This is a genomic window from Donghicola tyrosinivorans (assembly GCF_003003355.1).
GTDB classification, from domain to species: Bacteria; Pseudomonadota; Alphaproteobacteria; order Rhodobacterales; family Rhodobacteraceae; genus Donghicola; species Donghicola tyrosinivorans.
The window spans coordinates 115,343-215,916 of sequence record NZ_PVTQ01000008.1 but is presented as its reverse complement, the minus strand read 5'-3'; the positions used below and the strand labels follow the sequence as shown (position 1 = coordinate 215,916).

Below are 100,574 nucleotides of genomic sequence, written 5' to 3'. Positions count from 1 at the left end.
GTGCGGCCACGCTCGCCCTGCAGGCGGGCTTCGGGAAGGCCGGTTTCCTGCGTGCCGATCTGGGTGATGGCCTCGGCGCGGGCCTCGATCTGGTCGGCGATGGCGTTCAGGAAGTCGGCGCGTTGCTGGCGGGTGGTATAGCCGTAGGTCCAGAAGGCCTGTTCAGCAGCCTCACAGGCTTGGTTCACCAGATCGGGGGTGCCGACGGAAAAGCTGTGGACGGGGCCATGGGCGGGTTCCGATTGGAAGGTGACGTCCGAGGCGATCCAGTCACCTGCGATCAGGTGCTTGCCGTGGGGGGTGAAGCTCATGGGATGTCCTTTTGTCATGGGGTTTTGGCATCAGGGGCGCCAGTGCCTTGATAGCGAAGGGGGGGCAAAGCGCTGTCATATGTTCGGGCCGCAAGGCATAGGATTTATCACCGACGGATCAGGGCTTTGACTGCGTAAAATCCATGAAAGACACGCAAAAGGCCGCCCCATGATCACTCGCCGTACATTTGTTTCCTGCCTTACCGCCCTTGGCAGCCTGACCCTGACGACCCCCGTTTTCGCCGCAGGGAACGGGCCGCAAAAGGCCATAGCGATCACCAAGGTCTACGGCGACGGGCAACGGTTCATCGCCATTGCACTGACTTACGCGGCACCCGTCGCGGCCAGCGATCTGGAGGCCAGCGCCTTTACCGTTGAGGGGCGTACTGTGACGGACGTCTATCCCGCCAGCTCCGTTGATCCGTCGGATCGGGCGGATGCGGGGCCGGTGGTGATCATCGCCCTGTCGCCCGAGGATGCGGGCGCGATGCTGAAAATCGCGCAAGAGCGGCCCGCGGGCGGGCGGCCCGAATGGTCGGTCGGCGATCCGATGGAGTCGGCGCCTCAGTGGGCCTCGCCTGAGGGCAATGTCGCGGCCCAAGGCATCCAGATTGCCACCAGCGACGTGGTCAATCTGATCGTGGACCAGTTCCAGCAGCGCGTCTGGGAAGACCCGAAAACCGGCGATACCCTGCCCTATAACCTGTTCATTCCCGCAGGTTATGACCCTGCCAAGTCCTATCCGCTGGTCAACTTTATGCATGATGCGGGCAACAGCAGCAGCAATCCCTTGGCCACGTTGAAACAGGGTTTGGGTGCGGTCTCTTGGGCCTCGTCCGAGGATCAGGCGCACCGCCCCGCCTTTGTTCTGGCCCCCCAGTTCGCCGAGATCGTGACCAGCGACAGCAGCCAGACCTCATCCATGCTGGATACCACGCTGAACCTGATCACCGCTTTAACGCAAGAGTTCAGCATTGACCCCGCGCGCCTTTATACCACCGGCCAATCGGGGGGCGGGATGCTCTCGATTGCGATGAACATCAAATATCCCGACTTTTTCGCAGCCAGTTTTCTGGTCGCTTGCCAGTGGGATCCGGCATTGGTCGCGCCCATGGCGGGCAATCGGCTGTTTATTCTGGTGTCCGAGGATGACGCCAAGGCCTTCCCCGGTCAGAACGCCATCACAGCGGCGCTGGAAAGCCACGGGGCGAAAGTGGCCCGCGCGGTCTGGGACGGGCGTTGGTCGGCGGACCAATTCCAGTTCGCTTTTGACGATCTGATCGCGGAAGAGGCGAACGTGAACTACGTCGCCTTGGTCAAAGGCAGCGTGATCCCCGAAGGAGCTGACACCGGCGGGGCAGCGGGACACATCAACACATGGCCCATCGCCTATAACATCGCCCCCATCCGCAAGTGGCTATTGGAAGGCGCGTGAGCCTTCGAAAACCAAGAACGTTGCATTTGAAATTAAATTCTTTTCATTTGAAACGATCGGCGCTACCCTGAGCCTGCATAAAGCCCGCGGGCCGGGTAATCATATAGGCGTGGAGGGCACGTGAGCCACGCATGATTAGGGAGGAGACCATGGGTCCTTTTCCACACGATGCGCCAAAAGCGAAAATCGATGAATTGAACGTGGCCGGAACCGACGGGTTCGAATTCGTGGAATTCGCGCACCCCGAAGCTGGCAAGCTGGAAGCCCTGTTCGAACAGATGGGCTTTCAGGAAGTGGCGCGTCACAAGACCAAAGACATCTCTTTGTACCGTCAGGGCGATGTGAACTATATCGTCAACCGCGAACCCGACACCCATGCGGCGCGTTTTGTGGCCGATCACGGCCCTTGCGCCCCCGCGATGGCGTGGCGCGTGGTGAATGCACAGCACGCGCTGAAATGCGCGCTGGACTATGGCGCCAAGGAATACACCGGCGATGACAAGACGCTGGATGCGCCTGCGGTGATCGGGATTGGCGGCTCGCTGCTGTATTTCATCGACACCTACGGCGCCGGTCAGTCGTGCTATTCGCGCGATTTCCAGTGGCTGGGAGAGGTGAACCCCAAACCCAAGGGCGCGGGCTTTTACTATCTGGACCACCTGACCCACAACGTTCAGCGCGGGAACATGTCCACGTGGTATGACTTCTACGCCAAGGCCTTCAACTTCCGTGAAATCCGGTATTTCGACATCAAGGGCAAGCAGACGGGCCTGTTTTCGCGGGCGCTGACCTCGCCCGATGGCAAGATCCGCATTCCGATCAACGAAAGCGCCGATGAGAACAGCCAGATCGAAGAATATCTGCGCGAATACAAAGGCGAAGGCATCCAGCATATCGCGGTCGCAACCGAGAGCATCTATGACTCGGTCGACGAGATTTCCGCCAACGGGATCGAGTTTATGCCTGCACCGCCTGCCACCTACTACCAGATGTCCCACCGCCGCGTGCAGGGCCATCAGGAACCGCTGGACCGGATGATGAAACACGGCATCCTGATCGACGGCGAAGGTGTGGTGGATGGCGGCACAACCCGCGTTCTGCTGCAAATCTTCTCGAAAACCGTGATCGGGCCGATCTTCTTCGAATTCATCCAGCGCAAAGGCGATGACGGCTTTGGCGAGGGGAACTTCAAGGCGCTGTTCGAGTCCATTGAGGCCGACCAGATCGAGCGCGGCGTTTTGAAGGTCGAGGCCTGATCCATGACCACAGACCAGAGCGGACCTGACCGGTCCGGCAACTGGCAAACATACCCCTCGGCGCCAGTCGGGGGGTCTTTCGTTTGCCGCGCCAGCGATGTGCCCGACGGGGGCAGTTTCTCGGTGGATCTGGCGGGGTTCCCGATCCTGCTGGCCCGCCAGACCGGCCTGTTGGTGGCCTATGTGAACGCCTGCCCGCATCAGTTCCTGCCACTGGATTACCGCAGCAATCAGGTGATCTCGGCCGATGGGGCGCTGCTGCGCTGCTCGGTCCATGAGGCGGGGTTCGATCTGCGCACGGGGCTTGGGGTTGAAGGGCCGGGGTCAGACTGTGCGCTGGACCCTGTGCCGGTGCAGCAGACACCGGACGGGGACATCGTAATCGCACCCCTCTAAATGAAAACGCCTACCCCTTTTGACGGGGGCAGGCGTTCTGGTTTTTGAGGGGTCTATTGGCGCTATTTGTTGTAGCCAGCGCTATCGGGCAGCCATGTGGCCAGTTCAGGGAAGATCATCAGGATCACCAGACCCAGCAGCATCAGCACCACATAAGGCGCCGCGCCTTTGACGACCTCGGCCAAGGGGGAATCCGTGATCCCTTTGATCACAAACAGGTTCATCCCGACGGGCGGCGTGATCATTGCAAGCTCAAGGTTGATCATCAGCATCACCCCGTACCAAACCAGATTGATGTCCAACGAAATGATCGTGGGCAGCAGGATCGGCGTGGTGATCAGGATGATCGCGATGGCGTCAAAGAACATACCCATCACGAACAGCATCAGCATAACGATGATCATGAACCCCACATGCCCCAGACCTGCGGCGGCGACGGCCTCGGTGATGCCGACGGGCAGACGGATGATGGTAATCGCATAGCCAAAGACATGGGCCGCCGCGATAATCGCAAACACCATCATCGAGGTCCGCGTGGTGTCCCGCAGCGCAAGCCACAGATCAGAAAGGCCAAAGTTCCGGTAGACCACGACTGCCACCACGATGGCATAAAGACAGCCGACTGCCGCCGCCTCGCTGGCGGTAAAGACGCCGGTGTAGATGCCACCAAGCACCACGGGCGGGGCCAGCAAAGCCCAGATGGATTTGCGCAGGGCGCGGGTGATGTTAGCCATTCCGGCAAAGGCGGGTCTATCCGCCCCAAGAGCCGTGGCCGAGACCATCGCATAGACCGAAAAGATCGCCGCCAGCATCAGGCCGGGAATGATCCCCGCCAGAAACAGCGCCCCGATCGAGGCCTCGGAGACCACCGCGTAAAGGATCATCGGGCCAGAGGGCGGGATCAGGATGCCCAAGGTGCCACCTGCCGCCACGATCCCCAAGGCGGCGCGACGCGGATAGCCGAAACGCTCCATCTGCGGGATGGCGCTAGAGCCCACGGACAGGGCCGTCGCCACGGATGAGCCGGAGATCGCGGCAAAGATCGTGCAGGCCACCACGGTGGCCACGGACAGACCGCCACGAATATGGCCAAGCATCGTGTGGGCCATGTCGTAAAGATCATCAATGATCTTGGCCCGCAGCATCACCTGCGCCATCAGCACGAACAGCGGGATCGCCACAAGGATGGATTTGTTCAGACTGGCAAAGATAGGGTCCGACACCGACCCGATCCCGCCTTCAAAGACGATCAGGATCGCAGTTCCCGCCAGCCCAAGGGCCGCAAAGATCGGGATACCCGTCAACAGCAGCAGGATAAGGCCGCCAAAAATCAGTAAAGCCGTCATCTCAGTCCCTCTGGAATAGACGGCTAATCAGCCGCGTCAGGGCAAACAGCCCCATCAAGCCCGCACCCACCAGTACAGGCACCTGCGGCACCCACGTCTGGATCTGGATCGCGCCCGACGAATAAGACCCGAAAAGCCGCGCAAAGCTGATGGACTCATAGGTGCTGATCCCCACCACCAGCGCAAAAAGCAGCACGCAGAAATCACTCCAGATCCAGCGCAGGCGGTTCCAACCACCCTTCAGCTTGTCCGCCACCATATCGATCGCGATATGGGTGCCGTTGCGATAGGCCTCGGTCAGACCCAGCATCACGAAAGCCACCAGCAGATACCCCAGCAGCTGATCGGCCCAGACCAGAGGCTGGTTCACGAAATAACGCATAACAATCGCGCAGGCCGTCAACACCAGAAGGACCAGAACCAACAGCGCACTGATGGCCCCGCACAGGCGCACCAAGGGCGTCAGTACCCGTTCTAAAAGAGGGACGGCCTGCGCCGTCCCATGTTCTGTTTGTTTTTCCATCATGCCGATCCGCAGCGCTTATTGCGCACGCAGCTTGTCGATCAGACCATGCAGTTCTTCAACATCTTCCTTAGGTGCGGTGAAGGCATTCAGGAAGGCGGGATACATGATCTCTTGCAGGGCCGCATTCTCGGCATCGGTCAGGCGGTAGACCGAGACACCCTTTTCCTCAAGTTGCTTGGGATAGGTGGCCTCGCCCTCTTCGGCGACCTTGACCGCTGTTGCAGCAGCCTCGGCACCGGCCTGACGCAGCGCCTCTTTGGCGGTGTCCGAAAGGCCCGCGTAGAATTTGGCGTTGGTGTAGCCGTGGAAGTAGACCGAGATCGCCGGAATGATGCTGAAGTGGTCCTGCACCTCATAGTATTTCCGCGAAACGGTCGAATCCACGCCCGCCATCGCCCCATCAATCACGCCGGTGGCAAGGGATTCATAGACCTCGCTGCCGGGGGTGGACACGGGCGCGGCCCCCAGCGCCTCAAGCGAGGCGTTGAACGCAGGCATCAGACCGCGGATCTTCATGCCTTTGAAATCTTCGGGCGCGGCCAGAAACTTGCCGTTCGAGCTAAAGGCCGAGTCCCGCGTCTGGAAAATCCACGCCACGTTCTCTAGCCCTTTTTCGCGCAGCTTGCCTTCAAGGAATTGCGCGGCCTCTGACCCGTACCAGTTCCGCCAGATGTTGATGTCCGAGAAGGCGAACGGCTCTAGCGAGACGCCCATGATCGGCATGGTCTTGCCCCAGACAAAGGGGACCGAGAAGGCGCATTCGATGTCACCCTTGGCCACAGACAGGATCGCGTCATTCGCGCCAACCAGACTGTCAGCGGGGAACAGCTGCACGTCAATCTCGCCGCCCGACAGGGTTTCGACCTGCGTGGCCCAAGTGTCGATGATCTGGGCAACAGGGTGTTGCGGCGGCAACTGGTGGGCGCAGCGCATGGCGGTTTCGGCACTGGCAGCGGTGCCCATGCCTAGCGTCATCAATGCGCCCATCGCGGTCATCAGCAGTCTGGATTTCATGGTGTTCTCCTCCCTAGAGACAATCGTTATTTTATGTGTGCGATGCAATGCGGCCCCCTCTTCCCTATCGGGCCGCAAAACTGCGGACGGGCGTCACGCCCGCCATTCAAACTGGGGCGGTCCTGATCGTGCCAAAGCGCCGCTTAGCGCCTCATCAGGCAGGGCCTCGGCCAGCAGTCCGCGAATGTCGATCAGTTTTTCCAGATCGATGCCTGTGCCGAAGCCCTTGGTTTCACACAGATAAACCAGATCTTCCAACACCACATTGCCACTGGCACCGGGCGCAAAGGGGCAGCCCCCCAATCCGGCAAGCGAGGCATCCAGAACGCGGCATCCCGCATCCAGCGCCGCTGCCGCATTGGCGATGCCCATGCCCCGCGTATCGTGCAGATGCACCACGTAAGGCAGATCACCGATCCGCTGCTGCATCCGCTTGCAAAGGGACGCGATCTGGCGCGGTCCCGCATAGCCCACGGTGTCGGCCAGCCCGACCATATGCACGCCCGCCTCAAAACAGCGATCTACCATCGCCATCACCGCATCTTCCGGCACATGACCAGAGATCGAGCAGCCAAAGGCCGTGGCGATCCCCACATTGATGATCGTGTCGCGGCCTGCCTCATTGCGCAGGCGGACCACATTGGCGATCTCGGTCAGGCTTTGCTCCTGCGTCCGGCGGACGTTTGCCTCATTGTGGGCAGCACTGGCCGAGACGACGACGGTGATCTCGGGCACCGAGGTTGCCAAAGCGTCCGTCGCCCCGCGCTGGTTCAAGGCCAGCGCCACGCCGTGGGCACCGTGCCGGTCAACGGCGGCGATCACATCGCGCACATCGGCAAAGCGCGGCACCTTATCGGCGGGAAGGAACGAGCCCACCTCAAAATACCGCAAACCTGCTGCAAAGGCACGATCCACCCAGTCGATCTTTTGCGCGGTCGTGGGCCATGTCTTGGTCAGTTGCAGACCATCGCGCAGACCCACTTCCCGCAGGGCAACGCGGCCTTTGGGGTAGGCTGTGTAGACGTCCACCATCACTTGGCCGCCCCCAACGCACCCAGAATTTCACCGTTGTGCTGACCGACCGAAGGAATATCCACACTGGCCGAGACCACCGGCGCGCCGTCCATCTCCAGCGGCAAGGCTGGGGCGCGGAAGTCCTTTTTGTCCGCGTAATGCGAGGTGAACAGCCCGCCGGGCCGGTTCACATGGGGATCGTCATACATCTCGACCGGACGGGCGACGGGGGCGAACAGCAGGTCGTTCTGCTCCATCACGCGAACCATATCTTCATAGCTGTGCTGCGCAATCACCGCCGCGATCTGCGGCAAGGTCACATCGCGGGCCGCAATCTGGGCACTGCGGGTTTGCAGTTCGGGATCGGCCAGCAGATGCTCTAGCCCCAGCGCCTTGCACAGCTTGTCCCACTGGCCATCCGTTGCCGCGCCCACGAAAATCTGGCGGCCATCGCGGGTGGGGAACAGATCATACACCGGCCACGAAAAGACGCGTTCGGGTAGCGGCGGGCTTTCGGTCCCTTCGATATCGAACTGCACCATGTGTTGGGCGACCAGCAGCAGACAGTTTTCGAAAAGACCCGAGCGGATCGCACTGCCTTGCCCGGTTTTGCCCCGCTGGATCAGCGCGGCCAGCACACCGAACGCAGTAAACAAACCGCCCATAATATCATTGGCCGAGGACCCGATCCGCAAGGGGCGCCCCGTGGGACCGGTCATATAGGCCATGCCGGTCATCATCTGGACGACCTCATCCATGGCGGCGCGATGCTCATAAGGGCCTTTCAGAAACCCTTTGCATGAGGCGACGATCAGCGACGGATTGCTCTGGCGCAGCTGCGCGGGGGCCAGCCCCATCTTGGCCAGTGTCTCATCGCGAAAATTCTCGACAAAGACATCGGCGGTCTTCAGCAGGGCATGGACCTTGGCCAGATCGCCGCTGTCCTTGGTGTTCAGGGTGACGGACTTTTTGCCTCTGTTGAAGGTCGGGAAAAACCCCGCGCCCATACCGGTCAGATTGCGGGTCTTGTCGCCTTCGGGCGGCTCGATCTTGATGACTTCCGCGCCGAGGAACCCCAGAAACATGCCGGTCGATGGTCCCATGACCATGTGGCTCATTTCGACAACGCGAATGCCCTCAAGTGGTCGTGCCTGTGTCATCCCGTCCTCCCAATCGGATTGCTTTGAATGGTTATGGCGGGTAATGATCTGTCTTAAAATTATATCCTTTAGAAGGAAGCATTCTGGATGTTAGAACGCTGACATGGATACACGGCAACTTCGATATTTCGTGGCGGTTTGCCAGTTCCGGAACCTGTCCCACGCGGCAGACCACTGCAACACCGCCGCCTCGGCCCTGAGCCATCACATCGCCAGCCTTGAGGCTGAGCTTGAGACCAAGCTGTTCCAGCGCAAACCTCGTGGGATGGAGCCGACCGCCGCTGGCCTGAAACTGCTGGCCCATGCGCAGTCGATCCTGACCGCCTTCGAGACCGCCACATCCGAGCTAAAGCACGGTCAGGCCGAGATTTCCGGCAACATCGCAATCGGGATGCCCTATTCGGTGATCAAGGTGATCGGCGGCAAGCTGATGCGCCGCGTGATCGAGGATTACCCCCGCGTGCGCCTCTTGATCCAAGAGGGGTTCTCTGGCGTCAGCTATGAGACCTTGCGCAATTCCGGCGTTGAGGCGGCGCTGATTTTCAACCCGCCCTCGGATTCGCTGACCCAGCGCACAGCCATTCTGGAAGAGGAACTCTATTGCATCGGCAGCCCCGCCATTCTGGGTCATGAAGGCGGGCCGATCCGGTTCTACGACATGACCGAATTGCCGATGGCGCTGCTGAAAAGCGGCACGCTTTCGCGGGCGCTGATCGACCGGCCCGCCGAACTGGCCAAGCTAGAGGCAAGCGCGCGCATCCAGTTGGCCTCGATCGCCGGATCTATAAGTGCCATGAAAGAGGGGCTGGCCTGCACCCTTGCCCCCAAGGTTCTGGTGGGCAGCGAACTGGCCTCGGGCGCGTTGGTGGCCCGCAAGGTCATCGACCCCAGCCCCATGCGCACCATGTATATGGTCACCGCTCTAGAGACGCGGCCCACATTCCTGTTGGAGACCATGATCGCCCTGATCACCGAACTGGTTGTCGCGGCAGTGCAAGAGGGCCACTGGGAAGGGGCGCGTCTGATTGAGGGGCGCTAGGACTGGTCCATCGGGATCAGTTTCGCCGGATTCATCAGGTTTTCAGGGTCCAGCGCCCGTTTCACCGCCCGCATGGCCTCAAGCTGTGCGGGGGTTTTCAGCTGGCGCATCAGGTCCAGCTTGGACTGGCCGATCCCGTGTTCAGCCGAGAATGATCCCCCCGCCGCTTGCAGCCGGTCAAAGATCAGCGCCTTGGCCTTGGCCAGCGGCAGGCTTTCCCAATCCTGCCCTTCCGCAGCCGACAGGGTGTAATGCAGGTTTCCGTCGCCCAGATGGCCCACAGTCAGGGTGGCAAAGCCCATCTCGGCCACGGCCTGATCCATCTCGGCCACAAAGGGCGCGATCTTGTTCAGGGGCAGCGAGATATCGGTGAAATAGGCCGGTCCATTGTGCATGACCCCTTCCAGCGCGGATTCCCGCAGGTGCCAGAGGTCCAGCCGCTGCTGTTCGGTCTGCGCGATCATGGCATCCGGCAAAGCGCCCTCTTCCATCAGGGCTTCCAGCAGACCCAGCACATCCTCTTCCAAGCGCGACCCGCCGCCTTCGGCCTCGGCGGCGTCGGCATCGCGGGACGAGGCGACTTCGAAGAAGATGCCGGTCTCGGGCAGGGTGTCCAAAGGCGCGCGGACATCGGGGAAAGCCCGCTGGATGGCGGCGATCATAGGCTTGGGCATGTATTCGAACGCCTCAACCGCACCGCCGGTCCGGTCTTGCATGCGGTTCAGAAGGGACGGCGCATGGGCCAGATCCTCAAGCGCCAAGAACCCCGCCACGCGCACCTTAGGCGCGGGGGCCAGTTTAAAGACCGCCGCCGTGATGATCCCCAGCGTGCCTTCCGCCCCGATCAACAGATGCCGCAGATCATAGCCCGTGTTGTCCTTGCGCAGCCCGTGCAGCGCACTGATGACCGAGCCGTCAGGCATCACGGCCTCGATCCCCACGCACAGCTCCCGCGTGGTGCCGTAGCGCACCACGTTCGAGCCGCCCGCGTTCGTCGCCAGCGCCCCACCGATGGTGCAACTGCCCTTGGCCCCGAAGGTCAGGGGAAACACCAGACCTTGCTCTAGGGCCGCATTCTGCGCGGTCTCAAGGATCACGCCAGCCTCAAGCGTCATGGTGCGGGCGTCGGTGTCCACCGTGCGGATGGCGTTCATCCGCTCCAACGACAGGACAACGCTGCGCCCGTCCAGCGGCACGCCGCCGCCTGCCAAGCCCGTGCGCCCCCCTTGCGGGACCACGGCGATGCCAGCCTCCACGCACAGCCGCACCAGTTGCGCGACTTCATCAGTGCTGCGCGGACGCAGCACGGCGATGGCGCTGCCCTGATACTGCCCTGTCCAATCACGCAGGTAAGAGGCCATGTCGGCCTCGGCACTCAGCACACCAGCGGGGCCGGTGATCTGTTGGCACTGGGTCAGGAAGGCATCAAGGTTTGGGCGCGTCATAGGGTGTCTTTCATGGGGCGGATGGTCAGTATGCTGGTATAACCGCACCCCCCGCGATGTCACAGGGGGCGCGGCAAGGATCACACTTGCGGGTGGATGAACGGCCAAGGCGAGGCATCGCCGCCGCGGGGGACTTTCACCTCGATCACCGCGGGTTTGTTCGCGGCCAAGGCATCGCTCAGGACGCTGCGCAGTTCCTCGGGCGTGTCGGCGGTGTAGCCATCAACGCCAAAGCTGCGGGCCAAAGCGGCGAAGTCGGGGTTCTCCAGATCAGCGCCGATCAGGCGGTTGTCATAGACGTTCTGCTGGTCGCGGCGCACGTTGCCGTAGGCGCTGTTGTTGAAGACAATCGCCACCACGGCGATGCCGAACTGACGGGCCGTGGCCAGTTCTTGCACCCCGAACATAAAGCCCCCATCGCCCGAGACTGACACGACCGCCTTGTCAGGGTTCGCCACCTTGACGCCAAGCGCAGTGTTAAAGCCAAAGCCCAAGTTGTCCTGATAGCCGCAGGTCACATAGTGGCGGGGCGCATAGACTGGAAAACACATCCGCGCCGAGAACCCGACCTGACTGACCTCTTCCACGAAGAACCCGTCGCGGGGCAGCACATCGCGGATGACACCCAGATAGGATTCCTGCGGCTGCACGGCTTTGAACGCCTCTGTCGCGGCATCACGCAGATCAGCGCATTCGCCGCTGCGATCGGGGGCCGTATGGCCTGCGGCCTTTAAGGCGGCGATCAGATCAGCCGCACCAAGGGCCGCATCGGTGGCGATCCCCAGATCAGGCTTCAGACGCACCATCTCGGTCGGGTCAATGTCGATGCGCAGGACCTTCAGCCCCTCAGGCATCCAGCGCCAGCGGAAATATTGCAGCTCAAGCCGCGAGCCGATACCGATCAGCAAATCGCAATTCTGCCAGTATTTCCACGCCGCAGGCGGCAGCAGCGACAGGGGATCATCCTCGGACAGAACGCCCTTGCCCTGACGGTGCGCGGTGACGGGCGCTTGCAGCAGGCGGGCCAGTTCAGTGACCTCGGGGCTGGCATCGCGGGCACCGCCGCCGACCATGATCATCGGGTTCTTGGCTGCCATGATCATCTGCGCAGCCTTGGCGATGGCCTCCGCATCAGGGCGCGGGGCAGGCGCGGGCTGGGTGGCCACCGGATCGGGCATATCGGCTGCCATGCCGAAGACGTCCCAAGGGGCCTCGATCCCGACGGGGCGCTGACGGCCTGACAGCATCTGGGCAAAGGCCTGATCCATCTTGGCGGCGGCCTCGGTCGGGTGGTTGATCCGGTCGGCCCATTTGGTCAGCCCTTGCAGGGTGCCCAGATGGTCGGGCAGCTCATGCAGCTGCCCGCGCCCCTGCCCGATCAGATGAGACATGATGTTGCCGGTCACGCACATCACCGGCGCATTCGCCCCGTAGGCCGTACACAGCGCCGCGCCCGAGTTCAGCAGACCCGGCCCCGGCACCACCGTATAGGCTCCGACCTTGCCCGAGGACGCCGCATAGCCATAGGCCATATAGCCCGCGCCCTGTTCGTGGCGCGTATGGATAAAGCGGATGCTGTCTTCGCGGGCCAGCGCATCGTTAAAGTCATACATATGCGCGCCCGGAATGCCGAAAACGGTATCAACCCCATTCGCGACAAGGCTGCGGGCGATGATTTCGCCTGTGGTACGTTTGGTCATGGAAACTCCGGTTTACTTTGCAATGCTCAAGACTTGAGTCGTTGTATATTCGCGCAAGCCCTCAGGGCCAAACTCGATCCCGATGCCGGACTGTTTGACGCCGCCCATGGGAACGGTGGGGTTCAGAACCCCGTGACGGTTGACCCAGCGGGTGCCGGCCACCAGACGTTTGGCGATCTGCGCCGCAGCTTCCGGATCATCCCCCCAGACCGAGGCCCCAAGCCCCAGGTCCAGCCCGTTCGCCGCCGCAATCGCTTGCTCCAGATCGTCGTAGACGATCACCGGCAGGACGGGGCCGAACTGTTCCTCGTCCACAACGCGCATCCCAAGGGTGGCATTGGCGATCAGGGTCAGCGGATACAGATACCCCTGCCCTAAAGGCTGACCGCCGGTGACGATCCGCGCGCCTTTGGCGCGGGCGTCATCGACAATCGCGCAGACTTTTTCAAACTGCATGGCGTTCGACAGCGGCCCGATCAGCGTGTCGGGCTGATCGCCCGCGCCCACCTTGATCCCCGCCAGATAGGCCGCGAACTGATCGACCAGCCCGTCATAGTCATCGCGGTGCACATAAAGGCGTTTCAGGCACGAACAGGTCTGGCCCGCATTGATGAACGCGCCCCAAAACAGCGCTTCAAGGCGCGGAGCCATATCGGTACCGGGCAGGATGATGCCCGCATCATTGCCGCCAAGCTCTAGCGTCAGACGTTTCAGCGATGCCCCCGCCCGCTGCATGATCCGGCGGCCTGTGGCGGTCGAGCCGGTGAAGACGATCTTGTCGATCCCTTCGTGACCAGAGATCGCGTCGCCAACCTCGGCATCACCCGTGACCATGTTCAGCACCCCTTCGGGCAGGATACCAGCCTCGGCGATCAGTGCGCCAAGCCGCAAGGTCGCCAGCGGCGTATACGGCGAGGGTTTGCACACCACCGTACAACCGGCCCGCAGGGCAGGCATGATGTGCCAGATCGCAATCATCAGCGGCCAGTTCCATGGCGTGATCGAGGCGACGACCCCCACAGGTTCGCGGTGCACTTCGACCCGCTCTTCGGGGGTGTCGATCAAGGTCTCGACCCCCATGGGCAGACCGGCGGTCACTTGGGTCCACGCCACCGCGCCGCCCACCTCAAAGGGGGCACCGGGTCCGGCGGTGGGCTTGCCTTGCTCGGACGTGATCAGGGCGGCCAGTTCATCGGCGTTTGCCTCAATGAGGGCGGCGATCTTTTGCAGGGCCGCGACGCGTTCGGCATCGGGTGTGGATGACCAGACGGGCAAGGCCGCGCGGGCTGCCGCAACGGCTGCATCCAGATCCTGAACAGATCCTTGCGGACAGCGGGCAATCACCTGACCGGTCGCGGGGTTGATCACGTCAAACGTCGCTTCCGGCGAAACGCGCTGTCCGCCGATAATCAAGCTGTGTTCCATCCTGTTCCTCCCTGAAACCGCTTTTTCTTAAAACTTTGCGCGAAGGGCCCGCAGGCCCGCCGACAGAACGCCCACATCCGATCCCACGGCCAGAAACCCAAGGTTCATCTGCTGGTAGGTCTGCAGCAAGACAGGGTCCGATGACAGGATACCCGCCGCCTTGCCAGACGCCTTGATCCGGCGCAGAGCGTCCAAGACCACCTCTTGCACCTCAGGCGCGGCGGGTTTGCCCACATGGCCCATATCGGCGGCCAGATCGGCGGGACCAACGAAGACCCCGTCCACATGATCCAGCGCCAGAATATCGTCCAGCGCCGCAAGGCCCGCGCGGCTTTCCACCTGTAGCAGCAGGCAAATCTGATCATTCGCGGTGGCTAGATAATCAGGCTGCGCGTTATAGCCAGAGGCCCGCGCCAGCGCCGCGCCAACCCCGCGCACCCCAAAGGGCGGATACAGCACGGACCGGACAACCTCAGCGGCCTGCGCGCCGCTTTCGATCATCGGCACCAGCAGGGTCTGCGCACCAATGTCCAGCATCTGCTTGATCTCGGCGCGGTTGTCATCGCGGGGGCGCACGACCACATGGGTCGCGCTACCCACAGCCCGCAATTGTGCCAGCACATCGCGCAGGCCGTTGGGACCGTGTTCAGCATCCACCACCAGCCAGTCAAAGCCCGTCCCCGCCGCCAGTTCGGCAACGGACGGATCGCCAAGACCCAGCCACAGACCGATCTGGGTGTGACCCGTTTTCAGGCGCTGTTTAAAGGTATTTACCGGTGCGGGCATGGGATGGCTCCTGTCTGAGACCTGATCATTCGAAATCCACCGAGACCGCCCCGAACGGGCCATAGTCCGCATGGATCGCGGTGCCACAGGGGCATTCGATCGGCGCGATAAAGCTGCCCGAGAGGATGATCTGCCCCGCCTCGATCCGCTGGCCGTACTGGCGCATCCGGCGGGCCAGCCAGACGATGCCCATCACCGGATCATCCAGCACCGCAGCGCCAAGGCCGGTGGCGACCACCTGTTCATCCTTGCGCACAATCGCGCCGGTCCAGCGCAGGTCAAAATCCTCGGGCCCGTGACGCTGGGGGCCAAGCACAATGCCCGCATTGGCCGCATTGTCGGCCACAGTGTCAAAGATCACACGGGTTTGGCCGGTCTCGGGGTCTTTGCGGTGAATGCGGGTATCCAGAATTTCCAGCGCGGGGCAGACGTAGGCGGTGGCCTCTAGCACCTCTTCACGCGTGACATCGCCATCCAGAGGCGCACCCATGACAAAGGCGATCTCGGCCTCAATCCGCGGCTGGATGAAGCGCCCCGCAGGCACCTTTGCCCCATCGGTGAACAGCATATCATCATAAAGCACGCCTGAATCCGGCGTATCGATCCCCAGCGCGTCCTGCATGACCTTTGAGGTCAGGCCGATCTTCCAGCCGATAATCTTGCGCCCCGACAACAGCTTTTGCAGGATCTGCGCCGATTGCACCGCATAGGCGTGATCCAAAGTCATCTCGGGATGACGGCGGGACAAAAGGCCGATCTGCTGGCCGGTCTTTTCCGCGTTCAGCAGGTCGGTGGCGGCGGTTTTGATCTGATCGGGGGTCATGCTTCGTCCTCGATCCCGTTGCGCAGGATACCGATGCCTTCGGCCTCGACCTCGACCACGTCACCGGGCTTCAGCCAGATGGGCGGGTCGAACCGCGCACCTGCGCCGGTAGGCGTGCCGCAAACGATCACATCACCCGGCACCAGCGTGCAGAAGGTCGAGACATAGTTCACGATGTAGCGGAAATCATACATCATCCGGCCCGTGCGGTCGGACTGGCGGACCTCTCCGTTCACGCGGGTCTCTAAGCGGATATCGTCCAGTTGCTCAGGCTTCGTGAAGGGCACCAACCAAGGACCAATCGCGCCCGAGCGGTCCCAGTTCTTGCCTTGGGTCACGTTGAATTTCGCGTGGCGCACCCAATCGCGGATGGTGCCTTCGTTGCACAGGGTAATCGCGGCGATGTGGTCATAGGCTTCCTCACGCGGGATACGGCGACCGCCCTTGCCGATCACGATGGTGACCTCGCCTTCATAGTCCAGCTGAGGGCTTTCGGGCGGGCGTACCAGATTTTCCCCGTGCCCGACAAAGCTGCGGGGAAAGCGGATGAACATGGACGGGCGGCCGGGGGCCTCTTGGCCGTCTTTGTACTCCGCGTTGCGGTCGGGAAAATTGACCCCGATGCAGATCAGCTTTTCCGGATTGGCGATCGGGATCAGCCAGCGCACCTGATCTTGAGCGCAATCGGGCTGGCGACCTTCCGCGGCAGCCAGCAGTTCAGGGATAGCAGCGCCTTCGATCACCTCTTTCAGACCGGCAAAGCGGGTGCCGAAATCGGCAGTCAGATCAACAATGCCAGCATCTGTGACAACGCCGATCCGGTCGGCACCATCAGCGTGAAAGGCGGCAAGGCGGAGGGGAAGCTGTGTCATGCAGGCGATCCTCAGGAAATCCCGCCGAAGCAGAGATATTTGATTTCAACGAATTCCTCGATCCCGTAGCGCGACCCTTCGCGCCCGAGGCCAGAGGACTTGATGCCGCCAAAGGGGGCCTCGGCGGTGGAAATGAGGCCGGTGTTGATCCCGACCATCCCGTATTCCAGTTGCTCGCCCACGCGCCATGCGCGGGCCAGATCACGGGTGTAGAAATAGCTGGCCAGCCCGAATTCGGTGTCATTGGCCTGCGCCACCACATCCGCATCGTCACGAAAGCGGAACAGGGGCGCGACAGGGCCGAAGGTTTCCTCGCGGGCGATGGCCATCTGGGACGTGACGCCGGTCAGAACGGTGGGCTGGTAGAAGGTGCCGCCCAAGTCGTGACGCGCCCCGCCCATAAGGACCTGCGCGCCTTGGCTGACCGCATCCGCAATATGTTCTTCAACTTTGGCGACGGCGTTCTGGTCGATCAGCGGCCCAAAGACCGTGCCATCTGTCAGGCCGTCCCCCACAGGCAGCGCCGCCAGCCGCGCGGCCAGCTTTTCGGCAAAGGCATCATAGACGCCGTCCTGCACATAAAGGCGGTTGGCGCAGACGCAGGTCTGCCCGTTATTCCGGAACTTCGAGATGATCGCCCCTTCAACCGCCGCGTCCAGATCGGCGTCATCAAAGACGATGAAGGGCGCATTCCCCCCAAGCTCCAAAGCCAGCTTTTTCACGGTGGGGGCGGACTGGCGCATCAACTCGATCCCCACTTCGGTCGAGCCGGTGAAGGTCAGTTTGCGCACCACCGGATTGGCGGTCATCTCGGCCCCGATGGCCCGCGCCGCGCCGGTGACCACAGAGAATAGACCATCGGGCAGACCTGCCCGCTGCGCCAGCACCGCCAGCGCCATCGCCGAGAACGGCGTTTGCGCCGCAGGTTTCAGCACCATCGCGCAGCCCGCCGCCAGTGCGGGACCGGCCTTGCGGGTGATCATGGCGTTAGGGAAGTTCCAAGGCGTCACCGCCGCGACCACGCCGATGGGTTGTTTGATGACCACGATCCGCTTGTCCGGCGCGTGACCGGGGATCACATCGCCATAGATGCGCCGCGCCTCTTCAGCGAACCATTCGATGAAGGAGGCGCCATATAGTATCTCGCCCTTGGCTTCGGCCAGCGGCTTTCCCTGCTCCATCGTCAGGATGCGGGCCAGATCATCGGCGTTCTCAAGGATCAAATCGTACCAGCGGCGCAGGATGGTGGCACGATCGCGGGCGGTGCGGGCGGCCCATGCCTTTTGCGCCACCTCGGCGGCAGCAATGGCGGCGCGGGTTTCGCTTGCGCCAAGGTTCGGCACATGGCCGATCACCGCCCCCGTCGCAGGGTTGGTCACGGCAATGGCGTCCGCGCCAGCGGCGATCCAGTCGCCGCCGACAAGGGCTGCCTGCCGCAAGAGAGTTGCGTCGTTCAGCATGGGTCTGCCTGTGCTTTGGTTGTGATCAGACGGGGAAGATGACGTTGGTCTGACCCGTCCCAGAACTGGGGAAGTAGTCGGTCACGACCTCGCATTTGCCCTCATAGCTGTCCCAACCAAGGGCACCGTAGAGCATGGCGGTGTCATGCATGGAGCCTTCGCCACAGCAGAACTGCGCGTATTCAGGCAGCATCTTCAGGAAGGTCGCGTGATCGCCGTTCTTCCACATCTCAAGCACATGCAGGTCCATCTGCCGGTTGAATTCCGAACTGATGGTGAAAGTGCCGTTGTTCGCCGCATAATCCTTGTTCGCCCAGATTTTGTGGCTGAGTGAGCCCGAGGCAACCAGCAGCACCTTACTGTCCGATGCCTCGACCGCTTTGCGGATGGCTTGCCCGATCACGCGGCTTTCCTGATGGTCATGGACCGTGCACCACGCCGCGACCGAGACGACCTTCATGTCATGCTCGCGGCTCATAAAGCGCATGGGCACAAGGCTGCCGTATTCCAGTTCCAGCGAATCCAGATGGTGCGACAGGGTATAGACCCCCAGATCGGACGCCTCTTTCGCGATGGCATCGCCCAGTTCCGGATTGCCCTGATAGTCATACTCAAGGTCCTGAATGAACTGCGGGAATTCGTTCGAGGTGAACAGCCCGTGAAAGCGGTGATTGGCGTTGATGTGAAAGCCTGCGTTGATCACCCAATGGGTGTCGCAGATCACCACCGTATCGGCCCCCAGCGCCTTGGCGCGGCGGGCAATTTCATAGTGCCCGTCAATGGCGGCTTGCCGCTTGCCAAAGATCGGGCCTTCCTGTTCGGACATCAGCATGGTCGGCACGTGTGTGCACTTGGCTGCCAGTACGATTTCACCCATTTTGTCTTCCTCCCTGAATGGCGTCAGCCGCCAAGTTTCGGAATGCTGTGCAACGCGCGGGGAAAGCAAACGTTCACAGTTTCCATATAGAAATCAAAGGACCAGTCCCCGCCATCACGGCCGATCCCACTGGCCTTGACCCCGCCAAAGGGCGTGGGCAGGTGCCGGATGTTTTCCGAGTTGACCCACATCATCCCTGCCTCCAACTGGTCGGTCATCCGCATGGCGCGGTTCAGATCGTTGGTCCACAGATAGGCGGCCAGACCGTATTCCACGTCATTGGCGATGCGCAGGGCGTCCTCTTCATCGTCAAAGGGGATCGCAGTTAGGACGGGGCCAAAGATTTCTTCCTGTGCGATGGCCATGTCATTGGTGGCACCGGTGAAAAGGGTCGGCGCCACGTAGCAGCCGCTCTCGCCGCGCTTTTCACCGCCAGCGGCGATGGTTGCGCCCTCATTGCGGGCCTTTTCGAAATAGGACAGCACCTTGGCTTCGTGTTCGGGGTGGATCAGCGGGCCGACCACGGTTTCGGGGTCCAGCGGGTGTCCGACCTTAATGTTGCGGGCCACCTCGGCCACGCGGGCGCAGACCTGATCATAGACGCTGGACTGCACCAACAAACGGGACGAGGACGTGCAACGTTCGCCATTCAGCGAATAGATCATGAAGGTCGCTGCATCGACGGCGCGATCCAGATCCGCATCATCAAAAACGATCACGGGGTTCTTGCCGCCCAGTTCGAAATGGACGCGCTTCAGCGTCTTGGCCCCTTGGGCCATGATCATCGATCCGGTACGGCTTTCACCCACAAAGGCGATGGCCTTGATGTCGGGATGTTCGGTCAGGCGCTTGCCCGCATCCTCGCCAAAGCCGTTGACCACGTTCAGCACGCCTTTGGGCAGACCGGCCTCTTCGGCGATCTCGACCAGCAGCTTGGCGGTCATGGGGCTGAACTCGGCGGGTTTGTGAACCACGGTACAGCCAGCAGCCAGCGCAGGCGCGATTTTCCAAGTGGACAGCATGAAAGGCGTGTTCCACGGGGTGATCACCCCCACCGGCCCGATGGGGCGGCGCGATGTGGTGTTCATCTGCGTGGGTGTGCGGGTCACCGCACCATCTTCGGCGGTGGGTGCCTGATCGGCAAAGAACCGGAAATTCGCCGCCCCGCGGATCGCCGCCTTGGACATGAAGCGCAGGGCCTGGCCGGTATCCATACATTCGGTGAAGGCAATCTCCTCGGCGCGGGCCTCGATCGCTTCGGCGACCTTGATCAGGATGCGGCGACGTTCTGCGCCAGGTGTCCGCGACCAACCGGCAAAGGCGGCCTTGGCGGCGGCGACCGCAGCATCAATGTCCTGCTCACTCCCCCGCGCGACCGGGGCCAGCACCGACAGATCCACCGGCGAGACGGTGTCAAACGTCCGGCCACTGATGGCGGGCACCGAGGCGCCTCCGATATGGTGCATCACCCCATGCTGGCGAAAACGGGCCATGTAGCCTTGGGCTTTGGCGATATTATCAGTCAGAACCGTCATGTGGTGTTCCTATTTCTGGGCCTTGAGGCGGGCGTGAATGGGGGTCTCTTTCCAGCTAAGCTCGGGCTCGATTTCCCGTATCTCCAGCGAAAGAGCGAAATGGGGGCTGGCCAGCAGATCGGCAAAAGCCGCGCGGGCGGCGTCAAAAACGATCTGCCCTGCGTCCTGCAACTGCGCCGTGCTGCGCCCTGCACCAACGCTAAGCGTCATGGCGCAAAAGTCGTTCTCGGGCAGGCCATCGGCCACAATCACATGATCGGCGCGAAAGGCGCGAACGCGGATACCGGCCAAGGGAAAGATGCCGGTCTCCACCATCGCTACGTGCAACTGGCGCAGCACGGCAGGCAGATCGGCACGGCTTTCCAAACCGGCAGAATACTCGATTGAAAGATGTGGCATGGCTCGTCCTCCCGTTGATTAACATGTTAACTGAATCGGGCCTTGTCAATACTTAACTTGTGAAACAAAATGTAGGCTGCGATGATTTGGGGGCCAAATGGCTGAAAAACTGGAAAAAGACGGGTTTCATCTGTCCCGCACGGGACGCACCCTGCCGATCCTGCTGCTGCGGGCCCGCGAACAGGTGATGGAGCGATTCCGCCCAATGCTGGCCGCCCATGACGTGACCGAACAGCAATGGCGCGTGATGCGCGTGCTGATGGAGACCGAGGCGATGGATGCCAGCGAACTGGCGGCACGGGCCTCGGTTCTGGCGCCGTCTTTGTCGCGCATCCTGAAAACGCTGGACCAACGCGGGCTGATCACCACCCGCAAGGACGAAAAGGACGGCCGGCGCACGTTGGTCGCCCTGACGCCCGCCGGCACTGGTTTCATCAAAAGCGTCGCCCCCAAAAGCGCCGCCATCTACGCCGAGATTGAAGAACTGCTGGGACAAGACCGTATCGAAACCCTGCTGGATGAACTTGAGGCCCTGATCGAGACCCTTTCCAAAGGCCGCTAATGGGGCGTTCGGTCAGGATGGGCAGCGGCGAAGGCGGGATGGTCGGCCAAAGCGCCCTCGATCCGGCGGAGTTTTGACAGCGGTGACAGGTCCACGCCCCACCGGCGCGCGTTATATAGCTGGGGCATCAGGCAGATATCGGCCAGACTGACTGCCGCGTCGTAGCAATAATCACCGCCCTCAAGTTCCGCCTCAAACGCTTGCAGAGCAGGGGTGATAAAGTGCTGCATCCACCCCTCCATCGTCACCGCGCCGCCCGATTGGTCCACCGCATGACGGGCCACGCGCAGATTGCAGACGGGGTGCAGGTCCATGGCAATGGCATGGCTTAGGGCGCGCACACGGGCGCGGCCCACGGGATCAGCGGGCAGCAGCCCCAAGCCCCGCGTTTCATCCAGATATTCGACAATCGCCACCGATTGGGTCAGGCGCAGGCCGTCAATCTCTAGCACCGGCACAAGCCCTTGGGGGTTGCGCTCCAGATGATCCGCACTGCGCTGCGCCCCCGCGACCAGATCAATCGGCACCGTGTCCCATGACAGCCCCGCCAACCCCAAAGCGATGCGCACGCGATAGCTGGCGGACGAGCGCCAGTAGTCATAAAGCCGGATCACAGATCGTCCTCCATCAAGACCTGAAGGGCGCTGTCGAAGGCCTCTAACTGGCTATCCAGCAACTGCTTCAACTGGGTCTGGAACGCCTGCGCGATGGGCAATAGCTGCGCCATCAGGTCTTGTCCCTTGTCGGTCAGGCGCAAGGCCAACAGGCGGCGGTCCTGACCGTTCACCTCTTTGATCAGATAGCCCGCCTCTTCCAGACGGCTGGCGGCGCGGCTGACCTTGGATTTCTCAAGATGCACCCGCTGGTGGATGTCGCGGATCGACACCGCGCCCGCGTCCGACACATGGACCAAAACCCGCCATTCCGCGACCGAGATGCCGAATTCCTCCCGATAGCGCCGCGCCAGCGCGGCACTGGTCCGTTCAGCGGCGACCGCCAATCGGTAAGGAATATAGGACGACAGATCAAAGGGTTCGGGCGTCTGGGGCATGACTATTGGGCCGCCTGTTCTAATACGTTGCATTTGCAATGTTCCGCAAAATGGTTTCGATTGCAACGAATAGATTGACACCGTTGCAAGTGCAACGAATACTGGCCCCAGCGAATCCGATGTATTCGGACGGTTCGAGGAGGAGGATTTTATGACACGTCATGATTTGCCCGCAGGCATGATCCGCGCGGCCAGCGCGACCGGTCTGCACGAAGGTTATATGCCCGGTTGGGCCAATGATTTTGAAACCGAAGCCCTGCCCGGTGCCTTGCCGCAGGGCATGAACTCGCCCCAGCGGTGCGAATATGGCCTTTATGGCGAACAGCTGTCCGGCACCGCCTTCACCGCCAACCCACCCGAGCGCACATGGACCTACCGCATCCGCCCCAGCGTCAAACACTCGGCCCGTTATACCCGCATCGATCTGCCCTACTGGAAATCGGCCCCCAATGTGGTCCCCGATGCCACCAGCCTTGGCCAATACCGCTGGGACCCGCTGCCTCACACCGACACGCCGCTGACGTGGCTGACCGGTATGCGCACCATGACCACGGCGGGGGATGTGAACACTCAGGTCGGGATGGCGTCCCATGTGTATCTGGTGAACACCTCGATGCAGGACGCGTATTTCTTCAGCGCCGACAGTGAATTGCTGGTGGTCCCGCAAGAAGGCCGTCTGCGCTTTTGCACCGAACTGGGCATCATTGATCTGGAACCCAAAGAGATCGCCATCATCCCCCGTGGTCTGGTGTACCGCGTTGAGGTGCTAGAAGGCCCATGCCGCGGCTTTGTCTGCGAAAACTACGGGCAAAAGTTCGAACTGCCGGGCCGAGGCCCGATTGGCGCGAACTGCATGGCGAACCCCCGCGATTTCAAAGCCCCCGTCGCCGCCTTTGAGGACCGCGAGGTTCCCTCGACCGTGACGGTCAAATGGTGCGGCCAGTTCCATGAGACCAAGATCGGGCAAAGCCCGCTGGACGTGGTGGCATGGCACGGCAACTATGCGCCCTATAAATACGATCTGCGCACCTATTGCCCCGTGGGCGCGATCCTGTTCGACCACCCCGATCCGTCGATCTTTACCGTGCTGACCGCGCCTTCGGGCGTGCCGGGCACCGCGAACATTGATTTCGTGCTGTTCCGCGAACGCTGGATGGTGGCCGAGAACACCTTCCGCCCGCCGTGGTACCACAAGAACATCATGTCCGAGCTGATGGGCAACATCTACGGCCAGTATGACGCCAAACCGCAGGGCTTTATCCCCGGCGGGGTCAGCCTGCACAACATGATGCTGCCCCACGGGCCGGACCGAAACGCGTTTGAGGGGGCCTCGAACGCGGAACTGAAGGCCGAGAAGCTGGATAACACCATGTCCTTCATGTTCGAGACCCGCTTCCCCCAGCATCTGACGGACTTTGCCGGCAAAGAGGCACCCCTTCAGGACGATTACATCGACTGCTGGGAAAGCCTTGAGAAAAAGTTCGACGGCACGCCGGGCGTGAAGTGATCCGGTGGCGCCGCCCTGATCGGGCGGCGCGGCAGCTCTGACAGACATGGACCAAGCCGCGCCAGCCCGATGGGCCTAGGGCGCGCAGAAGGAAACGCGATGCCTTTATTGAAAAGCTGGGTCGAGAGCGCGAATGCGCCCGACTGTGAATTTCCCCTGAACAACCTGCCCTACGGGGTCTTTGACGATGGCAAAGGCGCCCGCATGGGGGTGGCGATTGGCGATCAGGTGCTGGACGTGGCCCAAGTGGATCACGGGCAGGACGCCGCCCTGTTCACTGCGCCCGAATGGAACGGGGTGATGGCCGCTGGCCCGCAGGTGTGGGACGCATTGCGCGCCCGTCTGACCGAACTGCTGTCCGAAGACGCCTACCGCACGGCGGTCGCGCCCCATCTGGTGCCTATGGCAGATGTGCAGATGCGGATGCCCTTCCGCGTCAGCGAATACACCGATTTCTACGCCAGCCGTGATCACGCCTTCAACGTGGGCAGCATGTTCCGCGATCCTGAAAACGCCTTGCCGCCGAACTGGCTGTCGATCCCGATCGGCTATAACGGACGGGCATCCTCGGTCGTGGTCAGTGGCACGGATGTGTGCCGCCCTTGGGGTCAGCTGAAAGCCCCCGATGAGGCACTGCCGCGCTTTGGCATCTCGGCCCGCTTTGATCTGGAGCTGGAGTTCGGCGCGATTGTGGGCCAGCCCTCGGACGGCATGGTCTCGGTCGCTGAGGCCGACGAGATGATCTTTGGCTATGTGCTGCTGAACGACTGGTCGGCACGGGATATTCAGGCGTGGGAATACCAGCCCCTTGGCCCGTTCCAATCAAAGGCGACCGCCACCACCATCAGCCCATGGATCGTGACCCGCGCCGCGCTGCAGCCCTTCCGCACCAGCACCCCCGAGCGGGACCGCCCCCTGCTGCCCTATCTGACCGAACCCGGCCCGATGCTGTATGACATCGACCTTGAGATCGGACTGGCCCCCGCGGGCAAGGATGAGACCATCATCGCCCGCACCAACTATGCCCGCATGTATTATTCCGCCGCGCAGCAACTGTGCCATCACACCTTGTCGGGCTGCCCGATGCGGGTGGGCGATCTGCTGGGGTCGGGCACGATCTCTGGCCCTTCGGCAGACAGCCGCGGATCACTGCTGGAACTTAGCTGGGGCGGGAAAGAGCCCCTGACCCTGCCCACCGGCGAGCAGCGCAGTTTCCTTCAGGATGGCGACAGGCTGACCCTGCGCGGACGGGCGCAAGGGGACGGATACACCATCGGATTTGGCGAGTGCACCGGCACCATCGTGCCCGCAGCGCCCCGCCCTGCATGGGCCACGGAATAAGAGGAGAGACGCAAATGACCAAAGCTTTCGCATCCGCAGGCGATATGGCCGACAAGAAGATCAGCTTTACCCAAGTGGGCGAGGGGCTTTACGCCTTCACAGCCGAGGGCGACCCCAACACCGGCGTGATCATCGGCGATGACAGCGTCATGATCGTCGAGGCACAGGCCACTCCGCGTCTTGCCCGCAAGGTGATCGAATGCGTGCGCAGCGTCACCGACAAGCCGATCAGCCATGTGGTTCTAACCCACTATCACGCCGTGCGCGTGCTGGGGGCCAGCGCCTATGGCGCACGGGAAATCATCATGTCCGACGTGGCCGCTGCCATGGTCGAAGAGCGCGGACAGGAAGACTGGGACAGCGAATTCGACCGTTTTCCGCGTCTTTTCCAAGGTCATGAGGAAATCCCCGGCCTGACCCGTCCCACCACCACCTTTAGCGACCGGATGACCGTCTATCTGGGCAAGCGCCGCGTGGACATCATGACCCTTGGCCGCGCCCATACCGCAGGGGACGCAGTGATCTGGGTGCCCGATCAAGAGGTGATGTTTACCGGCGACATCGTGGAATACCACTCGGCCTGCTACTGCGGTGACGGGCATTTCAATGACTGGGAAGACACGCTGGCCAACATCGCCGCGTTTGAACCCAAAGCCATCGCCCCCGGTCGCGGCGACGCGCTGGTTGGCGAAGAGATGGTCGCCAAGGCGATTGCAGCAACGGCGGACTTTGTACGCTCGACCTACAAGCCGGTGGCGCGGGTCGTGGCCCGTGGCGGCAGCCTGAAAGAGGCATGGGACGCCGTGCGCGCCGAATGCGACCCCAAGTTCAAAGACTACGCGATCTACGAACATTGCCTGCCCTTCAACGTGGCCCGCGCCTTTGACGAGGCCCGCGGCATCGACACACCCCGCGTCTGGACCGCCGCGCGGGACAAAGAAATGTGGAACGCCCTTCAGGGCTAAGGCGCATTAAGGGAGGAGGAAACCAATGTTTCAGGACAGATACTCGCTGGCATTCCGGCTGTATCCCTATGAACGCAGCTCTGATCAGGACAGCGCCTCACCTGTGCGCCATCCGGTGGTGATCATGGGCGGTGGCCCCATCGGCGTGGCCACCGCGCTGGATCTGGGGTTGCAGGGCATTCCGGTTGTTGTGCTGGATGACCACGAAGGCATCGGCATGGGCAGCCGCGCCATCTGCTTTGCCAAGCGGACGCTAGAAATCGCGGACCGCTACGGCTGCGGCCAGCCGATGCTGGACAAGGGCGTTGTGTGGAACCTTGGCAAGGTGTTCCACGATGATCGCAAGATTTTCGAATTCAACCTGCTGCCGGAAGAGGGGCACAAGTATCCCGCCTTCATCAACCTGCAGCAGCCCTACTTTGAAAAGTTCATCGTGGATCGCGTGCGCGAGGCGCAGGCCGCTGGAGCGCCGATTGAGTTGCGCGGCAAAAACCGCGTGGATGCGGTTCAGGTCCATGACGATCACGTCACCCTAGAGATCACCACCCCCGAAGGCCCCTATACCCTAGAGGCCGACTGGCTGATCGGGGCCGACGGTGCCTCTAGCCCCCTGCGGGGCATGATGGGACTGAACTTTGAGGGGCGCGTTTTCAAGGACAGCTTCCTGATCGCTGATATCCGGATGCTGAACACCCAGTTCCCGACCGAGCGCTGGTTCTGGTTTGAACCGCACTTCAAATCCGGTGCCTCGACCCTGCTGCACAAACAGCCCGATGATACGTGGCGGATCGATTTCCAGATCGGCTGGGACGTAGACCGCAAGGAAGAACTGAAAGAGGAAAACATCCGCCGCCGTCTGGACGCCATGCTGGGGCCGGATGTGGAATATGAGATGGTGTGGTCCTCGATCTACACCTTCCAGTGCAAACGGATGGACCAGTTCCGCCATGGCCGCGTGATCTTTGCGGGCGACGCCGCCCATCAGGTCAGTCCCTTCGGGGCGCGGGGTGCGAACTCGGGTCTGCAAGACGTGGACAATCTGGGCTGGAAACTGGGCATGGTGATCAAGGGCCAAGCCCCCGACCGCCTGCTGGACACCTACCACGAAGAGCGGGCCTATGGCGCGGATGAGAATATCCTGAATTCGACCCGCGCGACGGATTTCATCACGCCCAAGACCGCGATCAGCCATGTCTTCCGCAATGCGGTGCTGGATCTGGCCGAACGGCACGCCTTTGCCCGACCGCTGGTGAACTCGGGGCGGCTGTCGGTGCCTTGCACCTATGACGGTCTGTCCCTGAACAGCGAAGATGCCCTGACGGGCGGCCCCGCACGCACACGGCCTGGCAGCCCCTGCCCCGATGCGCCGGTGGCGGATGGCTATCTTCTGTCGCAGCTTGGCGGGGATTTCATCCTGCTGACCTTTGACGCGGACGCCCCCGAAACCTTGACCGAAGACGGGATCACCGCCCGCCGTCTTGGGCTATCGGCCACGGACGACGCAACAGGTGTGCTGGCCGAGCGCTATCTGGGGCAGGCCACATCCGCCGTCTATCTGATCCGTCCCGACCAGCACGTCGCAGCCCGCTGGGACCGCTATGACGAAAGCGCAATCCGTGCCGCCCTGCGCAAAGCCTGCGCGAAGGAGTAAGCCCGTGGCAGACCTGATCACCCGTCCCAACATGCCGGACCCCGACCGTTTTTATGCTGATTTGATCAAGGCCTATGAGGCGCTGGACGAAGACGCCACCAGCAGCTTTAGCGCCCGTTTGATCCTGCTTTTGACCAACCACATCGGCGATCCCGATGTGATTTCTCAGGCCGTCGAGGAGGCGGCCCGGACCCATCTCGTGGAGGAGTAAAGAGATGTTCCAAGGTATTCAAAAACTGGCGGCCACCACCGCCGTCCTGACCGGTCTTTTCGCCGGCACCGCCTTTGCCGAGACCGAGCTGGTCATGTCCAGCTGGCTGCCGCCCCGCCACCCCATTGTGGTCGGCGCAATGAAACCTTGGGCCAAGCAGATCGAAGAGGTCACCGAAGGCCGCGTCACCGTCCGCATTCTGGCCCGCCCCCTTGGCGCGCCGCCCGCCCACTATGACATGGCCGCCGAAGGCGTGGCCGATATCACCTACGGCCTGCATTCCTTCACAACTGATGAACGGTTCCAGCGGTCGCGGATCGGACAGTTCTCGTTCCTCGGGGATGACGCGGTGTCTGGCTCGGTCGCGTTCTGGAACGTCTATTCGGGGATGCTGGATGCGCAGGCCGAACACAAAGGCACCAAGGTTCTGGGCCTATTCGTTCACGGGCCGGGCATGCTGCACAACAACACCCGCAAGATCGAAACCAAAGAGGATATCGCGGGCCTGAAAATCCGCACCCCCGGCGGCTACATCGCCGATCTGATGGGCGAGTTGGGGGCCAGCACCCTGTTCATGTCCTCGGGCGAGGTCTACGAAAAGCTGAGCCGTGGCGTGATCGACGGGGTGACCTTCCCCTATGACGCCATCGCGGCCTTTAATCTGGGCGGCGATCTGACCAACACCACCAAGGTTCCGGGTGGTCTGTATAACACCACTTGGTTCCTTGTGATGAATGAGGGCAAGTGGAACGAAATCTCGGCTGAGGATCAGGCCGCGATCGAAAGCATCTCGGGCAAGGCCTTTGCCGAACTGGTGGGCACTGCGTGGAACGGGGCCGACGAAAAGGGTCTGGCCGCTGCGAATGAAGCAGGCATCCAGATCGACGAGGCCCCCGAGGCACTGGTTGCCACCATCGCCGAACTGGCTGCTGGCTATGAAAAGGCGTGGTCCGATGCCATCGCGGCAGACGGGTTTGACGGTGCCGCCGCGCTAACCGCCCTGCGCGCAGAAACCGGTGTCGAGTACTGATCCGTGGAGCAACATCGCCGCCGCACAACCGGCCAGCCCCCGCGCGGGGGGCTGGCGCTGCGTCCTGTGCTGGAAAACACCTTGGGGATGGGGGCCGCTGCCATTCTGGCGGCTCTGATCCTGATCACCTGTGTCGATGTGGTGGGGCGCTATTTCTTTGACGCCCCCCTGACCGGTGCCTTTGAACTGACCGAGGTTCTGGTGGCCGCGCTGGTCTTTACCGCCCTTCCCCTGACCACCGAACGGCGCGAACACGTCGAGGTCGATCTTTTGAACGCCGCCTTCCCCCCTGCCCTGAACCGTTATGTCAGTGCCTTCGCGGGGCTGTTCTCGGCGGCGCTTCTGGCCACCTTCGCGTGGCGGCTGGCCACCCACGCGATCAAGACGATGGGTGACGGTGCCACCACCAACGCCCTTGGCATCCCGCTGGCACCGTTCGGCTTTCTGGCCGCTTTTGCCTGTCTGGTCAGCGCCTTTCTGGCCTTTTTGCGCGGCATCCAGCCCGATGACCCGACCGACCCGAAACCGGAGGACCGCCCGTGACCGAGTCCCTTCTTGGCTTTGCCATTCTGCTGGTTCTGATCCTGTTCCGCGTGCCGATTGCTTTTGCCATGGCCGCCGTTGGCGGCATCGGCTTTGCCCTGCTGCGCGGGTGGGAGCCCGCATGGGTTCTGACCGGACAAGTCGCCTTTGACACCGGCCTCTCCTACAGCCTGTCGGTGATCCCGCTGTTCATCTTTATGGGCAATGTTCTGGCCGCATCGGGCGTGGCGCACGGGCTGTTTGCAGGGGCCGACCGCCTGTTCGGACGCTTTCGCGGCGGGCTGGCGCTGGCCTCGGTGTTTTCCTGCGGGGCGTTCTCTGCTGTGTGCGGATCGTCTCTGGCCACGGCGGCCACTATGTCCAAGGTCGCCATGCCCTCCATGCGCAAGTTCGGCTATGATGACCGACTGGCCACAGGCTCGATCGCGGCGGGCGGCACACTAGGAATTCTGATCCCGCCAAGCGTCATCCTGATCATCTACGGCCTGATCACCGAGACCGACATCGCCAAGCTTTTCGTGGCCGGTGTCCTGCCCGGCGCTTTGGGGATCGTCCTTTATCTGGTGGCCGTGCGCGTTGCGGTCATGATCAACCCCGCATTAGCGCCCGAGGTCGAAGGCAAAGAACCCATGAGCCGCACCGACACCATCGGCGTCTTTTGCGTACTGGGTCTGTTTGTCTTTATCATGGCGGGCATCTACGGGGATTTCTTCACCCCGACCGAGGCCGCAGGCATGGGCGCGGGCGCTGCCGTTCTGATCGCCATCGGTCTGCGCTCCATGACATGGGCCGACTTTCGCGCCGCCCTGTTCGATTCCATCCGCGCAACGGCGATGATCTTTGCCATCATCATCGGGGCCGAGCTGTTCACGAACTTTATCAACTTTGCCGGACTGCCCGACGCGCTGGCCGACTTTGTGCTGGATCGGGAAATGCCGGTCTGGATGGTCATGGCCTTTATCATGCTGGTCTATCTGGTGCTGGGGTGTGTTCTGGAGAGCCTCTCGATGGTGCTACTGACCGTGCCGGTGTTCTATCCGCTGATGTACCAGCTGCCCTTCGAAAGCAGCCTGCTGCTGGACCCCGAAAACGCGCTGATCTGGTTCGCCATCATCGTCGTTGTCGCGACCGAGATCAGCCTGATCACTCCGCCCGTGGGCATGAACGTCTTTATCCTCAAGGCGGTGCTTCAGGATGTGTCCCTGTCCACGGTGTTCCGCGGGGTCTTTCCGTTCTGGATTGTGGACATCCTGCGGCTGGGTCTGCTGATCGCGATACCGGGCCTTAGCCTGTGGCTGGTGGGCCTGATGTAGCCCGCCCTTACCGGAAGGTCTTGTAAAGGGGCCTTCCGGTTGCAATTGATATGACGATCCAGCGGCAGTAAGAAAGCAGCGATGACCGATCTTGATACCTTCTTCCCCTACCGTCTGGCCGCAACTGCCGAAGCGTTCTCGCGCAATCTGGTGGATGTCTATGGCCGCCAGTACGGGCTAAGCCGCGAAGAATGGCGGCTGCTGTTTCTGCTGTCGGCTGGGGATAGCGTGACCTCGCTGGATCTCAGCCGCCGGACCACGCTGGATAAGGTGCAGGTCAGCCGCGCCTCGCAGCGGCTTGAGGATAAGGGCCTGATCACCCGCCAGATCGCCCCCAATGACCGCCGCTTGCGGCTCTATACCAGCACCGACGCGGGCAAGGCCCTGTTCAACACGATCCTGCCGCAGGTTCAGGCACGGACGCAGGATATCCTCTCGGCCATGCCCGAGGGCGATCTTGAGGCACTGCACCGTGGCCTTTCCGCCCTTGCCACCGCCATCGGCGATATCGCCCCCGAAGGCAGCTAAGGGAAAACCCCGCGATCAGAGATCGTGAGTTTTCAACACATCATCCATCCGCGCCAGCGCCGCATCCAGATCGGACAGCAGCGCCTCTTCCCGCGCGGCGGTGGCATCTGGGTCATGTAACGCGGCCAGATGATCAACGCTTGCCTCTTCCTGCGCCACCTCGCGCACCCGCGCCGGAGTTGAAGGCCGCAAGGGCCGCGTGCGCACCCGATCCGCCAAGGATGGCACCGCCCACACGCGATAGGTCTTACGCGCAGTGATCCGGCGCAGGATGCCTGCCGCCTCGGCCTCATCCACCAGATTGAAGGCCGCCCGCTGTTTCAGACCCAAACCGTCACGGATCATCGCCACCGTCAGCACCGGACAATAGGTGGCCAGCGTCACCAAATCCCGCAGACGGGACTTGCCGTGTTTCGCGGCCGCATAGGCGGTGGCCTCATTCACCCAGCGCTCCAGAATGGGGATCGCGCCAAGGGTGCGTGATTGTTCGGCCCGCAGCCCGTCGATCAGGCTATGCACTCCGCTGGCCTGCATGGGCGACCAACTGCGAAAGCCCCCCTGCGTCAGCGCCGTCGCGGGCAGGTAGGTCCAGCGCGCGGTCATCCCCGACAGCATCCCAAGCCCGAAGGGATCATCAGGCACACGCGGCCCCCACGGGCGGGCCTCCATCCCGCGCAGGGAATGCTCGGCGGCAAGGAACACCAGCCGGTCAACAGAGGGGCTCCACCCTTCGGTAAGCTGCCGGAACCTGACCGCCGCCCGCAGGGCCGACAGAAACGGCGCGGCCCCTGCCTGCATGGCGCGGGCAATGCTGGCGCAATCCTCATCGGTCATTTCGGGTGCACCACCGCCCTCATGCATCTGGACCGAGGCACGGATCACGCGGCGGATCACCCGCGCTGGATCACTGACCAGATCCCCCGGCGCGCGCAGCACCCGCAGCGCATCGCGGGCGGCCGAGACCCCACGGGCATTCTCGGCGCTGGTCGCCTCATTCTCGACAAGGCGCAGGATCAGATCGCCTTCGTGGATATGGATGTCTTCCATGGCGACAGTCCGCGCCGCCTCTAGCAGCGCCGCCTGCCCCCGCCACAAACGGGCCAGATCGGGACGGGCGCTGAAAATGCCTTCGATCCGGCCAGCGGTGGCTTCAAGGGCGATCAGATCGGATGAGGTGATTTGCTGCATGGGATCGGTATAGCAAACCCCGATCTGCCTGAGTGCACTTTTTTGCGCCCTATATGCAGTCACCCAATCGGCCTTAGAATTTCAGGGCAGGCGCTTGCCACAGGGCTTCGCACCCGTCACCCTAGCCGCACCACAATACCGGACCTGACCCATGACCCGCATCCCTTTCGCCGCCATCGCTCTGACCATTCTACCGATGACAGCGCCCGCCCAATCAGCGGATGAGATCGCAGCGGTCAAACAGATGTTCGCCCCCCTGCTGGTCCAGTCCTATCAGGCGCATCGCGAATACTGCGGCATGATCGGTTTGGATGAGAATGACCGCATGGTCATCGGCAAGGCACGACGTGGCGATACAGACAGCTGCCTGCCCCGCGATCCGGAAAACGCGGTCGAGATCATCGCCAGCTATCACACCCACGGCGGCTTCGACTATGACGCCGACGCCGAGATGCCAAGCGTCGACGATCTGCAATCAGACATGGACGAGGGCGTTGACGGCTGGGTCGCCACCCCCGGCGGGCGGCTGTGGTTCCTTGACGGGCAAGCGGGCGTCATCCGGCAAGTCTGCGGCCTTGGCTGTCTGCCCCAAGACGCCGATTTCGTCGAAGGCGTCTCTGGCCCGATCCCCGAACGCATGACCTTGGACGAATTGATCCGCTGGTTCGAAGGCTAACGCCCCCTCTCCCATCCCCCAACGCACCGCCCCGCCTGCAAACCGCTGCAAGGCGGCTTTTGGTCTGCGCGTCTGAACCCGTCAATTAATCAGCGGCCTACTGAAATTAGCTGCATATTCTTGGCTTGTATTTGCAGTTGAACCGGCACTAGGAAATACGGACTTATCCACAGGCCCAAAGGCCCCGCGAAACCCGCACCAGAAATCACCTAGAAATTTTACCAAGAATGCAGGGATTTCCGCCTTTTCGCATGAGGGACCAGAGGCTAGGACTGCCCTATCCGCCGCCCTTCCGCTGAAAGGACATCCTATGCGTACCCTGCCCCTTCTTCTTGCGCTGACCCTGATTGCGGGCTGTAGCGCCGATCTTGGGGGGCGTTCGACCGTTAAGAACGCGGGCGATGAGATGCTGAAGCTGCGCGCAGGCCCCGGCCTTGGCTATCGCATCATTCTGGGCCTGCCCGACGGCACCCAGTTGAACCGTGGCCAATGCGTGACCGAGATCGGCCAGCTCTGGTGCAAGGTCTCGCTGGCGGATGCGCCGCAGGTAAACGGCTATGTCTCGGCCGATTATATTACTGTGCCGTGGTAACTGCGGCCTTTGCGGGGATTCTCTCGCAATCTGGGGCGCGAAATGCCCTTTCGATTCTGTCCACAGGCTAAAACCCCATGGATTCCTGAACTTTCAGGAAAAAAAGATGGGTTATCCACAGACCTCATAAGGCCGGACAGCCGCGCGCGAATAAGCCAGTAAATTAAGGTGTTTATCGCCGCTCTGGCGGAACTTCTTCCGCCCCTCACCAGATATGGTGAGCAAAGCCCGATACCTGAGGCGACAGATTTTGTTTGCGCCGACTCGGAAATCCCCGCTATAGAAACGATAAAAATGAGCATGGCGCTAAACAGCGTTACTACAAGCAGCAGGCACATGGGAGCGCACCCTTCGCGCTCAACGATCCCGTTTGCCCAAGCCCTAGGTGGAACTATGAGCGAAAACGCGATCCGCATCAACGAACGTATCCGCGAGAACGCAGAGAACATCGCTTCGGCGTTGGAAAACCACATGCTCACGGCCTTCGCCCCCGATGCCCGCAAGGAACTGCGCCTGTTCTCCGCAGGCGAGGCCGCGGATCTGCTGGGGATTTCGACCTCGTTCCTGCGCAAGCTGCATATGGAAGAGAAGATCGAAGAGGTGCTGACCAGCGCCGGTGGCCGCCGTTCCTATAGCGCCGACGATCTGGAGGCGATCCGATCCTATCTGGACCGCGCCGCCAAAGTGCCCGGCACCTACCGCAAGGGCCGCCGTCCCGGTGATAAGGTGCAGGTTCTGTCCTTCCTGAACTTCAAGGGCGGGTCGGGCAAGACCACCAGCACCGTCCACACGGCGCAACGTCTGGCGCTGAAGGGCTACAGGGTACTTTGTGTCGATATCGACCCGCAGGCATCTCTAACGACCTTGTTCGGATATCGACCCGAAGTCGATTTCACTGACGTCGGCACGATTTACGACGCGATCCGCTATGATGATCCCCTGCCCCTCTCGGCGGTGATCCAGAAGACGTTCTTCACCGGCATCGATCTGGCCCCCGCCAGTCTGATGCTGCAAGAGTTCGAACACGAGACGCCCCGCGCCCTCATGGAGAACGTCCAGCCCCCATTCTTCAGCCGCATGGCCGCCACCCTCGCCGAGGTGGAAGGCGACTATGATCTGATCCTTTTCGACTGCCCACCCCAATTGGGGTACCTGACCATGTCGGCCCTTTGTGCGTCGACTGGTCTTTTTATTACGGTCGTGCCGAACATGCTGGACGTGGCCTCCATGTCCCAGTTCCTGCAAATGAGCGCCGATCTTCTGGATGTGGTCAGCGATGCGGGCGCGACGATGAACTATGATTTCATGCGGTTCCTGATCAACCGGCTTGAGCCCAACGACGGCCCCCAGCAACAGGTGGTCGCCTTCCTGCGCAATTTGTTCGGCAAAGAGGTGATGACGGCGTCGATGCTTAAATCCACCGCGATTTCCGACGCGGGCCTGACCCATCAGACCATCTACGAGGTCGAGCGCAGCCAGTTCAACCGCAACACATACGACCGTGCGGTCGATTCACTAAATGACGTCAATGATGAGGTCGAGTCCCTCATCCAGGCAGCATGGGGTCGTTAACATGGCACGCAAAGGCATTCTAAACACCAACATCACGCCCAAGGGCGAGGCCGCGCCGCAACGGCAGCGGCTGATGCCACAAGGGGCGGTCGGCGCGCTGCAAAGCAGCCTGAACCGGATGCAAGAGAACGCGGTTCAGGACATCGACACCGCCTTGATCGATAACGCGGGCCTTGAGGACCGTCTTGGGCTGGACCCCGTCGAACAAGAGCGTCTGAAAGAAAGCCTTCAGACCTATGGCCAGCAGGTTCCTGTGCTGCTGCGCCCTCACTCGACCCAGCGGGGCCGGTATGAGATCGTCTATGGTCGTCGCCGTCTGGCGGCGTTGCGCGATCTTGGCCTGCCGGTCAAAGCGATGGTCCGCCAGTTGGACGATCACGCGCTGGTCATGGCGCAGGGGCAGGAGAACAACACCCGCACCGACCTGAGTTTCATCGAAAAAGCCAGCTTTGCCGCACAGTTGCAGGATTCCGGCTATGACCGCCCGACCATCGCGGCGGCGATCTCGATCGATTTGCCAATGGTCAGCCGGATGCTGAAAGTCGGCACCGCCTTTGAGCTGGAGTTCCTGCGTGAGGTGGGCCGTGCGCCCTCGATTGGCCGTGAACGCTGGATGCAGTTGGCCGATCTCTTTAACGATCAGGCCGCCCGCAGCCGCGCGACGACCTACATGCGCCGTCCCGAATTCACGTCCTTAGGCTCTGACGCCCGATTCGAGGCGATTCTTCTGGCCGCCCAGAACAAGCACCGCCCCGCGGCGCCTGCGCCCAAGACCCCTGCCCGCAAAGCCGCCGTCACCGCACCCGATGGCGCCGCGCTGGCCGTGGTCAAAGGCACCGACAAAGGCGTCAGCCTGACCGTCAAAACACCCGGATTCGACCGCTGGATTGAAGAAAACGCCAGTGAGTTGATGAACGAATGGTATGCCCGCTGGCAATCGGACCAGCCCGCAGAACCTGAAGAATAAGAGCAGAAAAACAACCAAGGAGGCACATTCAAGGACCCCGAAATAAGAAAAGCCCCCCAAGCACAGTTGGAAGGCCCTTCTCGTCTTTAGCATCTTCGAGATACCGCTTCCTGCCGAATCCGTCAACTCTGTCGCTTGGCAGAGGCCGATTTTTTGCGTCCTTCGTGAACAAAAATGACAGCAATCACGTCCCGTTTCGTCGGGCGGCCGGTGTCGGCTGCCTTGGGCGAACGGCCAGAGGCCCATGATAAATGGGCGCTGGTCGATGATCTGACCGTGGCCGCAAGCGATTTCGGCCTTTCGCACCGTGCGATTGCGGTGTTGCGTATCATGCTGACCTTCGTACCTGATCGGGATCTGCCCGCACGGGCAGGAAAATCCATCGTTTTCGCCTCGAATGCGACCCTTTCCACCCGTCTTGGCGGCATGCCGGAAAGCACCCTGCGCCGTCATCTGGCAGCTTTAGTGCAATCTGGCGTCATCGCCCGCTTTGATAGTCCCAACCGCAAGCGCTATGTGAAACGCCTTGGGGACGGGATCGCCTGCGCTTTCGGCTTTGATCTGGGTCCCCTTGCCCTGATGGCCGGTGATTTGCGCCGTCAGGCCGCCAAACACACCCGCCGCCTTGAGGAACACGCCGTCCTGCGTGCCCGCATCCTCAGCGCCCGTCAGAGCCTTACAGAGATGCTTCTAGCCCAAGACATCGATCCAGAGGGCATCCACGCCCACAGCCCCCTTCTGGGCCGCGCACGGCTGTTTTTGCGCCGCAAAGACAACAACGAAGACCTGCGCACGCTGCTGGCCGACTTAGAAACCGCGCTAGAAACACCGGAAATGATCGTCAGCGACAGCGAAATTGAGCGTCATCAACATAGTAAAAAAAATAATAACTCTGAATCTGATCTCCTGCCTTCGACACCTGTTGATCTGGATGTGACGGTTCAGAGTTTCGCAGAGTACCGTAAAATGTTCCCTAACGGCCCTCGGGATTGGCAGGAACTTAGCCAGCACGCAGCCCAACTGGTGCCAATGATGGGGATCGATGGACCTGTCTATGAAGAGGCCAAGCGGTTCATGGGAGCGCACATCGCCCCTATCTCTATATTGTGTCTACTGGAGCGCTTCGACACTATTCAAAATCCGGGCGGATATCTTCGTCATCTCACAAAACAGTCACGAAATGGCAAATTCGACATCAAAAAGCTGATCCGCATGACGAATGAAGGGGTCCGATGAATTTTGACCGCTTCACTGCAACAGACGTTCGGCGCTGAACTTATCCGTGATCAACAGGTCAATAACGCCAGTGTTCAGCGCCCCGCAAATAGCCTCGGTTTTGGCCTGCCCCCCCGCCAGAGCGATGACGCGGTCCACCTTGGAAAGCTCGTCCATCGTCATGCCGATCACACGCTCATCCAGCGCGGTTTTCACGGGCTGACCGTCTTCGCCGTAAAAGCGCAGGCTCAGATCGCCCACGCCGCCCGCCTCTTTCACGGCGGAAAGTTCGCGTTCCGAGAAAACGTTGCCGCTGCGGGCCAGCATGGATGAGGGCACAATCGCCCCGATCCCGATGATCGCCAGCGTCACACGGCTGAAGAGGTCCATGGTTTCCCGCACATAGGGATCGCCGATCAGCACCAGCTTGGCCTCTCGGGACTGCGCGACGCCAGGGGCGCTGAGCAAGCGGGCCTCGGCGCCGGTTAGACGGGCCAGACGAGTGGTTAACTGGTTCGCGTGGGTTTGAACCGTGGGATCGCCCATGCCGCCAAGGGTCTGAACCACATATTTCGCCTTCCCCGATTTCATGGGATGAATGTTATCCACCATGCGCAAAATCGTCTCGGACCAGCTGGACACACCGATGATTTCATCGGGCTGCAAGGTGGCTTCAACGAAATGCGCGGCGGCCTCACCGATGCGGGCCATGATCGCGCCGTCGCGGTCTTCGGAGCATTCCACCACAATCGCTTCAGACAGGCCGAATTTCTGACGCAGCCCTGCTTCCAACTCGCCATAGGTGCCGGTCGGAGAGACCACGGTGGTCCGCACAATCTCTTCTTCCTGCGCCTTTTTCAGCATGCGCGAAACAGTCGCCTGCGAGATCCGCAGATGGCTGGCGATATCGGCCTGACGTTGCTTTTCGACGTAATACATCTGCGCAACACGGGCGATCATGCGAAGTTCGTTCAGTCGCGACATGCCTTGGATGCTCCGTCGTTAAAGTGAATATTTATTCACTATACAACCAAAGTTGTGCGGGCAATCGCTTTCCGCCACGTCTCTAAAGCGCGGTTTCGTGACGCATCCGGCGTGTCAGGCGCAATTTCGGCGTCCGTGACGGGCAGATTGCGGATGGCATCCAGATCGGGCCAGACGCCTGTGGCCAGACCCGCCAGATATGCCGCCCCTAGGGCCGAGGCTTCGGCGGCGCGGCAGGGCGTGACCGGATGGTTCAACATATTGGCGACCAGTTGCATCAGAAAGCGGTTACGGCTTGGCCCGCCGTCCACGGACACGCGCCCGATCCCGCCCGCAGCCTCAGCCATGATTTGGAAGACATCGTTGACCTGAAACGCCATGCTTTCCGCCGCAGCGCGGGCGATCTGCGCGGGCCCTGCCCCAAACGAGAGCCCGCTGATCAACCCCTGTGCCTGTGCCGCCCAATGGGGCGAGCCCAAACCCACATGGGCCGGCACCAGAGACACCCCCATCGCATCCGGCACGGATTGGGCCAGTTCCAGCAGCGCCTCGACACTGTCCAAACCAAGCAAGGCCTGCGTCCACGGCAGGATTGCGGCGCTGACCAGAATGTTGCCTTCAAAGGCGTAGGTGGCTTGGCCGTTCAAAGACCATGCAATCGTGGTGGTGATCCCTGTGGGGGGCGCGATGAATTCGGGGATTGTGGTCATCACCGAGCTACCCGTCCCGAAGGTAATCTTGCCATCGCCTGGCGTGAAGGCCCCGTGACTGAACAGCGCCCCGTGGGAATCCCCGATGGCCGAGGCCACAGGGATGCCGTCGGGCAAAACCCCTGCCCCTTTTGTGTGGCCAAAGACATGGGCGCTGTCGTGAACTTGCGGCAGGGTTTCGATGCGCACGCCAAACAGATCGCAAAGGTCGGGATCAAATTGTCTGCTGACAATATTGAACAGCTGGGTCCGCGCAGCGTTTGCCTGATCGGTGGCATGCAGCGCCCTGCCCGTCAGGTTCCAGATCAGCCAACTGTCCACCGTGCCGATGCAAACGTCCTGACCTTGGCTGGCAAAGTTCTGTAGCAGCCCCGCGGCTTTTGTCGGCGGAAACATCGGATCGATGGGTAGACCGGTTTTCGCAACCACTGCAGGTTCGTGCCCTGCCGCCTGCAATTCGGCGCAGGCATTCGCGGTCCGGCGACATTGCCAGCTGACAACTGGCCCCAAAGGCGCGCCGGTTTTACGGTCCCACATCAGGATGGATTCCCGCTGGTTCGACACGCCAACGGCCACCACCTGCACATCGGGGCGCCCGCGCAGGCAATCGGCAATTGCTGTTTGGGTGGCCTGCCAGATGTCGCCCGCGTCCTGCTGAACCCAACCCGGTTGCGGGTGCTGGATCGGCACGGGGGCGGAACCGCTGGACAGGATCTCTCCGGTCACGGAAACCAGCACGGCCTTTGAATTGGTGGTGCCTTCGTCAATCGCCAGAATTGCCTGCTGAGCCATCGCTTACCCCTTGCGCCCCATCAGCGCGACGGCGCTGTCTGCGATCGCCTGCGGGGACATTCCGAAATCATCCAGCAGCTGCTCGGCCGAGGCGGTGTGGGCAAAGACACCCGGAACGCCAAGACGGGTCATGGGGACGGGGTGGTGATCCACGATCACCTCGGCCACGGCGCTGCCAAGACCGCCGAAGGTGGTGTGTTCCTCGCAGGTCAGGATCGCGCCGGTGTCCCGTGCGGCGGACAGGATCGCGTCCTGATCGATGGGGCGGACTGTCGCCATGTTCAACACCCGGGCGCTGATGCCCTGACCTTCAAGCACTGCGGCGGCGGTGACCGCCCGATGGGACAGCACGCCATTCGCGATAATCGTTACATCCGATCCTTCGCACAGGACATTCGCGCGGCCAAGTTCGAACACATGGCCCTCGGGCAGAAGGTCCGGCACGCCCACGCGGCTAAGACGCAGGAAGCAGCCGCCTTGATAGGTGGCGGCCCAACGGATCACTGCGTCGGTTTCAATGCGATCTGCGGGCGCGATCACCGGTACGTGGGGCAGGGCGCGGACCCATGCGAAATCCTCGATTGAATGGTGGGTCGGCCCAAGCTCGCCATAGGCCATGCCGGAACTGATCCCGACCAGCTTTACGTTGGTTTGCGAATAGGCCACGTCTGCCTTGATCTGCTCCAACGCGCGGCCCGTCAGAAAGGGCGAGGCGGCGCAGACGAACGGGATCTTGCCGCCGTTCGCCAGACCCGCCCCGACGCCGACCATGTTCTGTTCCGCGATGCCCACGTTGATCAGGCGTTCGGGGAACTTGTCGCGAAAGCCTGTCAGCTTGGACGAGCCGACCGAGTCATTGCACACGGCGACGATGTTGCCATCTGCCGCGGCCAGTTCTTCCAGTGCGGCGGTGAAGGCGTCGCGGCAGTCGTGCAGCTTGGCGTTCTGAAAGGGGGCGGTCATTGGGCGTTCTCCAGCTCTTGCATGGCCTGTTTGTATTGCGCCTCATTCGGGACCTTGTGATGCCAAGCGACGTTGTCGGACATGAAGGAAATCCCGTGGCCCTTGTTGGTGTGGGCGACGATGCAGGTGGGCTTGCCGCTGGCAATATTGTCAGCTGACAATGCGGCAGTGATCTGGTCCATGTCGTGGCCGTCGATCTCAAGCACCGTCCAGCCAAAGGCCGCCAGTTTCGGGGGCAGGGGGGCCAGATTGTTGGTGTCCTCCAGCCGCGCGCCCTGTTGCAGACGGTTGTGGTCGATGATCAGCGTCAGGTTATCCAGACCGAAATGCGCGGCGGCCATGATCGCCTCCCAGTTGGAACCTTCCTGCATCTCGCCGTCGCCGGTGATGACAAAGGTACGCCAGTCCGCACCGTCCAGCTTTGCGGCCTTGGCCATACCCACACCCACGGGCAGGCCGTGACCCAGCGGGCCGGTGTTGGTCTCGACCCCTGGAACCTTCACGCGGTTGGGGTGGCCGTTGAGACGCGAGTTGTGCTGAAGGAAGGTCGCGATCTCTTCCTTCGGCAGAAAGCCTTTTTCGGACAGCACCACATAAAGGGCCAGCGCCGTGTGACCCTTGCTAAGGATCAGGCGGTCGCGGTTCGGGTCCAGCGGGGCGGCGGGATCGACCTTCATCGTGTGGAAATACAGGGCCGTCAGCAGATCGGTCACTGACATTTCGCCGCCAATATGGCCTGCGCCAGCCTCATAGACCGCCTGCAAGTCCCGACGCCGGATTCGGTTCGCCAACAGGCGAAGATCATGGGTGTCCATAGTTTGCCTCTGAATAAATATTCTGGCGAAAGTAAACATGCTGCTATGAGCCTGTCAAGCTGTCGCCATAGTTGCGCCAATAAATGCAATGGCGGTTAGATTCCGACTCTGTGCAACTTGACAGGGAGAAAATCCCACGATACGCATTTCCCATCATGCATGAATAAATATGCAGGCATGATGCTAAGGGAGGAAGGAATGACAATGACCCAAGCGCCTCAGGCGGGCCGGATGCGGCTTGCGGATATGTTCTCGCTCAGCGGGGCGACGGGGCCTTTGATCGGCCTGTTCGTGCTGTGTGTGTTTCTGTCGGTCTCCACCGATGCGTTCTTCACCCTGCGCAATCTTCTGAACGTTCTGGACCAGATCACAGTCCTCGGGATCATGGCGGTGGGGATGACCTATGTGATCCTGATCGGCGGGATTGATCTGGCGGTCGGTTCGGTGCTGGCGCTGGCGATGATGGTCATGGGCTACACGGCGAATGTGCTGGGGTATCCCATCGGCGTTGGCATCGCGGCGGCGCTGGTGGTGGCGGCCTTTAGCGGCGCTGTGTCGGGGCTGATGATTACGCTGTTTCGCGTGCCGGCCTTTATCTCGACCCTAGCGATGATGTCGATTGCCCGCGGGCTGGCGAATATGATCACCGATGGTCAGCAGATCGTCGGTTTTCCCGCGTGGTTCAGCATGCTGGCGTTCATCCGTCACGGCGGGTTCCTGACCGTGACCGTCGCGCTGATGCTGGTGGTGTTTGTGCTGGGGTGGTTCTACCTGCGCTACACCTCGGGCGGGCGCAGCCTTTATGCGATCGGCGGCAGCCCAGAGGTGGCGCGACTGGCAGGGATCAACGTCAGTCTGATGACGGTCGGGGTCTATGTGGTCTCGGGCGTGCTGGCGGGTCTGGCGGGGATCGTGCTGGCGATGCGTCTGGACTCGGTCCAGCCGACGGCGGGTTTCACGTATGAGCTGGACACCATCGCGGCGGTGGTCATTGGCGGCACATCCTTGTCCGGCGGGCAGGGCGGGATCATCGGCACCATCATCGGTGTGCTGATCATCGGCGTGCTGCGCAATGGTCTGAACCTGCTTGGGGTCTCGCCCTTTACCCAAGCGGTGGTGATCGGCGTGGTGATCGCGCTGGCCGTGGCCGCCGAAGCTTTCAAGAAGCGTTAACGATTTTCGGGAGGGAGGCCCTTGGTCCCCCTGCCGTCAACCTGTCCGGCACAGCTGGACACCATAGGGACCGTAGGTGACGGCACCCGATTTTTCTGGAGGAGGAGACTACAATGAAACTGAAGAGCACTCTTTTCGCGGCAACCGCGATGGCGCTGACCGCCTTTGGTGCGGATGCGGCCGAGGTCAAACGTCTGGGTCTGGCGGTGACCAACCTGCAGGCGGACTATTTCAACCAGATCAAGATCGGCGTTGAGGAATACGCCAAAGAACTGGGGATCGAAGTGATCACCGTAGACGCCAAGAACGATGGCGCAACGCAAGTTAGTCAGGTGCAGGATCTGCTGACCCAAGACATCGACGCGCTGATCTATCTGCCCGCCGGTGCCGCCGCTGCTGCCGTTCCCGCCCGTCTGGCCAAAGCGCAGGGCATTCCGGTGGTGAACGTAGACCGCAACGCGGATGATGAGCCCGGCGATACCTTTATTGCCACCGACAACGCGACCTCGGCCTATGAGGTCTGCAAGCATGTGATCGGCCTTGCTGGCGGCGCGGGCAAGATGATCATGATCCACGGCCAGAAAGGCACCACCCCCGAGGTCGAGCGTACCAAGGGCTGTATGCAGGCCATCGGTGAGAACCCCGGTGTGGAACTGGTCGCGCAGCAGTGGTCGAACCAGTGGTCGCAGGCCGAAGGTCTGGATATCAGCCAGAACCTGCTGCAAGCGAACCCCGATGTGACCATCATCTTTGGTCAGGCCGACGGTCTGGCGCTGGGGGCTGCGCAGGGGGTTAAGGTCTCGGGCGTGGAACAGCGTGTCTACATCGGCGGCTTTGACGGTGACACCACCGCGCTGCCCATTCTGGCAGAGGGCGGCTTTGACGCCACCGCCACGCAGCAGGTGCGCGGCATTGGCCGTCTGGCTGTCGATAGCGCCGTGAAGCTGGCCGCAGGTGAAACCCTGCCCGCCGAACAGCTGCTGCCCGGTTATCTGACCACCCCCGAAAACGCGGGTGAGTATGTGGCCGAGCATCCCTGATCCTGAACACTGTCGCCGCTGCCCCGTGAGGGTGGCGGCGATTCAAGGTTTCTCCAGAAGGGCCAGACCATGACCAGCGACAACTCTCCCATCTTGTCCCTGAAGGGCATCCGGAAATCCTACGGCCCCATTGAGGTGCTGCACGGGATCGATCTTGATATCCGCCCTGGTGAGGTCGTGGCCCTTCTGGGGGAAAACGGGGCGGGCAAGTCCACCGTGTCCAAGATCATCTCGGGCACGGTGCCGCCTTCGTCCGGTGAAATGACTTGGCAGGGTGCGCCGTACGCCCCTGCCAACCCCCGCGATGCGATTGATGCGGGCGTCGGCATGATCCATCAGGAACTGCTGTTGCTGCCCCACCTGACCATCGCCGAGAATGTTTTCGTGGGCCGCTATCCCCGCCGCAATGGCTTGGTGGATCGGCGCACCATGCGCGATGAGGCCAGCCGCGGTTTGCGCCGCTTGGGTCTGGACCTGCCGCCGAACCGTTTGGTGCAGGGTCTGTCCACCGCGAACCAGCAGTTGATCGAGATCGCAAAGGCTCTGACCCTGAATGCGCGGCTATTGATTTTGGACGAACCCACCGCCGCTTTGGGCGGGGAAGAGACCCAGCGCCTGTTCGACCAGATCCGCAGGCTGAAGGCGGATGGGGTCGGGATCATCTATATCTCGCACCGGCTGGAGGAAATCCGCCAGATCGCCGACCGCGTGGTTGTCATGCGCGACGGCGCCAAGGTGCAGGAATTCGACAGCGCCGATGTGCCCGTCCGCACCATTGTCGAGGCGATGGTGGGCCGGTCGTTGGAACGCATGTTCCCCGCTTTGGGCCAACCTTCGGCCGAGCCGGTGCTAGAGGTGCAAGGGCTGACCGGCGCGAACGGGCGGTTTCGGGATGTGAACTTTGCCGTCCGGAAGGGCGAGATTTTCGGCATCGCGGGTCTGGTCGGGGCAGGGCGCACGGAACTGGTCCGCGCCATCGCGGGCGCCGATCCCATCGCCAGTGGTTCCGTCCATCTTGAGGGGCAGGACATCACGCCGAAATCCCCCCGCGACGCGATCCGCAGCGGCATCGTCTTGGTGCCCGAAGATCGCAAGTTACAGGGGCTGGTTCTGGATCATTCCATCGCTGAAAACATCGCCTATCCCAATCTGGCGCAGGTCGCGCAGGCGGGTCTGGTGACAGGCGGCGCGGTGCAGGGCTTTGCCGGACACAACATCAAGCGGTTTGGGGTCAAGGGCCAAGGCAACCAGAACGCGAATGAATTGTCAGGTGGCAATCAGCAAAAAGTTGTGATCGCAAAATGGCTTGCCCGTAATCCGCGTGTTGTGGTGCTGGATGAGCCGACGCGGGGCATCGATGTGGGCGCACGATCTTCGATCTACGACATCATCGCGGGGCTGGCTGCTGAAGGGGTGGCGGTGATCGTTGTCAGCTCGGACCTCGAAGAGGTGTTGGGCGTCAGCCACCGGATCATGGTCATGGCCGCAGGGCGGCAGGCCGGAATTCTGGATTACGCCGAGGCCAATGATGTCTCGGTCATGGAACTGGCGACGGCCTGAGGAGGAAAAGATGCAACGATTTACCGGCAAGACCGTGGTGGTCACGGGCGGCAACAAGGGCATCGGTCTGGCGATTGCTGACCGGTTTGGCTCTGAGGGTGCGAATGTGGTGATCGCCTCGTTCGAGGCCAATGTGGAAGAGGCCGCCGCAGGTCTGCGCGCCAAGGGTATGACCGCCATCGGTGTGGTCTGCGACGTGACCAAACGCTCTGACGTGGTGGCCCTGTACAATACAGCGGTGCAGCGGTTCGGGACGGTCGATGTCTCGGTCCAGAATGCGGGGATCATCACCATCGCCCGCGTCGAAGACCTGACCGAGCAGGAATGGGACGCCACGATGGACGTGAACACCAAGGGCGCGTTCCTATGCTGCCAAGAGGCGATCCGGCGTATGCGCTCCAACGGCGGCGGGCGGCTGATCAACATCGCATCGGGCCAAGCGCGGGACGGGTTCATCTATACGCCCCATTATGCGGCCTCGAAATTCGGGGTGATGGGCATGACCCAAAGCCTTGCCAAAGAGGTGGCGCTGGATGGGATCACCGTGAACGCCATCTGCCCCGGCATCATCCGCACCGACATGTGGGACTACAATGACCGCGTCTGGGGCGAGATGCTTGGCGATTATGAACCGGGCGAGTTGATGGAGTCCTGGGTCCAGAACATCCCCATGAAACGGGCGGGCGAGGGCAAGGATGTGGCGGGTCTGATCGCCTTTCTGGCCAGCGCCGACGCCGATTATATTACCGGCCAGACCATCAACGTGGATGGCGGCCTGATTATGTCGTGACCCCTACGGGTCAGTTTTGAAGGAGAGGCCGTAATGGCTGAGATTACTCTGAACGCCCCTGCCATGTTCGATCTGAGCGGACGGGTGGCTTTCGTCACCGGCGCGGGCAGCGGCATCGGCCAGCGGATCGCGATGGGCTTGGCCCAATGCGGGGCGGATGTGGCCCTACTGGACCGCCGCACCGATGACGGTTTGGCGCAAACGGCTGATTTCATTGCGAAAGCGGGGCGCAAGTCTGTGCAGATCGCGGCGGATGTGACCGATGGCGCGGCGTTGGCCGACGCGGTTGCACGGACCGAGGCCGACCTTGGCCCCCTGCGGCTGGCGGTGAACGCGGCGGGGATCGCCAATGCCAATCCCGTGGAGGATATGGAAGAGGACCAGTACCAGACCCTGATGGACATCAACATGAAGGGCGTTTGGCTGTCGTGCCGCGCCCAAGGCCGCGCGATGCTGGCGCACGGGCAGGGGGGTGCGATCGTCAATATCGCGTCCATGTCCGGTGTGATCGTCAACCGCGGTCTGGATCAGGCGCATTACAACGCCTCAAAGGCTGGGGTGATCCACCTGTCCAAATCCATGGCGATGGAGTGGGTCGGGCGCGGGATCCGCGTCAACTCGATCTCGCCGGGGTATACGGCGACGCCGATGAACACCCGCCCCGAGATGATTCACCAAACCCGCGAGTTCGAAAGCCAGACACCCATGCAGCGCATGGCCACGGTCGATGAGATGGTCGGCCCTGCGGTCTTTCTGCTGTCCGATGCGGCGTCCTATTGTACAGGCGTTGATCTGTTGGTGGATGGGGGCTTCTGCTGCTGGTAAGGTGAGCGAAAATAAGCACAGTTTCGTGTGTATCCCAAATGGGATATTGCGCTTTTTCCAAATTGCTGTCACATCGAATGTGCTTACGTTTCTAAGGTTCGAAATGCTTTGACTGAATGCTCAGTTCAAGTTGATCGACTCGGATCGACTGCACTGAGCTGCCACCAATGGTGGGGGTAGCATTTCTAAAAAGGAACACGGATATGGCCACTGGCACCGTAAAATGGTTCAACGCAACCAAAGGCTTCGGCTTCATTCAGCCCGACGAAGGCAACAAAGATGTCTTCCTGCACATCTCGGCAGTAGAGCGCGCTGGTCTGCGTAGCATCGAAGAAGGTCAGAAGATCAGCTTCGAAATCGAATCGCGCCGTGACGGCCGCGAATCGGCAACCGATATCGCGCTGGCATAAGCTGCGATCGGTTCAAGACGATGAGGCGCTGGTTTTCCGGCGCCTTTTTCTTTGGGGCCTTGGCCTGTCCCTGTGAAAGCCGGTGCTGCTGCACTGGCGGGCCGACATCATCAGCAGTTTCGGATTGGATGGCTGCGGTTTCGCGGGACGGTAGAGGCGTGTCTTTCAGTTCCTTCGCGGCGGCGCTTGCAGGGGAATGAAAGGTGATGGATTTTGCCGCTTCTATTTCCGGCTTTGTGAAACCACAAATGGTCTTTCAATCGGATTTTCGGTTATTGAGAGGCTAAAAGTTAATTCCCCTGCAATTCTCTGAAGGAGGATTGGCGGCGGTATTAAACTGGCTCGATTTCTTGCTTTGGCGGGGGCGTCGGGTGTCGCCAAGGCGGTTCTCGGTGCCGGGTCTTGCAAGTCGGTTGGGTCTCAGACCGATAGGGTCAGTAAAGCCATTCTGTCAGTCTGTGTGGCGGAACCAGAGAAGCAGATTTTACCTTTTTTCGTTGCCGAAGTGCTTGACGACAAGGGCTTGACGCAAGAACATGATCGTGTGACTTGTTGATCCGTTCGAGATGGGATCATTTTTTTGGAAATCTGTGATTTCGTTTTGAGTTTTCACCAGTGTACAATTTTTCTATAATTCCGCACACAACGCGCCCTCCGATACAGGAATTGGGCCAAAGACAGGTGAGAAATGTCTGACATCGCAAAAATGTATGAATCCGTGTCGCCGATCAACGCCAGCACTCATGGTGATGTTTCGATCAAACCGGCGACCAATCTGGAATTCTCGCGCGGGATTAATTCCATTCCGGTGGTTGCGGCGGAATTCCCTTCGGCGGCTCAGGATATGGCGATTGTCTTTACCGGCGATGCCGATGCGATGGTGCCCGTGGCGCTGACCGGCGTGAAGCCGAATGAGAACGTCTACCTGAACGAAGATGGCAAATGGACTGGCCGTTATGTGCCCGCCTTCCTGCGCCGTTATCCCTTTATCTTCGCGCGCAGCGATGTGGACACCATGACCCTGTGCCTTGATGAGGCCTATAGCGGGATCAATCGCGATGGGCGCGGCGAGCGTCTGTTTGATGCGGACGGCAACCGGACCCAGTATCTGGAAAATATGCTTGGCTTCGTGACCCAATACCAGCGTCAGCACATCGTGACCCAAGCCTTCTGCAAGCGTCTTGCGTCGCTGGGTCTGCTTGAGGCTGCCACCCTGAGCGCGACCGACGCCGATGGGGAAACCCGCCGTCTGGTTGGTTTTCAGGTGATCAACCGCCAGAAATTCAAGGCGATCCCCGATGCGGATCTGCTGGCGATGTTCCGTTCTGATGAGCTGGAGCTGTGCTACCTGCACATGCATTCGCTGCAAAATCTGGGCATCCAGCTAAGTAATGTGCAGGCCACCGCGCCCGCACCCAAGGCCGAGATGGAAGTGCCCGAGACCGTGCAGTAACGGGCAGTCCGAAGGCCAAAGAAAAACCCGCCGGTTGGCGGGTTTTTTTGTTTGTGGCGAGGGGCTTAGAAGACCCAGCCCAAGGTGAACTGCAATTCTTGCGTCCGGTCGTTGTCCCTCTTGTGGGCAGGCACCGCATAGGACACATCCAGCGGGCCAAGGGGCGATTGCCAGCGCAGGCCAACGCCGTGGGTGCGCTTTAGTTTGCCGGGTTGCAGATCGTTGGTGTCATTGGCCGCGTCGCCCGCATCGGTGAAGGCAAAGACCGCCAGATTGCGCTTGGGGCCGACGATCATCCCCAACTCAAGCGAGGAGGTCAGCGCGTATTGGCCGCCCACAACCGCATCCTCGCCCGAGAATTCCATGGGCGAGACGGGGCCAAGGCTGTTGGGTTTGTAGCCGCGCACGGTGCCGGGGCCACCCACGAAGGTGTTCTTGTTAAACGGAAATTCGCCCTTGTTGGTGAAACCCGCGCTGGCCGCAACGCGGCCCTTCGCGAACATCCGGTCCCCTAGCGCCATAAAGTGCTGCGCCGAGACCTGCACAACCGCATAGGGGCTGGCGCCCGCGTTGCCGATCTCAAGCGAGGTGCCGATGGTCGAGCCGGAAGTGGCGAAATTCTCATCCTCGGTCAGGGTCGAGAACTGGTTGCGGACCGCCACATAGCCCGTATGGACCTGATCGTCGTGCAGAACCTCGGCGTCAGCGACCAGCTGAGGCACGTCTTCGGACTTTTTGAAGTCCAGAAGGTTGTAGCCCACGGCGAAGGAAATGCCCGAATGCGGCCCCAGTTCGCGGGCAAAGGACACCTCGGCGTCGGCGGTGCCAAAGCTGTAATCGCGCAGCACGTCCTTGTTCGCCGAAACCTGACGGGTCGAGAACGAGAAGGTCCGCGACCAGGGGGATTCAAACAGGTCCGGATCGGTCGAACGGACGGTCAGGCCGCTGCTGTAGACACTGTGCGAGACGTCCAGAACCAGATTGTCGTCGGTGCCGAAAAGGTTCTGTTGTTCCAGCGTGAAATTGAAGGTGGTCTTGTAGAGGTTGTCGTAGAACAGCCCGATCTTGAACATCCCTTCAGAGGAAGTGTCGACCTCGAACGCGGCGGGTGCTGCGTGCAGTTGGGGCGCAAAAACAGACAAGCTGGACAATAGAATTAGCCCAGAGAAGAACTTGTGGGGTTTCATTCGATTTTCCCTGAATGAATTGGCTTTTCCAAAACAACAACGACGTTGTGCCATACTCGAAAGACAAATCGGTGAGGGTGCCTGTTTTTCTTCACGCGAATTTCATTTTGCTAACATGGCCGGTTTTTCATGGCAAGACTTTGCGCCAGCTTCTTGGTTTGGCGGATAACATGCGTCTTGCGCGTATCTTTTGGGTGAGTAATTGGTCGGTACGGGGAATAGCAAGACCGGCTTTGCGTGCATCTTTAAATTGTTTTGAAATTCCGTAGTGCAACTCAATACTGTAGGTAACGCGTTTTTTCGCGGTTTAAGGCAATCATTCTGTTGATAATTTCGAACTTCCGTTGCAACCATACCCAAGAGTATAAGTGCTGTAGAGATAGATACCTGTTTTATCCATAAGGATATTTGTGGGAAGGCGGGGCCTATGCTATCCAGAAGCGTAACCATCAGTTCACAAACGCTAGCGGGCTTGGTCCGTGTTTTTGAAGCTGGCGCTTTTGATCTTTTGTTAGATGGTTTTAGTGGTTTTTGAGACGGAGCCTTCGGTATTTTTCTGAAGGTCCCAATCGGCTGCAAATTTTGCATTTCGAAAGGTCGGGGCGTTTTTTCTCTGACTCGTAGTGTGCATTTCAGATCGCCGCCCAATACGGCGATAAAGACAGGAATTGGTCGGATATGGCTGGCGAACGTGACGAAGATCAAATCGATGCGGGCAATGAGCGCGGATCGGATTTTGGCTTGGAAACCCTTGAACAGCGAATTGTGCTATCGGGCGATGTCACTTTAAACTCTTCGGACCCAACGCCAAGTGATCCGGTTCAGGTCGTGGATGCCGGCGAAACCACGACCCAGTCTCCTGCCACGCTTGATCCTACGGGAGAGCCTTCCAACCTGGTGTTGGTGGGCTCTAGTGGTTCTGAAACGGCCCTTTCGACGGATGGGGTTGATAGCCCGCTTACCGTGTCTTCCGGTCAGACGCTGACTGGCAAGGGGACTGTTACTGCTGCACTGACCAACGATGGTACGATCGCGCCTGGAAATTCGCCGGGCGTTTTGAGTGTTGCCTCGTACGATCAGGATGCCAGCGCGACCCTGTCGATTGAGATCTCGGGCGTTCAACCTGCCTCGGAAGGGCTGACCGATGCCTATGACCAGTTGCTGGTCTCTGGCACGGCGGCGCTGGATGGCACGCTTGAGCTGTCCTTCCTTGATGATTTCACCCCCACTGCGGGTCAGGTGTTCGACATCATCCGCTGGTCGCAGCGGACCGGTTCGTTCAGCAATTTCACCGGCCTTTATGCGGGCAACGGCGTTTATATGCGCCCCGTTTATTCGGCGGATCGTTTGCAACTGGTCGCGACCTCGATCCCTGTTCTGGACCAGTTGAATGTGGTCGGGGATGAGGCGCAGGGCGTTGTGGATGAATGGCTGACGGGTCTGGTCAATCAGGTCCCGCAAGAGCTGACCCTGTCGGCCTCTTTGGACCTGTCGGGCATGCGTGTGTCGGGTGATTGGTCCGTCACCGTGCTTGAGACTGTGGACGGCTGGCGCACCCGCCTGAGCGTTGCCGATGGCACCGCAAGCTGGGGCATGGCGGGCCTGACCGGCGGCTTGACCGATGTAGCGGGCACATATGAATTCGGCGCGGGCGCGCCTTCGTTGACCATGACCGCCAGCGGTGCGCTGTCGGCCTTTGGCGGCGCGTCCCTGTCGGGCGATTTCGCCATTGCCTATGACGCGGCGACGGACGGTTTGCAGGTTACGGCCAGCGGCGTTTCGGCCCGTTTGGGCAATCCGGCGCACGGGGCCTCGGCCCTTGTGTCGGGCGCGGCGCTGAATGTGCGGATGCAGGGTGGCGCGTTTGAGATTGCCGCCACCGGTACTGGCGCGATTGATGGTCTGCCGGGCTTTGGCTTTACGGGCCAGTTGGGCTTTGAAGCCTCGACCGCCAGCGGCAAGGCGCGGTTTGTGGCCCGTGATGCGCAGGTGGTTATGCCTGATCTGGGCACGCTTTCGGGTGATTTTGTCTTTGCGACTTCGTCCCAGACGACCGAGACCCATCGCACCCACCGCTTTGTCATCGGTGCCGATGAGGTGAGCGGTTCGCTGACCCTTGGGGCCCTAAGCAGCACGCTTAGCGCCGGTCGCTTGGGCGTTGTGGTGGAAAGCACCTCGGACCTCAGCGGTATTGGCGAGGTTCAGACCACCAAGGCGGTTTACGGCCAGCTTGATCTGGGTATCGCGATTGACGATGCGTTCGCCCTGACGGGCCGCAATATTCAGGTGGCCTATAGCACCGCCAGCGATACCACTGCCGAGCGGATCGAACTGCTGTCGGGCGAGGCTCTGTGGCTGGATGTGGCGGCGGGTGCTGCCACGGCAGAAGGCCAGTTTGAGGCCACGATTGATGGCGTTCTGGCATTCTCGGGCCATTTGCAACTGGATATCAGCACCACGACGCGCCTTTTGTCCGATGCCTCGACCGTGCGGGTGGTGGAGTACAGCCTGACCGGCCGTGATGTCAGCGCAGGCTTTGGCGGATCGAACGGGCTGGAGATTGACCGCTCGGATTTCGTGCTGGTCTATTCGAAAGAGAAGACAGGATCGCGGTCGTGGGTGGCCTCGCGCGGGGGGATCTATGAGGCCTCGGTCGCGGGCTACATGCTGCCCGATCTGGAAGTGGCCCAGTGGTCGATCAACCGTGCCATCGGCGCGCTGCCCGATGTGCCGACGATTGATTGGTCGGTGCCTGCCAGCTTTGATCTGGGTGACAGTATCTCGTTCGTGCTGGATCAGGTGGGTGATGTCTTCACCGTGCCGGTTTCGGGCGCGATCAACATAGATGGTAATGTGCTGTCCGGCGATCTGAGCCTGACCTATGACCGCACCGACGATAGCTGGACCATCGACTTTGACGATCTGACGCTGGTTGCGGCGGCGGCGGGTGTGGCCTTTACCCTGTCGCAGGGCACGGGTCAGCTGCGGATTGACAGCAACCGCAAAGCCTCTGGCACGATCACCGGCGCGATGTCGGTGACGGGCGTTGATGGCATGACCATTGACGCGACCGGCTCGGTCACGTTTGCGTCTGACAGCCCCGATCTGGCGATCACCGCCAATGGTGCGGTGGCGATTGACGGCTTTGCCCGCATTCAGGGTGATTTCAGCATCCAGCGTCAGGAAACTGCGCAAGGCGAGCGGTTTGTCATCGCGGCCAATGACGCGGCGATTGCCGTGGGTACTGCGGGCAATGGCGTTTCGGTCAGCGATGTTGATCTGGCGATGGTGCTTCAGCGCGATGCGCTGGGGGCGGCTGGCGTTGCGATGGTGGCCAATGGCGCGGTGGCGCTGGATGGTCTGGGGGGCGATCTGTCCCTGTCGGCGGCCAATGGCAGCGTGCTGCTGAACACCCTTGGCACCCCGATCCAAGAGACGATCACCGTGGGTGGTCAGGTTCTGACGCTGGCCTTCGAGGATGAGCTTGAGGTCAAATCCGTTGCCGTGACCGGCCTGTCGGTCAGCGTGGCGGGCGGCCCGACCCTGACCGGTGACGCGCGGATCACCTCGCGCAATGTGGCGGTGGGCGGTAGCACCCGTCGCCAGTTGGAAATCGGCTTTGATAACCTTGCTGTCAGCGGCATCAGCATGGGCGGCGCCTCGGCCACCTTGAGCGATGCCAGCGGTGCGGTTCTGGTCTTTAAGGATTCCGCAGGGGCCACGAAATATGCCGTGCAGGCTGAAGGCTCGGTCGCGCTGACGGGTCTGGCGGGCGTTTCCGTTTCCGCCACCGATATGGCCCTGTCGCTGAACCGCACGGGCCGCGCGATTGACACCCAGATCGCCACTGCCACGGGCTATATCACGCTGGATCAGGCCCAGGGCGAAACCCGCCTGACCGGTCAGGCCAGTGCCGCTGTTGATGGCGTCATGGCTGTCTCGGGCCAGATTTTCCTTGAGCATCGCGCAGGCGTTTCGCTGCCCGTCAAAACCGGCTCGGGCGATACCGCGACGTATGAGACCATCACCGCAGACATGTTGGTCATTGGCGGTCTGGACCTGAGCGCGGATCTGTCGGCAGGGGATGCCTCGGTCGTGCTGGGGGATGTGGATATGGCGCTGGTCCTGACGACCGAGGTCGTCACCGGTACCGCCACCGCCCGCCGCTGGATCACCACCAGCGCCAGCCTTTCCGAAGCCCGCGTGGATGCCTATGCCGATGTGGCCGTGACCACCGGCATGTTGGAAATCAACCGCGGTCTGGCCGCCGACGGCAGCCTTCTGGCCGTGGGCACTCCGGTTCTGGATTTCTCGGGCGATCACAGCATCTTGCTGCCCTTGGGCGACAGCCAGTCGATGGCATTGATCAACGACACCGAGCGCTTCACCGCCGCTGTTGTGGGCGCGGTGCAGATCGGCGGCGTGAACCTGATCGGCAAGATCCACGTCAGCGAATACACCGACACCAGCGGCAACCCCGCGTGGGAAGTGCGTCTTGGCGAAGGGGAACTGACCGTTTCCACCAATGATGCCGCGGTCACCATCAACTCGGTCGAGGGGGCGTTCTACGTCACCACCGATGGGGTCAGCGGGACTGTGTCGGGCGTCGGCTCGATCATCGGGGTGGACGGTCTGACGGCCTCGGGGTCCCTGACGGCCAGCTTTAGCGATAATGAGCTGTCGCTGGCGGGCAACCTTGATCTGGCGGTCGAAGGGATCGGCAGCCTGAACGGTGATTTCTCGTTCGTGAAAGAACAGGCGGAATACGCGCAGCCTATCGAGCAGCTGTCCACCGCCATCGCCGCCAATGGCGGCGCCTCGGATGCGGTGCAAGAAGGTGGGGAAACCACCAACGCCAAAATCCGACTGGATATCACCGGCGCAGATGGTGCGCTGGCCCGTGAAGGCGTTTATGCGCTGGAATATGACGGGGTGAGCCAGACTGTCTCTACGCTGGACGCGAACGGTCGCCCTGTGTCGGACGCGGTGCTGGTCACCCGTTTGCAGAATACCCTTGCCCGGATTCCGGCCATCGGTTTGGGCAATGTGCTGGTTACTGGCACCCGTGCGGACGGCTTTACCTTTGAATTCATTGGCGCTTTGGCGGGCAAGCCGATTTCTCTGGCCGATGCCCGTGGCGGCGCAGGTCTGTGGCTGGAACAGCCCGCCGATCTGCAGGACGCGCCCGATTGGGGCGTCACCGAAGAGGTCAGCCCCGCCACCACCGGCGTGAATGAAACCCAGACCCTGCGCGTTCAGCGCAGCGGCAGTGGCACCAGCTCTGACACCTTTACCCTGACCGTTGACGGCCAGACTACGGGTGCGATCCAGTATCTGCCCAACGGCACGCAGGTGAACGAACAGCAGACCATCAGCATCACCGCTGTGCCGACCACCTCGGGGCAGTTCTGGTTTGATGTGAATGGCCAGACCACGTCCAAGATCCGCTTTGCGGGCAACCCCAGCTTCCAGACCTCGAAGATGCAAGAGGCGTTCGAGGCCATTCTGGGGCAGGGCAACGTCACCGTCCGCTATAACACCAAATTCACCGCCAACAACGAGATCGAATATATCGTCACCTTCGCCAATGACTTTGGCGGGCAGGATATCCCGACGATTGTGGCGCATGCCTCGACCTCGGCCATCGACATCGACGTGGCCGAGACCCGCAAAGCCAGCGCGGGATACTCGGCGGACAAGCAGGCGCAGCTGATCGAGGATGCCTTGATCGCAAAGTTCGGCGCGGGCTCTGCCTCTGTGGCGTTTGTGGCAGGCACCAGCCTGTCGGATGCGACCTTCAAGATCGACTTTGCCCGCAGCTTGGGCAGCAAGGATCTGGCGCTGATGACGGCGACCGGTTTCACCGGTGCGACCTTTACGGCGGCGCAGACCAAGGCCGGATCGGCCGCGGAAGGTGCGGTGCAAGAGCTGCACCTTTACAACGCGCAGCGCCTTGGCACCTTTGAGATGCGTCTGGATTACGGCGGCAAGACCTATGTCTCGGCCCCCTTGGGCTTTGCGGCGACGGCGGTTCAGGTCAAGGCAGCCCTTCTGGCGGCGCAAGCCAGCGATGGCGCGCGTCTGGCGGCAACCGGCGCGGATGTGGCTGTCACGCTGAATGAAACCGGCGGCACCGGCTCGTGGGAGCTGGCATTCGGCGGCACCCTGACCGGCCAGACGCTGCCCTTGGTGCAGGGCAAAATCCTGACCTCTCTGCCTGCGCCCGATGCGGCGCTGACCAGTGTTGTCACGGGCCGCACCACCAGCGAGACCCAGACCCTTGATCTGTCCGGCCAGACCCGCGTGCGTCTGTCGGTCAGCGGCTCGGCCTCTTATACCGGCGTGCTTGAGGTTGCGGGTCTTACCGCTGCTGATCTGGCCACCGCCCTTGGCGGGCTGACCGCGATTGGCGCGGCCAGCAATGTTGTTGTGACCGAAACCGGTACTGCTGGCATCTTCTCTGTCGCTTATGTGGGCGGTCTGGCACAGCAGGACGTGGCCCGTCTTGAAGTCTCGCCCGTTCAGCGCGTGACGCTGACGCAGGCGGATGGGTCGATGCCGACCTCGATCATGGCGCGGGTCGCCTCTAGCGACGTGTGGTCCACCGAAGTGGACGTGCGCGACATGGACGCCGAGACCATCGCCGCTGTGCTGAAGGCGCAGCTGGACCAGATGGACAACTATGCGCGGGCCGATATCGCGGTCAGCGTGGCGGATGCGGATACCCTGACGCTGGACGTGGCCTTTATCGGTGGCCTTGCCGGCGCGGATGTCGAGGCGCTTGAGGTCATCGCGACCACCACCACCCAGACCACGGCGCCGCGCTTCCTGATCGGGGCCAGCAATGTGACCGGCGCTGTGGGCGATAGCGCCACGGCCAGCCTGTCGCTGAGCGATGGCTCGCTGGCGCTGCTGATTGATACCAAAGACGATGGCACCACCGGTTTTGCCTTGCAGGCAGGCGCGACGGTGTCCCTGTCGGGCTTTGGCGATGCGGTTTCGATCAATGCCTCGGGCACCGTGCGCGTCAACGCCATGGGCCGTGAGGTCAGCCAGACCATTCCCACCGGCGTCAGCACCAGCCAAGAGATCAGCTTTGCCGATGGGGTTTCCCGTCAGGAAGTCATCATCGACAGCGGCTCGGTCACTGTGGATGGGGTCGGCACCCTCAGCGGCGCGCTGACCTTGGTGCGCACGCAGGAAATCGTGCAGGGCGTCACCATCACCGAGATGACCATTGGCGTCGATCAACTGGCCGGCTCGCTGACCCTTGGCCCCGCAACAGCGGCGCTGAGCGATGGTCGCGGCGCGGTGCTGCTGCGTCAGGAAGTGGATGCCAACGGCGGCGTGACCAACAAGGTCGCGGTACAGGCCGATGGCGATGTGTCCCTGTCGGGCGTGGCGGGCATCAGCCTGCAAGCGAACAACCTGTCGGTCTCTTACAACCGTTGGGGTCAGGCCCTGTCGCGGACCGTTGCGACCCCCGGCCTTGATTACGCGGTCGATATGGCCGCGAATGAGACCCGCATGAGCGGTCAGGCCGTTGCCACGCTGGATGGCGTGCTGCAACTGTCCGGTGATCTGTTCATCGAGAACGTCCAGAACCAGTCGGTCACCCTGACCGATGACAGCCAGATCAACGTGAACCAGTTGATCGTCGGCGGCACCAACATCGCCGCCAAACTGCTGGCGGGCGGCTCGGTCACCGATCCTATCGTCGAGATCAGCGAAATCGACGTGGCGATGGTCTACTCGACCGAAGTGGGCGCAAGCCGCTCTTGGGTCACGACCGAGGCCGACTTGGGCGCGCTAAGCGTTGCGGGCTATGATCTGGCCGATCTGAACACCGCAGCGTTGCAGTTGAACACCGCGATTGATCAGGCCAGCGGCGCGATTGATGCGGCGCAGACCACGGTCATCGACTGGTCGGCAAACGCCAAAGAGCTGGAGCTGTCGGACGTCAAATCCCTGACCCTTGATCTGGTTGGTCCGGTGGTGCAACTGCCGATCAACGGCCAGCTTAACCTTGGCGGCGCGGTTCTTGGCGGATCGTTCAAGATCACGCTGGACCAGACCGGCCCGAACGATGTCTGGACGATTGAGGCGGAAAACGCCGATCTGGGCTACAACGCGGGCGGGGCCTTTATTGGTTTGACCGGCGTCACCGGATCGCTGGTGTTCGAACAGGGTCAAAGCCCCAGCGGCACCCTGACCGGCACCGCGAATGTGGACGGGCTTGGTGGCATCTCTCTCAGCGGTCTGCTGAGCGCATCGTTTGATGGCAACGGCAACATGGCCTTCTCGGCCACGGGTATGGACATTGCCGTCGACGGCTTTGGCACCATCACCGGCGATGTGGCGCTGCAAAAATCGGCAGAGGGCGACATTCTGCTGTCGGCCAGCAATGTGGCCGCCGATGTGGGCGCGGCGGGTGCAGGCTTTGCCATGAGTGGCGGCCAGCTTGGACTTTACATCGCGGCCCGCAGCGAAGACCGCGCGGGTTATGCGCTGGTGGCCAAGGGCGACGTGGCCCTTAGCGGCTTTGCAGGCATCTCGGCCAGCGCGACGGACGCGGAAATCCGCGTCAACACTCTGAAACAGACCGTCGATAAGACCATAGGCGGCGTGAACATCGCCTTTGACTCCTCTGCCGACGTGCAAGAGCTGTCCATCGGCACCGCGACCGTCACCGTTGACGGTCTTGGCAGCGTTTCGGGTGCCATCGCCATCACCAATGAGACCACCGTGAATGACGCAGGTCAGACTGTCGTCTCGACCAAGATCGGCATGGCAAATGCGGGCGGTGCGCTGGATCTTGGCGCATTGGGCGCGACCCTGTCGAACGGGCGCGGCGCGATTGTGCTGAACAAGGTCGGCAGCGCGGCGGGCACCTATGCGGTGCAGCTTGAGGGCGACGTGGCCCTGACCGGCGCCGAGGGCGTCAGCCTGTCGGCCACCAACATGAAGGTCAGCTACAACCGTCTGGGTCAGGCCGTCGAAGGTCTGGCGGTTGAGACCGGCGCAGGCGAATATACCATCAACCTGCTGGACAACGAGACCCGCATCTCGGGTCAGGCGACCGCGCAGATTGCAGGTCTGACCCTGTCGGGCGATCTGTTCGTTGAGGTCCGCGAAGACGTCACCAGCCAGTTGATCGACGGCACAGGTGCGACCAGTGCGGTGACGCTGGACCAGACTATTATTGGCGGCAGCAACCTGTCTGTCAGCTATGCCCAAGGCGGCACCACCTACGCGGCCCTTGGCGGCGGCGATCTGGCGCTGGTGCTGTCGCAAGACACCACTGATGCGAATGAACGCTGGCTGTCGGCCACCGGTTCGATCGGCAGCATTACCGTTCTGGATCAAGAGGTTGCCAGCATCGACAGCGCCAAGCTGGTGCTGAACCAGAAGCTGACCACCGCAGGCGCGCTGATCGAGGACGCGACCGCCACCGTCATCAACTGGGGCAACGATGTTCAAACGCTGGCTCTGTCCGCTCAGGACGCGGCCAAGACCGCCGTTATGGACATGGCGGACCGTCGTTGGGAAATCCCCGTCAGCGGCGACATTGATTTCGGCGCGGCCCGTTTGGGCGGCGATTTCGTCATCGTTCTGGACAAGAACGACGCGGGCGAACGTATCTGGGACATCACCGCGCAGGACGTGACCGTTGCAGTCACCGCAGGCGGCGCGAAGGTCGCGATCGAGAACGGCGCAGGCACCCTGCATCTTGAAACCGGTGCGAACTCGGGTTCGATCTCGGGCGATGTGGTGATTGCAGGTCTTGGCGGTCTGTCGGCCAGCGGTAGCCTCTCGGCCACTTTCGCGGGCGATGATCTGGCCCTGTCGGGCACCGGCATCAACGTGGCGATTGACGGCTTTGGCGCGATCACTGGCGACTTTGCCGTTGAGAAATCCGCAGACAGCCTGCTGGTCGGTCTGAACAACGCGGGCGCGGACTTTGGCGGGATTACTGTGTCCGGCGGTCAGCTTGGCCTTTACATCGGTCAGAACGCGGCCGGAGCCGATGGCTATGCGCTGGTTGGCGCGGCCTCGGCCAGCCTGTCGGGTCTGGACGGTCTTTCGATGTCGGCGACCGCCGATATCCGCATCAACACCCTGCGCGAGGCGGTCAACAAGACCATCACCGTGGGCGGCACCGATATCGCCGTGGCCTTCGACAGCGCCGCCGATGTGCGCGAGCTGGTGATCACCGATGGCACGCTGGTCATCGACGGTTTGGGCTCGATCTCCGGTGCGCTGGCGATCTCGTCCGAGACCACGACGGTCGGCAATGTGGACACCACCCGCCTGCAAATCGGCCTGTCGGGCCTGGCAGGCTCGCTGACCCCTGGCGGTGTCGGCGCGGCGCTGACCGCTGGCAATGGCGCGCTTTATGTGGAACGTGTGACCACGGGCGGCACTGTGACCGCGAACGGCTATGCGCTGGATGTGGGCGGCAGCGTTGCGCTTAGCGGCGTGTCGGGCGTCACGCTGGAAGCGAACGATCTGAACCTGCGCTACAACCGTCTTGGCCGCGCGGTCGAGAATATGGCTATCGCCACGGGCGGCGAAGACTATGTCCTGAACCTTCTGGACAATGAGACCCGCCTCAGCGGCGCGATCAACGCCGATATCGCGGGCATCATCGGCATGAGCGGCCAGATGTTCATCGAAAGCCGCACGGGCGCGAATGCGCGGACCGTGACCCTAAGCGATGGCAGCACCGTTCAGGTGGAACAGCTGATCCTTGGTGGCGCGGGCCTGTCGGCCAACGTCGGCCCTGCGGGTATCGGCGCGGAACTGACCGATATGGACGGGGTTCTGATCCTGTCCACAGAATTGGGCGGCGCGGGCCGCCGCTGGATCTCTAGCACCTCGTCGATCAAAGAGGCGGCGATCAGCGGCTATGATCTGGCCGATTTCGATGATGCACGCTTCACCGTGAACTCGGAAATCGTTAATGGCGAGTTGCTGCTGGAAGGCACTACCCCTGTCATCAACTGGGACACCACATCTGAGGCTGTCACCCTGCTGCCCGGCCAGAGCCTTGCCCTTGCGGGCAACGAGCGTGAACTGTCGGTCGAACTGGACGGCGCGCTGAATCTTGGACCGGCGTCCCTGAGCGGCGATTTCTCGGTCGAGTTGGAGGTTTCGGACGCAGGCGATAAAGCATGGCATGTGATCGCCCGCGATGTGAGCATCGCGCTTGAGGTCAACGGCGTGCGGGCCGCGCTGGACGATGGCTCGGGCGATCTGTGGATCGGTAAGAACGACGTCACCGGCACCTATGGCGCGACCGAACGGTCGGGTACCATTACCGGCACCGCATCGTTGACCGGTGTGGATGATCTGACGCTGGAAGGCACCTTTGCCACCAAGTTCGACAGCTCGGGCAACCTGACGCTGGCGGGCGCGGTTGATATCGACGTGTTGGGCATGGCGACCCTCAGCGGTGAGTTCGCTGTTGAGAAACCGGCGCTGGCCACTGCCACCGCAACGCTGGAAGATGCCACATTGGTTAATGGGGCCACGGGCACCGTGACCGAGACCCAGCAGGGCGGCGTCAAGCAGTCCAGCGCCTTTGATCTGACCGTGGCCGAGATGCGCGATGGCGCGCTGTCGGTCCGCGAGGGCAAGTATACCTTCGCCTATGGCGGTAGCTCGGCGGCAGTGACGCTGGCGGCCAGCGATAGCGATCTGGTCTGGCAGCAAAAGCTGACCTCGGCGCTGCAGGCGCTGCTGGGGTATGGCAATGTGGCCGTGACGGGCACCATGGCCGATGGCTTTACCCTGACCATGAGTGGCGATCTGGCCGGACAGGCCGTGACCGGCCTGACCCTGACTCAGCCCGTCGATCCGGCGCTGGCCTATCAGAACCAGCAGGTGGCAGACCGTATCGCAGGCGCGACCGCAACCAGCGGCACCCTGCACGCGATCGAGCAAGTTGACGCATCCGTCTCCGGCACCGCCGATCTGCAAATCGTCTTTGCCCCCGCCGAGAATTCCAAGTTCAAGCTGTCGGCCACCGACAGCACCGGCGCGTTCCGCGAGGGTGTCTATGCCTTCAGCTACAACGGCAAATCGGTGTCGATGGACACCCGCGCCCTCAGCGGCGAGGCGCTGGATGATTTCAGCCTGCGCACCCGTCTGACCAGCAACATGATGATCCTATTCGGATCGAATAACGTCAGCGTCACTGGCACCCGCGCGGACGGCTTTATGATTGAGCTGAAAGGCACGCTGGCTGGCCAGAAGATCGCGCTGGACACCACCGGCAGCGGCAAAGGCTTTGCCATGACCCCGCCGGTCGATCCGTCGCTGGCCTATGATGCCTCGGACGCCTCAACGGTTCTCAGCCAAGGGGCGCAGGGGACTGCGGCCTCTGCCTATACGCTGGTGATTGACCGCGACTCTGGTGTGACGCGCAATTCGGACAGCTTCCGTCTGCAATTCGCGAACAGCCCGCGTTATGTGGATGTGAAATACGTCGATATCCAGACCTCGCAGCCGCGCCAGATCTATGACGCGCTGGCCAAGATGTTCGGCCTCGGGTCGGGCACCAGCACGGTTTACGGCAGCGGCACGACCCTGTCGAAGACCGCCTCGGCGGATCTGGTGGTGCGCGCGATCACCTCGCCCACGGCGACCCAGCAATACACCATCGAGTTCAAGAACAGCCTTGCGCAGCGCGTGGTTGATATGGGCGCGATGACTGCCACCAACGTCGGCACCACCAGCGGTATGGCGTATACCATCAGCCCGAAAGCGGGCTCGGTCGCGCCGGCGACGGGCGCAGTGCATGTGCTGGAAGGCTACGCGGCAGATGTGAAGGGCAGCTTTACCCTAAGCTTTGCCTATGGCGGCAGCACCTACACCACGGGCGCGATTGATGCGCAGGCCAGCGCCTCGGTCATGGCGGCAGCGGTTGCGGCGGCTGGCAATGGCAGCGGCGCGTTCTCGGCCACTGGTGCGACGGTGGATGTGTCGGTCACGGCGCAGGACCAGTGGAAGCTGACCTTTGGCGGTGCGGCGCTTGGGTCGGAAATCCCCGCCATCAACCGCGCCTTCACCCCTGCGGCGCTGCCGCAGGCGACGCTGACGTCGCAATCCAGCGGCATCGGGGCCTTTGCGGGCACCTACTTTACCAACGACATTGACCTTGCGGTCTTTGCAGGCACCGACGCGGCAGCAGTCAAGGACGCGATCCTTGGCGCGACCCGTCTGGACGGCACCTCATTGGAGGATGCGGATGTTGACGTCACGGTCGCGCTGGATGCGGCGACCGGCACATGGTCGGTCCGCTTTGGCGGCAGTGCGGTGAACCAGAGCATGGATGTGCTGCGCGTGATGGCCTCGGCCGAAACCGCAGCGGATGCGGCGATGGCGCAGACCCGAACCGGCGCAACCTCGTCCGAGGTTCAGACGCTGGCGCTTGGCGCAACCGGCGCGGTGCAACTGGGCTATCGGGGCCAATACACTGACATTGTTCTGGCGGAAAATCTGGATGCAGCGGCGCTGCAATCGGCCCTTGAGGGGCTGTCCAGCATTGGCGCGGGCAATGTCAGCGTCGCGCTGAACGATGATGGCAGCTTTGCCGTGTCCTTCATCGGTGATCTGGCGGGCGTGAATGCCAGCGGTCTGGCCGCTGTGGCTGTGGCCTCGGTCGATCTGGCGCACAGCGATGGGGCGATTGCCGATCTGATCAAGGTGAAAGCCGCAGGCGCGGCCGATTGGCAGCGCACTGCCGAGGCCGACCAGACCTTGGAAGGCGATGCGAAAACCACCGATCTTCTGGCCAGCCTGACACGGGCGATTGGCCTGCTGCCGTCTGTTGGTCTTGGCAATGTGGAACTGGTCGCGGTCGAGGGGTCGGACACCAGCTATTACCTGAAAACCACCGGCGCGCTGGCCGGTAAGGCGCTGCCCGCGATTGATATCGCGCTGGCCCGCGCTGTGGCCGAGCCCGAGAACTACCTCAAGATCGGTGCGGCCAATGTGGACGCCTCGCTTGGGAATGCGGACAACGGGATCTCGATTGAAGACGGCGCATTGGCGCTGGTTATCGGTCTGGAAACCCCTGCCACCGCTGGCGTTATCGCCAACCAGCCCGGCTATGCGCTGAATGTGTCGGGCACCGCCCGTATCAACGGCTTTGGCGATGCGATCACCATGTCCGCCGATGCGGCGCTGGCGATCAACACGCTGGGTCGCGCTGTGGATCAGACCGTCAAGACCGGCCTGACCACCCCTGACGCGCAGCTGACCTTCGAAGACGGTCTGGAACGGCGCGAGCTGACGATCAACGAAGGCACCATCACCGTGGACGGTCTGGGATCGGTCACCGGCGCGTTGAAGGTTGTCTCGACCCGCGAAACCGTCGCGGGTGTCACGACCGCCACCACCGAGATCGGCGTTGATAGCGCTGCGGGCGCATTGACCCCCGGCGGCGTGGGCGTTTCGCTGGCAAACGGCAAAGGCGCGCTGGTTCTGCAAACCATCGAGGCCGCAGATGGCAGCGTGACCACCAAATACGGCTTTGTCGCCGAGGGTGACGTGGCGCTGGAAGGCGTGCCGGGTGTCACGCTGACCGCTGATGATCTGATCGTAGCCTACAACCGTTGGGGTGATGATCTGGCGGTGGATGTGGAAACCGCAAGCGGCACCTACAGCGTCAATCTGGTGGACAATGAGACCCGCCTGCGCGGCTACATGACCATCGGCGTGGCTGATGCAATTGTCGCCCAAGGCAACCTCTTCATGGAGGCCCGTGAGGACCAGAGCATTCTGCTGGCCGATGGCAGCACCGTCACCGCAGACCAGCTGTTCATTGGCGGTGCGGATGTGGCGATCTCTGTTGGCAATGACAGCATCGGCGCGGAACTGTCGGAAACCGATATCGCGCTGGCCATCACGACCGAGCAGGTCACAACCGGCACCGCACGTCGCTGGCTTACCGTTCAGGGCAGCGTGGGCGATGCCAGCCTGAACGCCGGCGTCACTGCGCAGATTGATCAGGCCAACATCTACCTGAACCGCGAAATCGTGGACGGTCAGATCCTTAGCGCCGAGGGCGTGGCGATTGACTGGAACGGTGCGAATGATGACGAAAGCACCGATCTGGTGGTTTCGGACAGCACCACGCTGACCCTTGCCGAAGGGGCCGAGCGGTTCGAACTGGCCGTAGATGGCGCGCTGACCTTTGGTCCGGCGCGGATCGGTGGCAAGTTCGGCCTGCTGCTGGGAACCGACGACAACGGCGATCAGACGTGGACCATCACAGCCCAAGATGCCTTTGTCGAACTGGCGGCCAATGGCGCGAAGGCGCAGTTGGTCAACGGTACGGGCACGCTGTTCATTGCCGCTGACGGAGGCCGCTCGGGCCAGATCACCGGTGATGCCAGCCTGACCGGCGTGGACGGTCTGACCCTTGAGGGCAGCTTTGCCGCGAAATTCGATGCCGCTGGCAACATGCAGCTTGCCGGTGCGGTCGATCTGGCGATTGACGGCTTTGCCTCGGTGAACGGTGAATTTGCTGTGACCCGCGTGATCGCCGAGCAGCCAGAAGCGCAGATTGTCAGCGCCAAAGCGATCGAGCAGGCCCGTGGCACAGTCACCCGCGTGGAACAGGGCGGCGTGCAGACGCCGACCACCTTCCATCTGGCGGCGGCCGCTGGCAGCGGCAGCACCCTGCGGTTCCGCGAAGGGGCCTATGTCTTTGCCCGCACGGGCAGCAGCGTGTCCATCAGCTCGCTTGGGACCGATGGCGCGGCGCTTTCGGACGCAGATTTCGCGGCCCGTCTGGTGACTGGCCTGTCGGCCATCTACGGCACCGGCAACATTGAAGTTACCGGCACCCGCGCCGACGGTTTCGACATCAAGCTGGTCGGCACCCTGAACGGCACCGATCTGAGCGGTCTGACCATGACCCCGCCCGCCGATCCGGCGGATAAAGAGGATTGGGGCTCGACCAGTGTTCTGCGGGCGGCAACCGCGCCCAAGAACGACAGCCGCTATCTGCTGCTGAAACCTGCCAACATCAACAGCATCTCTGGCGCGAAATTCACGCTGGATCTGGGTGATCTGGGGACCACCGATGGCATCCGCTATATCGCGGACAAGAACCGACAGCAGTCCGCCATCCGCGAGGCGCTGGAAACCCTTGTGGGCCGTGGCAACGTCAGCGTCAGCTTTGACAATTCCACCGGCGGTGTGACCTCGCAGGGGTATTTCATCCGCTTCCTTGGGGATGATCTGCCGTCCGGCTTTACCGCGAACGCCTATACGACTGCCTCGAACGGCTCGGTCATGGCGGGTGTGGTGCGCGTTGCGGCCACGGCCTCGACCCTCACCGAAGGGACCACGGCCACCGGCACCGTGCAGGTGCTGGACCTTTATGACGAGAATATCCGCGGCGCCTATACCCTTAGCTTTGACGCTCTGGGGTCGACCTTTACCACCACCGATATCGCCTTTGACGCCAGCGTCAGCGATGTGCGCAATGCGATGCGGGCGGCAGAGAATGCCTCGGGCGGGACGTTCGCCGCTGCGGGCGGTGATGTGTCCGTGCAGATGGTGCTGTCGGAACTGGGTCACCAGATGTGGGAGGTCACCTTCGGCGGGGCCACCCTTGGCCGCCAGATCCCTGTGATGACCGGCGTTATCACCCAGATCGAGATGGCCCCCGATGCCGCGCTGGCGAAAACCGTCAGCGGCAGCACCACATCTGAGGTGCAGCGTCTGACCCTTGGCGCAGGACAGGATCTGTTCGCGGTCTCGTTCGGCTCGGTCACCACTGCGCCCTTGTCGGCCACCACCACTGCGGCGGAACTGCAAACCGCGCTGGAAAACCTTTCGACTGTTGGCAAAGGCAACGTGCGCGTCACGTCGGCAGGGACGGGGGCCTTTGATATCGCCTTCGTCAACGCCAAGGCGAAAAGCTATGTGCCGCTGCTGAAGCTTAGCGAAGTGCAGGTACTGGACCTGCGTCTGCCCGATGGTCTGGCCGACACGCTGACCCTGCGGGCGGCGGGCAACACCCAGTGGCAGGACGTCGAGATTGACCTGAGCACCGGCGACACCCGCGCCGCGCTGGCCAGCGCCCTGAGCACCCTCAAGAACGACGCGGGCAGCACCGTCTTTGGCGCAGGCAACATTGCCGTTTATGCCAGCGCGACCAAGGGCGTTTACACGCTGGTCGGCACTGGCACGAATGTGGGCGTCAACATCACCGATGTGGTTGCGGGCCTGACCCGCACCGTCGATGCGGCCCCCGACTACCTGCTGATCGGCGCCACTGGCGTCAACGGCATCGTGGGCGGACCGCAGGCAGGCGTTGCACTGACCAATCTGAACCTTGGTCTGGTCATCAGCCGCACGATGGACCCCGAAACCGGCACTTCGACCAGCAACGGCTATGCGCTGCGCGCTGATGGCGGCGTCGCGCTGTCGGGCATGGGCAATGCGATTTCCATGACGGCGACGGGCTCGATCGCGTCGAACACCTTGGGCCGTGCGATCACCATTGATGTGCCCGCAGGTCTGAATGGCGCGACCTATGCGCTGGAATTCGAAGACGGCACCAACCGCCGCGAATTGATCGTGGATGAGGCCACCCTGACCATCGACGGGCTTGGCAGCCTGAACGGCGGTCTGGCGATGACGGTCCTTTACCATGAGGTCGATGGCATCGAGACCACCGACATCCGCATCGGTCTGGAAGATGTGAACGGCTCGCTGGATGCGGGCGGCCTGTCGGCCAGCCTGACGAACGGCGAAGGCGCGATCCTGCTGCGCAACCAGCAGGGCATCGGCTCGCGTTATGCGGCGCAGGTCGAAGGCAATGTGGCGTTCGAAGTGGGCGGCGCGGTCGAGATTACCGCGGATCGTCTGCAAATCGCGTGGAACCGTTGGGGCGATGCCCTGACCGAGAGCGTGCGCACGCCGAGCGGTTACTACGATGTGGATCTGATCAACAACGAGACCCGTCTGCGTGGCTATCTGGGCGTTAACATCGCCGATACCATCACCGCCGAGGGTGAGCTGTTCATCGAGGTTCAAGAGGACCAGACCGTTGCCCTTAGCGATGGCGGGTCGGCCACTGTGGATCGGGTGCTGATCGGCGGGGCGGATGTCTCGGGCGGGATCGTCGCGGGCAGCGCGACCGTTGCGGCCTTTGACGATCTGGATGTTCTGGTGGCCCTGTCTACCGAGACCACGGGCGCCAAGCGCCGCTGGATCTCGGTCGCGGGGGATGTGGCAGGGGCCACGGTGGGCGGCTATGAACTGGCCCAGATTTCCAACGCCAGCCTGTCGCTGAACCAGGCGCTGTCTTCGTCAACCGGTGTGGCCGCCGCTGCGGATGCGGCGGTGATAGATTGGGCCGATGAGACCCTGACGCGCGCGCTGACCAGCGATCCGTCGGACGACCAGCTGCTTGATTTCGCTGACGCGGTCTTTGCGGTTTCGGCCGAGGCGGAACTGAACTTGGGACCGGCCCATCTGAACGGCCTCTTCACCGTCAGCCGCAACAAGGAAGAAGAGCGTTGGGAAATCACCGCAGAGGATGCCAGCATCGGCATGTCTGTGGGCGGAATCTCTCTGGCGCTGTCCGATGTGGATGGCACCCTGCTGCTTGGCGACGATGGCACCCGCAGCGGCACCATGACCGGCGAGGCCAGCCTGAGCGGTCTGAACATCATGTCGCTGGAAGGCGATCTGTCCGCCAGCTTTGACAGCAACGGCAACCTCAGCATCGGCGGCCACGCGCTGCTGGATGTGCTGGATATGGCCCAGATCGAGGGCGACTTCATCATCCAGCGCTCGGTGCAGAACAACCGCTCGATGATGGCGATTGGCGTTGCCAACTTCAGCGCGGGCTTTGAGGTTGGCAGTGTCGGCTCTGCCGGATTGCAGAACGGTCAGGCGCTGATCCTGCTGGGTGGCGGTGCGAACGGCACCGGCGGCTATGCGATCAAGGGTCAGGCAACTGCCGTGATCGACACCCCGATCATGGACACCACCGGTCAGGTCACCATCAACGGCAACACCCTTGGCCGCGCTGTGGACCGCACCCAGACCGTGGGCGGCACCGAACTGGCGATGCTGTTCGATGAGACCCGTCAGGAAGCCGCCATCGACTTTGGCGATCTGGATGTGATCATCTCGGACGGCGATCTGCTGTATTCGGCGGTGGATGCGGTCAGCGATGGTATCGCGACCCTGAAGGCCGATATCACGCCGGAATATGACGCCTCGGGCACCAATGTGAACGACAACCCGCTGGCGGTGGAACTGCCGGTGCTTGGCACGTCGCTGTCGCAGATGGTGGGCGCGGATCGCCTGCTGAAGATCGGCGACTATGTCCAGCGCTACATCGGCAACGACGATGATTTCGGCCATCTGGCCGCGCCTGTTTACGGGGTGACCGGCCAGCCCACCATGAAGGGCCTGCTGGCCTATCTGGAAGACAGCTGGCTGCCGGAACTGGGCCTCTCGGAAGGGGCGCTGAAGGTTGTGACCACCAGCGAAGGCGTCAAGATCGCCTTTGACGACACCTTCCGTATCCAAAGCGATGTGACCCTGCGCTTTGATGAGGCGCTAGAGGATTACTACCTGTCCATCGACGGCGAAGTTCATGCCGCCATCGACGTGGTGCTGGACGTGGCCTTTGACATCGACATCAACTGGTCGGCGGGCGATTTTGACTTTAACCTCAAGCGGTTGAACTTTGACGCCACCGCGCAGGTCGATGACATTGATATCACCGCATCGCTAGGGCCGCTTGCGGTCAGCATCGGCGATGTGGAGCGTGAGACCGGATCGCTCATGCTGGCGTTGTCGGGCAAGATCGAACAGACCACCAGTGGCCTGTCGGTCGTGAAAACCCGCGATGAGTTCACGCTGGACCTGCCGGTCTACGCGGAACTTGGCAGCCTTGATCTGGCCGCAGGCAAGACCCCGCGCCTGATTGCCTCGGGCAACCCGTTTGCGGGCAATGTCAGCTGGACCACCGAGAATTTCGACGCCATCGGCGATTTCACCAACCTGTCGGTTGTTGATCTGATCCTGATGTTCCCCGACTTCCTTGAAACCTTGCAGGACATTCAGGACAGCGAGATTTTCGCCAACGGCCTGCCGTTCCTGGATGCGGGTCTGGATCAGGTTCTGGACTTTGGTCAGGGCTTCAAGACCGACGTCTATGACAAGATCGATTTCTACCGCCCGCGCGTTGATCTGCTGACTGTAGGTCAGGTCAGCCTGTCCACCGTGAACGTGGACGGCACCCAGAAAATCGCGCTGGTGAACCCCCAAGGTGGCCTGACCGAAGACTTTGTCGACGGTCTGGAAGTCACCCTTTACAGCGTGTCCGGCGGCGTCGAGACCGAGGTCGGCACCTACGCCATCGACAGCCTCTTGGATGAACGCTCGGTCATTCTGACAAACGCGTCGGGTCTGCAAGGCACCTATCGCATGGTCATGCATGAGACCCGCGAGCAGATCCAGACCCTGCAAGAGTTCATGGAGGCGGTGAACCGCTCGGGCGTGCTGCCCGCAGGTCTGCGCATCACCTTTGACCCTGTGGAACGGTCCTTCGGAATCCCGCTGGCCTTCAGCTATGATCTGACGCCGTTCGACATTCCGCTGAACTTCGAATTGGGCAGCGATGCGGTCAACCTGACCACCGACGCGCGCGGCAGCATGGCTGTGCATGTGGCTGGCACCATCGGGTTCTTTGCCGATCTGGATGGTAAGACCTATCTGGGTGAAAAGGGTAAGATCACCGAAGACACCAACCTTTTCAGCGATGATACCTTCATCTTCGACACTTCGATGGTCGGCTACACGCTGGAGCTTGGTGGCGAGAAATACGAGATCGTCGGTTATCGCGGCAGCCACGTTGTTGCACTGGATCGCACCGTGGCCGAGACCATGGACAACGTGGGCTATGTGCTGCGCGAAGGCTCGTTCACGCTGGGGATGGAAGATGTCTCGCTGACGGCGTCGGCCTCGCTGGATGTGACCGACCTTGAGATCGGCGTGCAACTGGGCATCCTGAAGGCAACCGCTGGCGGCGCGGGCACAGGCTCGGGTCTGCATCTGGGCGCCGAAGTGTCGGTCACGCTGGATCGCAACCCTGACGAAGTGGTCGCGGGCGACACCCGCTTTGCGTTCAGTGAACTCAGCGCCTCGGCGCTGAACTTTAACCTCAGCGGTGAGGCCTCGGCCAAGCTGCGCGGTCTGACCATCGATCCGGGTCTGGGATCGGATATCCCGCTGGCGCCGAATATCGAGGTCTCGCTGACCGCGATGGACCTGTTCAACCCCGGTGACTTCAAGGTCATCAACCAGAACCCGATGTATGCGGCGGATGTGGAAGAGTTGATCCGTCTGGGTCAGGTCTCCGAGAACGATATCGTCGTCATCCTGCCCGACTTGGGCGCCATGTTCGATTTCAAGGACATGGATTTCGGCGACATTATCTCGGCCACCCGCACGGGTTTGGAGATGGTGCGCGACGCGATCGAGGATCAACCGTTCTACACCGTGGTGATGCCGGTCGTTGGCCGCTCGCTGGAAGATGTGTTCCCCTTCGTGGACCAGTTCCTTGGCAAGCTGGAAGAGGCTGAAAAGAACCCCGCCGGTGCCATCGGCGAGGTCGAAAGCATCATCGAAGACGCGCTGGGGATCACCGACGACAACACCCTTGCGGTCGAGGATCAGAAGTTCGCGCTGGCCATCAATGGCGACACGCTGGACATCCACCTGAACCTAGGCGCGGTGTTCTCTGAGAACTTTGGCTTTAGCCTTGATCTGCAACAGCTTGCGGCCATCGCAGGCCCTGACGCGCTGGCCGGTTTCGATTTCGTTGACGATATCGCTGACGTGATCAACCCCGGTGCTGCGGGCAAGATCAACCTGTCGGCCTTTGTGAACTTCCGCGTGCAGGCGGGTGTGCGTCTGACCGACGACGGCCCCGAGGTCTTCCTCTACGACTACAACCCGACCCGCGTTTCGCAGAAATCGGTCGCGGCCTTCGGTGCGGTGAACTTTGCCAACCGCTCGTCCACCTTGTCGGATGCGGAAAAGCAAAAGATCCTGACCGATATCAAATCCACCATCGCCGCGCAGGGCGAGGGGGTTGTTGCCTTCTCGGCCACGGTGAACAGCTATTGGTTGGAAGAGACTGAAAACAGCGGCACCAAGCGCAACATTGACGCGGTGCATGGGGCGGGCCAACTGTCTGGTCGCCGTATGGACGCCATCGTCAGCATCGCCGATTGGCTGAGCGAGCAGACCGGCGTCAAGGTCACCCTTTACGCGGGCGCACAGGAACAGCTGGCCGATGGCGAGACGCAGACCCTGTTCACCGATGTGACCGTGGATCAGGAATATGCGGTCAGCGCCGATAAGGCGCGCGGCACCTACGCAAGCCTTGGTCTGCGTGTGGCCGGTCAGGACCTGTATCTGGGTCTGGAAGCCGGTCCCGCGAAGATCGGCGTTGTGGGCGGTACGGCTGCGATTGACGGAGACGGCATCGCCGCCACCGAAGATTACGCGACCTTCACCGTGAAGCTGGACCAGAAGTCGGGCCGCGTGGCTGATGATGGCAAGTTCTACTTCGGCCCCGAACGTCTGAGCGACAACCTCAGCTACGTTCTGGATGGCGCAATGTCGCTGAACCTGCCCATGTCGCTACAGGTCTCGGGTCTGCCTGATATCTCGCTGTCGGCGTTCAATGTCAGAACCGGCGATGCGGGTCTGCAAGGTCTGCTGGACATGGCCGCGGGCCGTCCCATCGAAGGTCAGGCCCTGATCGTCGAGGTTCCGAACGTTCAGGACATCATGGACCAGTTCCTGGGCGAGTTCTCGCTGCTGGGAATGCTGACCGATCCCAGCCGTCTGCTGGACGGTGTGGACGGTGCCCTTGGCGTGGTGCAGGACACCCTGTCCGACGAGCTGGCCCGTGACATTCCCTTCATCGGGGACAAGCTGTCGAACGTGGGCACCTTTGTGCGCGATGTGCGTGTGGGCTTCCTTGAGGATCTGCGCGCGAAACTGTCGTCCGAGGGCGGCACCGTTGGCATCATGCGCAACTCGCTTTGGGATCTGTTCGGCAGCACCGGTCTGGATATCATCCTTGATCACGACGGCAACGGCACGGTCGATATCAACGATATCAGCATCTACTGGGTGAACCGTGACGGCGAGAGCCTTGGCGATTGGGTGATGGGCGATCTGCCCCCGTCCGCCGCCGATGGTATCGAGTTCGACATGAACATGGGGATGCATCTGGCGGGCGCCAATGTAGACATCCCGCTGGACCTGAACCTGCCCGGCTTTACGCTGGATATCGATGGCGGTTTCAGCCTTGATCTGGGTTGGGCTTGGGACTTTGGCTTTGGTATTTCGACCTCGTCGGGCTTCTATCTGAAGACCAACACCGACGACACAGCCGAAATCCGTGTCGAAGCCAGCGCCCTCTTGGAAGGCCAAGGGGGGAATCCGTTCACCGCGAACGGCTCGCTGTTGTTCTTCGGCGCGACCGTGGTGGATGCGCTGCCCAACGGCGAGAAATCCGGCGTTCGCGCGGTGCTTGGCATCGACGTGAACGGGGATGAGCGTGGCCGCCTGCCGGTGACCAAGCTGTTCTCGCAATCGCCGAGCCAGACGTTCGACATTGCCTTCGGTGTGGACACCGAAGTTGATCTGGAAATGACCCTGCGGGTGATCGGCGTTGATGCAATGCCGAAACTGGCGGCCAACCTGATCGTGGATTGGGACTGGAACTACGGCGAGGCCGTGGCCAAGCCTGTGGTCGATATCGTCGATTTGCGGATCGATGTGGGCTCGCTGGTCAATGACTTCCTGCTGCCCACCGCCGAACGGATCGCGGGCGTTCTGTCGCCGTTCGAACCCTTCGTGCGCACGATGATCACCGATATCAACGGTCTGGAGTTCATCAAGTTCGCCGGCATCGAGCCGAACCCGCTTGGCCTGCTGAACGGCTTCCTCAAGCTGAAGGGCAAGCCGGAAATCCCGCGCGCCTTCTTCGATGCGGTTCTGTTCATGACCGATCTGCCGGATACCATCCGCAGCTGGGGTGATGGCGGCTGGATCATGCTGGGTGACCTGAAGGGCTTTGGCTCGGGCAATGTGACTTCGGAAGAAAGCGCGCAGACCATTGATCCGGCGCTGCTGAAGAAGATGGCCGAGGTCGAGGCGAAATCGTCCGGCTCCAGCTCTGGCAGCTTCTCTTCGGGGACGATCAACCAGAAGCGTTCCGGCTTTAAGGCGCTGGAATACCTGAAGGATCTGGACAACTGGAAGGCCCTGATGACGGGTGGCGATGCCATCCTGTTCAGCTACGAGCTGCCCCTCTTGGGTCTGGGCCTAAGCGCGCAGGTCCCGATTGCCCGCGTGCCGATTGGCCCCGTTATGGTCAAGGTGGACGGTATCGTCGACTTCAAGGCGATTGCCGATCTGGCCTTCGGCTATGACACCTACGGCATCCGCAAAGCGATCGACAGCGGCAATCCGCTGGACGCGCTGGACGGCTTCTTCATCCACGACTGGACCTTGCCGACCTTTAGCAACGGCAAGATCGTCAAAGGCACCGGCGGCGACGAGAAAGACGAATTCTACATCAGCGCCACCGTTGGCCTGAAACTGGGTGCGAACCTTGGCCCGATCTCGGGTGGTGGGTATGCGGCGATCAACTTCTACGCCGGTCTGGACCTGCAGGACATTGCGACCTCGGAACTGACTAAAGACGCCTATGGTAATGTCACCAACGTCAACTGGATCAGCGATGGCCGTATCCGTGGCAGCGAAATCGCCACGATGTACGAATACGAAGGCGGCGGCTTCAAGAACCTGTTCAACATCACGATGGGCGCGGATTTTGTCGCGGGCATCTTCGTGGAACTGGACCTGTGGCTGACCACCATCACTCTGTTCGAAGCAGAGCTGTTCCGCATCAACCTGTTCAACCTTGAATACAACGCTCCGCGCGTTCAGCCCTATCTGGCGCAGAAACAGGGTGACACCCTGTATCTGAACGTGGGTAGCCGCGCCGAACTGCGTAAGTACTTCAACACCACCGACGGCGGCGAGAACGTTGTCCTCTCGGGCAGCGGCGGTACTGTGAACGTCGAATTCGACGGCTGGTATCAGACCTATTCTGGCGTGCGCAAAGTTGTGGCCAACTTTGGCGACGGCGATGACAGCGTTGATCTGACCCGTCTGCGTGATGTGACCTTCGATATCGACGGCGGCGCGGGCAAAGACCAGATCTGGGCCCGTTACGGCGGCGGTATCCTGAAGGGCGGCGCAGACGCCGACACCATCGAGATCGGCTATTTCGAGAAGGGCGAGACCGGCACGGATTCCGACGGCAAGCCCACCTATACCGCAGGCAACTTTGTCTCGGGGTCGGGAACGAACACCGGCTGGACGGTTGAGGGCGGCGACGGAGACGACCGCATCACCACCGCGCTGGGATCGGACACCATCAAAGGCGGCGCAGGCAACGACCGGATCACTTCGGGCGGCGGCGACGACGAGCTTTGGGGCGGCACCGGCAACGACCGCCTCAGCGGCGGCGGCGGCTATGACACCTATGTTTGGGAAGACAACTACGGCGAAGACCGCTTTGCGGACACCGATGGCAACTCGGCCATCGACTTCTCGCGTGTGAGTGCAGGGATCACGACGACCATCGGCAAGCGCTCGGTCAGCGTGATCGACAAGGGCACCGGTCAGGAAATCCGCATGTCGGGTGCCACCATTGATGACATCACCCTGACGGCGGCGACCGATACGATCTACACCACCGCCTTCCCCGAGTGGGAGATCGATATCCGCGATACGGGCGGTGAGGATGACTATCACTTCCGCACTGGCCGCTCCAGCGCATCGGGCGACACCGGCACCATCAACCTGATCGAAACCGGCAGTGACTTTGACGAGATCATCGTTGAACAGGGCAGCGCGCGCGCCGCAGATGACGCGGTGCAACTGGGTCTTGGCCGTCTGGAAAATGGCCGCGAGGTCATCACCTACACCGATGGCGCGGTTGAACGTCTGACCCTGATGGGCAAGGGCGGCGCCTATGATGCCTACCACATTGAATCCTTCGGCAAGGACGTCCGCTTTGCCGCGCTGGATGGTCAGACCGTGGTCAACCTTGGCCGGACCGAGTTGCGCGCCATTGCCCGCACCATCTGGCAAGACAGCGAATTGATGGCCAGCGGTGTGATCTATGAATCCATCCGCGACATCGAGATCGACCACGAGATCACCGTTCTGAACGCGGGCATGTCCCAGTCGAAGATGATCGACATGCGCACCTACGGGGACCGCTCGGACATCATCTTGCGGGCCAATATCTCGTCTTCGGACGGGATGACCAAGAACACCCTTGGGGATGCGTGGATGCGTTTCCAGGTGGCCGATGGCAGCTTTATCAACGACACAGGCGTCAAGATCGCCGGTGCCGATGCCTATGTGATGATCAAGGCCAAGAACGGTGTGGGCTCGGTGGCAAAGCCGATCCTGACCCGTGTGGGCGAAATCACCATTGCCACTGCGAAACATGGCGTGGGCGATGTGATCATCGTCGAAGACGACGATCTGACGCTGGTCGAAGAGCGCGCGCTCTACAGCATCGAAAATCCGGGCTACGTGCTGGATCAGACCCCGTCCGACAGCCAGTGGGAAACCGATATTGATTGGGTCTTCGACACCGATGCCGGTGCCGATGAATGGCGCGATCTGCTGCAAAAGAATCGCGCCAACATCCGTGATGATGTGGCGATCGAGGTTGCCCACGGTGATCTGTCCATCGACATTCTGATCGACGACGGTCTGCTGAAACTGCAGTCGGGCTATGCCCGTGTGCTGGAGAACGACAAGAACATCACCTTCACCGTTGATGATATCGACTTTGTCAGCGGCCAGAACCGTCTGGTGGGCGCGGGTCTGCTGACCCTGCGCACGCAAAAACTGGTGTCCGATTACTTCATGGGCACCGCCGCCGAAGACCTCAGCGGCGAGGACTGGTACGAGGACGAAGGTCGTCAGTCGTCTATGCCGGGCTTCTACTTCTCGTCGCGGGATATCGCGGCGATTGCCGACGGGTTCGACCAGATCCACATCGGCCGCAGCGACTACCAGAACATGATGCGCCTTGGGGACATCAAGGTGGCTGACACAGTGAAAATGTCGGGCAACCTGCGCGATGCGACCACCCGCGTGGCCAGCTGGCGGGACGAGACGTTCCTCTACACCGACCGCATGAGCGTTCAGGGCGATGTTCAGGCCCCCGACGATATCCTGCACATCAACACCCGCCTTCTGGCGGTTGAGCCCAAGAACCTGCACGATCCCGAAGGTCTGCCGGATTCCGGTCTGTTCGCCCGCGAACTGGATATCAACGTCGGTCGTCAGGCCGTGATTTCCGGCTGGGTGAAAGCCACCGATCTGATTGCGCTGGATGTCTGGCAAGAGCCGGGCTCGGTCTTCTACGATGATGACTACATCACGCCGATCTTCAACGATCTGGCTGGCCCGCTGGGTCTGCGGATCGACACGACCGCGCTGATGACCACCTCGGCGGATGGGTCGAACATCAACATCTACTCGCAGGCGGCGATTGAAAACGCTGGCCAGATCGAGGTCAAAGGCGATGGCTCGACCATCGACATGTCGGCGGATGGCCCGCTGATCCTTGTCCAGTTCTCGCGCGTGTTCGCCGAGGGCGACAATTCCACCGTGCGCATGGTCAGCCAAGATGTGCTGTCCGTGAACTCGGGCACAGCGATGCGCGTAGGTGTCCAGAACACCCCCGTTTATCCCGATCTGACCGATCTGGTTGGCACGGGCGGCTACGGCAAGTTCAGCAGTTTTGAAGGCGGCTGGGATTTCACGCTGGATGATGCATCCGTGGCGGGTCTGGCGAACGGAGACACGGTCACCGACAGCTATACCTTCACCTCGGAAGACGGCATCCAGAAAACCGTCACCGTCAACATCGAGATGACCGCCACCGGCGCGGTGGTCGAGGTGGCCTCTGGCGTGCTGACGGACGGTCTGGGTCTTTCGGGTGTGAACGGCCAGATTTATCTGGAATCCCAAAGCTCTATGTTGCTGGGTGGTGCGATCTCGACCTCGGGCGATCTGGTGATCTCGTCGAAGGAACAGCAGTACGACGGGGCAATCTTTGCCGCGCGCAAACTGGCGGATGGCAGCGACAACCCCGACTACTACCCGCGCTACAACATCTTCAACAAATCGGCCTATTTCGCCGGTATCGCGGATGCGACCCCGAACCATTATCTGGCCCGCCGCGATGAGAATGGCGATCTATATGCCGCCGGTTACGGCCTGCTGGTCACCGGCCAGATCGTCAGCCTTGGTGACAACAAATCGCTGACCCTGCGGTCCGATCAGGAAGTCATTGTCCGCGGCATTGTCGAAGCCCGCGGCGCGGGCGGTGAGGTCACACTTCAGTCGGACGAATTCCTCTACGTTGAGGCATTCGTGACCGCGAAAGACGGCCTGAACCTTTATGGCGGTGTTGACGTGAACGGCAACGCCCTGACCACCACAAACCCGACGGCTGACAGCCGTGGCTCGTCGATCTACATCGCAGCGAATGGCACCATCCGGACCGAGAACACCGACGGCGATATCCATGTGAAGGGTGCGCAAGACGTTGATATCTTTGGCGCATTGGTCGCAGGCGGTGTCATCGGTGAAACCGGTGTGACCTTTGATCTGGATGCCAATGGCAACGGCGCGTCCGACATTCTGGTCGAGGCCGGTCAGCAAATCCGTCTGGAATCCGGCCTGCTGGCCAGCGGAGATGTGACCGTTGCGGGCGGCACGCCCGGCAGCGACGACCATTGGACCGGCGCCGAAATGACCACTGCTCCGGCAGAGAACCCGAACCTGATTTCGGTCCTGATCAATTCGTCCGGTGGTATCACCGCGTTTGGTCTGGGTGCGGACGGGCGCGGCTCGACTGTCAGCGTCACCGGCGATCAGCGGATCGAGATCATGGGCACCGTCACCTCGGGCGGGCGTCTGGTGCAGGAATTCGGGCCGCTGGACCCGAATGACATTTACGGCGAATACGTCATGCTGTCCCAGACCGTGGATTGGTCGGGCCGTGACAGCACCGTTTATCTGGAAAGCGAAGGCCGCATCTACATCGGTGGTCACACCCTGAATGAAGCGGGCGAGCAGATCGAGACCGGCGGCTACATCAATGCCAGCGAAGCGATCATCGCGCGCGGCGGGTATGATGCGGCAACCGGCTTTGGCATGTTGGTTCATGCGGCCTCGGAACTGGTGGTCGAAGGCCGCTGGGACTACGACGCCGACAACAACCGCAGCCGTGCGGCGGGCCAGACCTATTCTGACGGTCTGATCGACCTTTACGGTGTGGGCGATGTGGACATGCGCGGGACGCTGGTCTCGGGCGGTCGCAGCGACATGCAGATCGATGCGGTGGGCAAATACATTGGCCGCGATCTGGTCTACTACGACGTGGACTCGGTGATCAAAGTCCGTGCGGACCGTCAGCTGCTGATCCATACAGATCTGAGCGCGGGCAAGCAGGTGGACCTGATCGGCGGGATCGACAGCCGCGTGAAGGCCGACATTGGCGTCAGCGTTGCGGGCGGCGCAGTGGTCTTTGCCATCGCCAATCCCGGCCTTGGCTATGACAACCGTGTCAAGTTTGCTTTGACCGACGGGACCACCACGAAAGACGTGACCGCAACGCTGGATGCGGATGGCCGCATCACCGCTATGTCGGTGGACGCGACCGGTCTGGACCTGACCGGCACGCTGAGCCTGACCTCGGACGGGGACAAGTTCTATGGCCGTGGTCTGTCGTTGCTGGGGTCTGCACAAATCCTGACCCTGCGCGACAACGCAGAGATCAACCTGAACGCGCCGGGCCGCGTGGATATCCTGCCGCCGGGCGATGTGCAGGAACTGGTTCTGGCCGGTTGGGCTTACCGCGCCGATGGCAAGCTGACCCCCGCCGTGGGCGATGCTGTGGGCGACAACGATCTGACCGTCTTGGTCCAGATCGACAAGCTGCGCTACACCGTTGAGGCCGCAATCAGCCTGACCGAGGCCGAGACCGCAGCCTTCACCACCATCAGCCAGTTGACCGGCCTGCTGAACAGCAAGCTGGCGAATGCCGACTGGGTTGTTGTGCAGTCCGATGCGCCGGACACTGGCGTCACGCCGCAGCTGAACACCGTATATCGCGGCTTTGAAGCGATGCGCGCGATTGATGAGCGTGATCCCTCGGATCAGGTGGCAGACATTGCCGCCAAGCTGCGCGACGGCCACATCCGCTTTACCTCGCCCTTCGAGGTCAGCGTTGTGAAGACCTCTGACGTGGCTGCAGGTGCGACTGTGCATACTGTGATCACAGCCAGCGGCGAGGATACCACTGACGCCGCCATCGGCACCGCGATCACCGGCCATGTGAATGAAAACGCTGATCTTTTGGGCGTCGAGTTTACCGACGGCGCTTATGGCGCGAAAACCAATGGCGCGGGTGAAGTGGTCAAGGTGACCTCGTCGCAGCGCTTCTCGATGGATGCGCCGGGCGAAGGTTCGGTCATCAACATCGGTGCGCCTGTTGGCGACAACGGCAAGCTTTATATCGCGGGCAAAATCCGCGCCTATAGCTCGGTCGTGCTGAACACCGGCAATGCCGAAGCAGGCGAGGGCGTTGAACTGGCCGCCACCGGCGTTCTGGAAACGCTGGACGGTGACATCACCTTCGATCTGGCCTCGCAGGCGCTGCTTGAGGGTGACATCATCGCCCGTGGTGCGGGCCGCGATGTGGACCTGAAGGCGCTCGGGCAACTGCGGATCCAAGGTCTGATTCAGGCCGATGATGCGGTCACCCTGACCGGCGGCGTCGATGCCCGTTCCCTCTGGATCGACAATACGGCCACCGTGCGCGCGGCGCAGGCTGGCGGCTCGATCACGTTGCAAGGCCCGAACGAGGTCTTTGTGGACGGCACGGTCGAGACCTTGATGGACGATCAGACCATCACCATCGCCTCGACCCAGGGTACTGTGACCCTGAACGAGACGTCGGGCCGTATCAACGCGGCGGGTCAGCTGGATATGTCGGGTATCATCCTTGATCTTCAGGGACCGATCACCAGTACCTTCAATTCCGGCACCTCCACGCCCGAAATCCGTCTGGACGCGGTAGATAGCATCCTGTTCGGCACCGATCTGATCGGTCACAGCGATGCCAAGGTGCTGATCTCCTACGGCGCGACCATGACCATGGTCGATGCCAGCATGGATGTGGGCAACGTGACCATTAACGGCGGCCATCTGGTGATGGGTGCCGTGGTGGATAGCGTCCGCCGTGGTGCCACCATGATGGCGGCCCATAGCGTCGAGATCGGCCTCTGGGGCGATCTGACCATTGATGCGGCGGCGCGGATTGTGACCTCGGACGCGGGTTCGACGATCAACATCGACGTGACCGCGCTGGACACCATCGGCACTATCTACGCCGGTGCGACGGCCGACAGTGGCGTGCTAACCGCCACAGGTGACGGCGCAGAGGTTGTGATCACAGTGGCTGACCAGCTGTCCATGGGCACCCGTCAGGCTGCGGGCGTTGCTTATGGTGGCAACATCCGCGCCACCGGCGATATCACCCTGAACGGTGGTTCGGGCTATGGCGATACGGCCTATCCGGGCACCGGTCTGTGGGTGGATGCACGCTCGACCGTTGAAAGCATGAACGTGGCGGGCGATGGCTCGGGCACGGTCACGCTGAACACCCAGCGCAACATGATGCTGAACGGCTATGTTCTGGCGAAAGGCGCGGGCGGTGTCGTGGACATCAACGCGGGCAAAGAGGCCAACATCAGCGGTGTGATCACCGGTCATACCTCTGTTGATATCAGCGGCGGCCAGACGGATTCCTTCGGCTTCTCGGTCCAGAGTTCGGAACTGATCTACCGCATGAACCGCGAGGTTCTGGATGCAAGCGGCGCGCAGGTCATCGCGGCGAACACCTATTTCGTTGACGAAGACGGCTATCTGATGGCCAGCGATCTGCTGGCGATTGCCGACAGCGCGGGCGATCTGATCCAAGAGACCACCGATGCCAACGGGCAGGTTCAGGCGGCTGTTGCGGCAACGGGGGCGACCTCGGTCAGCACCACGGTCACCGGCACGCCGATCCGCATCACCGGCGCGGTGATCGATACCGGCGAAGGCGGCAGCATCCGGATCGAAGGTACCGGCATTCTGGATCTGAACGGCAACATCGGTCAGTTGGCCGTTGGCGGCGTGGCGAACCCCGCCACGGTCGAGATTGAAAGCCTTGGTACCGCGCAGATGATGATCCGCGCGGATGTCTACGCCCGGACTCTGATCGATATTTCCGGTCAGGATCTGAACCTGATTGAAGGCGCGCTTGTACGGGCCACCGACAGCAGTGCGCGCGTCAACATGATTGCCGATGGCAACATTCTGATCCAGTCGCAGCAGCTTTCGACCAGCGCGCTGACCAACGCCAAAATCTCGTCTGAAGGCAGCGTCCACGTGCGCGGCAGCACGGTCTATGTGGCGGGCGATATCTATGCCGCCAATACCGCTTGGGTGAACGCGGCGCGGGATGTGTCGGTCTATGGTTCGATCAAGAGCGGCGACGGCAACACCAGCGGCAAGGTCCATGTGCGGGCCGGTCTGGCGGCAACTGTGCTGGACGGCACGGCAGCAAGTGCGAACGTCTTGGCTTCCAGCTTGCGGACGGGTTCGATCTATGTGCTTGGCGCGGCGAACATCCAGTCCGACGGCACGGTCAACCTTGATGCGGGCACCGATGTGTTCGTGGATGCGGCGGCCTCTAGCAGTGCGGGGGTGCGCAAGGTTCTGACGCCGACCTTCAGCACCGAGACCGTGACCGTGCAGGAAATCACCGGCTATAACCAAGTGGTTGCGGGCGTGGTCGATGTGCCTGTGGTGAAGTGGGTGGAGACCACCGTCACCGAGCAGGTCGGTCTGGAATCGGTCAAGGTGGGCTACGAGTTCACCACGATGGACGTCACCCTGACGCAGCTGGGGTACTACAACGGCACGACCCACCGCGAATACTTCATCGAAGGTGTGGACTATCTGAACCGCGCAGTTGAATCGGATTCGACTGACAACATCGTGAGCAACTACGCGGGCATTCCGGTAATCGATTGGGCGGCCTACGGCGTTTCGGTGCCCGAACAGGACGTTCTGGTTAAATCTGGCGTCTACAAGGAATACCGCCAAAAGACCTTCGGCCAGTTGAACGACGCGCAGCGCGAGGCTGTGATGCGGACCCTTGGCTACAAGCCGGTCTACAAGTTCGATGCCAGCAACCTGCAAATCCACCGTGTGATCAACGGCAACACCACCGTCAACGTCTGGCGTCCCGAATGGACCCGTCCGCTGGCGCAGAACGAAACCCGTCTGACCCACCGTGTGAACCTGCCGGTCGATGGCATCGACGATGTCTGGATCGAATTGCCTGTGGGCGCCGAAGAAGAACTGGCGCGGGTTGTGACCACCAATGCCCGCATTTTCCAAGAACAGGTCGGGACCTACACCGACACCGCGGACGCCTACTACAACAAGATCAAGTCGGATTGGGAATCGGCATATCGCTCGGCCTATGACAGTCTGGCCGACCCGAACGAGGGCAACTGGAAATCGATCAACACCGTCGACTATGACGGCTTGGATCAGGTGTGGGAGGTCGTCTTTGACGGTGGCCAAAACACCAACCGTGTGGGCGGGGAAACAGCCGCAGGCAACACCGCCTACCGGACCTTTACCCTGACCGACGGCACCTCTGCGCAGCGTTACCACATCCCCGGTTGGGCCGAGCAGACCAGCCCGATGACCTCGGGCCAGATCAACGCGCTGACCGAAGGCAACGTGGGTCTGGACTATCTGGGCCGCCGCGTTGTGGCACCGGATGGCTTCCTGAAGTCCGGCAACCTGACCTCTGCGCTGCAGATGCTGGGTCGTGCGAACCAGAGCGACGTGCGCAATGTCGGCATCGACTACAACTGGGTGCGGAAACAATACAACCTGTCCAGCTTCAAAGCCTCGCACACTTGGGCGGCGAACCATTATACGCTGGCGAACGCCACGAACTACACTCAGGCCCGCGCGATTGATGACGTTGTGAACAACGGTCAAAGCTACTGGATGGGGATGATCAACGGTGAAGACAACCGTGTTTACTACGATGTGAAGTACAACCAAAGCCAGAGCGGCGCGCTCAACATGTCGTTCTGGGCAAAGGGTTGGTACAACTTTAGCGGCTATCGCAACTACTTCACGCGTTGGAACAGTGGCGAGCCGAACGAGGCAGGCTATGTCGAGCATCCTGTTCAGGGCTACACCCAAGGTGGCCTTGACCGTTGGAACGACCTGCCGCCATGGTCGAGCCTCTATTTCGTCTATGAGACCGGCAACTACTGGAACGGCACCACCGTCACCGAGGACTTTACCGACTATACCGCCCGTTGGACGTCGACGTCGACGAACGTGTACGATACCCGTGGGCTGTTGCAGATGCAGTGGGTCTCGAACGACCAGCCGGTTTACCAGAACCGTCCCAAGTACCGCACCTACGACATGCAGACCAAAGTGGTCGAGACTGCCAAGCAGACCATCTACCGCGATGAGGCCCAGTACACGCCGGTCACCAAAGACATTACCGTTCGCGTGATGTCCGAAGGCGCGGGCGCGTTCGCGACCTATGATGAGGCGATCATCAATGCCGGTACGCTAAGCATCAACTCGGGCCGTGACGCTATTGTCTCGGGTCTGCTGGAAACAACGGGCGATATGACCGTGACCTCGGCACGCGACTGGTCGCTGGCCTCGACCCGCACGCAGCTGGTCGACGGGCAGACTCTGCCCGAAGCCACGTCCGAGCTGAAGGTCGGCAACAAGCTGACCATCAACGCGGCGCGGACAAGCCTGTTCGATGAGGCCTCGCTGATCACAGCGACGGGTAACGTCACCATCACCACCGGCGCGGACTTCACCCATAAGGGCGAGTTGACCACCGACGCCAACATCACCATCAACGCAGGCGATCAGCTGACCGAGCGCGGCAAGCTGCACGCGGTCAACGTAACCCTGAATGCCGGTACCGACGGCACCGGCAGCGTGCTGACAACTGTGACGGCGGATATCCGTGCGACTTCGGGCAGCACCTTGGGTGATCTGACTGTCACCGCCGGTAGCACCGCAGGTAACATCACCTTCAACGATAGCGGCATCTTCGTGAACCGCACCATGTCGCTGACCGCTGCGTCGGGTGGGCTGTTCTCTTACGGCACCAACGTACAAGTGCGCGCGCAGGATGTAGTGCTGCGTGCAGCAAGCCATATCCGTGGCGATGTGACCGGCACGGCGGGCGCGTTCAAGATGCACGCGGATACGCTGGATGCAGTGGTTACGGGCGGCGGCGAGATCTGGCTGGATAACGTCGCGATGACGGAATACACGGCGCCGGTTGCTCCCAGCACGACGCCCACGATCACCGTTCTTGATGCGGATCTCCAGATCATCCAGGCGGTCACGGCAGCGGGCAACATCCGCCTGAACGCCGATGGCAACGTCACCGCCGATCTGGTGCAGGCAGGTAGCCTGACGGGCACCTTGCATAATGTCTCGATCAGCACGCCTCTGGGCCTTGGCGGGGTCCGCGATGCGGGCGAGGCCAAGCGCATGATCACCTTGGACAAGGTCTATGGTGCCCATGTGACCCTGAACGCGGGCACCTCGGTGGATCAGGCGGCGGGCAGCATCCTGCAAGCCGATCTGCTGACCATGACCGTGAACGAGGCCGTGACCCTGACCGGTCTGGACATCGACGCACTGGATGCAGTGGCGAAACGGGCAGGCGATATCACCCTGACCACCACCGGCACCGGCGATTTGCAGGTCCAGCGTCTGGTCAGCAAAGACGGTCTGATCACCCTGAATAGCGCCCGCAACCTTGTGCTGGCCACCCGCGCAGAAGCGGCGGGCGAGATCACCAGCGGTATCGTTGCAGGTCGCAGCGTGGATCGCACCATGCCGTCAAGTGGCGTGTTGTCCGATCTGGACACCGATGGTTCGGGCAAGGTCGAACTGGACGAGCTGCCGTTGGATGTGCGTCTGGTCACTGATGGCCATGTGCGCTCGCTTGGTGCAGGTCCGCAGATCAGCGTGGACACCGATCAGGGCGGCGCGGTTGAAATCATCGCGGCCACCGGCATTGATGCGGTTCTGGACATTGCCGAACTGCGCGAGGCACGGACTGACAGCGGTGATCTGACCCTGAAAATCGCGGCGAACTCGGATGTGGATGCGATCCTGCTGACAAACATCCGCGCCGACGATGGCAGCATCACGATTGAATCCGCCGAAGCGGCCGAGATCGTCAGCCTGTCGGCCGCGCAAACCGGCGATGTGTCGATCACCACGCTGACTGGCGATCTGGTGTTCCGTGCAACTGCCGACAGCGGCGTCTACAAGGTGCGCGATACGGCTGGCGCCGTGCAGGCGTCCGGCTACACCCGGAATCTGACCTTCAACGCGGGCAACACGCTGGATATCGGCGCGGGGATCTGGCTGGATGCCGAGAATGTCGTGCGCTTTGAAAGCGGCGCGGATTTCCAGATCCCGACCACGCAGGCCTATAACGCCCATACACTTCAGGTGTTCTCGACCCAGAACATTCTGGCGACCAACCGTGTCAGCGTCGGCACCGACGCGCAGGACACCACGATCGAGATCGGCTCGGGCGCGAACATCACCCTCTCGGCTCCGCTCAGCACCCGCACGGGTGGCGCGGTAGACCAGATCATCCTGAACGCCACCGGCGACGTGGCCCGCCAGATTCAGGCCAAGTCCGAAGTGGGCGGCCTGCGCGTGGTCACTGGCGCTTCGGGCGCCGAGTATCTGGAAGGCACGCTGCCCACGGGTGATGCGGCTCTTGGGATCTATGAGCCTTCGGGCAAATACTTCACCGATCGCGTGACCGTTGGCGGCACCACCTACTACATCTATGACGCTGCCTTCTTCACGCTGGACAGCTACCCCGCAGGCATGACGGCTGCAGAGAAAGCGGTCTATGACTTCACCTATTCGGTGGACACCACCATGTCGGGCCCGATCCTGTCCTCGACCGAGGATGGGCTGAACGCGACCCTCTACAAAATCACTGTCGATGGAACGACCGGCGCATTGGGTCTTGGGGACCAGATCGTTCTGGCGTCCAGCGAAGCAAATGTGCCGAACGCCAAGTCGGTACAGCTGCGCGATCGCGCCACCAAAGAGATCACCCCGCTGGTCACCGCCGAACGGGCTACGATGACCCTGTCGGATCTGACCTCGAACGGGACTGTCGCGCTGCAACTGCGCAATATCGCAGGCGGCTGGACCTCGGTTTCGGCTGCGGTGACCACCTCGGATCTATCGGCACTGGCGACGGCCATTGGTGCGGAATCCGCGACCACGGGGATCACGGCCTCGATTGTTGATGGCGACATCGTGCTAGGCCGCGCGGATAACAAGGCGATCGAGATCAAGGGCTTTACACATACGCCCGCCGAGACCTTTGCCGCAGGCACCACCCAGTCGGCCGCCGATCTGGTGACGGGCAAGATGACCGTTGCCGGCAGCCATCTGGACAGCGCCACCCTTACCAGCGCCGAGCAGACATTTGCCGCCACTGCGGTCACGCCCAAGCTGGTGGATCAATACGCCAGCAAGGTCACCCTGTATCAGGCGCAGACCCCCTATAACCTGATCACCATCAACGCCCTTAGCCCCGAAGGCACCACCACGGGCGATGTGGAACTGGTGGCCGGTCAGGACATCAATCTGGACCGCGTGACCATCAACGCCACCGGCACCGTGGACATCACCACGACCTCTGGCGCGCAGGTGGGTTACATCCTGACGCTGGAAGATGCCTCGGGCCGTGTTTACGCCCATAAGGTTCTGGGTGCAGGCGAGGTTACAGGCTCGCTGACCTTCGATCCCGCCACCATTGTGGCCGGAACCCACAGCGTGCGCACCGTTCTGCGCGATCTGGACGGGAACATCTCGTACTCGGGCGGCTATGTGGACGTCACTGGCAACAGCGGCCTTTCCGCGACGCAGACAGCCGCGACCCCGACGATTACCGCACCGGGCACCGTCACCGATGCACAGCCGGTTATTTCGGGCACTGGTGCCACCGCGTGGACGCTGGTCGAGCTGTACAACAGCGCCAACACCCTGCTGACCACGGTGCGTGCTGATCAGAATGGCGACTGGACCGTAACCTTGCCCGTGATGGCAGACGGAGCCCAGTCGATCTACGCCAAGAACCTGACCGACACGGGCCTGCGCAGCGCGGCCTCGACCACGGTTGCGTTCACCATTGACACCATGCCGCCGGTCCCGCCGGTGGTCAGCGGGGCAACCAGCTCTGCGATCACAGGCACCTCGGCGGCTGTCGGGGCGGTGATCACCCTGTACAACGCCGAGGATCTGACGGTGGCTCTGGGCACCGCCACTGTCGCCAGCGACAATACGTGGAGCGTTGCTTTCGACGCGGATGCTCTGCTGACCGCTGGCAAGCTGGTGAACGGCGCGAACGCTCTGGTCGCCCGCGCGACCGATGCCAATGGCAACACCTCTGGTGTGTCGGGCATCTACAGCCTGATCGCGGGTGCGGTCGGCGCGCCGACCCTGTCGCTGGACACCCCCGCCGATACCGGCGTGACTATTCAGAACCTGCATGAAGGCTATCTGCTGACCGGCAAGGTCACGGCAGGCAGCGTTGTGACCATCACCGGCAGCCAGACCACGACCACCAACACCGCTCATTCGGCATGGGTGGAAAATGGCAACTGGTACTACGTGCTGCAAAGCTCGGACCTGACCGGTTTTGCTGACGGCGACTTTACCCTGACCGTCACCGCCCGTGACCCTCTTGGTGGCAGCGGCGCCGCTGCGGCGACCCAGACCATTGATCTGTCCCTGAACCGCACCGCGCCCGAGATCGTTCTGAGCGGGGTCTTCAAGGTGGTCAGCGGCACCGCGACCAACCTGAACGGCACTGTGACCGCCGACGACGTGGCGGCGGGTGATATCGTCCTGCGGGGTACTGCGACCGCAGGTTCGACCATCGATATCCTGCTGCCCAACGGCGATCTGCTGGCGCAAAACGTGGCGCTGGATGGCACCAACTGGGAACACACCCTGTCGCCGGGTAACTTCGAGGCTATCGGCAACGGCCTGACCAATCTGCGCTATCGCGCCACCGTGTCGGGCAACGAAAAGGTTCTGACTGCGGGTATCACCATGCAGGTTGTCCAGCCTGCGTCGCCCTCGCTGTTGCGGGTGAACGATGACACTGGCGCGGGTGACTTTACCACTCAGGACGATGATGGTCTGACGCTCTTCGGCTCGTCCGAGCCGGGCAGCACTGTCACGCTGGCCTACCGTATGGTGGGTACAGATGGTGACGGCACTGCAATCACCGACGTTGTGATCACCAACCCTGTCACCGGTGCATGGACCGCGACCCTGCCGCAGATCACGGTTGATGGCAGCCACGACGGTGCAATCGAGCTGCTGATGAAGGCCACCAAAGACGGCATCGATTCAGTTCAGTCGATTGCCAATATCACCATCGACACCACGGCCCCTGCGGCGCCCGAGATCAGCGTCACCGGCGAAACCTCGGCCCGTCCGGTGTTCTATGGCTATGCCGAAGCAGACAGCTTCATGGCGATCTATGACGCTTCGGATGACAGCATTCTTGCCACGGTTCAGGTGGACAACGACGGCACATGGCTGTGGACCCCTGATGAGGCTTGGGCCCCCAGCGTGGCCCGCACTGTCTACATGACGGTGCGCGATCAGGCGGGCAACGTCTCGGCGGCCTCGAGCGACGTGACGGTGACACCGGCTGCGAATGCGGTCTCGATGACACTGAAGCCGATCACCGGCGACGATGTGATTTCAACCGTCGACGCGCAGGGCGCGATCACGGTCATGGGTACCACCAGCGGCCGGACGATCTACATCGGCGTCGAAGGCATGGCCTCGGCTGTGGAAGAAGTTCTGGGTCAGGGCCTGTCGGGCTTTACCATTGATAATGCGGCTGACGTCAAAGGCTTTGCCGACGGCGCGACTGTGACCATCGCTGCTCCGGCTGGCGGCGTTGCCGCGACCGGTACGGCGGTTGTAGAAAACGGCGTTCTGACCGGCATCACGCTGGTGACTGCGGGTTCGGGCTACATGGCCGCGCCCACATTCACGGTCTCTGCGAACGGCGTGACCCCCACGGCTACAGCAACTGTCAGCGGCGGTGCGGTTGATGCACTGACCCTGACCGAAGCAGGCAGCGGTTATCTGACTGGCGTGACCCCTGCGGTTACCATCTCTGTCCCTGATGGGGTGGATGCCGCTGCAACTGCGGTATGGAATACCGACGCTGTTGTGACGGCCGCATGGAACGGCCCGAAAACTGGTGTGAACTTCACAATTGGCACCGCAGGTACCGGCTATTCGACTGGCACGACAGTGACAGTCAGCGATGGCACGACCTCTGAAACCGCAACTGCCACTGTCGTGAATGGTGCGATCACCAGTGTCACTCTGGACAACGTCGGCGCATTGGACACCACCAAAACGCTGAGCGTCACTGCCATCACTGACGCAACCCGCGGCGCGGTGGGCTTTGGTATCACCACTGCTGGCTCGGGCTATAGCAGTGCTGTGGCGGTCAAGATTGCTGACCAGACCGGAAATGAAGTTACCTTGTCGTCGTCCAATATCACGCTTTCGGACGGCACATTCACTGGTCTTTCGACGGCGGGCCTTGACCTGAGCACGCTGGTCACCACCGAAAACCTGATTGTCACCATCACCGAAGCCGCTGTCCAAGCCACGGCAACCGCCACCCGTGATGGCGCAGGGATCAGCATCGCCTTGGACAATGCCGGTGCCCGTTATGCGACTGCACCGACGGTCACCATCGCCGCGCCCGAAAAGGTTGATGCGCAGGTCACCGGCATCCTGTCGACCGAGCCGCAAGACTACTCGGTCACCTTGACCGACGCGATGCGTGCGGCCTTTGGTCGGGTCGAGACGATCACCGTCACCTCGGGCGGTTCGGGCTATAGCCTGAATGAAACCGTGCGTCTGAACCTGAATGGCGCAGATGGCACCACCAAGCTGAATCTTGGCGTAAATGGCGGCGTGACTGCGGTCATCTCGGAAACCGCGGATGTGGCTGCGATCCAGACCATCCTGAACGATGCTCTGGCCGATAGCTATGTGGTGGCGCAGGCCGACGTGAACGCACGCTTCCGCGCATCGTGGTCGGGTTCGGATATCGTCTTTACCTCGGCCAATGGCGGCGCGGGCTATACCAGTGTGCCTACGGTTACGGTCTCTGATGGCACCAATTCAGCCACCGCCACAGCGGTTCTGACGAATGGCGAGGTGACAGGGATCACCTTGGCCGCAGGTCATGGCCTGACCCAAGATGCGGCTCTGTCGGTTGAAATCACAGAAGCGCCCACGACAACGGCAGCCAAAATCTTCGACATCACCTACATCGGCGATCTGGGTCGTCAGAACGTTGCCGATATGACCCTGTCGGTCGCTGGCAGCGCCAGTCTGAGCGTCGTCCGTGAGGGTGACCAGACCCCGACCGTGACCCTGAGTGCGCCCGATGATACCACGAACGGTCGTCAGGCCACCGCGACTGCGGTCATCAATGATGATGGCGAGATCACCGGCTTTACCATCACCGATGCCGGTGCGGGCTATACCTCTGCACCGACCGTGACGGTCACTGGCGGCAACCCGACCTCGCTTGCCCCTGTTGTGGCCGAGGCCGCCTTGGCGTCGGAAACCGTTGTTACCGTCAGCGAAGCCACGGGCACCAACGAGCAGCAGACCATCAATGTGACCGGCGTCACCGAAGGCACCTATACGGTTGCCTTGCAGGTGGACGGCACGATGTACCGCTCGAACCCGCTGAACTACAACGACAGCGCAGCGGACATGCGCACCGTGCTGCTGGCGATGAACGTGCCCGGCGCGGATTACGGCGTGACGCTCACGGGCAGCGAATATGTGGTCACCTTCAAGGGCAGCCTTGCAGGCCGTAACCTTGAGAACATGACCCTTGACGCTACCAACCTTGTGGGCGCCAACGCGGTTGTGAAAGAGACGACCGCAGGTTCGGCTGTGTCGACATCGCTGACCAACGAAATCCAGTTGCTGGATATGCGCGGCGTGACTGGCGGCAGCTTTACCCTGACCTTCCCCGATGATCTGAGCAGCAGCAACCTGACCACGGCTTCGATCACTTGGGACACCAGCGCGTCCCGTGCCGATCAAGCCACTGCGATCCAGACCGCTCTGAACGCGCTGAACGTCGGCGGAAACAGCACCGATGACTTTACCGTGGCAGAAGGCGCGTCGGCCGGCCTGTTCACCATCACTTTCGGGGACAGCCTGGCGAACCGGAACGTGCAGCTTCTGCGGATCGACTCCAACCAGCTGACCGGCGTCAGCCCGCGGATCGTGACCACGCAGGAAGGCTCGGCGGAATCCACGCTGACGCGTACTGTCACATGGGATCGCGCTGCGGCTGGCACCTATGACAGCAGCAACCCCGATCCGGTGACCATCTCGCAGGTCACGCGCGGTTCGTCGACTGCCACGGCCCAACTCTTGGGTCAGGGCGAGGCCTATGACACCGTGGAACTGGTCAAGATCGTTGGCGGTACTGCCACCGTTCTGGGGACCACCACCGTTGGTGGCGCGGGTGATTACGGCTTTGTGCTGGATAACTACACCCTGACCGATGGCGAGATCCTGAAGGTGCGCAGCACCAACGATACCTCGAATATCTCGGCAGCAGTGACCTACAACGCTGCCGCTCCGATGATCGGGGTCGATGTTGTGGCTGGCGACGACATTGTCAGCGTCACCGAACTGGACAAGATCGTCGAACTGCGCGGTGTTGCGGGCTATGACGTGACTGAGGTCACCCTCAGTATGACCGGTTTGTCCAATGATATCACCGTCTCCACCACCCCCGGCACCACTGGCGAGATTCTGGCCGGTGAGGGTCAGATGGTCTGGCGGATCAAGCTGCCGCAATCGGCCTTCAGCACCCTGAGCAACGGGGCGCAAACCCTGTCGTTCACCGCGACCAACGGGACCGGCAGCACCGTGATTGACCGTGTTGTGACCTTCGCGACCACCGCACCCACCGCCGCGCCGCGCTTTGGTGCGACCGGCGCACAGGTGACCACGCTAGAGACCACCAATTCGCGTCCGGCCCTGACCGGCTATGACGCAGGTGCCAACGCGACGGTCGAGATCTACGATCAGGCCACCTACACCCTGATCGCCAGCGTGACCGCCGATGCCTCGGGTGACTGGAGCGTTGCCGAGAGCGATTACACCAAGGTTCTGAATGAAGGCGTCACCAACTTTGTCGCCATTGTGAAGGATGCAAACGGCAACTACGGCGCGTTGAATGCGGCGAACAAGATAGCGATCACCGTGGCTCTTGGCGGCGTCAATGCGCCCAAGATCGTGGGGATCGACAACAACACTGGTCGTCCCGATGACAATGTGACTTCGTCCAATGTGCCGGAGATCCGCGGCTTTGCCGATGCGGGCGCGACGGTGAACATCTATCTGGGCGATCCGGACTCGGAATCCGTCACGCCGACCCTGCTGGGGACCACCACAGCAGACGGCTTTGGCCAGTGGCATTACACCATGTCCAGCCCCACCAACGGCACGCTGACAGGTGGCGCCTATGTGGGCGGCACCTATGCGGATGGCACCTATCAGGTCACGGCCAAGGCTGTGATCGACGGGCTCAGCTCGGGCTATGCGGCCAAATTCGCGGTGACCGTAGACAGCAGCGTCTCGACCCCTGTGATCGAGGCTCTGGCCAGCCAATACGCCAACCCGCAGCCCGCGATCGCAGGCACCGCCGAGGCGGGCACGGTTGTGCGTCTTTACATGAAGCAAGGCAGCACCGAGGTGCTGTTGGGCGAGGCGATCGCTGTCGGCACACCGGGCGATACCTCGGCAACGCCGATGGGCGCGTGGCAGATCACTCCGTCGATCATGCTGCCGGATGGCACCAACACGATCTTTGCCAAGGCCGTGGATAGCGCAGGCAACATCAGTGCTGCCACCGCCGACACGGATCTGGTGATCAGTGCTGCCACCCCCGATCTGACCATGGGCCGACTGACCGGCGACAACATCCTGACCCTGACCGATCTGGACAACGGCGCCTATGCCAGCGGCTATGTGACACCGGGCTCGGCTGTGACCGTCTCGATTGCGGGCCGCGATATGCTGGCCACGGTTCAGGCCAATGGCCGCTGGTCCTACCAGCTGACCGAGAATGACTATGACGCGGTCGGCGTTGCCGACAGTGTGACCATCACCGCAACCGCCACCGGTGCCAACGGCACCACCACCTCGGCCAAGCAGGTCGTCCACTTCCGCACGGAAAAAACCGCCATTCCGGCGAACCCTGTGCTGGATGGCGGTCTGGTGAAAACCAGCGCGGGTCAGGCGGGCTCGGTCTTTGGTAAGGCGCAGATCAATGCGAATGCGCTGGTGATCAACTCGGCGCAGGACATCAATGTGCGTTCGAATGTGACCGCGGCGGATCTGACGGCAAGCGGCAACAGCATGTTCCTGTCGAACGCAGGCGCGCTAGAGCTGAACGCGGCGATGGCCTCGGGTGAAATGGCAATCCGTGCCGGTGGCACGATGGTCATCCATGAGGCGATCTTTACCTCGGATGTTTCGGGCAACGCGATGGAGTTCATGTCCGGTGACACCGGCATCTGGGACGGCGAAGAGGCTGCTCTGCGTCGCCGCTTGGCCAACCTTGGTCTGACTGAAACCCAGATCAACGACGCTATTGCAGAGCATAACTTTGTGCTGGACGGCGTGGATATGGGCCTGACGGGCGGCGTTCTGATCGACCTGATCAACGCAGGCACGCAAGGCGATGTGGTCATCAAGTCCTCGGGCGATGTGCGCGAGGTTCTGAAAGACGACGTGGGCGATATCCTGTTCGATCTGCCCCAATACGCACCCGGTCAGGCACTGGGTCCGCAGGGCACCGTCAACAAAGAGCTGTCCACCGATGTTTACGCCAAGAGCTTTACCGCCATTGGCCGCAACCACGCGACGACGGCCAGCGCCGCCGCTGTGACCGCCGTGTCGCAGCTGGAGTTCTCGGACGCGCTGATCGCTTCGGGCAACAATATCTCGCTGGATTGGGCGCAGATGCCCACGGCCACCACGCTGACCAACAGTTCGGCGGGCGTGCGCGATGGCGTTTACGCGCTGGCGGGCTATTTCAGCACCAAGGTGGATATCACCTTTGCCGATGGCCTGATTGATGTGGTGGGTCTGCACGTGGATGTGCCCACAACCGGCACAGGCAATGTGTCGCTGAACGCGAAAGAGGTCACCGTTGCAGGCACCATCCGTGCCGAAGACGCGATCTCCATCACCGGCGGCACCGATGGCGTGCTGATCAAAGAGGGGGCCTATCTGGCCTCGCAGACCGGCGATGCGATTTCGATCAGCACGGATGCGTCTGATATCACCATGCGTTCGGGCGCGCTGATCAAGACCACGGGCGCGGCCTCGCTGACCTCGACCTCGGGTGACATCACTCTGGGCCGTATCCTGTCGGCAAATCCCGCGCTGGATCTGACCGGCGGCGGCACCACCCCGACTTCGGGTTCGGTGACTGTCAGCACCGGTGGCCAGATTCTGGACGGCGACACCCGTTCGGTCGGCGGCGTTGAGGTCGCGAATATCGAGACCAACGGCACCATCAGCCTTTCGGCAGACGGTGGCATCGGCGCGGCAGGCAACGGCATTGTTGTGAAGTCGGATGTTGTGGACAGCCTCTCGGCGGGAACCGGCAATATCGTGGCGGACCTGCAATCGATGGCGGGAACCTCTGTCACCGTGAAGGGGCTGGACGCCAACAACGTGACCCTTGGCACCAACGCCGAGACACGGATCGGCGCCAGCTCTTCGGATGCGGGCTTTGATATCGCGGGCAACTTTGCCCTGAACGTTGCGTCGGGCAATGTGATCGACAACGCCGCGCTGGCGGTTGACGGCACCACCACGCTGAACGTGGCGGGCAATGTGACCATCGACAATGCAGCCACTGACCTGAACGGCGTGGTGGTGACGGCGGCGCAGAATGTCTCGATCGTGGATGCGGATGATATCAGCCTTTCGGGCACCATCACCGGCAACCTTGGCGTCGACGCCGAGGGCGCAATCTCGGTCGGGGCAACCACTGTTGGTGGCACCTTGACGCTAGACAGCGCAAGCACCCTGTCGGGCAATGGTCCGCTGGATGTGACCGGCACGTCGGCGCTGATCGCTTCGGGCGTGACGCTGGCGGGTCTGAACGACTTTGGCGGCGCTGTGGCCCTGACGGTCAACGGCGATACGGTTCTGAACGATGTAAACGGCCTGACAGTCAGCGGCACCAACACCGGCGCACTGACCCTGACGGCAGGCGGCGTGGCCGCGCTGGATACCCTGACCGTGGGCACCACCACCACTGCGGCGGCTCTGAGCGTCACCGCAGAAGGCGCGATCACCGATGTTGCGGGTCTGATCACCGTTCACGGCACCAGCACCCTGACCGCAGGTAGCGGCCAGAACATTACCCTGAACAACACAAACCACGTCTTTGACGGCGATGTACGGGCCGAGGGTGAGGATATCACCCTGACCGCAGCGGGCGATCTGGGTCTGACGGCGATTGCCGGCGGCTCGGTCACTGTGAACGCGTCGGGTGCGCTGCACCTCTTCGGGTCGGACATTGACGACAACCTGATCATCTACACCGCTGGCGCGGATGTGGGCGCGAACTCGGTCGGCGGCTACATGCTGCTGGATACCACCGGCACGGTGACATCGTCCGGCGCGCTAGAGATCGGCTTGCACTCGACCATCGTGGCGGCCGGTCAAACGGTCACGCTGGATAATGCGGGCAACGATTTCACCGGCGATATGCGGGTGACGTCTGCGGGCAACCTGACCATCACCGACAAGAACGCGCTGGAAATCTCGGGCACCGTTTCGGACAGCCTCAGCCTGACCACCGGCGGCGCGCTGACCCTTGGCGATCTGATCCTTGGGGCCTCTGGCACCAATGCGGCGACCCTCAGCATCACCGCTGGCGGCGATCTGGCCCAGAAATCGGGCAGCGATCTGACGATCTACGGCACCACTACCATTGATGGCGGTGAGAACGACGTGGATCTGGATGCGGCGACCAACGACTTCACCGGCGCTGTGTCGGTGGTCGATGCGGCCTCGCTTGATCTGACGGATGCCAATGATCTGGTTCTTGGCGCGATCGTGGTGAACGGCACTGAAACCACCGTTGAAATCGGGGGCGAGGATGTCACCGTTCCGGCCACCACCATCACCCTGACAGGCAACCTGACCCAAAGCACCGCTGCGGATGAAGGTCTGGACATCACCGGCGGTCTGAAGGTGGACCTGAACGGCGGCAGCCTGACCCTGAACAACGCCGAGAACGAGATTGACGGAGAGGTCTCGATCCTGGATGCGCAGAACGTGACCATCGCATCGGCCAAGCCGCTGCATCTGGTCTCGGCGGCGATTGCGGGTGATCTGAGCATCACTTCGGAAGGTCGCATCTACAACGAGGCAGGCTGGACCGTTGGCGGCACCACTGTGATCAACGCAGCGGGTCAGGACGTTGTTCTGCCTGCGGATCACAACTTCACCGGTGCGATCACTGTGATCGCCCGCAACCTGACGATCAACGATGTGGATGATATCCAATTCGCGGATCTGACCCTCAGCGGCAACCTGACTGTGACGTCGGGCGGCAACATTTCGGCAAGCGGTGTGGTCACCGTGAACGGACGCACCGATCTGACCGCAGGCGGCAACACCGCGACGATCACCATGTCGAACGCAGCCAACAACTTTGGCGGCTCGGTCAATGTGGCGGGTGTCGGCAATGTGGCGCTGACCGATGTGAACGCTATGGTTCTTGGCCAGCAGACTGTTGCGGGCAACCTCAGCATCACGGCAGGCGGCAATGTGACCGACAGCGGCGCTGTGGTGGTTGCGGGTACTACCCAGATCACCGCAACCGGCTATGACGTTGTTCTGGATGCGGCGGGCCATGACTTTACCGGCACTGTGTCGGTCACGGGCCGCAACAGCACCCTGCGCGATGAGACCGCGCTTACCCTTGGCACTGTCGATCTGTCGGGCACCATGGCGCTTTATGCGCAAGGTGACGTGTCGGGCGCAGGCGTGGTGACGGTTGATGGTACCTCGCTGATCAATGCGGGCGGCTATGACATCACGCTGGCCAACAGCGCGAACGACTTTGGCGGTCTGCTCAGCTTGCAGCGGGCGAACGACATTGTTCTGGCGGACACCAACGGTCTGGCCCTTAGTGGCCGTGCGACCGGCGGGGATGCGGATATGACCGTGACCGCAGGCGGCGCGCTGATCCTCAGCGATGGGGTTGCCTCTACCGGCAACATGACCCTGACTGCAGGGGGCGTCAGCTTTGGCGGGACCGTGGTCGAGGGCAACCTGACCGTCCAGTCCAGCGGCGTGGATATCGTCCAGCGTCAGAAGACCGTGGACGGCGCGCAGGTAGACACCATCCTGCGCGTGGCGGGCACCACCGATCTGACCGCAGCCAATGTGGTTCTGGATCACGTGAACGCCTTTGACGGGGCGGTCTCGCTGACCACCAGCGGCAATGTGCAGCTTGGGGCAGAGGGCGCGATCGACTTTGGCTCCTCGACCATCGGCGGCGATCTGACCGCGACCACCGTGAAGGGCATGACCCAGAGCGGCGCGGTTGCTGTCACCGGCGCAACCCGCCTGACCACCGAGTATGACGCCGATATCCTGCTGTCCAACGCGGGCAACGATTTCGGCGGTCTGGTCAGTGTTGTCTATGGCCGTGACGCTGTGATTGCCGATGCCTCGGCCCTGAGCATCACCGGCACCACCCTGCGCAACCTGACCGCAACTGCGGGCGGCGCGCTGAGTGTCGGCGCGATGGCCGTTGGTCAGAACCTGAGCCTCTCGGGGGCGTCGATCACCGACACTGGCGCGGATATTCTGGCCGTGGACGGGAATACCACTGTGGCGGCCACTGGCGCGATCACGCTGGACAACCTGCACCAGTTCGGCGGCACCGTGGGTGTGACCTCGGGCAGTGATCTGAGCCTGCGTGACACCAACGCGCTGGAACTGTCGGGCGTGGATATCACCGGTACGCTGACCCTGCGCGTTGACGGTGCGATCACCCAAAGCGCTGGCGCGTCCGTGCTGGTGGATGGCGCTGCGGATATCGCGACCACCGGCGGGGCCAATGTGACCCTGACTGGTGCTGCCAACGACTTTGGCGGTGTCTTGACCCTTGGCACCACTGGTGCGGTCAGTGTTACGGACGCCAACGCTCTGTCGGTTGACGGTGCGGTTGGTCAGACCCTCAGCCTGACGGCGGGCGGTCTGGTGACCTTCGGCGCAACCACTGTGGATGGCGCGGTTTCGGTCGCGACCACCGGCAGTATCGCGCAAAGCGGCACTGTGACCTTCAACAGCGCGGCGGCCCTGAGGGCTGGCGCGGCGGTCACGCTGGAAGACGCGGCGAACCAGTTCGCAGGCACCGTGACCCTGACCACCGGCGGCAACGCCAGCCTTGTGGATGTGGACACCATTGACGTGGACGGTCTGGTCGGCGGCGATCTGAGCATCCGCGCCGATGGCGTGGTTGGCTTGGGCGATCTGCGTGTGACCGGCGATCTGACGGTCGTGGCCCATGGCGACATCATGCAAAGCACTGCGGATGATGTGCTGTATGTGGGTGGTGACACCACTCTGACCGCGAACGATGGCACCACGGATTACGACATTACGCTGGCGAACCGCGTGTCCGATACCCAGTCGGTCAACGACTTTATCGGCAGCCTGCGGATCAC

Annotated in this window: 51 protein-coding genes (1 of these 51 cut by a window edge); 27 read left to right on the top strand and 24 right to left on the bottom strand. The window is 61.8% G+C overall.

What is annotated here, in order from left to right; all coding sequences use genetic code 11:
- Nucleotides 1–311, bottom strand: a 311-nt coding sequence (locus CLV74_RS12970) for an aldehyde dehydrogenase family protein (RefSeq protein ID WP_146134953.1), incomplete at its 3' end; no start/stop codon positions are given.
- Nucleotides 312–480: 169 nt separating this feature from the next.
- Between CLV74_RS12970 and CLV74_RS12965 the strand changes: the two genes are divergently transcribed.
- From CLV74_RS12965 to CLV74_RS12955, 3 genes are all read left to right on the top strand, one after another.
- Nucleotides 481–1,746 carry a hypothetical protein gene (locus tag CLV74_RS12965; RefSeq protein WP_106265432.1) on the top strand — a complete coding sequence of 422 codons (1,266 nt, stop codon included), beginning with the start codon at nucleotides 481–483 and terminating at the stop codon, nucleotides 1,744–1,746.
- 149 nt (nucleotides 1,747–1,895) lie between these two features.
- The gene (gene hppD / locus CLV74_RS12960; RefSeq protein ID WP_106265430.1) at nucleotides 1,896–3,002 is read left to right on the top strand and encodes a 4-hydroxyphenylpyruvate dioxygenase; all 1,107 of its coding nucleotides are present in this window, start codon (nucleotides 1,896–1,898) and stop codon (nucleotides 3,000–3,002) included.
- A 3-nt stretch (nucleotides 3,003–3,005) separates the two neighbouring features.
- Nucleotides 3,006–3,398: a Rieske (2Fe-2S) protein gene (locus CLV74_RS12955; protein ID WP_106265428.1), complete on the top strand. Its 393-nt coding sequence runs from the start codon at nucleotides 3,006–3,008 to the stop codon at nucleotides 3,396–3,398.
- Nucleotides 3,399–3,460: 62 nt separating this feature from the next.
- Here the strand turns inward: CLV74_RS12955 and CLV74_RS12950 are convergent, their stop codons facing one another.
- From CLV74_RS12950 to CLV74_RS12930, 5 genes are all read right to left on the bottom strand, one after another.
- Nucleotides 3,461–4,744, bottom strand: a complete 1,284-nt coding sequence (locus CLV74_RS12950) for a TRAP transporter large permease (RefSeq protein WP_106265426.1) — start codon at nucleotides 4,742–4,744, stop codon at nucleotides 3,461–3,463.
- Between the two features lies 1 nt (nucleotide 4,745).
- Nucleotides 4,746–5,267, bottom strand: coding sequence for a TRAP transporter small permease (locus CLV74_RS12945; protein ID WP_170108046.1), 522 nt, complete (start codon nucleotides 5,265–5,267; stop codon nucleotides 4,746–4,748).
- Nucleotides 5,268–5,285: 18 nt separating this feature from the next.
- On the bottom strand, nucleotides 5,286–6,284 hold the full coding sequence (dctP, locus tag CLV74_RS12940) for a TRAP transporter substrate-binding protein DctP (protein ID WP_245888542.1): 999 nt from the start codon (nucleotides 6,282–6,284) through the stop codon (nucleotides 5,286–5,288).
- A gap of 93 nt (nucleotides 6,285–6,377) precedes the next feature.
- Entirely contained in the window at nucleotides 6,378–7,316 is a 939-nt protein-coding gene (locus tag CLV74_RS12935; protein ID WP_106265422.1) for a hydroxymethylglutaryl-CoA lyase, read from the bottom strand.
- Entirely contained in the window at nucleotides 7,316–8,458 is a 1,143-nt protein-coding gene (locus tag CLV74_RS12930; protein ID WP_106265420.1) for a CaiB/BaiF CoA transferase family protein, read from the bottom strand. Before CLV74_RS12930 ends, CLV74_RS12935 begins: the two co-directional genes overlap by 1 nt.
- A 103-nt stretch (nucleotides 8,459–8,561) precedes the next feature.
- On the opposite strand from CLV74_RS12930, the gene CLV74_RS12925 reads away from it, so the two are divergent.
- Entirely contained in the window at nucleotides 8,562–9,497 is a 936-nt protein-coding gene (locus CLV74_RS12925; protein WP_106265418.1) for a LysR family transcriptional regulator, read from the top strand.
- Here CLV74_RS12925 and CLV74_RS12920 read toward each other — a convergent pair.
- From CLV74_RS12920 to CLV74_RS12875, 10 genes are all read right to left on the bottom strand, one after another.
- Complete coding sequence (locus CLV74_RS12920; RefSeq protein WP_106265416.1) at nucleotides 9,494–10,942, bottom strand: FAD-binding oxidoreductase; 1,449 nt, start codon at nucleotides 10,940–10,942, stop codon at nucleotides 9,494–9,496. The genes CLV74_RS12925 and CLV74_RS12920 overlap by 4 nt on opposite strands.
- Nucleotides 10,943–11,022: 80 nt before the next feature.
- A complete protein-coding gene (locus CLV74_RS12915) occupies nucleotides 11,023–12,642 on the bottom strand; it encodes a thiamine pyrophosphate-dependent enzyme (protein ID WP_106265414.1) in 1,620 nt (539 codons plus the stop codon).
- Between the two features lie 12 nt (nucleotides 12,643–12,654).
- Nucleotides 12,655–14,067: an aldehyde dehydrogenase family protein gene (locus CLV74_RS12910; RefSeq protein ID WP_106265412.1), complete on the bottom strand. Its 1,413-nt coding sequence runs from the start codon at nucleotides 14,065–14,067 to the stop codon at nucleotides 12,655–12,657.
- A gap of 27 nt (nucleotides 14,068–14,094) precedes the next feature.
- Nucleotides 14,095–14,853, bottom strand: a complete 759-nt coding sequence (locus CLV74_RS12905; protein ID WP_106265410.1) for an aldolase/citrate lyase family protein — start codon at nucleotides 14,851–14,853, stop codon at nucleotides 14,095–14,097.
- A 25-nt stretch (nucleotides 14,854–14,878) separates the two neighbouring features.
- Nucleotides 14,879–15,676 carry a 2-oxo-hept-4-ene-1,7-dioate hydratase gene (gene hpaH, locus CLV74_RS12900; RefSeq protein ID WP_106265408.1) on the bottom strand — a complete coding sequence of 266 codons (798 nt, stop codon included), beginning with the start codon at nucleotides 15,674–15,676 and terminating at the stop codon, nucleotides 14,879–14,881.
- The gene (locus tag CLV74_RS12895; protein ID WP_106265406.1) at nucleotides 15,673–16,548 is read right to left on the bottom strand and encodes a fumarylacetoacetate hydrolase family protein; all 876 of its coding nucleotides are present in this window, start codon (nucleotides 16,546–16,548) and stop codon (nucleotides 15,673–15,675) included. The genes hpaH and CLV74_RS12895 overlap by 4 nt, the downstream gene beginning before the upstream one ends.
- A gap of 11 nt (nucleotides 16,549–16,559) precedes the next feature.
- Nucleotides 16,560–18,008, bottom strand: coding sequence for an NADP-dependent succinate-semialdehyde dehydrogenase (gabD, locus tag CLV74_RS12890; protein ID WP_106265404.1), 1,449 nt, complete (start codon nucleotides 18,006–18,008; stop codon nucleotides 16,560–16,562).
- Between the two features lie 25 nt (nucleotides 18,009–18,033).
- Entirely contained in the window at nucleotides 18,034–18,885 is an 852-nt protein-coding gene (gene hpaD, locus CLV74_RS12885; RefSeq protein WP_106265402.1) for a 3,4-dihydroxyphenylacetate 2,3-dioxygenase, read from the bottom strand.
- Between the two features lie 23 nt (nucleotides 18,886–18,908).
- Nucleotides 18,909–20,420 (bottom strand): 5-carboxymethyl-2-hydroxymuconate semialdehyde dehydrogenase, encoded by a 1,512-nt coding sequence (gene hpaE / locus CLV74_RS12880; RefSeq protein WP_106265400.1) that lies wholly within the window; start codon nucleotides 20,418–20,420, stop codon nucleotides 18,909–18,911.
- A 9-nt stretch (nucleotides 20,421–20,429) separates the two neighbouring features.
- On the bottom strand, nucleotides 20,430–20,819 hold the full coding sequence (locus tag CLV74_RS12875; protein WP_106265398.1) for a 5-carboxymethyl-2-hydroxymuconate Delta-isomerase: 390 nt from the start codon (nucleotides 20,817–20,819) through the stop codon (nucleotides 20,430–20,432).
- Between the two features lie 97 nt (nucleotides 20,820–20,916).
- Here CLV74_RS12875 and hpaR point away from each other — a divergent pair, with 97 nt between their 5' ends.
- Entirely contained in the window at nucleotides 20,917–21,381 is a 465-nt protein-coding gene (hpaR, locus tag CLV74_RS12870) for a homoprotocatechuate degradation operon regulator HpaR (RefSeq protein ID WP_106265396.1), read from the top strand.
- Here hpaR and maiA read toward each other — a convergent pair.
- Complete coding sequence (maiA, locus tag CLV74_RS12865; protein WP_106265394.1) at nucleotides 21,378–21,995, bottom strand: maleylacetoacetate isomerase; 618 nt, start codon at nucleotides 21,993–21,995, stop codon at nucleotides 21,378–21,380. The genes hpaR and maiA overlap by 4 nt on opposite strands.
- Nucleotides 21,992–22,432, bottom strand: a complete 441-nt coding sequence (locus tag CLV74_RS12860) for a MarR family winged helix-turn-helix transcriptional regulator (RefSeq protein WP_106265392.1) — start codon at nucleotides 22,430–22,432, stop codon at nucleotides 21,992–21,994. The genes maiA and CLV74_RS12860 overlap by 4 nt, the downstream gene beginning before the upstream one ends.
- A 151-nt stretch (nucleotides 22,433–22,583) precedes the next feature.
- Here CLV74_RS12860 and hmgA point away from each other — a divergent pair, with 151 nt between their 5' ends.
- The 9 genes from hmgA to CLV74_RS12815 all read left to right on the top strand — a co-directional run bounded on the left by hmgA (nucleotide 22,584) and on the right by CLV74_RS12815 (nucleotide 31,521).
- Complete coding sequence (gene hmgA / locus CLV74_RS12855) at nucleotides 22,584–23,939, top strand: homogentisate 1,2-dioxygenase (protein ID WP_106265390.1); 1,356 nt, start codon at nucleotides 22,584–22,586, stop codon at nucleotides 23,937–23,939.
- 99 nt (nucleotides 23,940–24,038) lie between these two features.
- On the top strand, nucleotides 24,039–25,280 hold the full coding sequence (fahA, locus tag CLV74_RS12850; RefSeq protein WP_106265388.1) for a fumarylacetoacetase: 1,242 nt from the start codon (nucleotides 24,039–24,041) through the stop codon (nucleotides 25,278–25,280).
- 14 nt (nucleotides 25,281–25,294) lie between these two features.
- Nucleotides 25,295–26,245, top strand: coding sequence for an MBL fold metallo-hydrolase (locus tag CLV74_RS12845; RefSeq protein WP_106265385.1), 951 nt, complete (start codon nucleotides 25,295–25,297; stop codon nucleotides 26,243–26,245).
- Nucleotides 26,246–26,270: 25 nt separating this feature from the next.
- Nucleotides 26,271–27,896 carry an FAD-dependent oxidoreductase gene (locus tag CLV74_RS12840; protein WP_106265383.1) on the top strand — a complete coding sequence of 542 codons (1,626 nt, stop codon included), beginning with the start codon at nucleotides 26,271–26,273 and terminating at the stop codon, nucleotides 27,894–27,896.
- Nucleotides 27,897–27,900: 4 nt separating this feature from the next.
- On the top strand, nucleotides 27,901–28,107 hold the full coding sequence (locus tag CLV74_RS12835) for a DUF2783 domain-containing protein (RefSeq protein ID WP_106265381.1): 207 nt from the start codon (nucleotides 27,901–27,903) through the stop codon (nucleotides 28,105–28,107).
- Nucleotides 28,108–28,111: 4 nt separating this feature from the next.
- Nucleotides 28,112–29,137 carry a TRAP transporter substrate-binding protein gene (locus tag CLV74_RS12830; protein ID WP_106265378.1) on the top strand — a complete coding sequence of 342 codons (1,026 nt, stop codon included), beginning with the start codon at nucleotides 28,112–28,114 and terminating at the stop codon, nucleotides 29,135–29,137.
- A 3-nt stretch (nucleotides 29,138–29,140) separates the two neighbouring features.
- Entirely contained in the window at nucleotides 29,141–29,680 is a 540-nt protein-coding gene (locus CLV74_RS12825; RefSeq protein ID WP_245888541.1) for a TRAP transporter small permease, read from the top strand.
- Nucleotides 29,677–30,993, top strand: coding sequence for a TRAP transporter large permease (locus CLV74_RS12820; protein WP_106265376.1), 1,317 nt, complete (start codon nucleotides 29,677–29,679; stop codon nucleotides 30,991–30,993). Before CLV74_RS12825 ends, CLV74_RS12820 begins: the two co-directional genes overlap by 4 nt.
- Nucleotides 30,994–31,074: 81 nt before the next feature.
- Complete coding sequence (locus tag CLV74_RS12815) at nucleotides 31,075–31,521, top strand: MarR family winged helix-turn-helix transcriptional regulator (protein ID WP_106265373.1); 447 nt, start codon at nucleotides 31,075–31,077, stop codon at nucleotides 31,519–31,521.
- Nucleotides 31,522–31,536: 15 nt separating this feature from the next.
- Here the strand turns inward: CLV74_RS12815 and CLV74_RS12810 are convergent, their stop codons facing one another.
- On the bottom strand, nucleotides 31,537–32,709 hold the full coding sequence (locus tag CLV74_RS12810; protein WP_106265371.1) for a helix-turn-helix domain-containing protein: 1,173 nt from the start codon (nucleotides 32,707–32,709) through the stop codon (nucleotides 31,537–31,539).
- A gap of 151 nt (nucleotides 32,710–32,860) precedes the next feature.
- On the opposite strand from CLV74_RS12810, the gene CLV74_RS12805 reads away from it, so the two are divergent.
- The 5 genes from CLV74_RS12805 (at nucleotide 32,861) to repC (ending at nucleotide 37,752) form a co-directional block, all read left to right on the top strand.
- Entirely contained in the window at nucleotides 32,861–33,385 is a 525-nt protein-coding gene (locus CLV74_RS12805; RefSeq protein WP_106265368.1) for a DUF4329 domain-containing protein, read from the top strand.
- Nucleotides 33,386–33,695: 310 nt separating this feature from the next.
- Nucleotides 33,696–33,977: an SH3 domain-containing protein gene (locus tag CLV74_RS12800; RefSeq protein ID WP_106265366.1), complete on the top strand. Its 282-nt coding sequence runs from the start codon at nucleotides 33,696–33,698 to the stop codon at nucleotides 33,975–33,977.
- Nucleotides 33,978–34,370: 393 nt separating this feature from the next.
- On the top strand, nucleotides 34,371–35,549 hold the full coding sequence (gene repA, locus CLV74_RS12795) for a plasmid partitioning protein RepA (RefSeq protein ID WP_106265363.1): 1,179 nt from the start codon (nucleotides 34,371–34,373) through the stop codon (nucleotides 35,547–35,549).
- A gap of 1 nt (nucleotide 35,550) precedes the next feature.
- On the top strand, nucleotides 35,551–36,516 hold the full coding sequence (gene repB, locus CLV74_RS12790; protein ID WP_106265361.1) for a plasmid partitioning protein RepB: 966 nt from the start codon (nucleotides 35,551–35,553) through the stop codon (nucleotides 36,514–36,516).
- A gap of 174 nt (nucleotides 36,517–36,690) precedes the next feature.
- Complete coding sequence (gene repC, locus CLV74_RS12785; protein WP_106265359.1) at nucleotides 36,691–37,752, top strand: plasmid replication protein RepC; 1,062 nt, start codon at nucleotides 36,691–36,693, stop codon at nucleotides 37,750–37,752.
- A 12-nt stretch (nucleotides 37,753–37,764) separates the two neighbouring features.
- On the opposite strand, the gene CLV74_RS12780 is transcribed toward repC, so the two are convergent.
- From CLV74_RS12780 to CLV74_RS12765, 4 genes are read right to left on the bottom strand one after another with little or no spacing between them, the layout of a single operon-like run.
- Complete coding sequence (locus CLV74_RS12780; RefSeq protein WP_106265357.1) at nucleotides 37,765–38,715, bottom strand: sugar-binding transcriptional regulator; 951 nt, start codon at nucleotides 38,713–38,715, stop codon at nucleotides 37,765–37,767.
- A 38-nt stretch (nucleotides 38,716–38,753) separates the two neighbouring features.
- On the bottom strand, nucleotides 38,754–40,217 hold the full coding sequence (locus CLV74_RS12775) for an FGGY family carbohydrate kinase (RefSeq protein ID WP_106265355.1): 1,464 nt from the start codon (nucleotides 40,215–40,217) through the stop codon (nucleotides 38,754–38,756).
- Between the two features lie 3 nt (nucleotides 40,218–40,220).
- Nucleotides 40,221–41,180, bottom strand: a complete 960-nt coding sequence (locus CLV74_RS12770; RefSeq protein WP_170108045.1) for a transketolase family protein — start codon at nucleotides 41,178–41,180, stop codon at nucleotides 40,221–40,223.
- Complete coding sequence (locus CLV74_RS12765) at nucleotides 41,177–41,995, bottom strand: transketolase (RefSeq protein ID WP_106265353.1); 819 nt, start codon at nucleotides 41,993–41,995, stop codon at nucleotides 41,177–41,179. Before CLV74_RS12765 ends, CLV74_RS12770 begins: the two co-directional genes overlap by 4 nt.
- Nucleotides 41,996–42,193: 198 nt before the next feature.
- Between CLV74_RS12765 and CLV74_RS12760 the strand changes: the two genes are divergently transcribed.
- The 7 genes from CLV74_RS12760 (at nucleotide 42,194) to CLV74_RS12730 (ending at nucleotide 49,246) form a co-directional block, all read left to right on the top strand.
- On the top strand, nucleotides 42,194–43,168 hold the full coding sequence (locus CLV74_RS12760) for an ABC transporter permease (protein ID WP_170108044.1): 975 nt from the start codon (nucleotides 42,194–42,196) through the stop codon (nucleotides 43,166–43,168).
- A gap of 113 nt (nucleotides 43,169–43,281) precedes the next feature.
- On the top strand, nucleotides 43,282–44,208 hold the full coding sequence (locus CLV74_RS12755) for a substrate-binding domain-containing protein (protein ID WP_106265351.1): 927 nt from the start codon (nucleotides 43,282–43,284) through the stop codon (nucleotides 44,206–44,208).
- Between the two features lie 69 nt (nucleotides 44,209–44,277).
- Nucleotides 44,278–45,768 (top strand): sugar ABC transporter ATP-binding protein, encoded by a 1,491-nt coding sequence (locus CLV74_RS12750; protein WP_106265349.1) that lies wholly within the window; start codon nucleotides 44,278–44,280, stop codon nucleotides 45,766–45,768.
- 10 nt (nucleotides 45,769–45,778) lie between these two features.
- Nucleotides 45,779–46,558, top strand: coding sequence for an SDR family NAD(P)-dependent oxidoreductase (locus CLV74_RS12745; protein WP_106265348.1), 780 nt, complete (start codon nucleotides 45,779–45,781; stop codon nucleotides 46,556–46,558).
- 33 nt (nucleotides 46,559–46,591) lie between these two features.
- Entirely contained in the window at nucleotides 46,592–47,383 is a 792-nt protein-coding gene (locus tag CLV74_RS12740) for an SDR family oxidoreductase (RefSeq protein ID WP_106265346.1), read from the top strand.
- A 203-nt stretch (nucleotides 47,384–47,586) separates the two neighbouring features.
- Nucleotides 47,587–47,793 carry a cold-shock protein gene (locus tag CLV74_RS12735; RefSeq protein WP_106265344.1) on the top strand — a complete coding sequence of 69 codons (207 nt, stop codon included), beginning with the start codon at nucleotides 47,587–47,589 and terminating at the stop codon, nucleotides 47,791–47,793.
- Between the two features lie 688 nt (nucleotides 47,794–48,481).
- Entirely contained in the window at nucleotides 48,482–49,246 is a 765-nt protein-coding gene (locus CLV74_RS12730) for a SapC family protein (RefSeq protein ID WP_106265342.1), read from the top strand.
- Between the two features lie 65 nt (nucleotides 49,247–49,311).
- Here CLV74_RS12730 and CLV74_RS12725 read toward each other — a convergent pair whose 3' ends face one another.
- Entirely contained in the window at nucleotides 49,312–50,433 is a 1,122-nt protein-coding gene (locus CLV74_RS12725; RefSeq protein ID WP_170108043.1) for a BamA/TamA family outer membrane protein, read from the bottom strand.
- A 678-nt stretch (nucleotides 50,434–51,111) separates the two neighbouring features.
- Between CLV74_RS12725 and CLV74_RS12720 the strand changes: the two genes are divergently transcribed.
- On the top strand, nucleotides 51,112–100,574 hold the 5' portion of the coding sequence (locus CLV74_RS12720; protein WP_106265338.1) for an Ig-like domain-containing protein. Its footprint extends 6,676 nt past the window's final position; the window shows 49,463 of its 56,139 coding nt (coding positions 1–49,463); it begins with the start codon at nucleotides 51,112–51,114; its stop codon lies beyond the right edge, outside the window.

What these genes read in the sequence shown, in the direction of transcription:
- CLV74_RS12965 (WP_106265432.1), top strand. Translation starts at nt 481, where the DNA reads ATGATCACTCGCCGTACATTTGTTTCCTGCCTTACCGCCCTTGGCAGC.
- hppD (WP_106265430.1), top strand. Translation starts at nt 1,896, where the DNA reads ATGGGTCCTTTTCCACACGATGCGCCAAAAGCGAAAATCGATGAATTG.
- CLV74_RS12955 (WP_106265428.1), top strand. Translation starts at nt 3,006, where the DNA reads ATGACCACAGACCAGAGCGGACCTGACCGGTCCGGCAACTGGCAAACA.
- CLV74_RS12950 (WP_106265426.1), bottom strand. Translation starts at nt 4,744, where the DNA reads ATGACGGCTTTACTGATTTTTGGCGGCCTTATCCTGCTGCTGTTGACG.
- CLV74_RS12945 (WP_170108046.1), bottom strand. Translation starts at nt 5,267, where the DNA reads ATGGAAAAACAAACAGAACATGGGACGGCGCAGGCCGTCCCTCTTTTA.
- dctP (WP_245888542.1), bottom strand. Translation starts at nt 6,284, where the DNA reads ATGAAATCCAGACTGCTGATGACCGCGATGGGCGCATTGATGACGCTA.
- CLV74_RS12935 (WP_106265422.1), bottom strand. Translation starts at nt 7,316, where the DNA reads ATGGTGGACGTCTACACAGCCTACCCCAAAGGCCGCGTTGCCCTGCGG.
- CLV74_RS12930 (WP_106265420.1), bottom strand. Translation starts at nt 8,458, where the DNA reads ATGACACAGGCACGACCACTTGAGGGCATTCGCGTTGTCGAAATGAGC.
- CLV74_RS12925 (WP_106265418.1), top strand. Translation starts at nt 8,562, where the DNA reads ATGGATACACGGCAACTTCGATATTTCGTGGCGGTTTGCCAGTTCCGG.
- CLV74_RS12920 (WP_106265416.1), bottom strand. Translation starts at nt 10,942, where the DNA reads ATGACGCGCCCAAACCTTGATGCCTTCCTGACCCAGTGCCAACAGATC.
- CLV74_RS12915 (WP_106265414.1), bottom strand. Translation starts at nt 12,642, where the DNA reads ATGACCAAACGTACCACAGGCGAAATCATCGCCCGCAGCCTTGTCGCG.
- CLV74_RS12910 (WP_106265412.1), bottom strand. Translation starts at nt 14,067, where the DNA reads ATGGAACACAGCTTGATTATCGGCGGACAGCGCGTTTCGCCGGAAGCG.
- CLV74_RS12905 (WP_106265410.1), bottom strand. Translation starts at nt 14,853, where the DNA reads ATGCCCGCACCGGTAAATACCTTTAAACAGCGCCTGAAAACGGGTCAC.
- hpaH (WP_106265408.1), bottom strand. Translation starts at nt 15,676, where the DNA reads ATGACCCCCGATCAGATCAAAACCGCCGCCACCGACCTGCTGAACGCG.
- CLV74_RS12895 (WP_106265406.1), bottom strand. Translation starts at nt 16,548, where the DNA reads ATGACACAGCTTCCCCTCCGCCTTGCCGCCTTTCACGCTGATGGTGCC.
- gabD (WP_106265404.1), bottom strand. Translation starts at nt 18,008, where the DNA reads ATGCTGAACGACGCAACTCTCTTGCGGCAGGCAGCCCTTGTCGGCGGC.
- hpaD (WP_106265402.1), bottom strand. Translation starts at nt 18,885, where the DNA reads ATGGGTGAAATCGTACTGGCAGCCAAGTGCACACACGTGCCGACCATG.
- hpaE (WP_106265400.1), bottom strand. Translation starts at nt 20,420, where the DNA reads ATGACGGTTCTGACTGATAATATCGCCAAAGCCCAAGGCTACATGGCC.
- CLV74_RS12875 (WP_106265398.1), bottom strand. Translation starts at nt 20,819, where the DNA reads ATGCCACATCTTTCAATCGAGTATTCTGCCGGTTTGGAAAGCCGTGCC.
- hpaR (WP_106265396.1), top strand. Translation starts at nt 20,917, where the DNA reads ATGGCTGAAAAACTGGAAAAAGACGGGTTTCATCTGTCCCGCACGGGA.
- CLV74_RS12860 (WP_106265392.1), bottom strand. Translation starts at nt 22,432, where the DNA reads ATGCCCCAGACGCCCGAACCCTTTGATCTGTCGTCCTATATTCCTTAC.
- hmgA (WP_106265390.1), top strand. Translation starts at nt 22,584, where the DNA reads ATGACACGTCATGATTTGCCCGCAGGCATGATCCGCGCGGCCAGCGCG.
- fahA (WP_106265388.1), top strand. Translation starts at nt 24,039, where the DNA reads ATGCCTTTATTGAAAAGCTGGGTCGAGAGCGCGAATGCGCCCGACTGT.
- CLV74_RS12845 (WP_106265385.1), top strand. Translation starts at nt 25,295, where the DNA reads ATGACCAAAGCTTTCGCATCCGCAGGCGATATGGCCGACAAGAAGATC.
- CLV74_RS12840 (WP_106265383.1), top strand. Translation starts at nt 26,271, where the DNA reads ATGTTTCAGGACAGATACTCGCTGGCATTCCGGCTGTATCCCTATGAA.
- CLV74_RS12830 (WP_106265378.1), top strand. Translation starts at nt 28,112, where the DNA reads ATGTTCCAAGGTATTCAAAAACTGGCGGCCACCACCGCCGTCCTGACC.
- CLV74_RS12815 (WP_106265373.1), top strand. Translation starts at nt 31,075, where the DNA reads ATGACCGATCTTGATACCTTCTTCCCCTACCGTCTGGCCGCAACTGCC.
- CLV74_RS12810 (WP_106265371.1), bottom strand. Translation starts at nt 32,709, where the DNA reads ATGCAGCAAATCACCTCATCCGATCTGATCGCCCTTGAAGCCACCGCT.
- CLV74_RS12805 (WP_106265368.1), top strand. Translation starts at nt 32,861, where the DNA reads ATGACCCGCATCCCTTTCGCCGCCATCGCTCTGACCATTCTACCGATG.
- CLV74_RS12800 (WP_106265366.1), top strand. Translation starts at nt 33,696, where the DNA reads ATGCGTACCCTGCCCCTTCTTCTTGCGCTGACCCTGATTGCGGGCTGT.
- repA (WP_106265363.1), top strand. Translation starts at nt 34,371, where the DNA reads ATGAGCGAAAACGCGATCCGCATCAACGAACGTATCCGCGAGAACGCA.
- repB (WP_106265361.1), top strand. Translation starts at nt 35,551, where the DNA reads ATGGCACGCAAAGGCATTCTAAACACCAACATCACGCCCAAGGGCGAG.
- repC (WP_106265359.1), top strand. Translation starts at nt 36,691, where the DNA reads ATGACAGCAATCACGTCCCGTTTCGTCGGGCGGCCGGTGTCGGCTGCC.
- CLV74_RS12780 (WP_106265357.1), bottom strand. Translation starts at nt 38,715, where the DNA reads ATGTCGCGACTGAACGAACTTCGCATGATCGCCCGTGTTGCGCAGATG.
- CLV74_RS12775 (WP_106265355.1), bottom strand. Translation starts at nt 40,217, where the DNA reads ATGGCTCAGCAGGCAATTCTGGCGATTGACGAAGGCACCACCAATTCA.
- CLV74_RS12770 (WP_170108045.1), bottom strand. Translation starts at nt 41,180, where the DNA reads ATGACCGCCCCCTTTCAGAACGCCAAGCTGCACGACTGCCGCGACGCC.
- CLV74_RS12765 (WP_106265353.1), bottom strand. Translation starts at nt 41,995, where the DNA reads ATGGACACCCATGATCTTCGCCTGTTGGCGAACCGAATCCGGCGTCGG.
- CLV74_RS12760 (WP_170108044.1), top strand. Translation starts at nt 42,194, where the DNA reads ATGACAATGACCCAAGCGCCTCAGGCGGGCCGGATGCGGCTTGCGGAT.
- CLV74_RS12755 (WP_106265351.1), top strand. Translation starts at nt 43,282, where the DNA reads ATGAAACTGAAGAGCACTCTTTTCGCGGCAACCGCGATGGCGCTGACC.
- CLV74_RS12750 (WP_106265349.1), top strand. Translation starts at nt 44,278, where the DNA reads ATGACCAGCGACAACTCTCCCATCTTGTCCCTGAAGGGCATCCGGAAA.
- CLV74_RS12745 (WP_106265348.1), top strand. Translation starts at nt 45,779, where the DNA reads ATGCAACGATTTACCGGCAAGACCGTGGTGGTCACGGGCGGCAACAAG.
- CLV74_RS12740 (WP_106265346.1), top strand. Translation starts at nt 46,592, where the DNA reads ATGGCTGAGATTACTCTGAACGCCCCTGCCATGTTCGATCTGAGCGGA.
- CLV74_RS12735 (WP_106265344.1), top strand. Translation starts at nt 47,587, where the DNA reads ATGGCCACTGGCACCGTAAAATGGTTCAACGCAACCAAAGGCTTCGGC.
- CLV74_RS12730 (WP_106265342.1), top strand. Translation starts at nt 48,482, where the DNA reads ATGTCTGACATCGCAAAAATGTATGAATCCGTGTCGCCGATCAACGCC.
- CLV74_RS12725 (WP_170108043.1), bottom strand. Translation starts at nt 50,433, where the DNA reads ATGAAACCCCACAAGTTCTTCTCTGGGCTAATTCTATTGTCCAGCTTG.